Origin of the sequence: Rhodopseudomonas sp. P1 (assembly GCF_039642825.1) — a bacterium.
In the GTDB taxonomy this organism is placed as follows: Bacteria; Pseudomonadota; Alphaproteobacteria; order Rhizobiales; family Xanthobacteraceae; genus Rhodopseudomonas; species Rhodopseudomonas palustris_H.
The window spans coordinates 4,908,594-5,021,550 of record NZ_CP088006.1 but is presented as its reverse complement, the minus strand read 5'-3'; the positions used below and the strand labels follow the sequence as shown (position 1 = coordinate 5,021,550).

Annotated in this window: 102 protein-coding genes, 2 tRNA genes and 2 pseudogenes (3 of these 106 cut by a window edge); 66 read left to right on the top strand and 40 right to left on the bottom strand. The window is 65.5% G+C overall.

The features are described 5' to 3' along the window. Positions 1-817 carry the end of a GumC family protein gene (locus LRC39_RS23230; protein WP_346295788.1) on the top strand. The gene continues 1,322 nt to the left of window position 1, outside the view, so 817 of the gene's 2,139 nt are visible here — the last part of the coding sequence; its start codon lies beyond the left edge, outside the window; it ends in the stop codon at positions 815-817. A gap of 14 nt (positions 818-831) precedes the next feature. After that, positions 832-1,968: a glycoside hydrolase family 5 protein gene (locus LRC39_RS23225; RefSeq protein WP_346295787.1), complete on the top strand. Its 1,137-nt coding sequence runs from the start codon at positions 832-834 to the stop codon at positions 1,966-1,968. A 10-nt stretch (positions 1,969-1,978) separates the two neighbouring features. On the opposite strand, the gene LRC39_RS23220 is transcribed toward LRC39_RS23225, so the two are convergent. The 3 genes from LRC39_RS23220 to LRC39_RS23210 all read right to left on the bottom strand — a co-directional run bounded on the left by LRC39_RS23220 (position 1,979) and on the right by LRC39_RS23210 (position 5,397). Further along, the gene (locus tag LRC39_RS23220; RefSeq protein ID WP_346295786.1) at positions 1,979-2,896 is read right to left on the bottom strand and encodes a WecB/TagA/CpsF family glycosyltransferase; all 918 of its coding nucleotides are present in this window, start codon (positions 2,894-2,896) and stop codon (positions 1,979-1,981) included. Between the two features lie 227 nt (positions 2,897-3,123). Next, positions 3,124-4,107, bottom strand: coding sequence for a UDP-glucose 4-epimerase GalE (galE, locus tag LRC39_RS23215; RefSeq protein WP_346295785.1), 984 nt, complete (start codon positions 4,105-4,107; stop codon positions 3,124-3,126). Positions 4,108-4,137: 30 nt separating this feature from the next. Continuing rightward, a complete protein-coding gene (locus tag LRC39_RS23210) occupies positions 4,138-5,397 on the bottom strand; it encodes an O-antigen ligase family protein (protein WP_346295784.1) in 1,260 nt (419 codons plus the stop codon). A gap of 260 nt (positions 5,398-5,657) precedes the next feature. Between LRC39_RS23210 and LRC39_RS23205 the strand changes: the two genes are divergently transcribed. Both LRC39_RS23205 and LRC39_RS23200 read left to right on the top strand, forming a co-directional pair. Next, positions 5,658-6,650: a Bug family tripartite tricarboxylate transporter substrate binding protein gene (locus tag LRC39_RS23205; RefSeq protein WP_346297546.1), complete on the top strand. Its 993-nt coding sequence runs from the start codon at positions 5,658-5,660 to the stop codon at positions 6,648-6,650. Positions 6,651-6,769: 119 nt separating this feature from the next. Beyond that, on the top strand, positions 6,770-7,735 hold the full coding sequence (locus LRC39_RS23200) for a S1C family serine protease (RefSeq protein WP_346295783.1): 966 nt from the start codon (positions 6,770-6,772) through the stop codon (positions 7,733-7,735). 162 nt (positions 7,736-7,897) lie between these two features. Here the strand turns inward: LRC39_RS23200 and LRC39_RS23195 are convergent, their stop codons facing one another. The 4 genes and pseudogenes from LRC39_RS23195 to LRC39_RS23180 form a co-directional block, all read right to left on the bottom strand. Next, positions 7,898-8,995, bottom strand: coding sequence for a BMP family ABC transporter substrate-binding protein (locus tag LRC39_RS23195; RefSeq protein ID WP_346295782.1), 1,098 nt, complete (start codon positions 8,993-8,995; stop codon positions 7,898-7,900). Between the two features lie 78 nt (positions 8,996-9,073). After that, positions 9,074-9,991: an ABC transporter permease gene (locus LRC39_RS23190; protein WP_346295781.1), complete on the bottom strand. Its 918-nt coding sequence runs from the start codon at positions 9,989-9,991 to the stop codon at positions 9,074-9,076. Further along, positions 9,978-11,068, bottom strand: a pseudogene (locus LRC39_RS23185) (ABC transporter permease). Before LRC39_RS23185 ends, LRC39_RS23190 begins: the two are co-directional and overlap by 14 nt. Continuing rightward, the gene (locus LRC39_RS23180; protein ID WP_346295780.1) at positions 11,052-12,617 is read right to left on the bottom strand and encodes an ABC transporter ATP-binding protein; all 1,566 of its coding nucleotides are present in this window, start codon (positions 12,615-12,617) and stop codon (positions 11,052-11,054) included. The pseudogene LRC39_RS23185 and the gene LRC39_RS23180 overlap by 17 nt, the downstream one beginning before the upstream one ends. Positions 12,618-12,774: 157 nt before the next feature. Between LRC39_RS23180 and LRC39_RS23175 the strand changes: the two genes are divergently transcribed. The 5 genes from LRC39_RS23175 to LRC39_RS23155 all read left to right on the top strand — a co-directional run bounded on the left by LRC39_RS23175 (position 12,775) and on the right by LRC39_RS23155 (position 17,398). Next, complete coding sequence (locus tag LRC39_RS23175; protein ID WP_346295779.1) at positions 12,775-13,059, top strand: hypothetical protein; 285 nt, start codon at positions 12,775-12,777, stop codon at positions 13,057-13,059. Between the two features lie 107 nt (positions 13,060-13,166). Next, positions 13,167-13,655: a hypothetical protein gene (locus tag LRC39_RS23170; protein WP_263989826.1), complete on the top strand. Its 489-nt coding sequence runs from the start codon at positions 13,167-13,169 to the stop codon at positions 13,653-13,655. 260 nt (positions 13,656-13,915) lie between these two features. Continuing rightward, a complete protein-coding gene (locus tag LRC39_RS23165) occupies positions 13,916-15,478 on the top strand; it encodes a Do family serine endopeptidase (protein WP_346295778.1) in 1,563 nt (520 codons plus the stop codon). Positions 15,479-15,657: 179 nt separating this feature from the next. Then, entirely contained in the window at positions 15,658-16,713 is a 1,056-nt protein-coding gene (locus LRC39_RS23160; RefSeq protein WP_346295777.1) for an SDR family oxidoreductase, read from the top strand. A gap of 280 nt (positions 16,714-16,993) precedes the next feature. After that, entirely contained in the window at positions 16,994-17,398 is a 405-nt protein-coding gene (locus tag LRC39_RS23155) for a BA14K family protein (RefSeq protein WP_107357057.1), read from the top strand. An 81-nt stretch (positions 17,399-17,479) separates the two neighbouring features. Here LRC39_RS23155 and LRC39_RS23150 read toward each other — a convergent pair whose 3' ends face one another. Beyond that, a complete protein-coding gene (locus LRC39_RS23150; protein ID WP_346295776.1) occupies positions 17,480-18,862 on the bottom strand; it encodes a hypothetical protein in 1,383 nt (460 codons plus the stop codon). A 381-nt stretch (positions 18,863-19,243) separates the two neighbouring features. Here LRC39_RS23150 and LRC39_RS23145 point away from each other — a divergent pair, with 381 nt between their 5' ends. From LRC39_RS23145 to LRC39_RS23130, 4 genes are all read left to right on the top strand, one after another. Next, positions 19,244-20,113 (top strand): ADP-polyphosphate phosphotransferase, encoded by an 870-nt coding sequence (locus LRC39_RS23145; protein WP_346295775.1) that lies wholly within the window; start codon positions 19,244-19,246, stop codon positions 20,111-20,113. Positions 20,114-20,196: 83 nt separating this feature from the next. Further along, complete coding sequence (gene fabI, locus LRC39_RS23140) at positions 20,197-20,958, top strand: enoyl-ACP reductase FabI (RefSeq protein ID WP_107357054.1); 762 nt, start codon at positions 20,197-20,199, stop codon at positions 20,956-20,958. A gap of 23 nt (positions 20,959-20,981) precedes the next feature. Then, positions 20,982-22,397 carry a bifunctional enoyl-CoA hydratase/phosphate acetyltransferase gene (locus LRC39_RS23135; RefSeq protein WP_346295774.1) on the top strand — a complete coding sequence of 472 codons (1,416 nt, stop codon included), beginning with the start codon at positions 20,982-20,984 and terminating at the stop codon, positions 22,395-22,397. Continuing rightward, positions 22,394-23,590 carry an acetate/propionate family kinase gene (locus LRC39_RS23130; RefSeq protein ID WP_346295773.1) on the top strand — a complete coding sequence of 399 codons (1,197 nt, stop codon included), beginning with the start codon at positions 22,394-22,396 and terminating at the stop codon, positions 23,588-23,590. Before LRC39_RS23135 ends, LRC39_RS23130 begins: the two co-directional genes overlap by 4 nt. On the opposite strand, the gene LRC39_RS23125 is transcribed toward LRC39_RS23130, so the two are convergent. Further along, positions 23,591-24,793: a GGDEF domain-containing protein gene (locus LRC39_RS23125; protein ID WP_346295772.1), complete on the bottom strand. Its 1,203-nt coding sequence runs from the start codon at positions 24,791-24,793 to the stop codon at positions 23,591-23,593. Positions 24,794-24,973: 180 nt separating this feature from the next. Beyond that, complete coding sequence (locus LRC39_RS23120) at positions 24,974-25,888, bottom strand: PaaI family thioesterase (RefSeq protein WP_346295771.1); 915 nt, start codon at positions 25,886-25,888, stop codon at positions 24,974-24,976. A 127-nt stretch (positions 25,889-26,015) separates the two neighbouring features. Here LRC39_RS23120 and LRC39_RS23115 point away from each other — a divergent pair, with 127 nt between their 5' ends. Next, on the top strand, positions 26,016-26,765 hold the full coding sequence (locus LRC39_RS23115; RefSeq protein WP_346295770.1) for a thermonuclease family protein: 750 nt from the start codon (positions 26,016-26,018) through the stop codon (positions 26,763-26,765). Position 26,766: 1 nt separating this feature from the next. Here LRC39_RS23115 and LRC39_RS23110 read toward each other — a convergent pair whose 3' ends face one another. Beyond that, complete coding sequence (locus LRC39_RS23110) at positions 26,767-27,672, bottom strand: ketopantoate reductase family protein (protein WP_346295769.1); 906 nt, start codon at positions 27,670-27,672, stop codon at positions 26,767-26,769. Between the two features lie 87 nt (positions 27,673-27,759). On the opposite strand from LRC39_RS23110, the gene LRC39_RS23105 reads away from it, so the two are divergent. Continuing rightward, positions 27,760-28,803, top strand: a complete 1,044-nt coding sequence (locus tag LRC39_RS23105) for a GMP reductase (protein WP_346295768.1) — start codon at positions 27,760-27,762, stop codon at positions 28,801-28,803. Positions 28,804-28,947: 144 nt separating this feature from the next. Here LRC39_RS23105 and LRC39_RS23100 read toward each other — a convergent pair whose 3' ends face one another. Genes LRC39_RS23100 through LRC39_RS23085 form a run of 4 tightly spaced genes read right to left on the bottom strand, consistent with a single transcriptional unit; the run spans position 28,948 to position 32,260 of the window. Further along, complete coding sequence (locus LRC39_RS23100) at positions 28,948-29,679, bottom strand: IclR family transcriptional regulator (RefSeq protein WP_263989812.1); 732 nt, start codon at positions 29,677-29,679, stop codon at positions 28,948-28,950. 39 nt (positions 29,680-29,718) lie between these two features. Then, positions 29,719-30,567 (bottom strand): HpcH/HpaI aldolase/citrate lyase family protein, encoded by an 849-nt coding sequence (locus LRC39_RS23095; RefSeq protein WP_346295767.1) that lies wholly within the window; start codon positions 30,565-30,567, stop codon positions 29,719-29,721. Further along, positions 30,567-31,055, bottom strand: a complete 489-nt coding sequence (locus LRC39_RS23090) for a MaoC family dehydratase (protein ID WP_346297545.1) — start codon at positions 31,053-31,055, stop codon at positions 30,567-30,569. Before LRC39_RS23090 ends, LRC39_RS23095 begins: the two co-directional genes overlap by 1 nt. A gap of 8 nt (positions 31,056-31,063) precedes the next feature. After that, the gene (locus tag LRC39_RS23085) at positions 31,064-32,260 is read right to left on the bottom strand and encodes a CaiB/BaiF CoA transferase family protein (RefSeq protein ID WP_346295766.1); all 1,197 of its coding nucleotides are present in this window, start codon (positions 32,258-32,260) and stop codon (positions 31,064-31,066) included. 201 nt (positions 32,261-32,461) lie between these two features. On the opposite strand from LRC39_RS23085, the gene dctP reads away from it, so the two are divergent. The 5 genes from dctP to LRC39_RS23060 are packed head-to-tail and all read left to right on the top strand — an operon-like array spanning position 32,462 to position 37,866. Next, positions 32,462-33,487: a TRAP transporter substrate-binding protein DctP gene (gene dctP, locus LRC39_RS23080; RefSeq protein WP_346295765.1), complete on the top strand. Its 1,026-nt coding sequence runs from the start codon at positions 32,462-32,464 to the stop codon at positions 33,485-33,487. Positions 33,488-33,520: 33 nt separating this feature from the next. Further along, positions 33,521-34,072 (top strand): TRAP transporter small permease, encoded by a 552-nt coding sequence (locus tag LRC39_RS23075; RefSeq protein WP_346295764.1) that lies wholly within the window; start codon positions 33,521-33,523, stop codon positions 34,070-34,072. Between the two features lie 11 nt (positions 34,073-34,083). Continuing rightward, positions 34,084-35,373, top strand: a complete 1,290-nt coding sequence (locus LRC39_RS23070; protein ID WP_346295763.1) for a TRAP transporter large permease — start codon at positions 34,084-34,086, stop codon at positions 35,371-35,373. Between the two features lie 56 nt (positions 35,374-35,429). Beyond that, positions 35,430-36,596, top strand: a complete 1,167-nt coding sequence (locus LRC39_RS23065) for an acyl-CoA dehydrogenase family protein (protein WP_346295762.1) — start codon at positions 35,430-35,432, stop codon at positions 36,594-36,596. 25 nt (positions 36,597-36,621) lie between these two features. Then, positions 36,622-37,866, top strand: a complete 1,245-nt coding sequence (locus LRC39_RS23060) for an acetyl-CoA hydrolase/transferase family protein (protein ID WP_346295761.1) — start codon at positions 36,622-36,624, stop codon at positions 37,864-37,866. A 36-nt stretch (positions 37,867-37,902) separates the two neighbouring features. On the opposite strand, the gene LRC39_RS23055 is transcribed toward LRC39_RS23060, so the two are convergent. The 3 genes from LRC39_RS23055 to LRC39_RS23045 all read right to left on the bottom strand — a co-directional run bounded on the left by LRC39_RS23055 (position 37,903) and on the right by LRC39_RS23045 (position 40,599). Next, complete coding sequence (locus LRC39_RS23055) at positions 37,903-39,192, bottom strand: DUF2130 domain-containing protein (RefSeq protein ID WP_346295760.1); 1,290 nt, start codon at positions 39,190-39,192, stop codon at positions 37,903-37,905. A 126-nt stretch (positions 39,193-39,318) separates the two neighbouring features. Next, on the bottom strand, positions 39,319-39,708 hold the full coding sequence (locus LRC39_RS23050) for a hypothetical protein (protein WP_346295759.1): 390 nt from the start codon (positions 39,706-39,708) through the stop codon (positions 39,319-39,321). Between the two features lie 375 nt (positions 39,709-40,083). After that, the gene (locus LRC39_RS23045; protein WP_346295758.1) at positions 40,084-40,599 is read right to left on the bottom strand and encodes a recombinase family protein; all 516 of its coding nucleotides are present in this window, start codon (positions 40,597-40,599) and stop codon (positions 40,084-40,086) included. On the opposite strand from LRC39_RS23045, the pseudogene LRC39_RS23040 reads away from it, so the two are divergent. Both LRC39_RS23040 and LRC39_RS23035 read left to right on the top strand, forming a co-directional pair. Continuing rightward, positions 40,588-41,167: pseudogene (locus LRC39_RS23040) on the top strand (recombinase family protein); the annotation flags it as partial. The gene LRC39_RS23045 and the pseudogene LRC39_RS23040 sit on opposite strands and share 12 nt — an antisense overlap. A gap of 117 nt (positions 41,168-41,284) precedes the next feature. Then, positions 41,285-45,019, top strand: a complete 3,735-nt coding sequence (locus LRC39_RS23035) for a hypothetical protein (RefSeq protein WP_346295757.1) — start codon at positions 41,285-41,287, stop codon at positions 45,017-45,019. 210 nt (positions 45,020-45,229) lie between these two features. Here the strand turns inward: LRC39_RS23035 and LRC39_RS23030 are convergent. Then, a tRNA-Thr gene (locus LRC39_RS23030) sits at positions 45,230-45,304 on the bottom strand. A 184-nt stretch (positions 45,305-45,488) separates the two neighbouring features. After that, positions 45,489-45,935, bottom strand: coding sequence for a nuclear transport factor 2 family protein (locus tag LRC39_RS23025; RefSeq protein WP_346295756.1), 447 nt, complete (start codon positions 45,933-45,935; stop codon positions 45,489-45,491). A 74-nt stretch (positions 45,936-46,009) separates the two neighbouring features. On the opposite strand from LRC39_RS23025, the gene LRC39_RS23020 reads away from it, so the two are divergent. After that, entirely contained in the window at positions 46,010-46,219 is a 210-nt protein-coding gene (locus LRC39_RS23020) for a hypothetical protein (protein WP_107346092.1), read from the top strand. Between the two features lie 32 nt (positions 46,220-46,251). Continuing rightward, the gene (locus LRC39_RS23015) at positions 46,252-47,943 is read left to right on the top strand and encodes an FAD-dependent oxidoreductase (protein ID WP_346295755.1); all 1,692 of its coding nucleotides are present in this window, start codon (positions 46,252-46,254) and stop codon (positions 47,941-47,943) included. 66 nt (positions 47,944-48,009) lie between these two features. Here LRC39_RS23015 and LRC39_RS23010 read toward each other — a convergent pair whose 3' ends face one another. Continuing rightward, positions 48,010-48,297 (bottom strand): hypothetical protein, encoded by a 288-nt coding sequence (locus LRC39_RS23010; RefSeq protein WP_263989801.1) that lies wholly within the window; start codon positions 48,295-48,297, stop codon positions 48,010-48,012. Between the two features lie 238 nt (positions 48,298-48,535). Between LRC39_RS23010 and LRC39_RS23005 the strand changes: the two genes are divergently transcribed. From LRC39_RS23005 to LRC39_RS22960, 10 genes are all read left to right on the top strand, one after another. Then, positions 48,536-48,826, top strand: coding sequence for a DUF3551 domain-containing protein (locus LRC39_RS23005; protein ID WP_107346744.1), 291 nt, complete (start codon positions 48,536-48,538; stop codon positions 48,824-48,826). Between the two features lie 149 nt (positions 48,827-48,975). Continuing rightward, the gene (murA, locus tag LRC39_RS23000; protein WP_346295754.1) at positions 48,976-50,265 is read left to right on the top strand and encodes a UDP-N-acetylglucosamine 1-carboxyvinyltransferase; all 1,290 of its coding nucleotides are present in this window, start codon (positions 48,976-48,978) and stop codon (positions 50,263-50,265) included. Positions 50,266-50,284: 19 nt separating this feature from the next. Next, positions 50,285-50,740 (top strand): DUF2948 family protein, encoded by a 456-nt coding sequence (locus LRC39_RS22995; protein ID WP_107357032.1) that lies wholly within the window; start codon positions 50,285-50,287, stop codon positions 50,738-50,740. A gap of 125 nt (positions 50,741-50,865) precedes the next feature. Further along, complete coding sequence (gene hisD / locus LRC39_RS22990; protein WP_107357031.1) at positions 50,866-52,161, top strand: histidinol dehydrogenase; 1,296 nt, start codon at positions 50,866-50,868, stop codon at positions 52,159-52,161. Continuing rightward, entirely contained in the window at positions 52,158-52,649 is a 492-nt protein-coding gene (locus LRC39_RS22985; RefSeq protein WP_107357030.1) for a UPF0262 family protein, read from the top strand. Before hisD ends, LRC39_RS22985 begins: the two co-directional genes overlap by 4 nt. A 58-nt stretch (positions 52,650-52,707) precedes the next feature. Continuing rightward, a complete protein-coding gene (locus tag LRC39_RS22980; protein WP_107357630.1) occupies positions 52,708-53,175 on the top strand; it encodes a low molecular weight phosphatase family protein in 468 nt (155 codons plus the stop codon). Positions 53,176-53,758: 583 nt separating this feature from the next. After that, positions 53,759-54,916 carry an AAA family ATPase gene (locus LRC39_RS22975; protein ID WP_346295753.1) on the top strand — a complete coding sequence of 386 codons (1,158 nt, stop codon included), beginning with the start codon at positions 53,759-53,761 and terminating at the stop codon, positions 54,914-54,916. 96 nt (positions 54,917-55,012) lie between these two features. After that, complete coding sequence (locus LRC39_RS22970) at positions 55,013-55,636, top strand: Maf-like protein (protein WP_012497704.1); 624 nt, start codon at positions 55,013-55,015, stop codon at positions 55,634-55,636. After that, a complete protein-coding gene (gene yacG / locus LRC39_RS22965; RefSeq protein ID WP_142883586.1) occupies positions 55,626-55,808 on the top strand; it encodes a DNA gyrase inhibitor YacG in 183 nt (60 codons plus the stop codon). Before LRC39_RS22970 ends, yacG begins: the two co-directional genes overlap by 11 nt. Before the next feature lie 135 nt (positions 55,809-55,943). Beyond that, positions 55,944-56,019: transfer RNA gene (locus tag LRC39_RS22960), tRNA-Phe, on the top strand. 749 nt (positions 56,020-56,768) lie between these two features. Here the strand turns inward: LRC39_RS22960 and LRC39_RS22955 are convergent. Next, positions 56,769-57,539 (bottom strand): hypothetical protein, encoded by a 771-nt coding sequence (locus LRC39_RS22955; RefSeq protein WP_346295752.1) that lies wholly within the window; start codon positions 57,537-57,539, stop codon positions 56,769-56,771. Further along, positions 57,539-58,591: a ComEC/Rec2 family competence protein gene (locus tag LRC39_RS22950; RefSeq protein WP_346295751.1), complete on the bottom strand. Its 1,053-nt coding sequence runs from the start codon at positions 58,589-58,591 to the stop codon at positions 57,539-57,541. The genes LRC39_RS22955 and LRC39_RS22950 overlap by 1 nt, the downstream gene beginning before the upstream one ends. A 500-nt stretch (positions 58,592-59,091) precedes the next feature. Here LRC39_RS22950 and LRC39_RS22945 point away from each other — a divergent pair, with 500 nt between their 5' ends. Beyond that, complete coding sequence (locus LRC39_RS22945; protein ID WP_346295750.1) at positions 59,092-59,481, top strand: response regulator; 390 nt, start codon at positions 59,092-59,094, stop codon at positions 59,479-59,481. Positions 59,482-59,487: 6 nt separating this feature from the next. Here the strand turns inward: LRC39_RS22945 and LRC39_RS22940 are convergent, their stop codons facing one another. Beyond that, positions 59,488-59,640: a hypothetical protein gene (locus tag LRC39_RS22940; protein WP_263989789.1), complete on the bottom strand. Its 153-nt coding sequence runs from the start codon at positions 59,638-59,640 to the stop codon at positions 59,488-59,490. Between the two features lie 115 nt (positions 59,641-59,755). Here LRC39_RS22940 and LRC39_RS22935 point away from each other — a divergent pair, with 115 nt between their 5' ends. Further along, entirely contained in the window at positions 59,756-60,502 is a 747-nt protein-coding gene (locus LRC39_RS22935) for an HAD-IA family hydrolase (protein ID WP_346295749.1), read from the top strand. 15 nt (positions 60,503-60,517) lie between these two features. Here the strand turns inward: LRC39_RS22935 and LRC39_RS22930 are convergent, their stop codons facing one another. Beyond that, complete coding sequence (locus LRC39_RS22930; protein ID WP_104512854.1) at positions 60,518-60,943, bottom strand: PaaI family thioesterase; 426 nt, start codon at positions 60,941-60,943, stop codon at positions 60,518-60,520. A gap of 79 nt (positions 60,944-61,022) precedes the next feature. On the opposite strand from LRC39_RS22930, the gene LRC39_RS22925 reads away from it, so the two are divergent. Continuing rightward, positions 61,023-61,649 carry an NUDIX hydrolase gene (locus LRC39_RS22925; RefSeq protein WP_346295748.1) on the top strand — a complete coding sequence of 209 codons (627 nt, stop codon included), beginning with the start codon at positions 61,023-61,025 and terminating at the stop codon, positions 61,647-61,649. 131 nt (positions 61,650-61,780) lie between these two features. Continuing rightward, on the top strand, positions 61,781-62,992 hold the full coding sequence (locus tag LRC39_RS22920; protein ID WP_263989786.1) for a hypothetical protein: 1,212 nt from the start codon (positions 61,781-61,783) through the stop codon (positions 62,990-62,992). Between the two features lie 19 nt (positions 62,993-63,011). Here LRC39_RS22920 and LRC39_RS22915 read toward each other — a convergent pair whose 3' ends face one another. Next, positions 63,012-63,314: a hypothetical protein gene (locus tag LRC39_RS22915; RefSeq protein WP_346295747.1), complete on the bottom strand. Its 303-nt coding sequence runs from the start codon at positions 63,312-63,314 to the stop codon at positions 63,012-63,014. Positions 63,315-63,587: 273 nt separating this feature from the next. On the opposite strand from LRC39_RS22915, the gene LRC39_RS22910 reads away from it, so the two are divergent. After that, on the top strand, positions 63,588-64,046 hold the full coding sequence (locus LRC39_RS22910) for a hypothetical protein (RefSeq protein WP_346297544.1): 459 nt from the start codon (positions 63,588-63,590) through the stop codon (positions 64,044-64,046). A gap of 16 nt (positions 64,047-64,062) precedes the next feature. Here the strand turns inward: LRC39_RS22910 and LRC39_RS22905 are convergent, their stop codons facing one another. From LRC39_RS22905 to LRC39_RS22895, 3 genes are all read right to left on the bottom strand, one after another. After that, the gene (locus LRC39_RS22905; RefSeq protein ID WP_346295746.1) at positions 64,063-65,277 is read right to left on the bottom strand and encodes an EAL domain-containing response regulator; all 1,215 of its coding nucleotides are present in this window, start codon (positions 65,275-65,277) and stop codon (positions 64,063-64,065) included. A gap of 241 nt (positions 65,278-65,518) precedes the next feature. Next, on the bottom strand, positions 65,519-66,526 hold the full coding sequence (locus tag LRC39_RS22900) for a Bug family tripartite tricarboxylate transporter substrate binding protein (RefSeq protein ID WP_346295745.1): 1,008 nt from the start codon (positions 66,524-66,526) through the stop codon (positions 65,519-65,521). A gap of 135 nt (positions 66,527-66,661) precedes the next feature. After that, the gene (locus tag LRC39_RS22895) at positions 66,662-68,266 is read right to left on the bottom strand and encodes an alkaline phosphatase D family protein (protein WP_346295744.1); all 1,605 of its coding nucleotides are present in this window, start codon (positions 68,264-68,266) and stop codon (positions 66,662-66,664) included. A 179-nt stretch (positions 68,267-68,445) separates the two neighbouring features. Between LRC39_RS22895 and LRC39_RS22890 the strand changes: the two genes are divergently transcribed. Further along, positions 68,446-69,450: an HWE histidine kinase domain-containing protein gene (locus tag LRC39_RS22890; RefSeq protein WP_346295743.1), complete on the top strand. Its 1,005-nt coding sequence runs from the start codon at positions 68,446-68,448 to the stop codon at positions 69,448-69,450. Between the two features lie 9 nt (positions 69,451-69,459). Next, positions 69,460-69,816 carry a response regulator gene (locus LRC39_RS22885; RefSeq protein WP_346295742.1) on the top strand — a complete coding sequence of 119 codons (357 nt, stop codon included), beginning with the start codon at positions 69,460-69,462 and terminating at the stop codon, positions 69,814-69,816. A gap of 18 nt (positions 69,817-69,834) precedes the next feature. On the opposite strand, the gene LRC39_RS22880 is transcribed toward LRC39_RS22885, so the two are convergent. Further along, on the bottom strand, positions 69,835-71,100 hold the full coding sequence (locus LRC39_RS22880) for an MFS transporter (protein ID WP_264053505.1): 1,266 nt from the start codon (positions 71,098-71,100) through the stop codon (positions 69,835-69,837). 155 nt (positions 71,101-71,255) lie between these two features. Here LRC39_RS22880 and LRC39_RS22875 point away from each other — a divergent pair, with 155 nt between their 5' ends. The 10 genes from LRC39_RS22875 (at position 71,256) to LRC39_RS22830 (ending at position 82,463) form a co-directional block, all read left to right on the top strand. Beyond that, positions 71,256-72,203 carry a TAXI family TRAP transporter solute-binding subunit gene (locus tag LRC39_RS22875; RefSeq protein WP_346295741.1) on the top strand — a complete coding sequence of 316 codons (948 nt, stop codon included), beginning with the start codon at positions 71,256-71,258 and terminating at the stop codon, positions 72,201-72,203. Positions 72,204-72,349: 146 nt separating this feature from the next. Further along, positions 72,350-74,470 (top strand): TRAP transporter permease, encoded by a 2,121-nt coding sequence (locus LRC39_RS22870; RefSeq protein WP_346295740.1) that lies wholly within the window; start codon positions 72,350-72,352, stop codon positions 74,468-74,470. Beyond that, positions 74,431-74,841, top strand: a complete 411-nt coding sequence (locus tag LRC39_RS22865) for a DUF1850 domain-containing protein (protein ID WP_346295739.1) — start codon at positions 74,431-74,433, stop codon at positions 74,839-74,841. Before LRC39_RS22870 ends, LRC39_RS22865 begins: the two co-directional genes overlap by 40 nt. 148 nt (positions 74,842-74,989) lie before the next feature. After that, positions 74,990-76,765: a B12-binding domain-containing radical SAM protein gene (locus tag LRC39_RS22860; RefSeq protein WP_346295738.1), complete on the top strand. Its 1,776-nt coding sequence runs from the start codon at positions 74,990-74,992 to the stop codon at positions 76,763-76,765. 98 nt (positions 76,766-76,863) lie between these two features. Beyond that, the gene (locus tag LRC39_RS22855; RefSeq protein WP_107357010.1) at positions 76,864-77,667 is read left to right on the top strand and encodes an SDR family NAD(P)-dependent oxidoreductase; all 804 of its coding nucleotides are present in this window, start codon (positions 76,864-76,866) and stop codon (positions 77,665-77,667) included. 235 nt (positions 77,668-77,902) lie between these two features. Then, positions 77,903-78,661 carry a tetratricopeptide repeat protein gene (locus LRC39_RS22850; protein WP_346295737.1) on the top strand — a complete coding sequence of 253 codons (759 nt, stop codon included), beginning with the start codon at positions 77,903-77,905 and terminating at the stop codon, positions 78,659-78,661. A gap of 177 nt (positions 78,662-78,838) precedes the next feature. Further along, positions 78,839-80,749, top strand: a complete 1,911-nt coding sequence (locus tag LRC39_RS22845) for a propionyl-CoA synthetase (protein ID WP_346295736.1) — start codon at positions 78,839-78,841, stop codon at positions 80,747-80,749. Between the two features lie 178 nt (positions 80,750-80,927). Then, positions 80,928-81,188, top strand: a complete 261-nt coding sequence (locus LRC39_RS22840; RefSeq protein WP_346295735.1) for a hypothetical protein — start codon at positions 80,928-80,930, stop codon at positions 81,186-81,188. A 232-nt stretch (positions 81,189-81,420) separates the two neighbouring features. Continuing rightward, positions 81,421-82,110 (top strand): OmpW/AlkL family protein, encoded by a 690-nt coding sequence (locus LRC39_RS22835; RefSeq protein ID WP_346295734.1) that lies wholly within the window; start codon positions 81,421-81,423, stop codon positions 82,108-82,110. Between the two features lie 134 nt (positions 82,111-82,244). After that, the gene (locus tag LRC39_RS22830) at positions 82,245-82,463 is read left to right on the top strand and encodes an alkylphosphonate utilization protein (protein ID WP_011160033.1); all 219 of its coding nucleotides are present in this window, start codon (positions 82,245-82,247) and stop codon (positions 82,461-82,463) included. A gap of 36 nt (positions 82,464-82,499) precedes the next feature. Here LRC39_RS22830 and LRC39_RS22825 read toward each other — a convergent pair whose 3' ends face one another. After that, positions 82,500-82,676 (bottom strand): hypothetical protein, encoded by a 177-nt coding sequence (locus LRC39_RS22825; protein WP_346295733.1) that lies wholly within the window; start codon positions 82,674-82,676, stop codon positions 82,500-82,502. A 380-nt stretch (positions 82,677-83,056) separates the two neighbouring features. On the opposite strand from LRC39_RS22825, the gene LRC39_RS22820 reads away from it, so the two are divergent. The 4 genes from LRC39_RS22820 (at position 83,057) to LRC39_RS22805 (ending at position 87,222) form a co-directional block, all read left to right on the top strand. Beyond that, positions 83,057-83,482: a RusA family crossover junction endodeoxyribonuclease gene (locus LRC39_RS22820; RefSeq protein ID WP_346295732.1), complete on the top strand. Its 426-nt coding sequence runs from the start codon at positions 83,057-83,059 to the stop codon at positions 83,480-83,482. Beyond that, complete coding sequence (locus LRC39_RS22815; RefSeq protein WP_346295731.1) at positions 83,482-84,132, top strand: hypothetical protein; 651 nt, start codon at positions 83,482-83,484, stop codon at positions 84,130-84,132. The genes LRC39_RS22820 and LRC39_RS22815 overlap by 1 nt, the downstream gene beginning before the upstream one ends. Before the next feature lie 232 nt (positions 84,133-84,364). Then, positions 84,365-86,524, top strand: a complete 2,160-nt coding sequence (locus tag LRC39_RS22810) for an anthranilate synthase component I (protein ID WP_346295730.1) — start codon at positions 84,365-84,367, stop codon at positions 86,522-86,524. Positions 86,525-86,676: 152 nt separating this feature from the next. Further along, positions 86,677-87,222, top strand: coding sequence for an adenine phosphoribosyltransferase (locus LRC39_RS22805; protein ID WP_346295729.1), 546 nt, complete (start codon positions 86,677-86,679; stop codon positions 87,220-87,222). Positions 87,223-87,421: 199 nt separating this feature from the next. Here LRC39_RS22805 and LRC39_RS22800 read toward each other — a convergent pair whose 3' ends face one another. The 4 genes from LRC39_RS22800 to LRC39_RS22785 all read right to left on the bottom strand — a co-directional run bounded on the left by LRC39_RS22800 (position 87,422) and on the right by LRC39_RS22785 (position 91,006). Next, the gene (locus tag LRC39_RS22800) at positions 87,422-88,087 is read right to left on the bottom strand and encodes a hypothetical protein (RefSeq protein WP_107357004.1); all 666 of its coding nucleotides are present in this window, start codon (positions 88,085-88,087) and stop codon (positions 87,422-87,424) included. A 58-nt stretch (positions 88,088-88,145) separates the two neighbouring features. Further along, complete coding sequence (locus LRC39_RS22795; protein ID WP_011160028.1) at positions 88,146-88,919, bottom strand: hypothetical protein; 774 nt, start codon at positions 88,917-88,919, stop codon at positions 88,146-88,148. A gap of 178 nt (positions 88,920-89,097) precedes the next feature. Continuing rightward, on the bottom strand, positions 89,098-90,288 hold the full coding sequence (locus LRC39_RS22790; RefSeq protein ID WP_346295728.1) for a M48 family metallopeptidase: 1,191 nt from the start codon (positions 90,286-90,288) through the stop codon (positions 89,098-89,100). Positions 90,289-90,454: 166 nt separating this feature from the next. After that, complete coding sequence (locus LRC39_RS22785; RefSeq protein WP_107357626.1) at positions 90,455-91,006, bottom strand: LemA family protein; 552 nt, start codon at positions 91,004-91,006, stop codon at positions 90,455-90,457. Positions 91,007-91,304: 298 nt separating this feature from the next. On the opposite strand from LRC39_RS22785, the gene LRC39_RS22780 reads away from it, so the two are divergent. Beyond that, positions 91,305-94,532: an autotransporter domain-containing protein gene (locus LRC39_RS22780; protein WP_346295727.1), complete on the top strand. Its 3,228-nt coding sequence runs from the start codon at positions 91,305-91,307 to the stop codon at positions 94,530-94,532. Between the two features lie 15 nt (positions 94,533-94,547). Here LRC39_RS22780 and LRC39_RS22775 read toward each other — a convergent pair whose 3' ends face one another. The 4 genes from LRC39_RS22775 to LRC39_RS22760 form a co-directional block, all read right to left on the bottom strand. Further along, complete coding sequence (locus LRC39_RS22775) at positions 94,548-95,513, bottom strand: small ribosomal subunit Rsm22 family protein (RefSeq protein WP_346295726.1); 966 nt, start codon at positions 95,511-95,513, stop codon at positions 94,548-94,550. Between the two features lie 232 nt (positions 95,514-95,745). Continuing rightward, positions 95,746-99,210, bottom strand: coding sequence for a chromosome segregation protein SMC (smc, locus tag LRC39_RS22770; protein ID WP_346295725.1), 3,465 nt, complete (start codon positions 99,208-99,210; stop codon positions 95,746-95,748). Positions 99,211-99,824: 614 nt separating this feature from the next. Then, positions 99,825-100,499, bottom strand: a complete 675-nt coding sequence (locus LRC39_RS22765; RefSeq protein ID WP_346295724.1) for a DsbA family protein — start codon at positions 100,497-100,499, stop codon at positions 99,825-99,827. A 143-nt stretch (positions 100,500-100,642) separates the two neighbouring features. Then, positions 100,643-101,122 (bottom strand): DUF721 domain-containing protein, encoded by a 480-nt coding sequence (locus LRC39_RS22760; RefSeq protein WP_263989760.1) that lies wholly within the window; start codon positions 101,120-101,122, stop codon positions 100,643-100,645. 28 nt (positions 101,123-101,150) lie between these two features. On the opposite strand from LRC39_RS22760, the gene mutY reads away from it, so the two are divergent. The 10 genes from mutY to LRC39_RS22710 all read left to right on the top strand — a co-directional run. After that, entirely contained in the window at positions 101,151-102,278 is a 1,128-nt protein-coding gene (mutY, locus tag LRC39_RS22755; RefSeq protein WP_346295723.1) for an A/G-specific adenine glycosylase, read from the top strand. Positions 102,279-102,454: 176 nt separating this feature from the next. After that, positions 102,455-102,988, top strand: a complete 534-nt coding sequence (locus LRC39_RS22750; protein WP_346295722.1) for a PAS domain-containing protein — start codon at positions 102,455-102,457, stop codon at positions 102,986-102,988. A 10-nt stretch (positions 102,989-102,998) separates the two neighbouring features. Next, complete coding sequence (locus LRC39_RS22745; RefSeq protein WP_346295721.1) at positions 102,999-104,273, top strand: methyl-accepting chemotaxis protein; 1,275 nt, start codon at positions 102,999-103,001, stop codon at positions 104,271-104,273. Between the two features lie 167 nt (positions 104,274-104,440). Further along, positions 104,441-104,977 carry a PAS domain-containing protein gene (locus tag LRC39_RS22740; RefSeq protein WP_107346051.1) on the top strand — a complete coding sequence of 179 codons (537 nt, stop codon included), beginning with the start codon at positions 104,441-104,443 and terminating at the stop codon, positions 104,975-104,977. After that, positions 104,940-106,262 (top strand): methyl-accepting chemotaxis protein, encoded by a 1,323-nt coding sequence (locus LRC39_RS22735; protein ID WP_346295720.1) that lies wholly within the window; start codon positions 104,940-104,942, stop codon positions 106,260-106,262. Before LRC39_RS22740 ends, LRC39_RS22735 begins: the two co-directional genes overlap by 38 nt. 306 nt (positions 106,263-106,568) lie before the next feature. Then, on the top strand, positions 106,569-107,675 hold the full coding sequence (locus tag LRC39_RS22730) for an efflux RND transporter periplasmic adaptor subunit (RefSeq protein ID WP_107346049.1): 1,107 nt from the start codon (positions 106,569-106,571) through the stop codon (positions 107,673-107,675). Further along, positions 107,676-110,765 carry an efflux RND transporter permease subunit gene (locus LRC39_RS22725; protein WP_346295719.1) on the top strand — a complete coding sequence of 1,030 codons (3,090 nt, stop codon included), beginning with the start codon at positions 107,676-107,678 and terminating at the stop codon, positions 110,763-110,765. Next, on the top strand, positions 110,762-111,067 hold the full coding sequence (locus tag LRC39_RS22720) for a DUF3240 family protein (RefSeq protein WP_346295718.1): 306 nt from the start codon (positions 110,762-110,764) through the stop codon (positions 111,065-111,067). Before LRC39_RS22725 ends, LRC39_RS22720 begins: the two co-directional genes overlap by 4 nt. A 202-nt stretch (positions 111,068-111,269) precedes the next feature. Beyond that, the gene (locus LRC39_RS22715; protein WP_413776306.1) at positions 111,270-112,325 is read left to right on the top strand and encodes a YeeE/YedE family protein; all 1,056 of its coding nucleotides are present in this window, start codon (positions 111,270-111,272) and stop codon (positions 112,323-112,325) included. Positions 112,326-112,537: 212 nt separating this feature from the next. Further along, positions 112,538-112,957: the 5' portion of a hypothetical protein gene (locus tag LRC39_RS22710; RefSeq protein ID WP_346295717.1), read on the top strand. The gene runs 33 nt beyond the window's last position; only the first 420 of its 453 coding nucleotides appear in the window; the start codon lies at positions 112,538-112,540; its stop codon lies off the right edge, out of view. Then, positions 112,905-112,957: the 3' portion of a YeeE/YedE family protein gene (locus tag LRC39_RS22705; protein WP_346295716.1), read on the bottom strand. It continues 1,150 nt past the right edge of the window; only the last 53 of its 1,203 coding nucleotides appear in the window; its start codon lies off the right edge, out of view — the gene reads right to left on this strand; the stop codon is at positions 112,905-112,907. The genes LRC39_RS22710 and LRC39_RS22705 overlap by 86 nt on opposite strands.

Sequence of the window (112,957 nt, the reverse complement as noted above, 5' to 3'; positions counted from 1 at the left end):
GGTGGCGTCGATCCTGGTGTCGATTGCCATCACTGCAATTTGGGCGTCGATGTCGAACCAGCAGGAGCGGGCCGACAATTCTGGTCCACCGGAAGGCGCGACCGCGCCTGTGCCGGCCGAGGCCGCAGCGCCGCCGGTGGAAGACAAGAAGCCCGCTGCCGACTATGCCAGCCTGCCGATTGTTGCGCGGATTCCCGATCTATCGGGCGTGCGCACCCTCGGCGGCAAGCTCGCGATGCTGGGCGGCGAGCGGCGGCTCGATCCCTACGTCGCCGGGCTGCTCGATGCGATCGGTGTTAAGCCCTCGCAGCACGGCAAGGTGGTGCTGGTGACGTCGGTCGATCCCGGCGCCGGCAAGAGTTCGGTGGCGCGTGCGCTGAACGCGATCGCGGTGGATCGCGGGATGCTGAGTGTCGTCATCGAAGTCGCGGGGCAGTCGCGCGCCGCACCGTCGAACCGCGCGGAGCCGGATGGCGGCGCTCTCGTCCGCGTGCTGAAGACGACCATCCCGTCCGTCGTCCGTCTGATCGCCGCGGCACCCGACGTAACGGTGCAGAACGATGTTCGCAGCGAATTCGACCTGATTTTGATCGACGCCCCGGCGCTCGCCTCGCAGCCGGAGGTGGCCGAGATCGCTGCTCATACCGATCTCAATCTGCTCGTGATCGACAGCGCCGTGACCGAGGCTGGCGCCGCGCTGGAAGCGCAGGCGTTGCTGTCGCGGAGTGGTCACGCACCGGCCGGCGTGGTCGTCAACAAGGCCAGCGCGCAACCGGCTCCCGCCGCTGCGACCATCGCCGCGCGGCTGGCGAGCTGACCGGCGTACGGCGCATGCTCAGCCGAGGCGCGATCGCTTGCACCGCCGTCGCGCTCTTCGCACTGTGCTGGAGCGCGCAGGCCGATGCGCAGGGCCGCTGCACCGGCCCGACATCCGGCGTTCCGCCTCAGACCATCGCCGCGCTGGCTCGCGGCGTGAACGTCTCGAATTGGACAGAGAACGAGCGGCTCCAGGCTCCGAGCCTGGAGCTACTCCGCGCCGTGCGTAGCGCGGGCTTCACCCATGTAAGGCTTCCGGTCGCCGGCGATCTGGTGATGCGGGCCTTCAGTCCGCCGGCCACGATCGAACGACAGATCGCCGGCGTCGATACGGCGCTCACCGAACTGATCGGCCTGGGCTTTCATGTGTCGGTCGACCTGCATCCCGGGGATGGCTTCGGCCGCCTCCACCGCGATGATCCGAAGTCCTCGATGGCGGCGCTGACCGACGCGTGGAGCAGCCTTGCGAAGGTGATCCGCAAGCACCCGGTGGAACGGGTGTTCGCTGAACTGCTGAATGAACCGGATATCGCGCCCGATCGCTGGCAGAGTGAAGTCGAACAACTCGCTGTCTTTGTGCGGGGGCAGTTGCCGCAGACCACACTGATCGTTGGGCCGACCTATTGGCAACGTGCCGATTCGCTGCCGCAGTTCAGGCCGCTGGCCGACCGCAACGTCGTCTATGCGCTGCATTTCTACGATCCGATGGTGTTCACCCATCAGGGTCATTGGGATCCGAAGGATCCGTTGAGCCGGGTTCGTGACCTGCCGTTTCCGCTTGTCGCCGACGATCCGGGTGTGGCGCGACTGCGCAGCGAGCTGACCGCGCGCGGCGACATGGAAGCGTTGCAGGAGCTGGACAAGGCGATCGCTCGGGCTGGCTCGCCGAGTTATGTGGCCCGGCAGCTGATTCCGGCCGTCGCTTGGCAGGAGCGCTACGCGCGGCCGTTGATCATCAACGAGTTCGGCGTGTTCAAACCGGCGGCGCCGCGCGACAGCCGGTTGCGCTGGTTGGAGTCCGTGGTCGATTCGGCAGAAGCGAATTGCTGGGGCTGGACTTACTGGGAGCTGGATCAGGGATTTGGTCTGGCCGATCCGCGTACCGGCAGGTTGGACGCCGGTGTAATCGACGCGCTGATGCATCCGCGTTAAGCGGAGAAGGTCAGCGCGACCGCGTCAGCAGCAGATACATCGCGTAAGGATTGGTCTTCAGATAGCGCACCCCGAGGCGTCGCGGCTCCAGCGCCATGCGCCACAGCCATTCGAGGCCGATCTTCTGCATCCATTGCGGCGCGCGCGGCTTCGAGCCCGACAGGAAGTCGAACAGGCCGCCCGAGGTCTTGATCACGCCGATCGTAGTCAGGCGATGGCGATTGCGCACCACGAACGCCTGTTCGCGCGGCACGCCCATCGACACCCACAGGATGTCCGGCGCCAGCGCGCCGATCTCGCGGCACACTGCAATTTCCTCGGCCTCGTCGGCGAAATAGCCGTGGCGATGGCCGACGAGGCGCAGGCCGGGATAGCTGCGCTGCACGCGTTCGACCGCGCGGCGGTTGGAGTCTTCGTTGGCGCCGAGCATGTACATGGTCGCGCCGCGCTTGCTGGCTTCGCGCGCGACCTCGTGGAACAGATCGGTAGTCGCGACACGTTCAGGCAGCGATTGGCCGCAGCGGAATCGCGACACGAACACCAGCGGCATGCCGTCCGCATGAATGGCGTCGGCCTCCGTCACCAGCTTGCGCTCGGTTTCGTCGACCGCGCAGCGATACGTCACTTCGCCGTTCGCAGACGTCATGTAGGCCGGATAGCGCCACAGCCCGCGACGCTGCAGCGCTTCATCGACCATCGCGCGCGCAGTCTCAGTCTGGTCGCTGACGACGATCGGCAGTCCGCCGAGCACAACACGCGGCCACTGCCCGAACCGTTCGCGGCGGCGATCGCCGGAAACGCGGCGCTCGCCGTGCGGCAGATTCTGCTCGAATGGAATCCAAAACGCAGCTCTCCTGCGATCCGACTTGCGCCGTTCGGCGCCTGCCGTCGCATTCGGCTGTTCGCCGCTGTCTTGCGTGTTGGACATTCCACTTCCTCTCGACCGTCAAGGTCGATCGACTTTGCGGCGGAACAATCGATCATTCGACTAATGGAAGCAACCTTTTGCCAACCGCCTCCATCCAACAAGGTAAAGTGGTTAAGGCCGCATCGCCGCGATTGTAGAAAGGTGGCAGTAGCTGTCCTGCAAGCGTCTGGGGCTGTACCGATCTGGAGCGTCGTCCCGCGGTGAGACAGCGGGCTGGTCGTGCTGTCTCAGCCGAGACGGCGCTCCCAGGCGAGCGCATCGCGGACGATCTGCTCGAGATCGTCGTAGCGCGGCGTCCAGTTCAGCGCGGTCCGGGCGCGTTGATTGGCCGCGATCAGCGCGGCGGGATCGCCGGCGCGCCGCCCCTTGATCCGCACTTCAAAGTCGACGCCTGACACACGCTTCACCACATCGATCACATCGAGCACGGAGTAGCCGTTGGTATAGCCGATGTTGCAGGTGATGCTCGGCTTGCCGGCACGCAGATAATCCAGCGCATCGAGATGCGCCTGGGCCAGATCCGACACATGCACGTAGTCGCGGATGCACGAGCCGTCGGGGGTCGAATAGTCGGTGCCGTAAACGTCGAGGCCTGGACGCTTGCCGAGCGCGGCCTGCACCGCGATCTTGATCAGATGGGTCGCGTTCGGCGTGGATTGTCCGGCGCGGCCTTGGGGGTCGGCGCCGGCGACATTGAAATAGCGCAGCGCCGCGTAGCTGAACGGATAGGCCTGCGCGACGTCGGCCAGCATCCATTCGACCATCAGCTTGGAGCGGCCGTAAGGATTGATCGGACGGGTCGGGTCGTCTTCGTCGACCGGTGTGCGGTCCGGCTCGCCATAGACCGCAGCGGTCGACGAGAACACCACATGCGGCACGCCGCGCTTGACCGCACAGTCGAGCAGCGTGCGCGCGTTTGCCGTGTTGTTGCCGTAATAGGCGAGCGGCTTGGTGACCGATTCCGGCACCACTATGCTGGCGGCGAAATGAATGATCGCCTCGATCGGGTGTTCGTCCATGATCCGGCCGACGAAGTCGGCGTCGCCGACATTGCCCTCGAAGAACGGCACCTCGGGTGGCACGATCGCACGCGAGCCAGTGGAGAGGTTGTCGATCACCAGCGGCCGCTCGCCGGCGCCGAGCAGGGCCAGCGTCATGTGGCTGCCGATGTAGCCGGCGCCGCCGGTCACGAGGATGTGGCGTTTGGTCATGCGCTGCGTTCGATGCTCTGTGGCGGGCGGTCAGCCCGCGGAAACAGCCGGATTTGATTGGCCGCGTCGGAACCGAGTGCTGGCGATCGCCAGGCTCCAAGTCAAGCCCACCAGCATGAAATAGTGCCGCCAGTGGTCGGTATCGATGATGAAACTCTCGAGTAGCGTTACCACCATCGCGGTCACCACGACGATCGTGACCCGCTGCCACGGCGTACGTACAAACACGTTGCGCAGCCCATAGGCCGCCGTCACGAACACCAGAGCCGGATACAGCGTGCCACTGATCCAGCCGCCGGACATGAAGGCGTTGAGGAACGAATTGTGAGTGTCCTCGGGGAAGAACCGCCGGAATTGCAACGGACCGATGCCGGTCGGATAGTCGAGCGCCATCTTGGCCCCGAGCAGATGCCGGCCGAACCGGCCGAACCGGCCGCTGTCGTAAGGCTGCGACAGGCTGGCGCGCTCCTTGAACAGCGCGTCGATCTGGTCAAACGACAGCAGCACCGCAATCGTGGCGGCGAGCACGATCAGCGCCAGTGCGGCGAGGACGACGATCCGCAGCCGCCGCTGCTGGGTCGGCGCGGTGATGAACATCAGCGCCACGGTGAGCAGCGAAGCGCCGGCCAGCATGCCCCAGGCGGCGCGCGAGAAAGCCAGGAACACCGCTAGCGAGATGATGCCGAACGCGACGCCGTTGCGCACCATCGTCCAGAACGAACCTTCGATTGCCCGCTGCAGGCTGTAGATCGCCGGAAAGATCAAAAACGCGCCGAGCACGTTCGGATCTTTGAACGTGCCGCGCGCGCGCCCCACATAGGTCAAGAGATCCTGCCCGCCAGGCAGCAGATTGAAGTAACCGACGATGCCGGCCAGTGCCGCGATGAGGCCGCCGACCAGATAACCATGGGCGATCGCTTCGGCGCGTTCGCGGGTGTCCTGCAGGCACACCATCGCGAAGAACATCGCGGTCACCGCCATGTACCACGAGGTCAGGATCCAGTTCAGAATGATGGGGTCGTCCATCAAGCCGACAGCGCCGATGCTGTAGCCGAGTTCGATGCCGATCAGCAGTCCGATCGGAACGATCAGCGCCGGCGCAAGCCGGAGCCCGCCGGTGACGGCGAGGACTCCCAGCGCCAGCACGATGGCGATTTCGTAGGGGCTGGGCTCGATGAACACGATCGCGCCGCTGGCACCGACCAGCCACAACAGGCCGAGCTGCAGGGCTTTGAGACGGGGCGGGCTGGCTCGAACTGCGTCCGGCGGCGCGAGGGCAAAGTCGGTCATCGATTCAACCTTGCATCGCTCGGTCTGTAAGGTCTCGTTAACCTTGCCGCAGACGTGCCGTGACTCCGGCGCAGAACAGTTGGGCATATCGAGCCCGCCGGCGAGTATGAAGCGGCGGAATTAACGACAACTTATCGCTAATCCCGAAGATCACCGCCTCGCCGTTCATGCGCCTTTACCACGATCGCGGTCCGTGCATGCGCGAGGCGGTTCGTCTGCGCTATCGCAGTGTCCAGCAGGATTACATGGAGGGTGCGATGATGATCAGCAGGAGAGCATTGCTTGGGACGGCGGCAGGCGCGGCGATCTGTGCCGCTGGTGCGCGGCTGGTCTCGCCGGCGCTCGCGGACGCGGCGGCGTATCCGAATCGTCCAGTGAAGTGGATCGTGCCTTATGCGGCCGGCGGCGCCACCGACGTGCTGTCGCGCCTGGTGTGTCAGTATCTGTCCGAGAAGCTCGGTCAGAGCTTCGTCGTCGAGAACAAGCCAGGTGCCGGCAGCACGATCGGCACCCAGGCGGTAATCAATTCGCCGGCTGACGGCTACACGTTGCTGCTGACCAGCACCGCGAATGCGATCAACGCCTCGTTCGACCGCGCGTTGCCGTTCGACTTCGCCAAGAGCATTACGCCAGTCGCCGGCATCGCCCGCATTCCGCTGGTGCTGGTGATCAATAGTGACATTCCGGCAAATAACGTCGCGGAGTTCATCGCCTATGCCAAGGTGCATCCGGGCAAGATCAGCGTCGGCTCGTCGGGCATCGGGACCTCGCTGCATCTGTCGGGCGAGTTGTTCAAGTCGATGGCCGGCATCGAGATGGTGCACGTGCCGTATCGCGGCTCGGCGCCGGGCCTGACCGACCTGATGAGCGGGCAGATCCAGGCGATGTTCGATAATGTCACCTCGTCGTTCGCGCTGGCGCAGGCCGGCAAGATCCGCGCGCTCGGCGTCACCAGCCGCGAGCGCTCGGCGGTGCTGCCGGACGTGCCGCCGATCGGCGACACGTTGGCCGGTTACGACACCAGCTCGTTCTACGGCGTCGGAGCGCCGCACGGCACGCCGCAGCCGATCGTCGATCTGCTCAACCGCGAGATCAATGCGGCGCTGGACGAGCCGGCGATCAAGCAGCGTATTGCCGATCTCGGCGCCATTGCGTTGCATGGCGACGCCAAGCAGTTCGGCGCGATGCTGGCGGCGGAGACCGAAAGCTGGCGCAAGATCGTCGAGGGCTCGGGCGTCCATAAGGAGGGCTGAGCCTCCGTCCGCCGGCGCTCCTTGCTGCCTCCCGCGGCACGGTGACGCCGGCTTGCAAATCGCCCCCAAGGCCCCGATATTTCCGGTTGCACGCGGTGTTGCGCAACAGGAGACGCCGGATGCCTTCGCTCCCCGAATGGAATGTCCCGGCCGCGATCCGGCCTCGCTCGTCCGATTTCAGCTTCGATCTCGATCGCGCGCTGTCCGCGGTGGTCGGGCTGCACGCGATCATTCCGGCTGATGCCTATACAGCCGGGACGCTCGGCACCGAGCGGGCCGGCAACGGCGTGCTGATCGATGACGGTTTGGTGCTGACCATCGGCTATCTGATCACCGAAGCCGAAACGGTATGGCTGCATCTCGGCGATGGCCGCGTCGTCGAAGGCCATCCGCTTGGCTTCGATCAAGAAAGCGGCTTCGGCCTCGTCCAGGCGCTTGGCCCGATCGACCTGCCGCCGCTGCCGCTTGGCCGCTCTGCTTTCGCCAAGGCGGGCGAGCGCGTCATCATCGGCGGCGTCGGCGGCCGTACCCGTTCGGTCGCCGGGCGCATTGCCGCGCGCCAGGAATTCGCCGGCTATTGGGAGTATCTGATCGACGACGCGATTTTCACCGAGCCGTCGCACCCGAATTGGGGCGGCACCGCGCTGTTGTCGGCGACCGGCGAGCTGATCGGCGTCGGCTCGCTGCAGATCGAGCGCAGCGGCTCGAATGAGCACTACAATATGAGCGTGCCGATCGATCTGTTACCGCCGGTGCTGAGCGACCTGCGCAAGTTCGGCCGGCCGAACAAACCGGTGCGGCCGTGGCTCGGGCTGTATTCAACCGAGATCGAGGACAAGGTTGTGGTGGTCGGGATTGCGCCGAAGGGGCCGGCGGCGCGCGCCGAGCTGAAGACCGGCGACGTGATCCTCGCCGTTGCGGGCGACAAGGTGGCCAGCGAAGCGGAGTTCTATCGCAAGGTCTGGGCGCTCGGCACCGCGGGCGTCGAGGTGCCGCTGACGCTGTTCAGCGGTGGCGCCACCTTCGACGTGGTGCTGCATTCCTCGGACCGTGCCAAATTTCTCAAGGCGCCGCGGCTGCATTGAGGAAAGCGACCGACGCGACAGAGGTTCGCCTCGATCTTCCTGCGCCGTCATTGCCGGCTTGACCCGGCAATCCATCGTCCGATGGATACGCGGGTCAAGCCCGCGTATGACCTCGGCAATCGGGAGAGGTCCTGCTCTCCTCTCCCGCGGTGAGTATCTGACTCACTTCCCCGGAATCTTATCGTCGATGCCTTTGACGTAGAAGTTCATGCCGCGGATCTGGCCGTCGTCGAGCTGATCGCCGCCTTTGCATTCGACCTCTTTACCCTCCTGATCGAGGATCGGGCAGGCGAACGGCTTGATGGTGCCGGCGGCGATGCCGGCCTCGGTGTCGGCGGCGAGCTTCTTCACGTCGTCCGGCATGTTGGTGTAGGGCGCCATCTGGATCATCTTGTCCTTCAGGCCTTCCCAGACATCCTGCGATGCCCAATTGCCGTCCATCACCGCTTTGACGCGCGACACGTAGTACGGCGTCCAGTTGTTGATGATGGCGGTGAGCTGCGCCTTCGGTCCGAACTTGATCATGTCGGAGTCCTGGCCGAACGCGTGGATGCCGCGCTCGTTGGCGATCTGCACCGCCGCGGCACTGTCGGTGTGCTGCATGATCACGTCGGCGCCCTGATCGATCAGCGCCTTGGCGGCGTCGGCTTCCTTGCCGGGATTGAACCAGGAGTTCACCCAGACGATCTTGACCTTGATGTTCGGATTGATCTTCTGCGCCGCCAGCATGGTGGCGTTGATGCCGGAGATCACTTCGGGCACCGGGAACGAGCCGATATAGCCGAGCACGCCCTTCTTCGAGATCTTTGCCGCGATCGTGCCCTGGATGGTGCGGCCTTCGTAGAACCGGCCCGCATAGGTCGAGACGTTCGGCTCGCGCTTGTAGCCGGTGGCGTGCTCGAACTTCACATCCGGATACTTCTTGGCGACTTTGATCACCGAGTCCATGTAGCCGAACGAGGTGACGAAGATCAGCTTGTTGCCGGCGCGGGCGAGCTGTTCGATCGAGCGCTCGCCGTCAGGGCCTTCGCTGACCTTCTCCAGGTAGGTGGTTTCGACCTTGTCGCCGAATTCCTTGACGATCGCCTGGCGCGCCTGATCGTGTTGATACGACCAGCCGAAGTCGCCGACCGGGCCGACATAGACGAAGCCGACCTTCAGCTTGTCGGGTTTGCTCTCCGGCTTGTCCTGCGCGCTCGCCCCCGACAGCCCGGCGCAGCTCACCGTCAGCACCAGCGCCGCCATGATCGCCTTGTTCATCCGAATCTCCGCTTCATCGCTCGGGGATCGTCCTGTGCGAGTCCCGCGCCCCCGCCGCACGGCTCTCGGATCTCGTTTCTAGCGCTCCGGCACGAAGGCGGTTCCGAGCGCCGCCGGCGCCACAGACCCGCCGCGGCGGACGCGCGAGATCAGCACCAACACCAGCACCGTGGCAAGATAGGGCAGCGCAGACATAAGTTGAGATGGCACCCCGAGGCCGATCGCCTGGGCGTGCAGCTGCAGGATCGACACCGCGCCGAACAGGATGGCGCCGGCCGCCAGCCGGCCCGGTCGCCACGAGGCAAACACCACCAGTGCCAGCGCGATCCAGCCGCGCCCCGCCGTCATGCCGGGCGCATAGAACGGCGTATAGGCGAGTGTCAGATAGGCACCGGCGAGCCCCGCGCAGCCGCCACCGAACAGCACAGCCAGCGTCCGGATCGCCGCGACGTTGTAGCCCAGCGCATGCGCCGAGGCGGGATCGTCGCCGACCGCGCGCAGGATCAATCCTGTCCGCGTGCGGGCGAGCACGTAGGCGATCGCGGCGATCAGCCCGATCGACAGATAGACGAGCGCGTCCTGGCCGAACAGCAGCTTGCCGATCAGCGGGATGTCGGTGAGCCACGGCAGCCACAGATGCGGTGCGGCGGTGATGTTCTCGCCGACGAACGGCGCGCCGATCAGGCCGGCGAGACCGGTGCCGAGGATCGTCAGCGCCAGGCCGGCCGCGACTTGATTGATCGCAAGCCCGATCGCTGCCGCTGCGAACAGCGCCGAAAGCGCGACGCCGGCTGCGATCCCGCACAGCGCGCCGATCGCGGTCGAGCCGGTCGCCCAAGCACCGGCGAAACCGCACACCGCGCCGATCAGCATCATGCCTTCGACGCCGAGGTTGAGAACGCCGGCGCGCTCAGTGATCAGCTCGCCGCTCGCCGCCAGCAGCAGCGGCGTCGAGGCGGTGACGATCGACAGCAGGATGGCTTCAAAGAGGCCCATGCAACGCCTTTCGTTGCGGGCTGCGCCAGCGGATCCGGTACAGAATCAGCGAGTCGCAGGCGAGCACGTAGAACAGCAGGATGCCCTGGATCACGCCGGTCATGTCCTGCGGCAGTTTGAGCGCAATCTGGGCCTGCTCGCCGCCGATGAAGGTCAGCGCGAGGAACAGACCGCTGGCGAGAATGCCCAGCGGATTGAGGCGGCCGAGAAACGCCACGATGATCGCGGTGAAGCCGTAGCCCGGCGAGATATCCGGCTGCAAATGCCCGATCGGTCCGGCGACTTCGATGATGCCGGCGAGGCCTGCCAGGGCGCCGGAGATCGCAAACGTCGTCAGCACCAGACGATCGGCGTTGAAGCCCGCGAACCGCGCCGCGTGCGGGGCGGTGCCGACCACGCGGATTTCGAATCCCTTCAGCGTGCGGCCGAGCAGAACGGCGGCGGCCACGACCGCGATCAACGTCAGGATCAGGCCGGCATGAACGCGGCTGCCGGCAATCAGCAGCGGCAGCGTCGCCGCAGGGTCGAACTCGGGGTGGTGGGAAAATTGAAACCGGCCGGATCGCGCCACGGCCCGCGCACCAGATAGTCGAGCAGCAGGCCGGCGACATAAACCAGCATCAGGCTGATCAGGATTTCCGACGCGCCGAACTTCACTTTGCAGAGCGCAGGGATCAGCGCATAGGCGGCGCCGGCCAGCGCCCCGACCAGCAGCATCGCCGGCAGCAGCCACGGGCCGGGATTGGTCCCGTGCGTCATCACCGCCAAGCCGCTACCGGCGATGGCGCCGATCAGCAGTTGTCCTTCTGCGCCGATGTTCCAGGCGTTGGCGCGGTAGCACAGCGCCAGCCCGACCGCGATCATGATCAGCGGCGAGGCCTTCACAGCGATTTCCTGCAGCGAATAGCCGTCGGTCAGCGGCGTAATGAAGTACACCGCCAACGCCGCGGCCGGATTTTTGCCGAGCGCCACGAACACGATCGTCAGGGTCAGCAGCGTCAGGGCGATCGCGAGCAGCGGGGATAGAAGCGCAATCGCTACCGATCGTTCGCTGCGCCTCTCAAGCACCAGCGACATCGCGCACCTCCGTCGGCCAGCCGCTTCCGCCCATTAGAAGTCCCAATTGATCGCGGCCGATCTCGCTGACGGGACGCGGCGGCGACAGCCGGCCGTGAAACATCACCGCGATGCGATCGGCGATCTCGATCAGCTCGTCCAGATCCTGACTGATCACCAGAACGGCCGCGCCGCGCGCCGCGAGATCGAGCAGCGCCTGACGGATCGCACTGGCGGCGCCGGCATCCAATCCCCAGCTCGGCTGATCCACGACCAAGAGGCGCGGTTGCCGTAGGATCTCGCGGCCGACGATGAACTTCTGCAGATTGCCGCCGGAGAGCCGCGCTGCTTCCGGATCACGGCTGGCTTTGCGCACGTCGAAGGCCTCGCTGACCTGATCCACCAGCGCCAGCGCGGCGCCGCGGTCGACTAAGCCGAACCTCACCAGCCCGCCGGTCGCATGCCCGGTCAGCAGCGCGTTGTCGGACAGGCTCATCGTCGGCACCGTTGCGTGGCCGAGCCGCTGTTCCGGCACGAAAGCGGCGCCGAGCTGGCGCCGCTGGTTGATCGAGAGCCTTCCGGCGGCCTCGCCGGCAATCTTGATCGCGTCCGATTGTCCGATTCTCGTCTCGCCGGACAGCGCCGCGAACAGCTCATCCTGGCCGTTGCCGGCAACTCCGGCAATGCCGACGATCTCGCCGCTACAAATTTCGAGGGAGAGGTCGCGGAGCGTGACGCCATGCGGATCGTCGGGACGCAGCGTCAGGCCATTGACGCTCAGCAACGGGCCACCGATCGAATGGCTGGAATGCTTCGGCGCCGTCACGTCGCTGCCGACCATCATCCGAGCCATCGAAGCGGCGCTTTCCTGGCGCGGGTCGCAGCTGCCGACGACGCGGCCGGCGCGCAGGATGGTAGCGACGCCGGCAAGCCGCCTCACTTCGTCGAGCTTGTGCGAGATGTACAACAGCGCGCGGCCATCGGCCTTCAGCCGTTCCAGCACGTCGAACAGACGGTCAGCTTCGGCAGGTGTCAGCACCGCGGTGGGCTCGTCGAGGATCAGAAGCTGTGGGTCTTGCAGCAGCGCGCGGACGATCTCGATCCGCTGCCGCTCGCCGACCGACAGCCGCCATACTTCGCGTCTGGGATCGAGCGGCAGGCCGTAGCGCTGCGAGATCTGCTCCAGCTCCGGCGCCAGCTTGCCGACCGAGATGCGGCGATCGAGCCCGAGCGCGACATTCTCGACCACGGTGAGATTGTCGAACAGCGCGAAGTGCTGCGACACTGCGGCAATGCCGCAAGCCCGCGCTTCCGCCGGGCCTGCGAACGCGATCGGCGTCCCGCGCCAGATCATCCGGCCCTCGTCCGGCTGCAGCAGCCCGGTGATCATCTTCACCAAGGTCGACTTGCCGGCGCCGTTCTCGCCGAGCAGCGCGTGCACTTCGCCGCCGGCGATGTCGAGATCGATCGCCTGATTGGCGACAAAGCTGCCGAACCGCTTGGTCAGCCCGCGGCCCTGAAACAGCGGCGGCGACGGCTCGCGCGAATCGGAATCAGAAGGGAGAGCCATTCACCATCACATCGGCGGCAGGGTAATTCCGTAAGGTTCACGACCGGGCAGGGACGCCCGCGCACCGATAATGTAATGGAAATCCGCCGTGGCGGCGATCCGTCATCCGTTCGTCGACTCCACGGCGTAGGTCGTCCTCTGTACCCTGGAAACCGTCATGGCCGTCCGTTTGATCATTGGCTGGGTGCTGCTCGCCGCCGCCGTTGGGTGGGGAGCTTGGATCATGGCGCGCGCGTCGCGCCAGGCGCTGTGGCTGAGAGTCGCGATCGCGGCGATCATCCTCGCTGGTTGCGCGGCCTCGTTCTGGATGTACGGCGACCACCTCGACAAGACGCTCGGCGCGGTGGTCGGCTATTTTCTGTTGTGGGGCTCGGTCTTCGTCCTGTCTGGCGCCTGCGCCGGCGTGGTCGTCGGCACGCTGATCGCGCTGCTGCTCGGCTAGAGCTGTGGCCGCGGGCCGATGAAACCGAACGCCGGCAGGATCGTTGTGCAAGACCCGCGCGGCGGGGTTCTGCGTCGCTTGCTGTCGTTCGTCCTCCGGAGGCCCTCATGACCTTTCGTTTCGCCGCTCCCGTCCTCGCCGCCGGCTTTGCTGGTGCGCTGCTGCTCGCGCCCACTGCGGGTGTGGCTGCGGGGGCTTTCGACGGTTTGGCCGGATACTGGGCGGGCAATGGACGGGTGCAGATGTCGGACGGCTCGGCCGAGCGGATTCGCTGCCAGGCGTCTTACGCAGTCGGCGGCGACGGCCGTCTGATGCAGCAGAAGCTGACCTGCGCCAGCGACAGCTACAAGTTCGACATTTCGAGCAACGTCGAAGAGTCCGGCGGCCGCCTCTCCGGGACCTGGAGCGAGGCGACGCGCAACGTCACCGGCAATGTGTCGGGCACGGTGCGCGGCGGTAACATTTCGGCGCAGGTGGCGGGACCGGGCTTCAACGCCTCGTTGTCGGTCGCCTCCCGCGGCGCGTCGCAGTCGGTCACGATCGTGCCGCAAGGCAATGACGTGCGGCAGATCTCGGTCTCGATGAAGCGCCGCTAAGCGAGCCTGAGACGGCGTATGCCAGCGCAGACGCCGTCACTCTCGCGCGTAAGCCAATCTCGCATTTGATCCGCCTTACCTATTCGTAAGTAATCATCCCTCTTTCCACATCTGTCCGCGCGAGCTGTCCGATACGTGCTCGCGTGCGCGTGATAGCATCTTGCCGAAGATTAATATCCGGCACAGCTCGCCGTAAGGTCGCTCTCCTATATTCGGTCTCATCGTTTCACGCTCATGATCGACCAGATGGAGACCACGTCATGCAAGGCGACCAATTCGACCACGTATCAGCTCAAACCGAGGCTCATATCCGCAAAGTGTTGAGGCCGCGGCGTCTCTCGCTGCTGGCCTCCGCTGCCGGCTTGAGCATGGTGGTGGCGCTCGGCGGTGCCGGCTATCTCACCCGCGAGATGCCGTCGCTGACGTCTCCGGCCTATGCGGCCGAGAACGGCAAGCCGGCACCGGCCGGGTTCGGCGATCTGGTCGACAAGGTGAAGCCGGCGGTGATTTCGGTGCGGGTCAAGATCGATGATGATCGCCAGACCACGCCGCTGGTGCGCGACGATGGTGACGGCGACCAGATGCAGATGCCGCGCGGCCTCGCACCGTTCCAGCAATTCGAGCGTCAGTTCGGGTTCCGCGGCCCTGAAGGCATGCCGAAGCGGCACCAGATGATCACCGGGGAAGGCTCCGGCTTCTTCATCACCGCCGACGGCTACGCGGTCACCAACAATCACGTGGTCGATCACGCCAAGTCGGTGCAGGTGACCACCGATGACGGCACCATCTATACCGCCAAGGTCGTCGGCACCGACGACAAGACCGACCTGGCGCTGATCAAGGTCGACGGCAAGACCGACTTTCCGCACGTCAACTTCGCCGATGCGCCGGCGCGGGTCGGCGACTGGGTGATCGCGGTCGGTAATCCGTTTGGTCTCGGCGGCACGGTGACGGCCGGCATCGTTTCGGCGCGCGGCCGTGACATCGGCTCGGGCCCCTATGACGACTACGTGCAGATCGACGCGCCGATCAACAAGGGTAATTCCGGCGGCCCGGCGTTCGACACCAATGGCAATGTGATCGGCGTCAACACCGCGATCTATTCGCCGTCGGGCGGCTCGGTCGGCATCGGTTTCGATATTCCGGCCGCGACCGCGAAGCTGGTGGTGTCGCAGCTCAAGGACAAGGGCTACGTCACCCGCGGCTGGCTCGGCGTGCAGGTGCAGCCGGTGACGGCTGAGATCGCCGACAGCCTCGGCATGAAGCAGGCCCGCGGCGCGCTGGTCGACAGTCCGCAGGACGGCAGCCCGGCCGCGAAGGCTGGTATCAAGGCCGGCGACGTGATCACTGCGGTCGACGGCAAGGAGGTGAAGGACTCCCGCGCGCTCGCCCGCACCATCAGCACGCTGACGCCGGGCTCCTCGGTGAAGCTCGACGTGTTGCACAACGGCCAGTCCAAGACCATCGATCTGACGCTCGCCGAAATGCCCGGGGATCATCAGAAGGTCGCCGACAACAGCGGTGATCGCGACGGTACCCGCCCGTATCTCGGCCTGCGCGTAGCGCCGGCCAGCGACGTCGACGGTGCCGGCAAGAACGGCGTGGTCGTCACCGGCATCGATCCGGACGGACCTGCCGCCGACAAGGGCCTGCGTACCGGTGACGTCATTCTCGACGTCGGCGGCAAGGCGGTGACCAACACGGGAGACGTCCGCAACGCGCTGACCGAGGCCAGCAAGGACGGCAAGAAGACCGTGCTGATGCGGGTGAAGACGGCGGACTCGGCTGCCCGCTTCGTCGCGGTGCCGATCGCCAAGGGCTGAGCCGCACGGCATCCATCTCGTGAACGATGACAAGGGACGGCTCAGCGCCGTCTCTTGTTCGTTTGCGCCGTCGTTGTGCGCCGCCTGACCGAGATTTCACCTTCTGCAGAGCAACCTGGAACGCTGCCCCTGCGTTGTCGGGACAAATCGTCTTTGTCCGGATCGCAAAGGAAACACTGATGACCAGGCGCGACGTCATCGAAACGGTGGTGGTGACCGGCGCCAGTGCGGGCGTCGGCCGGGCGATCGCGGTGGCGTTCGGTGGTCGCGGCTGCAAAGTCGGCCTGATCGCGCGAGGGCGCGAAGGACTCGAAAGCACCCGGCGTGAGATCATTCGCCTCGGCGGCGAAGCACTGGTGATCGAGGCTGATGTCGCCGATGCCAAGGCGATGCTCGACGCTGCCGCGCGCGTCGAGGCCAAGCTCGGTCCGATCGACCTTTGGGTCAACAACGCGATGGTGACGGTGTACGGCGCGAGCGTTGACCTGACGCCCGACGAATTCCACCAAGTCACCAAGGTCAGCTATCTCGGCCAAGTGCATGGCACGCTGGCGGCGCTGCGTCACATGCGTCCGCGCAACCATGGTGCGATCATCTCGATCGGTTCGGCTCTGGCGTATCGCTCGATTCCTTTCCAGGCACCGTATTGCGCCGCCAAGGCCGCAACCCGTGGGTTCATCGACTCGCTGCGCAGTGAGCTGATGAACGAGAACAGCGCCATCACCCTCACCATGGTGCATCTGCCTGCGGTGAATACGCCGCAGTTCGATTGGGCCCGCAACAAGTTCGATCGCAAGGCGGCACCGGTGCCGCCGATCTACCAGCCTGAAGCGATCGCCGAGGCGGTGGTTCGCGCCGCCGAGCGGGCGCCGCGCGAATATTGGGTCGGAGCCTCCGCCGTCAAAGCGATCGTGGCGCAGATGCTGATGCCGTCGGTCGCCGATCGCATTTTGGCGCGTGCTGGTATCGACAACGAAACCAGCGCCGAGCCGGAGATGCCGAACCGGCCCGATAACCTATTTGGGGCGGGCCGCGGTGACCCCGGCGCGCATGGCAGGTTCGACCGGCAGGCGTCGCCGCGGGTGTTTCCATTCAATCCGGCCTGGCTCCGCGCCGGACTGGCCTTAGGTGCGCTGGCAGCCGGTGCGGCTCTGCTCACTGCCGCGGCCCGCGCCGAGCGGCGAGGCAGCGGTGGCGTCCCAGCTATTCCGCCGCCTGTGGCGGCGCGGCGCTGATCGATATCCCCGCATCGGCTGCGCGGATCGCGACCGGCTGCGCATCGACCACCTGCTGGCGGTTACGCTTCCTGACGTGTTTCGATTGCCGGGACGCAGCGTTGTGCCCGATGCAGGCGAGGGGAACTTGATTGTGTGCGGTGGCGGCCCGCGCACTCCGTCGCAGCCAAATATCGGAACGGTCGGTGGTACCAGCCGTTGTCGCAGCAGACCGTCTGCGCAGCCGACTCTCGGAGCGCCAGACGATGTCGAACGGATTTCAAGAAACAGGGAGAGTTCAATGATGATATCGCGCATGTTGCCCGCAGCCGCGCTAGTGCTGGGTTCGCTCGCCGTGGCGTCCGCGCCTGCCGCCGCCGCTCCGATGATGCCCGGTGCCGCGTCACAGCAGGCGCCGGCCGCCGTTCAGCAGGTGCAATGGCGCCATCATGGCTGGCACGGTGGCGGGTGGCACGGTCACCGCGGCTGGGGCCATGGTGGCTACTATCGTCACGGCGGCTATGGCTGGGGTCCGGCGATCGGCGGTCTCGCGGCCGGTGCGATCATCGGCGGCGCGATCGCCAACAGTCAGGCACAGGCCGGTGCGGCCGACGCCGACGCGTACTGCTCGCAGCGCTTCCGCTCGTACGACCCGGCCTCCGGCACCTATCTCGGCTATGACGGCCAGCGTCACCCCTGCCCGTAACGCCGGGGCCATCTGAAACGACAAAGCCGCGCGGACCTAGTCCGCGCGGCTTTTGTTTGTGGAGTTTGTCCAAAGCGACGATCAATCCGTGCCGTCGTCGGCGGTATCGTGGTCGTCGATGAAGTATTTGATCGCCGCGATCATCGCCGTGAAAGTGGCGATCCAGACAATCCGCGAACCATAGCGGTCATGCGGGCCGGAGATGATGCCGCAGATCAGCGCATTGCCGAGCAGCGCCAGCGTCACCGTGCCGGCCAGCAGCGTCACGTCGTCGAGCCGGTGCCGCCACAGCGCCGACCCGAGGATCACCAGCATCAGCACCATCGATCCCAGCGCCACCGGCACATGGACCAGGTTCACGGCGTCGAAGTTGATGTCCCAATGCTGCTGCTTGGCCGCCCGCATCGCCTTGCTCTGCTCGGGCAGGTAGCGCTCGATGATGCCGTAGGTGTGCGGCAGCCAGCCATTGGTGCCTTCACCGGTTGCCACATGCACCAGCTGATCCCAGGTCGCCTTGGCGGCGGCCTTGGCTTGCAGCCAAGGATAGGAGATCAACGCCTGCTTCGAGATGAACTCCATCTCGTCGCTCATGCCGTCGAAGCGGCCGAGCTTGTCGAACATGTTGTTGCCGCCCCATAGGAAGTCGTCGCCGGTCGGCGGCAGTTCGTCTTTATAAGGGCACAGCTTGAGCTGTTGCTTGGGGCAGTGGTCGTCAAGGTAGCGCTTGACGATGCCATCCTGCAGCATCCGGCCGAACGCAACGCCGGAGCCGCCCGGGGTCCAGGTGAATTTGCCCGACAGCGCGTAGTTGCAGCTGAGCACCAGCAGCGCGCCGACCACGAGGGCCGAGCTGGCCAGGGTCAGGCCCGACGCGGTGACCCGGCCGCGCAGCCAGGGCAGCAGCAGCCAGCTGGCAACGCACACGCCGGTGAGCACGATCATGGTGGCGCTGTGGGTCGAGGCGGCGAACGCCGTGAAGACGAACAGCAGAACCTTTTCGACCGCCGAGGTCTGGTCGCGATACGCGATCAGCAGGAACAGCGACAGCACCGACAGGCCGGCGAAGATATCGGTCAGCAGCATGCTGGTGATCCACGGCAGTGCCGTGGTGGCGATCAGGCCGACGCCGATCGCTGCAAGCCGGAACGGTTTGGTAATACCGAATGCCCGCAACGTCAGTTGGATCAGCCACAGCGAAACGATCGCCTGGAAGCCGAGGTTGAGCCAGAACTGGGTCTGCTCACCAAGATGCAGGTAGATGCCGTAGGAGGTCGCCCGGTTGATGACGAGGTAACCCTCGTACCAGCGGGCGAGGTAGCCGCCGGTGTCGTATTGGAGCAGCGGATAGCCGTTCCAGATCGCCGGGGCTAGCAGGAGCAGCGGCAGAACAAACAGCGCGATCCGCGCCGCGTTGCTCCGGCGCGCCTGCGCGGCGAGAACCTTACTAGGAATAGAAGTCTCCATCTCGACCGCTCTTATCAGCGCTGTGGACCGTCGGAAGCGACGGGTGCCGGCTCAGTTCGGCAACCGAGGCCGTCCGGGGCGGCCCGCACCATAGTGATTTCCGTTGACTACACAAGCGCTTCAGGCCGCCAGATAAGCCCTCAGGCCGGGCGCAGATGAAGTACAAATGAGGTCGCTTTATGTCGGGTGTGCACTGGTGGCGCCCATACCCGACCGGCTGCAACCATAGGGCGCCGATCATGAACGAAGCCTGACTAAGTTCAATGCCTTGGACGGGCCGGTGGCGGCCTCGCCGCGCAGATGGTTATAATTCCCCTGAACGGGAGACCGCCGGGGCGGCGGCCGGCCGGATCCCGGGTTCAGGACGTCGAGAGGACGGGAATGAAGATCAAGACCAAGCAATTCCGGGTCGAGGAGGGCGAGAAAGTCGACCTCGGCAAATGGCCCACCAAGGTCGATCCGTTCTACGAATCCAAGGAGCACTATCACGAATTGCTCCGCGCCCAGGTCGAACGGCTGAGCGACCTGCAGCAGCTGCTCTACGCCAGCAACCGCCACGCCGTGCTGCTGATCTTCCAGGCGATGGACGCCGCCGGCAAGGATGGGGTGATCCGGCACGTGATGTCCGGGGTCAATCCGCAGGGCTGCCAGGTGTTCAGCTTCAAGCACCCGAGCGCGACCGAGCTGCAGCACGATTTTCTGTGGAGGACCACCCGCGACCTGCCGGAGCGTGGCCGGATCGGCATCTTCAATCGGTCCTACTACGAGGAGGTGCTGATCGTCCGGGTTCACCCGGACATCCTGCAGAGCGAGCAGGTGCCGAATGGCGATAATTTCGGCAAATCATTCTGGCACAAACGCTACCGATCGATCCGCAATCTGGAGGAACATCTGCACGCCAACGGCACCAGGATCGTCAAATTCTTTCTGCATCTGTCGAAGGAGGAGCAATGCAAGCGTTTCCTGGCGCGAATTGACGAGCCGGAGAAGAACTGGAAGTTCAGCGCCGCCGACCTCGAAGAGCGCCAGTACTGGGACGACTATATGGACGCCTACGAGAAGTGCCTCAGCGAGACCTCCTGTGATGACTCGCCGTGGTACGCCGTTCCGGCCGACGACAAGGAGAATGCGCGACTGATCGTCTCGCAGGTGATCGTCGAGACCATGGAATCCCTCAAAATGAGCTATCCGGAGACCACGCCCGCCCGGCGCAAAGAGCTATTACGGATGCGCCAGCAATTGCTGAAGTGAGCGGTGACGTGCCAGCCGCGCTCGGCGGTTGGTCGCATGCACCTGTCATGGTGATGACACGGTGCTGAGGTTACGGAGAGCAAATGAACTTGCAAGGTAAGAAGGGTCTGGTCGTCGGCATCGCCAACGATCAGAGCATCGCATTCGGTTGCGCGCGCGCGTTTCGCGACGCCGGCGCCGAACTCGCCGTCACGTATCTCAACGACAAGGCCGCGCCTCACGTGGTCCCGCTCGCTGAACAGCTCGGCTGTCCGATCGTGGTGCCATGCGACGTGCGCGAGCCGGGTCAACTCGAGGCTGTGTTCGAACGGATCTCCCAGCAATGGGGCCGTCTGGACTTCCTGCTGCATTCGATCGCGTTCGCGCCGAAGGAAGACCTCCACGGCCGCGTGGTCGATTGCTCGCAGGCTGGCTTCGCGATGGCGATGGACGTGTCGTGTCATTCGTTCATCCGCATGGCCAAGCTCGCCGAGCCGCTGATGCCGGACGGCGGCTGCCTGCTCACGGTGTCGTTCTACGGCTCGGAGAAGGTGGTCGAAGACTACAACCTGATGGGTCCGGTGAAGGCGGCGCTGGAAAGCTCGGTGCGCTACATGGCGGCCGAACTGGCGCCGAAGAAAATCCGCGTTCATGCGCTGTCGCCGGGGCCCCTGATGACACGGGCCGCGTCGGGCATCGCGCGGTTCGACGAACTGCTGGAGCGCACCCGCGCCCGGCTGCCGGCGCATCAGCTCGTCAGCATCGAGGATGTCGGCGCGGTTGCCGCTTTTCTGGTCGGTGACAGCGCGCGGTCGCTCACCGGCAATATCGAATACATCGACGCCGGCTATCATGTGATCGGCTGATCGGAGCTGGCTGGAGAAACATGATGGAGCAGATCCAAAACCGTACCTTCGATGAGATCGAAGTCGGTGACACCGCCAGTCTGGTTCGGACGCTGACCTATCGCGACATCGAGGTGTTCGCGGTGATGTCCGGTGACGTCAATCCGATGCATGTCGACGCGGCTTTCGCCAAGAGCGACATGTTTCATCAGGTGGTGGCGCACGGCATGTGGGGCGGGGCGCTGATCTCGACCCTGCTCGGCACGCAGTTGCCCGGACCGGGCACGATCTATCTCGATCAATCGCTGCGGTTCGCAAGGCCCGTGCTGCTCGGCGACACGGTGACCGTCACGGTCACGGTTAAAGAGAAAAACGCGGCCAAGAAACGCCTGCTGCTGGATTGCCGCGCCACCAATCAGCGCGGCGAAGAGGTGATCACCGGCCTCGCCGAAGTGATCGCGCCGGTCGAGAAGATTTCGCGGCCGCGGGTGCTGTTGCCGGAAATCGATCTCAATCGCACCGCTCAGCGCTACGAGCGGCTGATCGAAATGACACGCGGGCTGCAGCCGATCCGAACCGCGGTGGTGCATCCGGTGGATTCCGCCTCGCTGCTCGGCGCTGTCGAGGCGGCGCGCGAGGGGCTGATCGTGCCGGTGCTGGTCGGACCGGAAGCCAAGATCCGCGCCGCCGCCGCCCAGGCCGCGGTGGATCTTGCCGGTTATGAGATCGTCGCGGTCGAGCACAGTGCGGCTGCTGCCGAAGCCGGGGTGGCGATGGCGCGGGCCGGCGAGGTCGAGGCGGTGATGAAGGGCGCGCTGCACACCGACGAGCTGATGCACGCGGTGGTCGATCGTGCCCGCGGTCTCCGCACCGCACGTCGCATCAGCCACGTCTATGCGATCGACGCGCCGGACTATCCCCGCGCGCTGCTGGTCACCGACGCCGCGATCAACATCTATCCGACGCTCGCCGACAAGCGCGACATCATCCAGAACGCGATCGATCTGGCGCATGCGCTGGGCATCGCCGAGCCGCGGGTGGCGATCCTGTCAGCGGTCGAAACCGTCACCGAGAGCATCCGTTCGACGCTCGATGCGGCCGCATTGTGCAAGATGGCCGAACGCGGCCAGATCAAAGGCGGTATCCTGGATGGGCCGCTGGCCTTCGACAATGCGGTGTCGGAAGAGGCTGCCAAGACCAAGGGCATCGTCTCGCCGGTGGCAGGGCGCGCCGACATCTTCGTGGTGCCGGACCTCGAGGCCGGCAATATGCTGGCCAAGCAGCTCGAGTATCTGGCCCACGCCCGCGTTGCCGGGATCGTGCTCGGTGCGCGGGTGCCGATCATCCTGACGAGCCGCGCCGACAAGACGCTGGCGCGGCTCGGCTCCTGTGCGATCGCGCTGCTGCTCGCCCGCCACACCACCGCCGCGCCGCTGCGCCTTTCCGGAGGTGCCGCATGAGCGATGTGCTGCTGGTCCTCAATGCGGGGTCTTCGAGTATCAAATTTGCGCTTTATGAAGCGCATACCGAACCGACCGCCGATCACCTGATCTGCGAAGGCGGCATCGGCAGCCTCGGTCACCGGCCGCATTTCAAGGTGGTGAACAGCGACGGCTCGACCCGCTACGACACCTATCTGCCCGAGGGCAGCAGCCACGACGACGCGATGGCGGTGCTGATCGGTTGGATCGAAACGACGTTTCCCGAGCATCGTCTGAGCGCGGTCGGTCACCGTGTGGTCCATGGCGGCGCGCTGTTCGACGGACCGGTGGATGTGACGCCAGAGGTGATTGCCCAGCTTCGCGCGTTCGACAGGCTGGCGCCGCTGCATCAGCCGCACAACGTCTCGGCGATCGAGGCCCTGGCCAAGCTGCATCCGTCGCTGACCCAGATCGCATGTTTCGACACCGCGTTTCATCATCGCTTGCCGGAGGTCGCCACGGCCTTCGCACTGCCCCGCGAGCTGACCGAACAGGGCGTCCGCCGCTACGGCTTTCACGGGCTGTCTTATGAGTATATCGCCGGCCGGCTGCCGGACGTCGCCGGACAGGCGGTCGCCGATGGCCGGGTTGTGGTGGCGCATCTCGGCGCCGGCGCCAGCATGTGCGCGATGCTGAGATGCCGCAGCATCGCCACCACGATGGGTTTCACCGCGCTTGACGGCCTGATGATGGGTAGCCGTTGCGGCGAGCTCGATCCGGGCGTGGTGCTGTATCTGCTCGAAGAGAAGAGCATGACGCCGCGCGAGATCGAGGATCTGCTGTATCGCGAGTCGGGATTGCTCGGCGTGTCGGGCATCAGCGACGATATGCGCACGCTGCTGGCGAGCGACGATCCGCGCGCCTGCGAGGCGATTGAATTGTTCGTCTATCGCATTTCCCGTGAGCTCGGCTCGCTCGCCGCCGCACTCGGCGGGCTCGACGCGCTGGTGTTCACCGGCGGCATCGGCGAACACGCCTCGGAGATCCGGCGCCGCGTCTGCGAGCAGGCGGCATGGCTCGGTGTGAGCCTCGATCCGGACCTGAATACGAACCTGTCGGGGGCGGGGCGGATCAGCGCGCCGGACAGCAAGGTGTCGGCCTGGGCGATCCCGACCGATGAAGATCTGATGATCGCCCGCCATGTCTGGCGGCTTGCCGATGGTGGGCGCTGATCAGCCGGCGTCGGCGTTGATCGGCCGCGTTGCAGAGGTGGTCTGGTCGTGCTCCGGTAGGATGCCGATCTCCGGCACCAGCGGTGCATGGTCGGTCCAGGAAGCGGCCTCGCGCACTCGGCCGGGCCGGTTGCGCTTCACCGCATACAGCGCCTCGTCGGCCTTGCGCAGCAATTCGTCCAGTGTGACGCCATCGGCCGGCGCCAGCGCGCAGCCGAAGCTGGCGCCGAGCATCACGGCTTCGCCGGCGATCGCATAGGGCTCCGATAGCGCCGCGACGATCCGCCGGCCGAGGTCATCGGCTGCTGCCGTATCCGAGACGTTGGCCTGCACCACGACAAATTCGTCGCCGCCGATCCGCGCCGCAAGGTCCTCGTCGTCCAAGAGTTCGGTCATCCGCCCGGCGACGGTGCGCAGAATCTCGTCGCCGGCCGCATGGCCAAAGCGGTCGTTGGCCTCTTTAAAGAAATCGAGATCGAGGCTGATCACCGCGAAGCCTTCGCCGTGGCGGGCCAGCCGCTTGGCGAGTTCGTTGAAGTGTTCGACCAGATGCCGACGGTTCGGCAGATTGGTCAGCGCGTCGGCTCGCGCCAGTCGCGTCGCTTCGGCGCGCAGCGTCAGTTGCTCGGCGGTGGTGGCGTGGATGTAGTCGATCAGTTCGAGGCCGCCCAACGCGAAGATCACGAACAGCAGCGCCTGAGCCACGTGCAGCAGGTCGAAATTCCACAGCGCTGCCGCGACTGCCGGTGTGACTGAGACCACCAGCGAGGCCTGCACGATCCACGGCCGGATCGAGAACCGCGTAGTGGTGCCGGCGCAATAGCCGAACACCAGACCGCCGGCGATCATGTGCGCGGCGAGATCTGGCAGCAGGAAGCAGCGCACCGCGAAGGCACCGACGCAGACGCCGGTGGAGATCACGCCGACCGCGAGCCGGCGCTCCCATTGTTTTGCGGTTTCGACATCGAGCGGACGCTTTGCGACCGCGTGGTCGAACGCGAAACACAACGCGAGTCGTCCCAGCGTCACCGCCATGCCGGTGAGCCCGATCACCGCCATCACCACATCGCGGGTCTGCCAGGCGACCGCGAGCCCGGTGGTCAGCATCGCCCAGCCCACCACCACGATCGGCCAGCGCGCGGTGTACAGCAACCGAACGAATTCGATGTAGACGGCGTTCGCGATCTTGCTGTTCGCGGTCATCAGAGGTGTCGATCTCGCAGCAGTGTGCCGCGTCAGGCGACCAGCGCCTGTTGCGACAGCGCGATACCTATTCCCACAATGCTGAATCCAGCGTGAAACCAGTTCCGCCGGCCAGAGTGTGGTGAATCGCCGCTTAATCGCCACAGGACAGCGGCGAATAAGGCCTGCGATGGCGGCGGTTTACTCCGACGCGCCGGAGCGCAACTTGAAGTGGCCGTAGCACGACGCGATCGGTTCGGCCGGATCGCGCTGATAGGCCTGCGCTTCGAACGCAACCACGCGGCGGCCCTGCTTGACGATCGAGACCTTGGCGAAGGTGTCGAGCGGCCGGCCCGAGCGCAGATAGTTCACCGTCAGCCCGATCGGCTTCGGCGCGGTGGCGAGGCCGACTTCACGGCGCACGCTGACGATCGCCGCGGTCTCCAGGAAGGCGCCGATCACGCCGCCATGCAGCGCCGGCAGGATCGGATTGCCGACCAGCTTCGGATCATACGGCATGATCGCCTGGGCATCGCCATCGACGCGGATGCCGAGGAAGCGCGGATACGGGCTGATCGCCAGCGGCCCGCCGTCCGGATCGTCGGGCGCCACCAGCGCGGGTGCGGAGTCGAGCGTCACCTTCGGCGTCTGCCGCAGCATATCGGTGCGATTGGCGCCGACCATGAACATCGCGGTTGCGGTGGCGATCGGAACGTCCTCGGCGTCCTGATAGGCGGTGGCGCGAACGAACGCGATCGAACGGGTGAGGTGATAGCAGTGCGCATGGGCCCGCATCACCTGTCCGGGCGTCGCCGGCCGCAAGTAATCGATCCGCAGGTCGAGCGTGGCGATCGCGGTGGTGCCGGGCAGCGCGAGCTGCACCGCCATGCCGCAGCTCTCGTCGAGCATCGCGGTGACGACGCCGCCATGGATCACGCCGGTCGAGATGTCGCCGACGAATACCGGGTGATAGGGCAGGCTGCTCCACGCCTCCGCGGGCGCGTAGCTGTCGAGCTGCAAGCCGATGATGGCGCCGTGGATCGAGCGGCGGTTCTGAATCATCCGCGCTTTGTCGTCGAACGACATTACCGGATCGGGGATCGATTGGTCGGACATGAATTGGTTCTAGCAAGCGCTTGCGAAGCCGCAAAGCCGTCCGGTGCTGCACGACTACCATTTCGGCGCACGGCTGGTATGACTGTGTCCGGCCGGAGCGGCCGGCAGACGGGACGAGGGTTCGGGAATGCGTCGACTGATCGTAATGGTGCTGGGACTCTTGCTGGCGGCGCCGGCCTTAGCGGCGGAAGCGGTGGTGAAGGACGGAGACACCTTGCAGCTCGGCGAGAAGGTCTTCCGGCTCGAAGGTGTCGATGCACCCGAGCTCGATCAGCGCTGCGTCAACCAGTTCGCCGATCCGTCGGCATGCGGCCTCGAAGCCCGCGATGCGCTGGTCAAGCTGATCGGCGGTCGCAGCGTCACCTGCCGCGATCTCGGGCCGGACCCGGTGTTCAAGGGCCGCCGGCTCGGCACCTGTGCGATCGCTGGTGAGAGCGACAGCCTTAGCCGCCGCCTGGTGCAGGATGGCTTCGCTCTCAACGCCGCTGCCGGCGGCAAGGACCGCTTTGCCGGCGACGAGACCAAGGCCAAGGACGAGCGCAAGGGGCTTTGGCAGGGCTGCTTCGTCGCGCCGAACGACTTTCGCCGCTGGGACAAGGACGCCCCGCTGCGCGGCGCCGCATGCCGCGAGGACAAACATACCGAGCTGATCGACGTGATGTTTCCCGATCAGCCGGCGATGCTGCCGGGCTGCACCATCAAGGGCAAGCTGGCGCGCCGCGCCCGCATCACCGGCAATGTCGGCGTGTATCAGATCCGGGGCTGCCCGAGCTACGCCAGTCTGACCAAGCCGAACCGCTGGTTCTGCTCGGAGGACGATGCCCGCGCCGCCGGCTTCCGCAAAGCCTACAATTGCCGGATCAAGCTGACGCCATAGCTCACGAGGCGCCGATGCCGCGGCGGCTCTCGATTAGCTTGACCATCACGGTGAGTGCGAGATTGGTCGGCGTCGGCACGCCGTGCGCGGCGCCGAGGCGAGCGACGGTGCCGTTGAGAAAGTCGATCTCGCTCGGCTTGCCGCGCGCCAGATCCTGCGCAGTGGATGATTTCTGGCTGGGCATCGCGCCGGGCAGCGTCAGCGTCTTGATGAGGACATCGTCGGGGACCCTGACGCCGCAGGCGCGGGCGACCGCGATGCATTCGTCGATCACGTTGCGGACCACCTGCTCGGTGCCGTCGATCGCCAGCAGCGCGCCGTAGGGAAGGTCGGCGACCGCCGACAGAGCGTTGTAGGCGCAGTTCAGGATCAGCTTCGACCACAGCGCCTGATCGATGTCGGGCGCCACGGTGGTCGGGATCTTCGCCGCCGTCAGCGCGGCCGCGATCGCATCGCTCTGCGCCGAGGCGCCGATCAGCAATTCGCCGCGGCCATGATGCTTGACGTGACCCGGGCCGGCCATTTCGGTGCCGACATACACCACCGAGGCGATCACCGGATGGCCGATCGCGGCTTGCAGTCTCGCTGCGTTGTCGACACCGTTCTGCAGGCTGAGGATGACGCTGTCCGGCTTCAGCCGCGGCTGCAGCGCGCGGCCTGCGGCTTCGGTATCGGCGGATTTGACGCAGAATAGCACCAGATCGGGCGGGGCGATCGCCGCCGGCTCGGTGGCGGCTTTCAGCGGAATCATCTGCGTGCCGGTCTTGGTCTCCAGCCGCAAACCGTTCGCTTCGACCGCGGCGACATGGTTCGGCCGCCCGATCAGCGTGACGTCATGGCCGTCCAGCGCCAGCAGCCCGCCGAAATAGCACCCGACCGCGCCGGCCCCCATCACCGCCACTTGCATTCCGTTCTCCCTTCCCGTGCGCCAACCAATGCGCAATGTTTCCTTCTTAAGGTCGGCGTTCGGCCGATGAAACCGGGAGTGGCGTGCGTGCACATCGATTTGAACCCGAAGCTCGACTTTCGCGACGTGCTGATCCGGCCCAAGCGTTCGGTGCTGTCGTCGCGGTTCGAGGCCAACATCAAGCGCGACTTCCGCTTCCGCCATTCCAGCCGGGCCTGGACAGGCTTTCCGCTGATCGCCTCCAACATGGACACCATCGGCACACTGGAGATGGCGAAGGCCTTGAGGCCGTTCGGCGCGCTGGTCGCCCTGCACAAGTTCCATCATCCGGATCGGCTGGCCGACTATCTCGCCGGCGACGAGGACGCCAACGTGTTCGTCACCGTCGGCACCGGCTCGGCCGATTGGGAGCGGCTCGGCGCGGTGAAGGCGAAGGTCAAGGTGCCGATGCTGAACATCGACGTCGCCAACGGCTACACCGAAGCCTTCGTGCGTGCGGTGGCCAAGCTGCGCGACGAGAACCCGGACGCGATCATCATGGCCGGCACGGTGGTGACCGCCGAGATGACCGAAGCGCTGGTGATCGCCGGCGCCGACATCGTCCGCGTCGGCATCGGCTCCGGCTCGGTGTGTACCACGCGCGATCTCACCGGCGTCGGCTATCCGCAGCTCTCGGCGGTGATCGAATGCGCCGATGCGGCGCACGGCCTGAAAGGCCACGTCTGCTCCGACGGCGGCTGCGTCGTCCCCGGCGATCTCGCCAAGGCCTATGGCGGCGGTGCGGACTTCGTCATGCTCGGCGGCATGTTGGCCGGCCATGACGAGTGCGGCGGTGAACTGAAATACGCCGAGCAGGACGGGCAGAAGACCCCGACCAGCATGGTGTTCTACGGCATGTCGTCGGAGACCGCGATGAACAAGTATCACGGCGGCGTCGCCGACTATCGGGCCGCCGAAGGCAAGACCGTCGAGGTGCCGTATCGCGGCGAGGTGCGCGCCACGGTCGAAAAGATCGCCGGCGGCCTGCGCTCGGCGATGACCTATATCGGCGCCGAGAATCTCAAGGAAATTCCGAAACGGACCACCTTCATCCTGGTCAACGCCCAGCGTAACACGGTGTTCGATCGCTGATCCGGTTGCCGACAGGTCCCACTGGTCTCTCCTCGTCATTGCGAGCGAAGCGAAGCAATCCAGAAGCCACGCGTGCTACCTCTGGATTGCTTCGTCGCTTCGCTCCTCGCAATGACGGGGCTGGTCGGCTGCGGCGCAGAATGACTACTGCGCGCGAAACCGCTCGACGAACTGCTGCAGTGTGACGGCAATCGCCGCGGTCTTGTCGCCGATGCGATATTCCGGACCGGCGACCACCACCGACAGTCGGCGCTCGCCGATCGGCAGCGGCACGGCGACCCCGGCGAGGTCGCGGCTGTAATCGGCAAAGCTCTGGCAATAGCCGCGCTCGATGGATATGCGCAGCTCGGCCTCGACCGCCTCGATGCTGATCGGGGTGGTGTGGTTGTATTGCTTGAATTCGATCTTGCGATACAGCGAGTCGCGCTCGTCCTTGGCGTATTGCAGCAGCAGCGCCCGGCCGCTCGACGTCGCATGGATCGGCACGCGGTGACCGACTTTGGCGAAGTAGCGGATTGCAGCGGCGGATTCGACGACGTCGATGAACACCGCCATCACTCCGGCCGGCGCCGCGATCGCGACCGTCTCCCCGGTCTCCGCCGACAGTGCCGCGATCAGCGCGTGAGTCCACCCCGGCAGCGGCTCGACCTCCGCGACTTCCCGGGCCATGACCAGCCAGCGCGGCGTCGGATAGTAGCCGGCGCGCGGCCGCGGTTCGTACAGATAGCCCTTCTCGGCCAGCGTGGTCAGTAGGTTGAAGGTCGACGAGCGCGGCCAGCCGAAGTGATCGGCGATTTCCGCCAGCGTCGCTGGCTTCTTCACGCGCGCGAAGTATTCCAGGATGTCCAGAACATTTGCGGCTTGGCGAACGATCATCAGGGTCCCTCGGGGCGGCCGGCTGGCCACCCGCGGTTGTCATAGTCCGAGAATTTTCTGCGCGGCGCGCAGATGCGGCTTGTCGAGCATCCTGCCGTCGAGCCGCAGCGTGCCGGCGTCGGGATTGTCGGCGAACGCCGCAATCACTTTTTCGGCCCAGCTCCGTTCGGCCTCGGTCGGGGCGAAGGCGGCGTTGACGATGTCGACATGCTTGGGGTGGATCAGCGCCTTGCAGGCAAAGCCGTCGCGCCGCGCGGCGCGGGTTTCGGCTTCCAGCCCGGCGAGATTGTCGATGTCGGTATAGACGGTGTCGATCGCGGTGACCTCGGCCGCCGCCGCGCCCATCAGGCACATGTCGCGCGCGAGGCGGTACGGACTGTGAAACACGCCGCCCGAGCCGTTTTCGGTGGCGCCGAGCGAGGCGGCGAGGTCTTCCGCGCCCCACATCAGCCCGGCAAGCCGCGGCGAGCAGTCCTTGTAGCTGCCAAGTCCGAAGATCGAGCCGGCGGTCTCGGTTGCGACCACGACGATCCGGGTCGCTCCAGGCTTGATACCCGCGGCGGCTTCGAACGCATCGAGCCACAGCGCAACGTCGCGCACGTCGTCACCGCCGCGCGATTTCGGCAACACGATGCCGTCGGGCCGCGCCGGCATCACAGCAGCGAGGTCACCAAGCGTGCGGCCGGTGTCGAGCGCGTTGACGCGAACATAGAGCTTCTGCCGGCCGCGCGGCGCCTGCAGCATGGTGCGGGTCAGGCCGCGGGCCTCGTCCTTCTTGTCGGCGACGACAGAATCTTCGAGGTCGATGATCAGCGCGTCGGCGGCGCCTTGTGACGCCTTCTCGAATTTGCGCGGGCTGTCGCCCGGCACGAACAGCATCGAACGCATCAGGCCGGCCTCTTGTGCATCAGCGCCGTGCGCAGGCACCTGCCGACGATCTCGTCGTTCTGGTTCAGCGCGTGGTGTTCGAACTCGACGATGCCGGCGTTCGGGCGCGACTTCGACTCGCGTTTCGACAGCACTTTGGTGGTGGCGCGCAGCGTATCACCGTGGAACACGGGCTTGGGGAAAGTCACGTCGGTCATGCCGAGATTAGCTACGGTCGTGCCCAGCGTCGTATCATAGACGGTCATGCCGATCATGATGCCGAGCGTGTACAGGCTGTTGAAAATACGCTGGCCGAATTCCGTCTTCTCCGCAAAATGCGCGTCGATGTGCAGCGGCTGCGGGTTCAGCGTCAGCAGGCTGAACATCGTGTTGTCCATCTCGGTCACCGTGCGCGTCAGCGCATGCCTGAATTCCTGGCCGACCTCGAACTCCTCGAAGTACATCCCCGCCATGATCGTCGTCTCCCTGTGATTGAATTGGGCCCGCAGGCCGGTTGTCAGTCGGGCAGATGCACCGCCTTGCTGTGGCCCAGGCGGTCGATCTCCGCCGCCGAGAACCCTGCTTCGATGAGGATGTCGCGGCCGTTGCCGCCCAGCGTCGGCGCCGGAGCGCCGGGCTCCGGCTGTGTCGCGCTCCAGGTCGACGGCACTTTCATCTGGCGTACGCGCCCTTCGACCGGGTGCTCGACGGTCTCGAAGAAGCCGACCGCGCGCAGATGCGGGTCGTCGAGGATCGACTCCATGCTGTGCATCGGCATCACCGGAATGTCGGCGCGCTCCAGAAGTTCGCGCCATTCCGCGGTGGTGCGGGTTTGGAAGATGGCGCCAATCTCCTCATAGATCTCGTCGATGTGCCGGGTGCGCGCCGCATGGTTGGCGAAGCGCGGCTGCGCCAGGAAATCGGTGCGGTCGATCGCCTCGAAGAAGCTGCGCCATTGCTTGTCGTTGTAGATCAGCACGCACAGATAGCCGTCGCTGGTGCGGTACGGCTTGCGGGAGCGCGACAGCAGGCGGGCGTAGCCGCCATGGTCGAGCGGCGGCTCATACGTCAGTCCGCCGAGATGATCGACCAGCACGAATGAGGCCATCGACTCGAACATCGGGACGTCGATGCGCTGGCCTTCGCCGGTGCGCTGCTGATGCAGCAGTGCGCCGAGCATGGCGTTGACGGCCATCAGCCCGACGATGCGATCGGCGATGGTGATCGGCACGTAGCGCGGGGTGCCGTCGCCGGCCGCCGCGAGCAGCGTCGGCACGCCGGCCGCGCCCTGGATCAGATCGTCATAGGCCGGCTTGGCGGCGTAGGGGCCGTCCTGGCCGTAGCCGAACGCGCCGAGATAGATGATGCCCGGATTGACCGCGGCGACCTGCTCGTAGCTCAGGCCGAGCCGCGCCATCGCCTGCGGACGCACGTTGTAGATCAGCGCGTTGGCCCGCGCGGCGAGCCGCAGCAGCGCCTGCCGGCCATCGTCCTGTTTGAGGTCGATAACGATGCTGCGTTTGCCGCGATTGGTGTTGAGAAACATCCCGCCCATGCCGGGCGTGCGGCCGGGACCGATATGGCGGACGATGTCGCCCTCCGGGCTCTCGACCTTGATGACGTCCGCGCCCATGTCGGCGAGCGTCTGAGTGGCATAGGGCCCCATCAGCACCGAGGTCAGGTCGAGTATCGTAATGCCAGTCAGAGGTCCCAACGCGCGATCCTTCAGTTCACAGCTGTGTAGCTAGAATTCAAAAAATGACCTGGTCAATCGATTTGGCTGTTCGCGCGGCGCATAGCTCCATGCATTGTCCATCATATTGACTGAAAAATTCACCTGTATGTACGATACCTCCATCAAAGCGGCACAAGCCGCCCCGCCCGCTGCTGCGGACGGATACAGGGAGGACTTCGGATGCGGACAAGCGTGGCTTGGGCGGTGGCGTTGTCGCTGCCGGTGACGATGGCGTTGGCGCCTGCTCAGGCGCTCGAACTCAAGGTCGCCGACTCGTTTCCCGCCGGGCACTATCTGGTCCGCCTGATGCTGAAGCCGTGGATGGACGACGTCACCAAGCGCACCAATGGCGCGGTGACCTTCAGCTATTATCCGAACCAGCAGATGGGCAAGGCGACGGACCTGCTGCGTCTGACTCAGTCGGGCGTCGTCGACATCGGCTACATCGCGCCGTCCTACGCCTCCGACAAGATGCCGCTGTCCGAAGTCGCGCAGCTGCCGGAGTCGTTCACGACGAGCTGTCAGGGCACAATGGCCTATTGGAAGAGCGCCCGTGACGGCGTGCTCGCCAAGCAGGAATACGCGCCCAACAAGATCAAGCTGCTGATGGCCGTGGTGCTGCCGCCGTATCAGGTGTTCACGGTCAAGCAGAAGGTCGACGCGATGGACACGATCCAGGGTCTCAAGCTGCGCTCGACCGGCGGCGCGCAGGACCTGACCCTGCGCGCGCTTGGTGCCGTGCCGGTGCGCATGGCGGCGCCGGACGCCTATGAGTCGTTGGCGCGCGGCACCATGGATGGCGTGCTGTTCCCGGCCGACAGCATCGCGTCCTACGGCCTCGACAAGCTGGTCAAGCACGCCACCGACGGTGTCAGCTTCGGCTCGTTCATCGTCGCTTATTCGATCAGCGAGCGGGCCTGGGCCAAGCTGCCCGACGACGTCAAGAAGGCGATGGAAGAAGCTTCCGAGGCGATCGAGCCGAAGGTCTGCGCCGACGTCGATAAGGAGCAGCAGCAGACCCGCAAGCAGCTCAACGACGCAGGCGTGACCTTCGATCCGATCCCTGACGCCACCAAGGCGCAGATGAAGGACAAGCTCAAGGGCGTCGCCAAGGAATGGGCCGCCGGCATCGACTCCCGCGGTAAGCCGGGCACGCAGGCGCTCGAAGAGTTTCAGAGCCTGCTCGCCGCTGGTGCCGGCAAGTAAGCGTCCCCTTAGACAACGCGTGGAGACCGCGTGATGCAGCGAGCCAGTGCCGCTCTCGCCGCGCTCGAACGAGCGCTGACGTTGGTCGCGGTCACCTTCATGTTCGCGATCATGGTGCTGGTGGTGGCGGACGTGTTCATGCGCTACGCGCTGAACCGTCCATTCTCCTTCACCTACGATCTGATCGGCCTCTATTTGATGGCCGGGGTGTTCTTCCTGACGCTGTCGGACGCGCTCCGCGAGCACGTTCATGTCGGCGTCGACATTCTGGTGCCGCGGTTCTCGCCCGCGGGGCGGCGCCTCGCCGAGATCATCACCGCACTGACTGGCCTGTTGGTGTTCGCGCTGCTGTGCAAGGTCGGCTTCGACCGCGCGCTCGACAACTTCCAGCAGAAAGATGTGCTCGCCGGCGCGATCCCGTGGCCGACCTGGATTTCGGCGGCGCTGGTGCCGCTGGGCTGCGGCGTGCTGGTGCTGCGGCTCGTGCTGATGCTCGCGGGCCATGTGGCGAGCCTCGTCACCGGCCGAGATCTCTATCCGTTGCCGCCTCTGGTCGGGGTCGGCGAAGCCAAGTCCTTCGAATAGCGGCGGCCGACATGACAACCTTGATCGTTCTCGGCCTGCTGTTCGTCCTGCTCGCGATCGGCACGCCGGTCGGCTTCGCGATGGCGTTCTCCGGCTCGGTCGGCCTGCTGATGGTCGGCGGCACCGGCACGCTGTTCGGCATCCTCGAGACCGCGCCGCTGTCGACGGTGTCGTCCTATGAGCTGATCACCATCCCGATGTTTCTGCTGACGGCCGAACTCGTGCTGTTGTCGGGCGTCGCCGATGCGTTGTTCAAGACCGCCTCGGCCTGGGTCGGCCGCATCCCTGGTGGCCTCGGCATGGCGACGGCGCTCGCCGGCGCCGGCTTCGGCGCGATCTGCGGCACCAGCACCGCGTCGGCGGCGACGCTGTCGTCGACCAGCCTGCCGGCGATGATCAAGCAGGGTTACGAGCCGAAGATGGCGGCCGGCGTAGTGGCGATCTCCGGCACGCTGGCGATGTTGATCCCGCCCAGCGTGGCGTTGGTGATCTTCGGCCTGCTCGCCGAGGTCAACATCGGCCAGCTCTTGATTGGCGGCATCATTCCCGCCGCGCTGGTCACCGCGACCATCATGGCGACGATCTACGTCCTGGTCTGGCTCGATCCGTCACGGGCGCCTCGGGTGGCGTCGGTACCGTGGCGCGAGCGCTTCGCGCTGCTGTGGCAGATCGGGCCGATGCTGGCGTTGTTCACGCTGGTCACCGGCACGATCTATCTCGGCGTCGCCACCCCGACCGAGGCCTCGGCGCTCGGTGCCGCCGGTGCGTTGGTGCTGGCGATCTCCAAGCGCAAGGTGACGCCGAAGACGCTGTACAAGGCGCTGCTCAGCGCCAGCTATGGCACCTGCATGATCGTGACGATCCTGGTCGGTGCCTCGATCTTCGGTTACTTCTTCACGCTCACCCATGTCACCCAGGATCTTGTCGCCTGGGTCGGATCGCTGGAGACCTCGCGCTGGGTGATCATCACGCTGATCCTGTGCGGCTACATCGTGCTCGGCTCGTTCATGGATCAGATCGCCATCCTGGTGCTGACGGTGCCGATCGTGATGCCGCTGATCAAGTCGCTCGGCTTCGATCCGATCTGGTTTGGGGTGATCAAGATCGTCACCGCGGAAGTGGGGATGATCACGCCGCCGGTCGGGCTGAACTGCTTCATCGTCGCGCGCTACGCCAAGCGGCCGGTCGCCGAAGTGTTCCACGGCACCTTCCCGCACTTCATCGCTCACCTGATCGCGATCGCCATAATGGTGGCGTTCCCGAGCATCATCCTGTGGCTGCCGTCGCAGATGGCGCCGTAGAACCTCATCCAACGCCCGCTCGTCCGTCCAAGTAACAACAACACAAAGAGCCAGTCATGGACTTCGCACTCACCGATCAGCAGGAAGCCATCCGCGATGCCATCGCCAAGATCTGCGAGGGCTTCGACGACGCCTATTGGCTGAAGAAGGATCGCGAGGGCGGCTTCCCGCACGACTTCCACAAGGCGCTGGCCGACGCCGGCTGGCTCGGCATCTGTGTGCCGGAGGCCTATGGCGGCTCCGGCCTCGGTATCACCGAGGCAGCGATCATGATGCGCGCGATCTCGGAATCCGGTGCCGGCATGTCGGGCGCCTCGGCGGTGCATATCAACGTGTTCGGCCTCAACCCCGTCGTGGTGTTCGGCACCGAGGAGCAGCGCCAGCGGATGCTGCCGCCGATGGTCGAGGGCCGCGACAAGGCGTGTTTCGCGGTGACCGAGCCGAACACCGGCCTCAACACCACCCAGCTCAAGACCCGCGCGGTGCGGATGGGCGACCGCTACGTCGTCAACGGCCAGAAGGTGTGGATCTCGACCGCGCAAGTCGCAAACAAGATCCTGCTGCTGGCGCGCACCACGCCGCTCGAAGAGGTGAAGTCACCGACCCACGGCCTCAGCCTGTTCTACGCCGACTTCGATCGCACCAAAATCAAGGTGCATGAGATCGAGAAGATGGGTCGCAAGATCGTCGACTCCAACGAATTGTTCTTCGAGGATTTCGAGATTCCGGTCGAGGACCAGATCGGCGAGGAGGGCAAGGGCTTCCAGTACATCCTCGAGGGCATGAACCCCGAGCGCGTGCTGATCGCCGCCGAGGCCGTCGGGCTCGGCAAGTGTGCGCTGTCGCGCGCCACCGAGTACGCCAAGAGCCGGATCGTGTTCAACCGCCCGATCGGCCAGAACCAGGGGATCCAGCATCCGCTGGCGAAGAACTGGGTCGAGCTCGAGGCCGCCTGGCTGATGGTGATGTCGGCGGCGTGGCAATACGACCAGGGCATGCCGTGCGGCGCTGCAGCCAATGCGGCGAAGTATCTGGCCGGCGAAGCGGGCTTTCAGGCCTGCGAGCAGGCGGTGATGACCCATGGCGGCTTCGGCTACGCCAAGGAGTATCACGTCGAACGTTATTTGCGCGAAGTGATGATCCCGCGGATCGCGCCGGTCAGCCCGCAGCTTGCGCTCAGCTTCATCGCCGAGAAGGTGCTCGGCCTGGCGAAATCGTACTGATCGCGGATCGGCGCGAGCACCGCCGATGCCAGCCCAGAGCGCGTCGATCGACTTCGCCGGCCTGATCCGCGCCGGCGATCTCGTGGTGTGCGGCCAGGCGACCGCCGAGCCGCTGACGCTGACCGAGGCGCTGATGGCGCAGGCGGCCGATCTGCCGCCGTTCCGGCTGATGGTCGGGCCGGTGTTCTCGGACACGTTCGCGGCCGCGCCGCCGAACGTCTCGTTCGTCAGCTACGGCGTGATCGGCAACGCTCGAAAGCTGGCGCGCGCCGGCCGGCTCGATGTCATTCCCAGCAACTACTCGGCGTTCTGTGCCGACTTCGCCACCGGCCGCCACCGCGCCGATGTCGTGTTGGTGCAGCTCGCGGAAGCGCCCGACGGCCGCCTCAGCGCCGGCCTGTCGTGCGACTACGTGATCGATGCCGCGTGCCGCGCCCGGGTGGTCATCGCCGAGATCAATCCGGATGCGCCGTTCACTTATGGTGCGGAGTGGCCGGGCGATGTGCCGATCCACATTCGCGTCGCCGCGCGGCGCCAGCCGCTGGAGTTGCCGTCCGGCACACTTGATGACGTGTCCCGCCAGATCGCCGCCAACGCCGCCGGGCTGATCGCCGATGGTGCCACGCTGCAATTCGGCGTCGGCAAGATTCCGGATGCGATCCTGTCGTCGCTGGCGCATGCCCGCGACGTCGGCATCCACTCCGGCCTGATCAACGACGCGGTGGTCGAGCTGATCGAGCGCGGCGTCGTCACCAATGCGCGCAAGGGCGTCGATCCTGGCGTGACCGTCACCAATCAGCTGATCGGCACGCAGCGGCTGTATCGGTTCGCGCATCAAAATAGGTCGGTGCGGCTGCAGCCGGCCGCCTACACCCACGATCACGGTGTGCTGGGGCGGATCAGCAGGCTGACTGCAATCAACTCGGCGCTGCAGGTTGGGCTCGACGGCAGCGTCAATGCCGAGACTCTGAACGGCGTTGCGATCGGCGCGATCGGTGGTCAGCTCGATTTCGTCCGCGGCGCCAATGCCTCGCCGGGCGGTCGGGCGCTGATCGCGCTGCCGGCGACGGCGCTGAACGGGGCGAGCCGGATCGTCATGCGGGTCGAGACGGTGACGACGCCGCGGGCCGATGTCGATGCGATCGTCACCGAATGGGGCGTCGCCGAACTGCGTGGCTGCAGCCTCGCGGAGCGCGCGCGGCGGATGATCGCCACCGCCGCGCCGGAGCACCGCGACCGGCTCGCCGAACAGGCCCGGACGATCGCGTGAGTCCACGCGCGTGTGCGCGGGCGGATAGAACCGGACTTACGCCGCTTCGCTGTCGCCGTCGTCGTCGCTGAAGTCTTCCAGCATCGGCAGCGCCATGCCGTCGATCTCGGCCAGCGCCTTGCCGGCGATGCCCTGCAGGTCGCCATACATCCCGGCGGTGGCTTCGAGCACGCCGCGGATCTGCGCCTCGCGCTTGGCCCACATCCGCATCATCGAGCGGCGTTCCTTGTCGAGATCGCTCTGCATCTCGGTGAACTTCTCGACGATCGCCTCGATCCGCTGCCGGAATGCCGGGCCGGTGAGGTACTGATAGGTCAGCTCCATCTTGGTCTGCTGGCCGACGCCGGCCTGCCGCGCGGCGGCGAGCTCGATCAGCGACTGCCGCAGCGCGATCGCCACCGGAATCGCGCAGCGCGCTTCGGTGACCCAGACGCCGTCGATATGGTCGAAGGTGTGCACGCCCTTCGGCAGCGCGTTGGAGACGATCAGCGCCAGCTCGGCCTTGGCCTTGCGCTGGTCGTCACGCAGCTTGGTCAGCCAGCCGTCCGACCAGTTCTTGGTGCGCTTGAATTCCCACAGGATGCTGCCGCACGGCTGCGCCGCGGCGCTCACCACCCGCTGCAGCACGTCGCCGCCGAACTCACCTTTCGGCACCGGCTCGATCTGGTCGTGCGGAAATTTGGCGCGCAGCGAGGCTTCGAGTTCGAGCTCCAGGACCTCGCCCTGCAATTGCTGCGAGCCCTGTTCGGCCTTGCGCTTCAGATCCTCGATCTGCCGCTGCATCGCGGCGATCTGCTCTTCCTTCTCGGTGACCTTGAGCCGCAGATTATCCTCGGCGGCCTGCTGGGCCTTCTGTCGCGCTTCTTCGAGGCCAGCCTGGACCTGCTTCTCGATCGTCAGATGAAGCTCGCGCTTCTCGTCCTCGAGCAGCCGCTGCTTCTTCACGAACTCCGCCTGCGCCTGTTGTGCTTCGGCCAGCTTGGCGTCGCGGCTCTTCAGCACGTCCTGCAGCTCGGCAAGCTGCCGCGCCTTGTCGGCGAGATCGTTTTCGGCGAGACGCTTCGCCTTGGCGGCTTCCTCCGCGGCGATCCGCGCCCGCGCCGCCGTCACCTGGTCGGCGACCTGCTGTGCCACCGCCGCCTTGGCCTTCTCGACCTCCGCCTGCTGCGCCCGCAGCGCCTGCTCGCGCCCGGCGATGTCCTGATCCTTCTGCTTGATCAGCCGCTCGTATTTGGCCTGCGTGTCCTTCAAAAGCGGCGCCGCCAGCGACTCGGTCAGCGGCACCGACGAGGCGCAGTTCGGGCAGGTGATGGTCAGATCGGTCATGGGATTTGCGAATCTCGTGGCTCGGGAGCGATGCGGCGGAGTCTAGCCGAGGTTCATGGAATGTTCACGGAGAAAGAGCGCGGAACTCACCGGTGAGCCGTCGGCTCGATCTGGCGACCTCTCGGGCTACTTCGCGCCGTCGGCGGCCGCGTGTTCGGGAAAACGCGTCGCCAGCACCGTCTTGAGGAATTGGTAGTGGCCCATGCTGGTCTCCAGTTCGCGCAGCCGACGTTCGCCATTGGCGATTTCGGTGCTGTACTGGTTCTGCAGTGCGGTGTCCTCGGGGGCGCGGTCGATATATTCGTCGGTCTCGGTGCCGACGGTGATCGCCGCCCGCGCCAGCACGTCGTGGAGCCGCTCGCTCAGTCCGGCATGTTCGGCCTGCGCCGCCAGCAGCGCCGTTTCGATCGCGGAAACGATCGAACCGACCCGCGCCGCATCGGTCTCCGCGTCCCGCGCCGCGTTGCGGGCCCGAAACTGGTTGGCGGTTTTGGCGCGTGAAAACAGCTGAAACATCTCGGCAATCCCCCAGCCGCAAAGCCTTATGAAATTCTACTCACGGGCGAATTTCAATCGGAATACGCATCGGCATGCTCTCCTCGCAGTGTCCTGCCATCGCGAACGCCGATGCAAGCCCGCGAAACCGAGCGCGCCAAGTGTTCAAGATGTTTGGGGAGGGACCGAGCCTGAGACGGCTGTCTACAAATCGCTGGTGCTGCCGGACAGGATTGAACTTTGGCAGGAAGCGCTTTTTTAACTGAAATCGTTGATGTTTTTCAGCTGGCCAGTGCGATGTGTGTATCAGTCTCGGGCGCAGTTGTCACACTCCCATATCGGGCAATCGCCGAGGCGGGCGGCTGCGATCGAAAAACACTGATCGGCCGATGAGCGTCAACCTGCCTCCAATGCCCGATAGACCGACGCCCGGCCGATGTTCAGCGCCCTCGCGATGGCTGACGGCCCCATGCCCTCGGCCTTCAGCGCCTTGATCTTCGCCGGATCGATGCCCGGCTTGCGGCCCTTGTAGACGCCTCGGGCCTTGGCATCGGCGATCCCCTCCAGTTGGCGTTCCTTCCGCAAGTTCGTCTCGAACTCGGCGAACACGCCCAGAATGTCGAAGAACGCCTTGCCCGCTGCGGTGCTGGTGTCGATCGGTTGCTCAGTGGCCTTGAGGCTCGCGCCCTTAGCCCTTACGGTGCGGGCGATGTCTTGCAGGTCGCCGATGCTGCGGGCCAAGCGCTCGATCCGCGTCACCATGAGCACATCGCCGTCGCGAAGAAAGTCCAACACGGTCTGTGGCTCAGCCCGGCCGGTGGTCGTGGTGCCGGACCTCTTCTCCGATCGGATCAGGTCGCACCCCGCAGCGCGAAGCGCCGCTTCCTGTAGTGCGAGGTTCTGGTCGACCACGTTGTTGCCGATCAGGGCGTCTCCGGCGTCAGCACAATGCTGAAGGACCGGCCTCAGGGGCACCGGCTATTCGACCTTCTTCGCCGTGGCGATATGTTGCTCGTCCGCTGGGTGGATCGTCTAGGCCGCAACTACGCGGACGTCTGCGACACCATTCGGGAATTTATGCGAACGGGCGTCATCGTACGTACGGTCATCAACAATCTGACCTTTGATGGCGCAACGAAGGACCCGATGGATCAAGCCGTTCGGGACGCATTGATTGCGTTCATGGCCGCCACTGCCCAGGCTCAGGCTGAAGCAACGAAAGAGGCTCAGCGCGCCGGTATCGATGCGGCAAAGGTGAAGGAGGGGCGCTACCGCGGGCGAAAACCAAGCTTCTCGCGGGAACAGCTTGCCACCGTGCTGGAAATGGTCGCGCAAGGGGGGGCCATCAGCGGTGTCACGAAGTACCGGCCTGAGCAGGCAGGCGATCTACAGGATAAAGCGAGAGCCGGCCGAGGCAGAAAGGATGCTCGCAAACTGGGGAGCGACAAACGATGGCGAGCGATCATCATTTTTGAGATAATTGTTCCGCTGCCGTGTTCGGATGATTCTCGTTTCTGGAGATGATCGATCAAGCAAAGAACTTCCATCAGAGTTGTCGCACCATTCAGCAAAAATTCTTTCGAAGGCGTGAGCATTGATGAAATGGATAACCGCCAGCCAGCTTGAGCAATGGGCAAGAACCCTTCTAGCTCGCACAGAGCTGCCGCAGATTGTCTCTGATCTTATTCGGGCGTCGGTCCCGGACATCGCTTCGATCCGGTTTCCGAGCGGAGACAAGGGACAAGTTCGCGGGTTCGATGGTCATCTCGTAAGTTCGGTAGACGCCCTGAACGTGCCCTTGGGGGAAACATTCTGGGAATTCGGTACGAATGTCGATTACCAAAGTAAAGCAATAGGTGATTTCGCCAAGCGCACCGCTGAAACTCCTGAGGACGTACAGAGAAACAGCACATACGTTTTTGTCTCCCCACGAACGTGGGATAGCTCGAACAAAGACAATAAAATTGAGGACTTTGTGAATGCCCGAAAGAAGGAGTCTCATTGGAAAGACGTCCGCTACATAGACGGCATGCAGCTCGAAACCTGGCTTCAAGCAAACCCTGCCGTCTCTGCTTGGCATGCGAGAAACACTATAAAGACGGTTCCGGTTAATGGGGTGCTCAGCACAGAAGAGTATTGGGTCGATTTTGCGGGAAGATTCAGTCCGCCGATTACAGAAGACGTTCTACTTTGCGAGCGCGAAAAAGAAGCCGGTCGCCTGATTGAGGAGCTTTCAAAGTCGGAAAACGCGGTAGTAGTTGCGGCCGACTCTCCCGATGAAGCTCTGGCGTTTGCCGTTGCGGCTATTAGAAAATCTGCTCTTGACCAGCGTTTGTTTTTGGAGGCGAGAACCGTAGTCGTAGACTCAAGCGCGGCCGGCCGTCAGCTGCCACGGAGGGGGCAATTGGTTCTCCTCTTGAGGCAAGATGCGGCAAAATCGCCGTCGCAATTCTCGGCGATGGGTACCACGCTCGTCCCACTTGGAAGGCATCAGCGAGCCGTCGGTGCTTTCAATCTAACGAGGCCAACTGCGCATGCCATGGGCATGGCGATGCGCTCGATGGGGCTAGATGACAACATTGCCCTCACCTATGCGAGATATAGTGGCCGCAGCTTGACGGCGCTCGCTCGTCTGATTCCAGGGGGGTCGTACGATCCTCCGGCTTGGACCCAAAAAGGAACCCAGCTGTTGCCCGCGATCCTCGCGGGTGCTTGGGATTCCAGCAACCCCCGGGACAGGGACTTCGTGACACGCCTGGCCGGAATTGATTGCTCCCAGCTTGAAGCGGAAGTCAGGACTTACTTAGCCGATGCGGACCCACCTTTCGATCTGGAAGGATCAGTGTGGAAAGTACGTGCTCCTATGGACGCGTTCATTCACGTGGGCCGGTTGCTCGGGGCGGAACAAGCCGAGCGACTGCGCGCTGTGATGGTGGAAGTCTTTTCCGAAGTGGAGCCTGAGCCCGATCCAAATGCATTGTTCTCGCTGTCCAGGAAGGATTCTTCCCTCTGCAGTGCATGGCTTAGAGAGGGGCTAGCCACCACCTTGTTGTTACTTGCAGCTTGGGGCGAGATTGCTCGGGTTAATCTTGGGACAGAGAACGGACAAGCGTTCGCAAATCGAACTTTACAAGAGCTGCGGGGGCTGAACTCGGACCCTCGGTTGCTCGCGGCGCTTCGAGATGAGTTGCCTCTTTTGGCAGAGGCTGCGCCATCCCCTTTGTTGTTGGCCCTCGAGCACATGCTCGGGGGTGATGGATCAGCCATCAAGCCGATCTTTATAGAGCGCCAAGGCTTTCTGTCTCCGACGTCAATGCATACAGGTGTGCTCTGGGCTTTGGAAACTATGGCTTGGGACCCTGAGTATTTTAGGCGGTCTGTCCTAATTCTTGCTCGCCTCGCCCGTCTTGATCCTGGAGGGTATATCTCAAATCGCCCGATGAACAGCTTGGTAGAGATTTTCATCCCGTGGGCTCCCAACACCAACGCCTCTGGAAGCCAGCGCATCGCTGTCATTGATGAAGTCGTTGCAACATATCCGGAGGTAGGTTGGGAGCTACTGCTGAAGCTCTTGCCGACAGAGCTTGGGGTGTCGAGTCCCACAGCGAAGCCAAGACTAAGAGAAGCTGGTGCTGCTGAAAGAAAGCCAATTACAAATCGAGACTATTGGTCGTTTCAAGCGTCCCTGTGCGAGCGAGCGGTTGAACTGGCTTCGAATGACCCATCGCGTTGGGAGCGACTAATTCGGGGCATGTCGTCGTTCCCGCCCGAGCCGCGTGGGAAGGCTCTAAAAGCTCTGGACGTCTTGTTCAGCAATTTAGCTGACGTGGAGCGGAAGGGGCTCTGGTCTCGAGTCCGAGATGAGGTGTTGCGACATGAGCGCTTCCGAGGTGCCGGGTGGGCTCTGCCAGAAAAGGAACTCGCCCCGTTTAAGGCCTTGGTTGAAAAATATGCTCCTTCCGATCAAGTCGTCACGCTCGCGCAGCTCTTTAGCGATACGGGGCTCATTGACGATGTAGATCAGAAAATCCAGAACGCTCAGCGAATAGAGGCTTTGCTCAATCTGATTTCAGCGGAGGGAGTGTCCGCAGTCCTGCGCTTAGCGAAGGAAGTGCGTCATACGTACGTAGTTTTGGAGACACTCAGCAGATGCAATTTGGGCGAGGAAAGGCTCGGTGAGCTACTGGCGCTTAGCTTTGCTGATGATCCCGTCGGTAGTCTCACGGTTGGCTTGTCGGGGCTTTACAGAGGAATCATAGGGCTCCAGCGAGCGTTGATCTGGCTGGAGTCGTTGCGTGACGAGAGCCAAGTGAGCCCGGAGACGATCGCCGCTCTGTTGGCAGCGTGGCCTGATGATCGTGAGACTTGGCGAGCGGGAGCTAGCCTTGGCCGCGACGTCGAAGCTGCATACTGGCGCCTCTTGCCTCCACGCTATTTGAAGGGGCTTCGGTCCGAGTTGCTGCGGTCAACGCTGATGCGCCTAAGGTATCGACGTCCGATAGAAGCACTCCAATCATGCCTTGACCGCCTGGCAGAGATACCAACTCGACTTCTGCTCCGGTTGCTGGACGACATTGTCCTCGAGTTGAAGTCGAGACCGGACCGCGCCGATACCATGACAACCTATTACGTAACCAAGGCGTTGGAGGCATTGGACCGACGCGAGGATGCTTCAGAGAGTGACGTCGCGACTAGAGAATACAAGCTTTTTCCCTTGCTTGAGTACGAGGACCGAAGACTTCGTCTTTACGATGCGATGGCCCGAGATCCGGCCGTGTTTCACCAGATTTTGCGCAACGTATTTCGAGCAGATGACGACCAAAGAGACGAAGCCTCCGACGTGGAAAAAGCGAACGCCCAAGTGAGCTACCGGTTGCTTTCCGGCTTCAAACGATTGCCCGGCCACGATGCCAAAGGAGTGAGCCGCGAGATTCTGACGAACTGGATCGACGAGTTTAGGCGGATCGGCACTGAAACAAAGCGGGCCGAGATAACCGACTCTTATGTCGGCAAGGTTCTTGCTCATGCGCCACCGGCTGACAGCGGGGTGTGGCCGCATGAGGCAGTTCGAGATCAGATAGAGAGGCTCTCATCACCCAAAATAGAACGCGCTCTGACAATCGAGCGATACAATATGAGAGGCGCTCACTTTCGTGGCGTCTACGATGGCGGTGAACAAGAGCGAGCGTTGGCAAAAGCGGCCTTTGACGCCGCCAAGGCGTGTGAGCCTTGGCCACGAACGGCAGACCTGCTGCGTTCGATTGGGCGAAACTGGGAGATTGAGGCGGAGGGTGCCGACCTTGAGGCTGCTCAGCGCAAGTTGAGGAGCTGATGCATTCTCACCGGGAGCAGAATAGATGCAACAGGTTGATCGTTCTGCTTCCGACAATCTTTAAGAAGCGCAGAACATATCTCGAACAGCTTGGGTCAGCGGCACGGATGGGCACGCAGTTTCAGGCTTTGTCCTGCCAATTTATGCGCAATCGAGATTCTTGCAAGCCAGTGCGACTGTCGGCAAGTTATTGATCTGATTGAGATTTAATGGTGCTGCCGGACAGGATTGAACTGTCGACCTCTCCCTTACCAAGGGAGTGCTCTACCACTGAGCTACGGCAGCATCGACCGGGCGGGGAATCAGCCAGTGGGCTCCCGCGCGGCGCGGCCGTTCCTTGCCACAGGGCATCCGCCGGCGCAAGCGGATCGCGCCGGATGCCGGGGAAAAACCGGCCATAAGGTTCGCGAATTGGTTTCATCACGTCGGCCGGGCGCCGGCAGGCGGATTCGGGTGGGGCCGACCAGGGTCAGCGGACCGGATCGCCACGCTTGAGCTGCATCAGCTGAGGCCCGATGCGGCGGCCGATTTCCTCGCCGAGGGCGGACAGCGCCCGCAACGGGCGGATCAGGACCTCGAATTCGGCGATTTCGCCGTCGTCGTTGAAGTGCATCAGGTCGATGCCCTTGAGATCCCAGCTGTCGATCGCGGCGCTGAATTCCAGCGCGACCTCCTGTGAACCGCCAACGTAGGTGCGATGGTAGCGAAATCCTTGAAAAATGCTGGAGACCGTGCACAAAACCAGCAGGCAGGCGGCGCGGCCAACGATCGGCGAGCGCACCACCGGGGAATGCAGCACGACCGTTTCGGCGAGCAGCGGCCGCATCCGATCGCAGTCCCGGCTGACGAACACGTCGTGCCAAACCGCCAGCGTCCGCTGCGCAGCCGGGGCGATCCCCGAAACCTCGATTGTCATCGTTGTCTCACTCGCGGCAACATGCCGAAGCCATTATGTCGAACAATGGAACCGAGGGTTCAGCAGTATTCACCATGGCCGATATGCAGAATTCGCCCCCGCGAGGCTCTGGTCGCGAGCAGCGGCTGGCCGAGGCGCTGCGCGCCAATCTGAAACGCCGCAAGGCGCAGGCCCGCGGCCGCGCCGAGCCGGAGCCCGCACGCCCTGTCGCGATCGTGCAAGACACGCCGGATACCGGCGGTCATGATACCGCCAGCCAGCGCGGTGATGCTGGCGGCGACTGACAACCGGCGCGACCAAGCGAAGAGGCACAGGCATGGCGGATTCGAGTTCTGGGAACGACCGGCCGGATGCCTCTCAAGTCAGGCCGGTCGATCGCCATGATCAGACCTTTCCGGAGCTGACGCCGGCCGAGATCGATCGCATCCGGCGGTTCGGTGAGGTGCGGCGCTATGCCGATGGCGCGCGGCTGTTCGAGACTGGCCAGCCCGGTCCGGGGATGTTCGTGGTGCTGTCCGGCCATGTCGCGGTCAGCCAGCGCGACGGCCTCGGCTACATCACCCCGGTGGCCGAGCAGGGGCCCGGGCAGTTCCTGGCCGAAATCGGCCAGTTGTCCGGCCGCGTCGCGCTGGTCGACGGCATCGCCGAGGGTGAGGTCGAATGCCTGCTGATCCCGCCGGACCGGCTGCGCGGTCTTCTCGTCGCCGAGGCCGATCTCGGCGAGCGGATCATGCGGGCGCTGATCCTGCGCCGGGTTAATCTGATCCAGGGCGGCGTCGGCGGCCCGGTGCTGATCGGCTCGGCCAATGCGTCGGACGCGGTGCGGCTGATGGGCTTCCTCACCCGCAATGGCTGGCCGCATCATCTGCTCGATCCTGCGACCGATCACGACGCCGCCGAACTGGTGGCGCGCTATTCGCCAGCGCCGCGCGATCTGCCGCTGGTGGTGACCCCGGACGGCACGGTGCTGCGCAACCCCAGCGAGTCCGAGCTGGCGCGGGCGATGGGAATGAACGGCCACATCGATCGCTCCAAGTTGTACGATGTCGCGATCGTCGGCTCCGGGCCGGCAGGGTTGTCGACCGCGGTGTACGCCGCCTCCGAAGGACTGACGGTCGCGGTGTGCGATCAGCGCGCGTTCGGCGGCCAGGCCGGCGCCAGCGCGCGGATCGAAAACTATCTTGGTTTCCCGACCGGCATTTCCGGCATGGCGCTCACCGCGCGCGCCTACAATCAGGCGCAGAAATTCGGCGCCGACATCATGATCCCGACTGAGGTGAAGTCGCTGGTGTGCGGCTGCAACGACGGCACCTTCAAGCTGGCGCTCGACGACGGCGGCGAGCTGCGCGCCCGCGCCATCGTGGTCGCCAGCGGTGCACGCTATCGCCGGCCGCAGATCGAGCGGCTGCCCGAGTTCGAAGGTCGCGGCGTGTACTACTGGGCTTCGCCGATCGAGGCGCGGCTGTGCAAGCAGCAGGACGTGATCCTGGTCGGCGGCGGCAATTCGGCCGGGCAGGCGGCGGTCTTTTTATCGGGCCACGCGGCGCGCGTGCACATGGTGGTTCGCGGCGGCGGGCTTGCCGCCAGCATGTCGCGCTATCTGATCGAGCGGATCGAATCGACGCCGAACATCGAGCTGGTGTTCAACACCGAGGTGGTGGCACTCGATGGTTCGCCCGAGACCGGCCTGAGGCAGGCGACACTGCGCAGCCGGCTCTCCGGCGAGGACCGCACCATGGCGGTCAGCAATCTGTTTCTGTTCGTCGGTGCCGATCCGGCGACCGGCTGGCTCGACGGCTGCGGCGTGACGCTGGATCGCGCCGGCTTCGTCGTCACCGGCGGGCCCTCGGCGGATGAAGGCCAGCGGCCGGCGCAGGCGCTGGAGACCTCGGTGCCCGGCGTGTTCGCAGTCGGAGACGTCCGGTCTGGCTCAGTCAAGCGGGTGGGCGGCGCGATCGGCGAGGGCGCCCAGGTGGTCGCCGCCCTGCACAGCTATCTGGCCGGTTGATCCCCACCAACGAAAAGAGCCCCGGCCGAAGCCAGGGCTCTGAAGTAATCCGATCCGCCTGAGCGGTTAGCGGCCGGCGTTGCCGCTGATCGTGCCGTTGTTGTTGCCGCGCGGGCCGGTGTCGCCCTGGGTCGAGGACGGGGTGGGATGATTGGCGCCGTTGATGCCCTTGCCGCCCATGCCGGTGGTGGTGCTGGGGGCCATGGTGCCGGTGTGCGGGGCGCCGTTGCCGACGTTCTGCGAGCCCATCGCGTTGCCGCGGGAATCGGTCTGGCTCTGCGCAGCCGCGGCCATCGTGGTCGCCAGCAGCGCGGCAGCGGCAACACCAGTCAATCGAGTCAGTCGGGATGTCATAGAACCTCCATCGGGTGAATGGTGCGATCGCACCGACTGGCTCACCAACCGCGGCTTGGCGCCGTCGTTCCGGCGTGCGCGACGGAATGCGGTCACATCGGCAAAACTCGTGGTATCAAAACGTGATGCGGGCGGCGGCCGAAGCTTGCGCTGCTATCACGGTGCTGCGAACCATTCGCTGGGCAGGAACGACCAAGCCGAAGCTCGGTTGGTGCGGCAGATCACGGAGGATCAAGGAATGCTATCGAAATTGAAGAGTGGCGCGACGCCGCGCACAGCCGCCCTCGCGTTTGCCGCCGTCCTGGCCGGTGCCGGTCTGTTCTCGGCAGCAACCCCGGCTGAAGCGCGCGACTATCCCTATTGCCTGACCTCGCCCGGCTACGGCTACCCGGGCGATTGCAATTACGCCTCCTATGGGCAGTGCCGGGCCGCTGCCTCGGGCCGGCTGGCCGATTGCATCGTCAACCCGCGGGCGGCGTTCCGCGAGCCGCGCCACCGCGACTACCGGACCTACGGCCAGCGCTGGTAAGGCGGATTTCGCCCGCTCTCGACAACGACGGCAGGCCAGCCTGGGCCTGCCGCGACCGCCCCCGCCCTTGAAATCGCCTCAAATTCCACGCTTTTGCCACGGGCGGCGCTCCTGCCGTATAATTCCACAGCAAATCAGCGGGAATCGGCATGGATCGGATCAAGATCATCGGCGGCAACGAGCTGCGGGGCACTATCCCGATTTCGGGGGCCAAGAACGCGGCGCTGCCCTTGATGATCGCGGCCCTGCTCACCGACGAGACGCTGATTCTCGACAATGTGCCGCGCCTCGCCGACGTCGCGCTGCTGCAGCGGATCCTCGGCAACCACGGCGTCGACATCATGTCCGCCGGCAAGCGGCCGGGTGACCATGAATATCAGGGGCAGACCCTGCACATCTCCGCCAAGACCATCGTCGACACCACCGCGCCCTATGAGCTGGTGTCGAAGATGCGCGCCAGCTTCTGGGTGATCGCGCCGCTGGTGGCGCGGATGCATGAAGCCAAAGTGTCGCTGCCGGGCGGCTGCGCCATCGGCACCCGGCCGGTCGACCTGTTGATCATGGCGCTGGAACAGCTCGGCGCCGAGATCACGATCGACGGCGGCTATGTCATCGCCAAGGCGCCGGGCGGCCTCAAAGGCGCGACCATCACGTTCCCCAAGGTCACGGTCAGCGGCACCCATGTGGCGGTGATGGCGGCGGCGCTCGCCAAGGGCACCACCATCATCGACAACGCTGCCTGCGAGCCGGAGATCGTCGACGTCGCCGACTGCCTCAACAAGATGGGCGCCAAGATCGCCGGTGCCGGCACGCCGCGCATCACCATCGAGGGCGTCGCCAAGCTGCACGGCGCCCGCCACACCGTGCTGCCGGACCGGATCGAGACCGGCACCTATGCGATGGCGGTGGCGATGGCCGGCGGCGAGGTCCAGCTTTCCGGTGCCCGCCCCGAGCTGCTGCAGGCGGCGCTCGACGTGCTGAGCCAGGCCGGCGCCACCATCACGGTCAACAACGACGGCATCAAGGTTTCGCGCAACGGCGCCGGCATCAGCCCGGTGACCGTCACCACCGCGCCGTTCCCGGGTTTCCCGACCGATCTGCAGGCCCAGCTGATGGCGCTGATGACCCGCGCCAAGGGCGCCTCGCACATCACCGAGACGATCTTCGAAAACCGCTTCATGCACGTCCAGGAGCTGGCGCGGTTCGGCGCCAAGATCTCGCTCGACGGCGAGACTGCGACCATCGACGGCGTCGAGCGGCTGCGCGGCGCGCCGGTGATGGCGACCGACCTGCGTGCCTCGGTGTCGCTGGTGATCGCGGCGCTCGCCGCCGAAGGCGAGACCATGGTCAACCGCATCTATCATCTCGACCGCGGTTTCGAACGGCTCGAAGAGAAGCTGTCGGCCTGTGGCGCCAACATCGAGCGCATCAGCGGCTGATGCCGCGAAGGGGCCGGCCGTGGGCGATCTCAAGCTGCTTGCCTTCGATCCTGACGATCTTGCGGTGATCTCCGCCCATGTGCAGGACGCCCGGGTCGAGATCGGCGACATCGTCTGGCGCCAGGCCGAAAAGCGCCTGGTGATCGGCCTGCACCGGCTCGACTGGGAGCAAACGCTGTCGGGCGAACCGGTCCCCGGCCGCCTGATCGCGGCGCTGCGGTTCGATCGGGTGCTGGCCTGCAAGTCGCGCGCGATCGACATCAACGCCAAGGACGAGGCGCTCGAATTGATCGGCCTCGAATTCTACGCCGCGCCGGAGCCGCCCGGCGGCAGCGTGGTGATGATGTTTTCCCGTGGCGGCATGCTGCGCCTCGACGTCGAATGCCTCGAATGCGCCCTGACCGATCTCGGTCCGGACGCGCTCGGCGTCGGCGATGGCGAGGCTCCGCCGGAAAACCTCGGTGGACTCGGCTGAGTGCGCTGCAGGGCGCGCTCTGCGGTGTCCGACAAACCCCGCAGGTTATGAGGGTTGACGGCGGTAAGGCGCCGCGCCATTGAGCAGAGGCCGCCCCGCCGCAGCCGCCTGCCGGATCAATCGACATGCCCCTTCGTCTCGATAACGCCAGTCCCGATTTCGCTTCCAAATTCAAAGCCTTCCTGGCGATGAAGCGGGAGGTCGCGGCGGATATCGAGGCCGCCACCCGCGCCATCGTCGACGACGTGGCGCATCGCGGCGACGCTGCCCTGCTCGAGGCGACCGAGAAGTTCGACCGGCTGACGCTGGATGCCGCCGGCATGCGGGTCAGCGAGGATGAAGTCGAAGCCGCCGTGAAGGCGTGCGATTCCGAGACGGTCGACGCGCTGAAGCTGGCGCGCGATCGCATCGAGTTCTTTCATCGCCGGCAGCTGCCGAAGGACGACCGCTTCACCGATCCGCTCGGCGTCGAGCTCGGCTGGCGCTGGAGCCCGATCGAGGCGGTCGGCCTGTACGTGCCCGGCGGCACCGCGGCGTATCCGTCGTCGGTGCTGATGAATGCGATTCCGGCCAAGGTCGCAGGCGTAGAGCGCGTGGTGATGGTGGTGCCGTCGCCCGGCGGCACGCTCAATCCGCTGGTGCTGGCTGCGGCCAAGCTCGGCGGTGCGACCGAGATTTACCGCATCGGCGGCGCCCAGGCGGTGGCTGCGCTGGCCTATGGCACCGCGACGATTCAGCCGGTCGCCAAGATCGTCGGCCCGGGCAATGCCTATGTCGCCGCCGCCAAGCGCCTGGTGTTCGGCCGCGTCGGGATCGACATGATCGCCGGCCCGTCGGAAGTCGTCGTGGTCGCCGACAAGACCGCCAACCCGGATTGGATCGCCGCCGATCTGCTGGCGCAGGCCGAACACGACGCTAATGCGCAATCGATTCTGATTACCGATAGCGCGGTGCTCGCCGCCGACGTCGAGCGCGCGGTCGCGGCGCAGCTCACTACGCTGTCGCGGGTCAAGATCGCGCGGGCCTCGTGGGACGAGTTCGGCGCCATCATCAAGGTCGCCAAGCTCGACGACGCCATCCCGCTCGCCAACGCGATCGCGGCCGAGCATCTCGAAATCATGACCGCCGATCCGGAAGCGTTCGCCGCCAAGGTCCGCAATGCCGGCGCGATCTTCCTCGGCGGCCATACGCCGGAAGCGATCGGCGATTATGTCGGCGGCTCCAACCACGTGCTGCCGACCGCGCGCTCGGCGCGGTTCTCGTCCGGCCTCGGCGTGCTCGACTTCATGAAGCGCACCTCGATCCTGAAGTGCGGCCCCGAACAGCTCGCCGCGCTCGGCCCGGCCGCGATGGCGCTCGGCAAGGCCGAAGGATTGGACGCGCATGCGCGATCGGTGGGACTGCGTCTGAATCAGCGATGAGCACTCCGGAACCAGACGATTCCAACAATCGCATCGTCGCGGTGACGCTCGACGAGGAATCGATCGGGCGCTCGGGACCGGACATCGAGCACGAGCGCGCCATCGCGATCTATGATCTGGTCGAAAAGAACCTGTTCGCGCCCGAGGGCGCGGGCGAGGGACCGTTCACGCTGCACATCGGCATTACCGGCAACCGGCTGATGTTCGACATCCGCCGCGAGGATGGCGCGCCGGTGATCACCCATCTGCTGTCGCTGACGCCGTTCCGCCGCATCGTGAAGGACTACTTCATGATCTGCGACAGCTACTATCAGGCGATCCGCACCGCCACGCCCGACAAGATCGAAGCCATCGACATGGGCCGCCGCGGCATCCACGACGAAGGCTCGCGCACGCTGCAGGAGCGGCTGGCCGGCAAGGTCCGTATCGATTTCGAGACCGCGCGGCGGCTGTTCACGCTGATTTCCGTGCTGCACTGGAAGGGCTGACGATGCGCGGCGCGCGCAGGGCAACCTGGCGTGGGCCGAGCGGCGGCGGACGATGGTGATGACACCGCCGTCGCGGACCGGCCTGCCGCACGCGGTGCTGTTCGCCTGCGGCATGAACAGCGTGCGCTCGCCGATGGCGGAGGCGATGCTGCGCGGCATCGCGCCGCGCACGATGTATGTGCGCTCCGCCGGCGTGAAGACTCACGAACTCGATCCGTTTGCCGTGGCGGTGATGGCCGAGCGCGGTCTCGACATCTCCAAGCACAAGCCGACCACGTTCGAAGAGCTCGACGATTACGAGGGGCTGAACTTCGACCTGATCGTCACGCTGTCGCCGGAAGCGCACCACAAGGCACTGGAGTTGACCCGCGCCCACGCGGTCGACGTCGAATACTGGCCGACCTACGATCCCACCGGCACCGAAGGCAACCGCGAACAAAAGCTCGCCGCCTACCGCGAAGTTGCCGACTCCCTGATGCAACGCATCTACAAACGCTTCGGCCGCCACAGCGGCGGGAACGAGTAGTTGGTCGCTGCGAGGCACAGCGCAACCTCTCCCCGCGCGCGGGGAGAGGTCGGATCGTCGCGCAGCGATGATCCGGGTGAGGGGGCGTTTCGGCGAGGCCGAGACTCAGTGCTTGCGTCTGCCCCTCACCCCAACCCTCTCCCCGCAACAGCGGGGCGAGGGAGCTCGCCGCCGATGGTGCGGGCTCAGTCATCCCGGTCATGTGCATCCATCGCATGCGATGATGCTTCGGTCGCCACGGCAGCGAGAACGAGTAGTTGAGAGCTGGTCATCCGTTTCGGCAAAACGTGACTTGCTTTGCACGCCTTTCGCACGACGCCCTGAGTACTGGCCTCCACATTCGTCATTCCGGGGCGCGCCGCCAGGCGCGAACCCGGAATCCCGAGCTTGTGGAGCACGGCCTCCTGCACATCGAGATTCCGGGTTTGCTCGCTGCGCGAGCGCCCCGGCGTGACGTTCCGCGGGGAAGGGGCGCAAGCATGCAAAGAGAAGCGCGCTCCCTTCGCAGACTGCGGCTCCATGCTTTGGCCGCTCGCCCGGTATCTGCTATCCATCAAGCGTTGGTACACGATCGGAAATCGCAATGATCACGCGTCTCGCTGTCTCGGGTTACCGATCGCTGCGCGATGTTCGGTTGTCGCTCGGGCCACTCAATGTCGTCACCGGGGCCAACGGCACCGGCAAGTCGAGCCTGTATCGCGCGTTGCGGCTGCTCGCCGAGATCGCGCAGGGGCGGGTGATTCAATCGCTGGCCGCCGAGGGCGGCTTGCCGTCGACGCTGTGGGCCGGGCCCGAGACGCTGTCGCGCACGATGAAACGCGGCGTTCATCCGGTGCAGGGCACGACGCGCAGCAACCGTATTGCGCTCAAGCTCGGGTTCGCCGGCCCGGATTACGGCTATGCGATTGATCTTGGCCTGCCGCTGCCGGATGCGACGTCGCATTTCACGCGTGATCCGGAGATCAAGGTCGAGAGCGTGTGGACCGGCGAACTGCTCGGCCGCGCCAACGCGTTTGCCGAACGGCGCGGTCCGTTCGTGCGGGTGCGTGACGATGGCGGCCAGTGGCGCGAGGTGTATCGGTCGCTGAGCCCCGCCGACAGCATGATGACTCACGGCGCCGATCCGCGCGAGGCGCTCGAACTGTTGCTGCTGCGCGATCGGATGCGGGACTGGCGGTTCTACGATCAGCTGCGTACCGATCGCGATGCGCCGGCGCGGCGGCCGCAGATCGGCACCCGCACGCCGGTGCTCGGCGGCGACGGGGCCGATCTGGCGGCCGCGATCCAAACCATCCTGGAGATCGGCGATCACGAGGCGCTCGCGGCCACCATCGACGATGCCTTTCCGCGTGCGCGGCTGGAGGTGTCCGAGGCCGACGGTTATTTCGAACTGGCGATGGCGCAGCACGGCCTGCTGCGTCCCTTGAAAGCCGCAGAATTGTCGGACGGCACGCTGCGCTATTTGCTGCTGGTCGCCGCGCTGCTGTCGCCGCGGCCGCCTGAGCTGATGATCCTCAACGAGCCGGAGGCGAGCCTGCACCCGGATCTGCTGGCGCCGCTCGCCCGGCTGATCGCCGCAGCCGCGACACGCTCGCAGATCGTTGTGGTGTCGCATGCCGACGGGCTGGTATCGGCACTGCGCCGCGAGGCAGACAGCCGCGAGATCGTGCTCGAGAAAGAGCTGAGCGAGACGCTGGTCCGCGATGGTGAGCGTCCATCCTGGAACTGGCCGGCGCGTTGACTGTCCTGCTCTGTGCCCGGCGCCTGTTGTCCCGGCACTCGCCTTCCGATAGGTTCCGCGCTCTCTCCCGCCACCCCGTCGAATCAAAAGTTCCGCATGCTCGGCCGCCCCAAACTCGTTCTCGCCTCCGGCTCGCCGCGACGGCTCGCGCTGCTCAACCAGGCCGGCATCGAGCCCGATGCGCTGCGGCCGGCGGACGTCGACGAAACGCCGATCCGCGGCGAGTTGCCGCGCGCCTGCGCCAACCGGCTGGCCCGCGCCAAGGCCGAAGCGGCGCTGCAGTCGATCCAGCTCGACGACGATCTGCGCGGCTCGTATCTGCTCGCCGCCGATACCGTGGTGGCGGTCGGCCGCCGCATCCTGCCGAAGGCCGAGCTGACCGACGAAGCTTCGCAGTGCCTGCGGCTGCTGTCGGGCCGCAATCACCGCGTCTATACCGCCGTCTGCCTGGTCACGCCCAAGGAGGCGTTCCGGCAGCGCCTGGTCGAGACCCGGGTGCGGTTCAAGCGGCTGTCCGAAGAGGACATCGCCGGCTACGTCGGCTCCGGCGAATGGCGCGGCAAGGCCGGCGGCTATGCGGTGCAGGGCATCGCCGGTTCGTTCGTGGTCAAGCTGGTCGGCTCCTACACCAACGTGGTCGGGCTGCCGCTGTACGAGACGATTTCGCTGCTCGGCGGCGAGGGCTTCCCGATCCGGCATGGCTGGCTCAATGCCGGCTGATCCGGCAAAGCCGCCCGCGCGCGGCGCCAAGCCCTGCCCGGTGTGCGGCAAGCCGGCGACCGCCGAATCGCGCCCGTTCTGCAGCGAGCGCTGCCGCGACGTCGACCTCAATCGCTGGCTGTCGGGCTCCTACGCCATTCCCGGCCGGCCCGCCGACGACGAAGAGGATTGAGCCGGAATTCCGGGCGGCGGCTGTGCGACGATCCGGTGAATTTTTCCCCGGCAAAACACCGTCACGACGGGTGGACAGCGCCGCCGTGTCTGACTATAACCCGGCGCTCCCCCGGTTTCGCACCGGGTGGAAGACGCCCAGGTAGCTCAGTTGGTAGAGCATGCGACTGAAAATCGCAGTGTCGGTGGTTCGATCCCGCCCCTGGGCACCATAGGTATTAAATTTCAAAGGCTTAGCTATCCCAGCGGGGATGAAAAGATATGCGCCTACAAAATTAGGAGCATCGCGACTCTGCAAAGGCGTTATTTTTTGCAAGCGGGCAAAACGCCCCGTTGGTCCTTTGATGACACGCAGTGTTTGACCGAATGCGGCACAATTATCCTCAACTGATTTCAAGCTGGAGATTACGATGGCTCGATCGTCAATAATGCTTAGTGCTCTGGGTGCCATCATCGGCGCTTTGACGGTAGTCGGAACAACGACGGATGCGCCTGCAATGGCTGAAGCGCCTGCCTTCGGCAGGGCCGCAGTGAGGGTCGCACCAAGGGTAATTCCGTTAGTTTCTGGAATGGCAGGCCGCAGGCTATCAAACGAGAGATATCGCACTCCTGCTTATCGTACTCGGACTTATGCCCCCTCCCGATCGCAGTTCTACGCTCCTCCCGCAAGGCATGTAGCACCGACCTACATCATCAGGGGGCGACGTTACTGAACGCCAATAAAGACTAAGAGTGTTTTCCCATGAGAATACGGAGGACGCTCTTAGAACGGGAATTGTGTCCCGCCTTTTTGAAGCAAAGAAGTATTAGTCGCTTGACCCTCACCCCGAGTTGGGATGGGAAAAGAGCGCCGTTATGCTGCTTACGACGCTCGTTCTCGTAAATCGCAAAAAGTAAAACTCGGCGGGACAGGCCGCCGGTCCATACGGGAAACATTGGGATGATACTGGAAGTTAGCCATTCACTTGGCTTTCGTCTTTCTGGGTTTCGATGGCTTGGCCGGTGCTGCTTGCGTTCCGATGAACGTCTCACATGACAAGATCAGCTGCCGCGCGTACTGCCGGGACGCCTCGATCACGCTCTGCTTGCTGACGCTGAATGCCATGAAAAGCGAGTGGACAACGGCGAGTGCGACGACGATCAGGAGCGCGATCGTAGTTTCGTCATCGGTATTGAGTTCGCCTTTTTTATAAAGGAAGTAACCGCACAGCGAAATCAGCGCGGCGTTCGTCAGGAGTGCCGGCCATTTCAGGCCGAGGAGGTTGCGCCGGTAGCCGTATGTGATGTTCTCCGCGAGCAGGACGCCGAACTTCTTCCCTCGTGTATTCTCGCGCAGCCATGCGCCGCCCCGCTCGTAGAAGGCATCGTCTGCCTTGACGTTAGCCTTCTCGGCTTCCTCCGCGGGAATGGGCTGATTGATTTTTGATGCGTAGAACGCGCGGTATCCCTCTTTCGAGGCCGCATCGAGCGTGCCGTCCGAGTAGCGCATCATCGTGACCGACGGCTTGCCGCCCGACTCTGCATAGATCTTCTCCTCGAGCCGTTTGCCGACCCGCCGCGCGATATCGGCCGCGGCGAACACGAGGACCGGGATCGCGAGCGACGCAATGCCGGTCGTGAGACTGAATTTCGCGCGCGAAATCACGATAGCGAGTGCGACGAGGGCCGGAATAGTCGCGAGCAGCGCGGGGTAGTAACGCGCCTTCAGCGCGTATGAATCGAGGCCTTTCATTAATCGTCCTCGACGTCGTAGGAGAAGGGTTCAGGCGTGAGTGCCGTGCCGCGTTTCTGCCAGCCCCAGTACATGCGCATCCAGCCGGTCCGCCCGACATAGACGGGATAGCCGCGGCGGATGAATGCGTTCTTCACCTTTTTGCGCGGATGATCGGGCTTATTCGCGCCGACCATTACATACGCGTGTCCGCGCTCCGGCGTGCCGCCGTTCGGCTCCCCAAGCCATGCATTAAGGACCGCGGGGGTCACGTTACGGCGGCTGCCTTGGTGTGGGATCTGCACGAGATCAGGGCGGACCAGCAGGCCGTGCTGTTGCGCATATCGCGCGGCTTCCGCGAGGGCGTCCGGTCCGGCGTCTGCCGTAAGCAGCGCCCGGTGATTTTCATAGACCGCGAGCTGCACCACGCTCGTTTCGTTCGATGCGGACGTTGCCGGTGGGTTCGGCTCCAGTGTCTCGATATGCAGCGTTTCCTTCACCCGCTCAAGAACGGCCTTCGCCGTCTCGAAGAGTGATTTCGGTGCGGCGTCGCTCCGGTACGGCGGCGGCGTCTTGTCGAGATCTGGGATCAGCTGGATGTAGCGTTCGCGCGAGGGTGCCAGCACGGTGCACGGTCCGATCTGCGCCCCCTGGAAGATCTCCTGCGGCTCCATGCCGCGTGCACGCGCCAGATTCTCTAGCTCGACGAGATATTCGTGCTTACTTCGGACATGCGCGATCCAACCGTCGACCGTCCAGTTCCCGTGAAATTCGTTTATGACCTCGTGTGCGTAGAGCCAGGGCCGGTTCATCCAGAGGGTACCGACTCGGAAATTTTTGAAGACTTCGATCAGCCCGGCGGCATGATCGTTATCGGCATGCGAAACGACCATGTGGTGGATCGTGATATCGCGACCGTAGTGCTCGTGGATGTGCTCGACTACCTTCTCCCCGATGCTGGCATAGCCGCCGTCGGTTAGGTTCAGGTACCAATTGTTTTCAGTGCCGTATTGAACGAGTATCGCGTCACCGTCGCTGTCGCCGACGGGCAGAAATTCAACTGCAAAAGGCATGACCCCCCGCGTCAGAAAGAGTTCCCTCGTTTTTTAACTGGGCGAGAGGGGGTTCATCCGCAACCTATAGTTTTATATTTTCCACAATCGCGTGGCAAACTCGCGGCTCAGCAATTGAAGCGCCGTGCACCTTTGCAGCCGCGTCCGTTGGGAAATAGGTCGGCTACCGCTGAGGCCGCCACTAAAAACGTTCGCCGACGGGGTTATCACCATCTGCTAGATTGCATAGGAACGGTCGGAATATACGGGAAGTTTTGCCACTGTCTGCGTATCATAACCAGTCGATCTTGAATGGTTCTGATCGCCCGTTCCCTGGGCACCATCCGCTTCGCTTCCGCACTCCCCTGATCCAACATCGCTGAACGGCGTGCATCTTTGCCCGCGCTCGTAGCGTTACCAGTTGCGTTCGTTTCGCAAACTGCAGCAATCTGACACCGTCATAGCCGGTCTTTGTTTTGCGTCGCGGCGCTCACGGTCCTTACGCCTGCCAAGAGGTGGTGATGGAGGTGCTGGTCGTCGACGACGAGCCGGCGGTGCGCACGGTGCTGACTCTGGTGCTGAGCAAAGCCGGCCATCAGGTCTCGGTGTGCGACAGCGGGGCTGCGGCGCTCGATTGGCTCAGCCGGAGCGATCCGGCGCTGGTGCTGATCGATCTCAGCCTGCCCAAGGTGCAGGACAAGAGCGTGCTGGCGGCGGTGCGCGCGGCGCGGCCGGCGCTGCCGATCATCGTGATCAGCGGGATGCTGCCGGAATTCGATGCGGCGATGCTAAAGCGGGAAGGGATGACGGTCGAGAACGGCGTCTATTGCCTGGCCAAGCCGTTCACCGCCAAACAATTGCAGACGCTGATGGAGGCCGCGCTGGCGCCGGGCGACCGGGCGCCTGGATAGGCTTGGCTATTCCTGCACGACGTCGTCGCAGGCGGCGCAACGAAACACGGTGCGCGGAGGATGTTGCAGGCGACGCGGCAACCGGCCGATCAGCTTCATTTCGCCGCCGCACTTCTCGCAGCGACGCGTGTCGGAATAGTCGTGGTCGATCTCGGACATCGGAGCGCTTGATGGTGATTGTAAAGTTTGCTTTACACCTTGCCCAAGTCATTGTCAGGTCCGATTTGTGTTCATTTTTTGGACGCTTCGCACCGTCCAAGAGTAAATTGGTTCCATGATACCTTCTGCGCTGATCTTCGACGTCGATGGGACCCTCGCGGAAACCGAAGAACTGCACCGTCAGGCCTTCAATGCCACCTTCGCGGCGGAGCAATTGCCGTGGCATTGGGATGCGACGCTGTATCGCAAGCTGCTCGACGTCACCGGCGGCAAGGAGCGGATCGCTCACTTCCTGAAGTCGGAGCCGGAGGGCGCTGAGCGGGCGGCTGATCGAATCCCCGAACTGCACCGCGCCAAGACCGACCGCTACACCGCGCTGGTCGCTGCCGGCACCGCGCTGCGCCCGGGCGTGGCGCGGCTGATCCGCGAGGCCAAGGCGGCCGGCGTGAAGCTCGGGATTGCCACCACCACCAGCCTGCCGAATGTCGAGGCGCTGCTTCAGTCCTCGCTCGGGCCGGACGCGATGGCGCTGTTCGACGCGGTCGGGGCCGGCGACGTGGTGCCGGCCAAGAAGCCGGCGCCGGACATCTACCTCCACGTGCTCGACGCGCTGCAGCTGCCGGCCGCCGCTTGCGTCGCGTTCGAGGATTCCACCAACGGGGTGCGCGCCGCGCGCGCTGCCGGGCTGCCGACCATCGTCACCCCGGGGCTCTACACCGAGGGCGACGACTTTCCCGGCGCGCTGGCGGTGCTGAGCGATCTCGGCGAGCCGGATGCGCCGTATCGGCATCTGGCCGGTGCGGGCGCTAGCGATACCTTGGTGACGCTGGACGCGCTGGCGCGGTGGTGCCGCACCGCCTGAGCCGCAGGGCGGCCGTCAGCGCGGCCGTACGATCTTGAACACGCCGTGCGCCAGGATGATGCAGCGGCGGTCGACGCTGACTTCGGTCGAGGTGAAGATCAGGCTGCGCGTGGTCCGCACCACCCGCGGCCGCGAGATCAGCAGGTCGCCGATCTCGGCGGCGTCGACGAAATGCGTGTCCATCTGCACCGTGGCCAGATGCGGCGCGCCGGACTGATCGCGCGCCGCGATGCCCGAGGTGCGGTCCGCCAGCGTCATCATCAGCCCGCCCTGCACCAGGCCGCGCTTGTTGCGATGCTTGGCCGCGGTCGCGATCGCGTATTCGTTGGTGCCGTCGACGCAGCGGTGCCACAGCGGCCCGACCAGATCGATGAAGCCGTCGTCGTGGATCACGCTCCAGCCGTCGGCCTTCATGCTGCGGGCAGTGGTGGTCTCGGTCATCGATCGCATCTCCGTCGCCGCATGGCGTTGCGCGGCGGCAACGGTTTCCTCGGTCAGGTGCGCAGTGTAGTCAAGACGAATGAGCCACGCGCACGATGATGCCACCCGAGCCCTGATCGCCGCGCGTTGCGCGGCTTTTCCGCGCCACGACGACGGCCTGTCGCCGGACGGACTGAAACGCGCCGCGGTGGCGATCGCGCTGGTGGCGATGGAGGACGGCAGCGCCGCGTTCCTGCTGACGCGGCGCTCGCCGCGGCTGCGCTCCCACGCCTATCAATGGGCGCTGCCCGGCGGCCGCTGCGATGCCGGCGAGACCGCGCCTGAAACCGCGCTGCGGGAATTGCACGAGGAGCTCGGCCTCGCGCTTCATGCCGGCGATGTGCTCGGCATCCTCGACGACTATCCGACTCGCTCCGGCTATCTGGTGACGCCGGTGGTGGCGTGGGCTGCGGCGGCGGGGCCGCTGGCGCCGAACCCCGACGAAGTCGCCTCGGTGCACCACGTCGGCCTCGGCGAGATCGCGCCGCCGGATGTGTTCGACTTCACCTCGATCCCGGAGAGCGACCGCCGCGTGGTCCGGTTCCGCTACGAGGACGACTTCATTCACGCCCCGACCGCGGCGCTGATCTATCAGTTTCGCGAAATGCTGGCCGGCCGCGTCACCCGCGTCGCCGATCTCGAACAGCCGGTGTTCGCCTGGAAGTAGCGAGCGCCGTGCGCTGTCGCACGAATGCGGAATGGTCTTCTCAAACAAACAATCGCCGGGTTCACAGCTTGTGATGCCCGGCGCAAGCTGTGGGGCAACGGTTCATTCACCCTATCGGGCGAGGATGCGGCATGGCTCATTCGATCATCCATCTCGCCCGGCTCGCGCCGGTCGCGCTGCTCGCTTTTGGATCCCACGCGCTCGCCCAGACCGCGGCGCCGCTGCCGTCGTCGGTGGCGAATGCGATGGCGCAAGCCGTCTCGCCGCAGGCGATCGCCGAATATCGCTACCGCCTGCAACAGTATCAGGCCGCGCGGGCCGAATTCGAACGCGACGCCGGCGCCTATTGGGACGCGATCGCCGAGCGGCGGCGCATCCGCAATGCCAAGCGCCGCACCGGCGAGCAGATCACGATGGACGACTACGTTCTGGTGCAGCCGCCGGTCTATACCGGGCCGAAGCGGCCGATTGATCCGGAGCCGTCGACCGAACCGCCGCGCGAACGCAAGTCGCTGCCGGTGGTCGCCGACTTCGTCCGCGCCGCCGCCGAATACTATCAGTTCACGCCGCAGCGTCCGTCGAGCGAAGTCGAGTTCAAGCGCGCCTATGCCCGCGCCGCGCGCGAAGCCGGCCTGACCCGCGATCAGGCGGTGCGGGTCTATGCGTTCGAGACCGGCGGCAACGGCGATCACGACATGCAGTCGGGGCTCAGCAAGACGCGGCCCGGCTCGCGGCCGATCTCGACCGCGATCGGCTACAATCAGCTGCTCACCACCAACACCTTGGTGCTGCTGGCCGAGCAGGGCAATCAGATCATCAAGTCGCTCAGCGAGAAGGCCGCGACGCTGTCGGGGCCGCGGCGGCAGGCGCTCGACCGCAAGATCGCGGTGGTGAAGCGGATGGTGGCGTTCGCGCGCTCGATCCCGGGCAATTGGAGCGAGCACGAGAAACTCGGCCGCACCCCGCAAGGCTGGGGCGTGCACGCGCTGGTGCTCGACATCGATGTCGGCCCGCTGCTGCAGACTCACAAGCTGCTGACCTCGGTGGTGTTCGCACAGCGCAAGGGTTATCCAGAGCGGCTCACCGCCGCCGAACTTGAGATGATGAATCTCACCGGCGACAGCACCGGCCTCGACATGGTGACGATGCCGCAGGAGATGCGCGAGGTGGTGCCGACCTCGAACTTCTTCCAGCGCTCCGGCTATGAGCGCAATCCGGTGGCGATCCGTCACAACACGGTCGCGAAGCTACTTGCCGTCACCGACGCGCGGATGGACGCCAACAGCAACAATCCGGGCGCACGCGAGCTGTTCGCCGCGTTCGAGACCAGCGCGCAGCGCTGAAGCGCGATCGCGTTCGGCGCTACTGATCGGCGCCGAACTTGAAGTTGCCGTCGCCTTCGAGGAACGGCCCGGAGCGCATATAGAGCTGGCCGTTGGCGCCGATAAAGAACAGCGTCTCGCGCGGCACCTTCCTGGCGCCCTTGAACAGCTCCTTGGCGTTGCTGGTGCCCATCTTGTAGGTCAGCGTCTTGCCGTCGCGGGTGTAGCCATAGCCCTTGTCCGGGGCCAGCACCCACGGCTCGCCGGCGTCGGCGTGAGCGACCGACGTCAGCGCCGCAAGGCTCGCGGCGGTGATCAGCAGGGTGGTGCGAAACGCGGTCATCGCTGAGGCTCCAAACAGAGCATGCCGGGTCGTGACCAACCGAGTCGGTCGATCCTCGTGCCGCGCGGCTGTCGCTGAACAAATCACGAACAATCAGTTGCGGTCAACAATGCCGCATGCTGATGTCGGTCGGATGTCAGCGCCGTTTGGTTCGACTTTGTGATTTTACCGATGTCGGCGCGCCGCTATGGTTCGGCCACCGAGTCGCCGTTCACGCGCGACGATCGCAGCGGGAGGACGACGATGCAGATGCAGGGCCTTTCGATCGGCGCGATGCTGATCGCCGGATTGGCTTCGTTGGTCGCAGCAGCGCCGGCCTCCGCCGACGAATACCGGCTCAGCAACAATCAACGCATCTCCTGCAGCCGCGGCCTGAGCCCGGGCAAGCTGGTCACCGCCACCTGTCGGTCCTACGCGTATCTGTTCAACACCAAGACCTCGGAATACTTCCGCTGCGCCGTCAGCCTGGCGATGACGCGCGACAACAAGGAAGTGATCAACGTCCAGACCGACGGCGGCTGCTTCCGCCGGCCGCGGATCTTCGACGTCGACGGCGACTATCAGTTCGACGGCGCCGAGACCGAGCCGGCCAACACCAACGCGTTCTTCGGCGCCGGCGGCTATGTGGTATGGGCCGCCGATACCAAGCAGCGCCGGGTGCGCGGCTGCGTCACCATCGCGTCGGGCCTCGGCGATGACGTCTCCAAGTGCCAGGAGATGACGTTCGACTGAGGCGCCGCGAGCGCGCTCAGTCCTGCATCGCCACCGGGCGCGCATGTGCGGCGCGGGCGAATTTTTTCAGGCCCATCGGCTTGCCGAACAGATAGCCCTGCATCTTGTCGAAGCCGAGCTCGTGCGCGGCCTGGAAGTCGGCGCGAGTCTCGATTCCGGTCGCGGTGCAGCGCGCGCCGTAGTCGCCGGCGAGTTCGACGATTCGCTTGCACACGGTGCGCTTCAGCCGGTCGTCGGCGCAGCCGGTGACGAACGAACGGTCGACCTTCAGTTCGACGAACGGGAAGGTGTCGAGGTGCATCAGCGCCGGCCAGTCGGCGCCGACCTTGTCGATCGCGATCGCGACGTTGCGCAGCCGCAGCCGCCGGCCGATCTCGGCCATTTCGTCGAGGTGGTCGACGATCTGGGCGGCGTCGATCTCGATGATCAATCCGCCGAACGCCGGATGCTGCGGCACCCAGGCTGACAGATCGTCGAGCGCGCGCTCATTGCCGAGGAAACTCACCGGCAGGTTGATCGACAGATCGATCGGGCCCTGATGGTCGAGCAGATAGTGCCAGTCGGCGATCGCGCGCTTCACCACGAACTCCGACAGCGCGCGGAAATGCGGATCGTTGCCGTCGGGCAGAAACGCCGACGGCGAGACCACGCCCCAGCTCGGATGCCGCATTCGCAGCAGCGCCTCGGCGCCCTGCGGCGTCAGCGAATGCGCATCGACACAGCGCTGATACCACAGCTCCAGCCAACCGGCCTTCAGCGCCTCGGCGACGTCGATCTCCGGCTCCGGCGCCGGCTCCTGCGGCAGCAGCGGCGCCAGGCTGAGGCTCAGCGTGTGGACGCTGAACGGCGTCGCCAGCGGTGGTAGCATCCGCAGACCACGCGCGGCGCCGTGCCGGCGGATCGCGTCCGACATGATGGTCTCGCGCGGCGCGATCGTCAGCACGCTGCCGGTAAAACAGGTCGCCGCGAGCGTATCGAGAATCGCTTCCGCTTCGACGCCGTCGACGCTCGAACCGATCACCAGCAGGTCGGGCTGATGTTCGGCGAGCCGTGCCGGCAGTTCCAGCGCGCTGGCGCATTCCCCCGTGACGAATCGGAACTCCTCCAGCGCGTCGGCCAGGAAAGCCCGCAGGTGCGGCTTGCGATCGACGACACAGGCGCGCGGCGCCACCTTGCGGCGGCCAAAACCGCCTGCAGGTACGCACACTTCCGCTTCCGTCGTTGCTCTCATTGGTCCACCCCCCGAAATAACGCGCCAAACTTTAGGGGTTGGAGAGAGTTCAAAATGTGGAATTAAACCGAAACCCACACTAAGTCCCGGGTAGGGTTAAATGGATGCCTATGATTCAAATGCGATCTTTTGAAACGCGCACGATGTAATGGGTTTAGGTGTCACGCGCCGGTCGCAATCACGACGCCTCGCTCTTTCGTCGGAGATCAAATTTGCACACGCTGCAATGAGTGCGACGTAGCTACAGCGGCACAATTCCGGCGGTCTTCGCCACTTTCTCCCAGCGTGCGATCTCGGCCTCGACGTGACGCCGCATATCCTCGGGCGATCCGCCGCCCGGCTCGGCGCCGATGTCGCGAAGTTTGGCCGTTCCGCTGTCGCTTGCGAGGAAGGCCGCAACCGTATCGTTGAGGCTGGTGACAATTTCCGCCGGGGTGCCGCGAGGCGCCCCGATGGTGAACCAGGAGGCGGTCTCGTAGCCCGGCACGCCGGCTTCCGCGATGGTCGGCAGATGCGACAGCGGCGGCCAGCGCTTGGCGGTGGTCACCGCGAGCGGACGAATCTCGCCGGCCTCGAGCAGCGGCTTGGAAGCCGGCAGATTGTCGATGGTGAGATGCACGCGGCCTTCGGCGAGGTCGCGCAGCATCGGCGCCGATCCCTTGTATGGCACCGCAGTGATCTCGACGCCCGTCATGGTCTTGAACAGTTCGGTCGACAGGTGTCCGGTCGAGCCGAGCGCCGAGACGCCGTAGAACAATTCGCGCGGACGCTGCCGTGCGTAGCTGATCAGTTCGGTAACGCTGGTCACCGGCAGCGACTTAGTCACCGACAACAGGTTCGGCACGCGGGCAATCAAGATCACCGGGGTGAAGTCGGTTGCCGGATCGTACCCCACCGTCCGATACACCAGGCGATTGGTGGCGTGGATGCCGGGCGTGCCGACGATGAAGGTGTAGCCGTCTGCTGGCACCTTGGCGACGTAGGCGGCGGCGATGTTGCCGCTCTCGCCGCCGCGATTGTCGATCACGAATGCCTGGCCGTAGTGCTCCGAGAGTCGGGTCGCGATCAACCGTGCCAGGATGTCGGTGGTGCCGCCGGCGGTGAACGGTACCACCAGCGTCACCTGCCGGGTCGGCCAATCTGCTGCGCGCGCCCGGCGTGGCAGCAGCGGCAGGGTGGCGATCGCGGCAGCTCCGCGCAGAATGCTGCGCCGGCTGATACGCGATCGCGGATGGAGGGGTTCGATCATCTATTCCCTTGGAGCATCGTCCCGCGCTGCGGGCAGCGCAGCCAGCTACGTTGAGCGGCCAGCATGATCCTATGCGCGCGATTCGGCGAGGACCAGCGCGGCCACACGCGGCGGCGCGGTCTCCTACGATCGTCGTTAGCGAGTGATGAGTCCGGGATGGCCGGCTTCGACGACGAGCGAACGGATCGTCTGCGCCGGGTGTCCCGGTACGGCGATGCTGTCGATCGCGCGGAAGTCCGCCAGCCATTGCTGCGGCGTCACGGTGTGCCGCGTGTAGCCGCGCTGGTCGCTGAAGAACTTCAGCTGCGGATTGTTGCGATGCATGGTGGCCATCGCCGCGTCGTCCGGCGGTGCGCCGCCGACCGATGAGATCGAGGTCGACAGAAATTCGACGCCGACACACGGTGAGTTGGGATTGCGTGCGTCGCGATGCAGGTCGAGCGCCAGCGCCCGGTGCAGGTCGCCGCTCAGCACCACCGCGTTGGGGACCTTTGCTTCATCGAGCATCGCCATCACCCGGTCGCGCGCCGCGGTGGCGCCGTTCCAGGTGTCGACATCAAACACCGGCTCGCCTTTATCCTCGATCTTGGCAAAGCCGCGCCAGTCGAACGGCGCAAACAGCACCTGCTGCGCCAGCACCCGCCAGGTCGCGTCGCCCTGTTTCAGCCGTGTCGCCAGCCATTGCTCCTGTGCGGCGCCGAGCATGGTGCGGTCCGGCGCGTTGGCCTCGGTGCAGCCCGCCAGGAAACCGTCGCCGCAGGGCTGGCGCGATCGATACTGCCGGGTGTCGAGCACCGCGACGTCGGCCAATCTGCCGAAGCGAAAGCCGCGATACGCCTGCACGTCCGGTCCGCGCGGCCGCTGCGCCCGGCGCACCGGCATGTGCTCGTACCAGGCCTGCAGCGCCATCGCCCGGCGAAACAGGAACGCCTCGGACGGCGTCTGCTTCGGATCGCTGTCGCTTGCCCAGTTGTTGGCGATCTCGTGGTCGTCGAAGCTGATCAGGAACGGGCAGGCGGCGTGAGCGGCCTTCAGATCGGGATCGGATTTATACAGCGCGTAGCGGCGGCGGTAGTCGGTCAGCGTGTAGCAGGTCGGAAAGTCTTTCGGCATCGTGCGCGGCCATGGCGCGTCGTTCTTGTCGGTGGCCGCAAAGCCGTATTCGTAGATGTAATCGCCGTAGTGGAATACGAAGTCGAGCTGATCCTCGGCGATCGCGCGCCACGCCGCATAGTAGCCGCCCTCCCAGCGCTGGCAGCCGGCAGAGGCAAAGCGGAGCTGCTGCAGCGTCGCATCCGGTGCCGGCAAGGTGCGGGCGCGGCCGATCGGGCTGTCGGCGCCGCCGGCGCGGAACCGATAGAAGTAGTCGCGTCCCGGCGCCAAGCCTTCGACCTCGACGTGCACCGAATGCGCCAGTTCGAGATAGGCGGTGGTGCGCTCGCTGCGCAGGATCCGGGTCATTGCTGGATCGTCGGCGATCTCCACCGTCACCTCGACCGGCTGGGCACTCATGCCGCCGCGGGCCTTCAGCGGTTCCGGCGCCAGCCGCGTCCACAATACGAAACCGTCCGGCGCCGGATCACCGGAGGCGATGCCGAGCGTGAACGGATCGGTGGAGAATGACACCGGCGCGGCTGCGCCGGCGCTTGCCGGCACGATGCCGGCCAGCCCGGCGCCGAGCGCACCGCGCAGCACGGTCCGGCGGTCGAATGCGAACGGGTCGAGAGAATCGGGCGGCATCGGTGGTACTCTTGCGCAGGGCGTCTTGCGGGCTGCGGTTCGACGCAGCCTAGCAGCGCCGGATGAAACTCTCTCGACACGAAATTGCCGTATCACGTTCAACATCATCCGGGTTCCCGGATTGTGACGGGACGGGTTTCTCTATAGCTTTTCGCATTCGTGTCTCAGGTTTGGTCAGCATGAATATGGAAGATCTTTATCGGCTGCTGCGCACCAGCCACGTTCAGGCGCAAGGCATCGTCGATACGGTCGCCGATCCGATGCTGGTCCTGGACGCCAGCCTGACCGTGCAGAATGCCAGCCGGTCGTTTTTCGAGACCTTCAAGGTCGACCGTTACGAGACGATCGGCCAGCCGCTGTTCGAACTCGGTAACGGCCAATGGGACATCCCCGAGCTGCGCCGGCTGCTGCTCGAAGTTATTCCCAAGGCGACGGCGGTGATCAACTACCAGGTCGATCACGTCTTCCCGGGCCTGGGGCCGCGGACGATGCTGCTGACCGCGCGCACGCTGGTACATCCCGACAACGCCAGTCATTCGATGCTGCTGTCGATCGTCGATGCCACCGAACGGTTCCAGCGCGACGCCTCCAAGGATTTGCTGCTCGGCGAGATGCGGCACCGGATGAAAAATCTGTTCAGCGTGGTGCAGTCGCTGGCGCGGCAGACCACGACGGACGGGCGGACGGCCAAGCAATACAGGGACGACTTCCTCGGCCGCTTCGGCGCCTTGATGGAGGCCGAAGACCTGGCGTTCGTCACCCAGGACGAGACCGCGCTGCTCAAGCTGCTGCAGCGGATCCTGGCGCCCTACAAAGGTGGCCCGGCTGCCATTGCGATCGAGTCGGGCCCCCCGCTGGTGCTCGCGCCGCGTTCGCTGGGGTCGCTCAGCCTGGTCTTGCACGAACTTGCGACCAACGCCGCCAAATACGGCGCCCTGTCGGCGCCGGGCGGCCAGGTGCGGGTGACCTGGGCGGTCGACGCCGACAAGCAGGAGCTGCGGCTGAGTTGGGTCGAGAGTGGCGGCCCGGCTGTCACGCCGCCGACCTCCACCGGTTACGGCACGGAGCTGATCCGCTCGGTGACGAGCTACAGTCTCGGCGGACGTTCGGAACTCGATTACGCCGTCGAGGGTTTACGGGCTGAGATCATCATCCCGCTGAGGAGTGAATCGCTCCAGAATTGAAAGTGCCCCGTGCAGAAGACGGTTCTGATCGTCGAAGACGAATTCTTGATCGCGATGGATCTGGTCCGGATGGTCGAAGGCGATGGCTGGAGGATCATTGGACCGGTCGCAACCGTGCAAGATGCGCTTCGGCTACTCGAAGCCGAATTGCCCTCGGTGGCGATGCTCGACGTCAATCTTGGCCACGAATTGGTAACACCGTTGGCCGAACGGTTGAAGGCGCAGAACGTCCCTTTCGCGGTGGCCAGCGCCTATGACAAGCCGGAAAGCCACGGCGGCGACGTGCTCGCTGGCGTTCCCAATGTCGGCAAGCCGGCTAACGAACGGCACGTGCTGACGACCTTGAAGCTGCTGACCGAGAGCTGACGTTTCCGCCGGATCGCCCTAGACGGTGGATGACACCGCGTCCGGCGCTGCGGAAGAAGGCGTTGCAGGTTGCTGTTGCCGGGTCTCCGGCATCAGCACCAGGAATAGCACCAGCGCCGCGGCGGCGATGCCGGCCAGCGCCAGGAAAGCGGCGCTGTAGCCGGCGCTGACCACGATCAGTCCGGCAAAGCCGGTCGACAGCGCAGCGCCGAGGCCGGCCGCCGTCGCGATCGCACCCTGGCTGATGTTGAAATGCCCGGTGCCGTGGGTGAGGTCCGCCACCACTAGCGGAAACAGCGCGCCGAAGATGCCGGCCCCGACGCCGTCGAGCAGCTGCACCCCGACCAGCCAATACGGATTATCGGACAAGGGATACAGCGCGCCGCGCAGCGCCAGCACGGCGAGCGCGACCGCGAAGATCGGCTTGCGGCCCCAGACGTCGGCCTTGTGGCCGACCAGCGCCGCCACCGGCACCATCACGAGCTGCGCCGCGACGATACACACCGACATCAGCGTGGTGCCGAGGTTCTTGTTCACCAGCGCCAGTTTCTGTCCGACCAGCGGCAGCATCGCCGCATTGGCGAAGTGAAACAGCACGGTGGCGCCGGCGAAGATCAACAGCGGCCGGCAGGTCAGCAGCACCTTGAAGCCGGAGGGCTGATCGTGATGCGCGCCCGGCTGATGATCGTCGCCCAAGCCTCGTGCGACGTGATCGTCGATCGCCGCGGCCGGGATCGACAGCGTCGCGGCGATGCTGGCGAGCGCCATTGCGGCCATCAGCCAGAACACCACACCGGGGCCGAACTCATAGGCGAACGCGCCGGCAAGCATCGCCGCCACCGCGTTGCCGGCGTGGTTGAAGGCTTCGTTGCGGCCGGTCCGGCGGGCGAAAGCGCGCGGCCCGACGATGCCGAGCGTCAGCGCCGCCACCGCGGGGGCGAAGATCGCGCCGGCGGCTGCCGCCAGCGCCTGGGTGGCTGCCACCAGGGCGAAACTATCCAGCCACGGCAGCACCACCGACGCCGCGGTCACGACCAGGGCTGCGGCGATGATCAGCGCGCGCTTGGCGGTGGAGCGGTCGATCAATGCGCCGGCCGGGGTCTGGGCCGCGATGCCGGCCGCCGCGGCGATCGACATCACCAGGCCGATCGACGCCTCGTTCCAGTTCTGCACCGCCAGCAGGTAGATCGCCAGATACGGGCCGAGGCCGTCGCGCACGTCCGCGAGGAAGAAGTTCAGCGCGTCGAGCGGCCGCGCCAGGGGCTGGGGAGAGCTGGGCGGCACGCGATCCTCGTCGGCTGTATTGCACGGGAACGTACAATTCCCGCTGCCGCCATCGGGTTCCGCACCCTTCGGCCGCGACCGCCGATTTGACGGGTTGACCGCGGCGGTTCGGCCGGTCAGTTTTCCAAGCAACAACTTAAGGGAGAAAACTGTTCATGAAGGCCAGATTGTTTGGTGTCGCCGCGGCTGCGGTCATTGTCCTGGCGGCGCCGCAAGCCCGCGCTCAGCAGTTCGTCAACGTGCTGACCGGCGGCACCTCCGGCGTCTACTATCCGCTCGGCGTCGCGATTGCCAAGATTTACGGCGAGAAGATCCCCAACGTCAAAGCTCAGGTGCAGGCCACCAAGGCATCGGTCGAGAACCTCAATCTGCTGCAGCAGGGGCGCGGCGAGATCGCGTTCTCGCTCGGCGACTCGCTGAAGGCCGCCTGGGACGGCGACGCCGAAGCCGGCTTCAAGGCCAAGCTCGACAAGCTGCGGGTGATCGGCGCGATCTATCCGAACTATATCCAGATCGTCGCCACCTCCGAAAGCGGGATCAAGACGCTGGCCGATCTGAAGGGCAAGAGCCTGTCGGTCGGCGCGCCGAAATCCGGCACCGAGCTGAATTCGCGCGCGATCCTGAAGGCCGCCGGCATGGACTACAAGGATCTCGGCAAGGTCGAGTATCTGCCGTTCGCCGAATCCGTCGATCTGATGAAGAACCGCCAGCTCGCCGCCACGCTGCAGTCGGCCGGCCTCGGCGTCGCTTCGCTGAAGGACCTGTCGAACTCCTCCGACATCAACGTCGTGGCGGTGCCGAAGGACGTCGTCGCGAAGATCGGCCCGCCGTTCGTCGCCGAGACGATCCCGGCCGGCACCTATAAGGGGCAGGACAAGGACGTGCCGACCGCCGCGGTGATCAACTATCTGGTGACCTCGAGCGCAGTGTCCGACGATCTCGCCTATCAGATGACCAAGCTGGTCTATGAATCGCTGCCCGAACTCGCCAGCGCCCACGCCGCCGGCAAGGGCATCAAGCTCGAAACCGCCGCCGCCGACAGCCCAGTCCCGCTGCACCCCGGCGCGATCAAGTATTTCAAGGAAAAGGGCGTGCTGAAGTAAGCGCGACCCGCAATTGAGGTGTCATGGCCGGGCTCGACCCGGCCATCCATCTTTTTCGGAAGAACGATGGATGCGCGGGTCAAGCTCGCGCATGACGTTGAGAATAACAAACCACACAACAAACCACGCGGCGGGAACGGTCATCGATGTTGAAGCCTGAGGTTGCGATCGAGCCGACACCAGCGCCGGTCCATGTCGAGTTCGACAATTTCGAGCACGGCTTTCCGGCCGGTTTCGGGCCGCGCGGCTGGCGCTATCTGGCCTATGCGGTGGCGATCGCCTTCGCCAGCTTCCAGCTCGTCATCGCTGCCTGGAACATCCTGCCGAGCCAGGTGGTGCGCGGCGTTCATGTCGGCTTCCTGCTGCTGCTGACCTTCGGGCTGATCGGCAATTTCACCGCGCGCACCGATTTCGGCCGTGCGGTGGCCTGGCTGATTGGTGCGGCCGGGTTCTTCTGCGGCCTGTATCAGTGGATCTTCTATGCCGACCTGATCCAGCGCGACGGTGATCCGACCCACCTCGATCTCGCAGTCGGCACGCTGCTGGCGGTGCTGATCTTCGAGGGCACCCGGCGGCTGATGGGGCCGGCGCTGCCGATCATGTGCGGGGTGTGCCTGCTGTACTGGTTCTTCGGCCAATACTTGCCGGCGCCGTTCAATCACCGCGGCTACGATTTCGACCAAGTCATCACCCATCTGTCGTTCGGCACCGAAGGCTTCTACGGCGTGCCGATCTACGTGTCGGCGACCTACATCTTCCTGTTCATCCTGTTCGGCTCGTTCCTCGAACGCGCCGGCATGATCCAACTGTTCACCGATGTGTCGCTCGGCCTGTTCGGCCGCAGCCGCGGCGGCCCGGCCAAGGTCGCGGTGTTCGCCTCGGGCATGATGGGGACGATCTCCGGCTCCGGCGTCGCCAACGTCGTCACCGTCGGCCAGTTCACCATTCCGCTGATGATCAAGTTCGGCTACCGCCGCGCCTTCGCAGCCGGCGTCGAAGCCACCGCCTCGATGGGCGGCCAGATCATGCCGCCGGTGATGGGCGCGGTCGCGTTCATCATGGCCGAGACGCTCGGCGTCGACTACGCGGTGATCGTCAAGGCCGCGGTGATCCCGGCGATGTTGTATTTCGCTAGCGCGTTCTGGATGGTGCATCTCGAAGCCGGCAAGCACGGCCTGGTCGGGATGAAGAAGTCCGAGATCCCGAGCGCATGGCGCGCGGCGGTCGATCGCTGGTACCTGATCCTGCCGCTGGCGGCGCTGGTGTTCATGCTGTTCGAGGGCTTCACCCCGCTGTACGCCGGGTCGATGGGGTTGGCACTGACGGTGGCGCTGATCCTCGGCGCTTCGATCGTGCACGGCTTTTCCAACACCGTGCTGCGCTACGTGTTCTGGATCGGGCTGGCCCTGGTGGTCGGCGCGGCCTCGCATAACGGCCTCGACATCATGCGGATCGTGATCATCGTCGCCGCGCTGGTGGCGATCGCCGCGATCACCCGCGGCGGCCGCGCCACGCTGCACGCTTGCCGGGACTCGCTCGCCGACAGCGCCAAGTCGGCGCTCACCGTCGGCATGGCCTGCGCGATCGTCGGCACCATCATCGGCATGATGACGCAGACCGGCGTCGGCACCGTATTCGGCACCTGGGTGATCGGGCTCGGCGAGCACAGCCTGTTCCTGGCGCTGGTGATGACGATGCTGCTGTCGATCCTGCTCGGCACCGGCATTCCGACGATCCCGACCTACATCATCACCGCGGCGCTGGCGGCGCCGGCGCTCGCCAAGCTCGGTGTGCCGCTGATCGTCAGCCACATGTTCGCGTTTTACTACGGCATCATGGCCGACCTGTCGCCGCCGGTGGCGCTGGCCGCGCTCGCAGCAGCCCCGATCGCCCGCGAGAACCCCGACAAGATCGGCTGGGAGGCAATGCGGATCGCGCTCGCCGGCTACGTCATCCCGTTCATCGCGGTGTACTCGCCGGCCCTGATGCTGCAGCCGGGCGATCCGATGGCGGCCCAGCTCGGCTTCTATGGCGCGGTCGCCTACGCCACCTTCAAGGCGCTGATCGCGATCGGCCTGTTCGGCATGGTGTCGATCGGCTTCCTCTATACGCGGATGACGGTGATCGAACGCATCGTCGCCTTCGCGGCCAGCATCTGCCTGCTCGGCGAATTTCCCTATAGCGACTATGTCGGCTTCTTGATCACCGCGGTGCTGGTGGTGTGGCAATGGCGGCAGCGGCCGCGCAATGCGGTGGCGGCCGCGTGAGCCTGTGCGTCACGTCCGCCGGCGTGATCAAGACGCTGGCGGTCGCCGCCTTCACGCTGGCCTGGACGCATTCGATCGAAAAGACCGAATGGCAGGAGGACTGGCGGGTCACGCCGCAGGGCCTCGAACTGATCGCCGCGCGCGTCAAAGGCAGCGGCGCCGGCATGGAGCCGGCCCCCGAGGCGCGGCTGGTCGATGGCTGGTTTCAATGGCCGGTGACACGCCCTGCGCAGCGTGAGGTGTTGCTCGGCAATTCGGGCCTCGCCGGCGAGTGGCGGCTGTGCAGCGAAGGGAACTGCCGCAGCCTGTCCGAGATCGTCGGGCACGCCATCGGCGCGCGGCCGACGACGCTCAGCAGCTGCCCGGACTAACCCTTCAGCGCATTGCTGCAGGTTGAATATCGCCCTCCTGATGCCGATTAATCGCTTGCGGCCACCGCCGAAGCACAGGCAGACTGCGCCGCAAAACAGATCGTCCGCTGCGGGGGCGTTCGGCCGGTTCCAGGGAAAGGTGTCACTGATGGCTCCGGTCGCGCACGCGAAGCGGAAGTTTATTTTGTTGCTCATCAAACCGTCACATTACGACGATGACGGTTATGTGCTGCGCTGGTGGCGCGGCATCATTCCCTCGAACTCACTCGCCACGCTCTACGGCATCGCCGCCGACGTCGCCGCGCGCCAGGTGCTCGGTGCCGACGTCGAGTTCGAGATCGAGGCGATGGACGAGTTCAACACCCGGATCGATATTCCGGCGCTGCTCGATCGCTTCGCCCGCAACGGCAATTTCGGCCTGGTGGGGCTGGTCGGGGTGCAGTCCAACCAATATCCGCGTGCGCTCGATATCGCCCGGCCGTTCCGGAAAAGCGGCGTGCCGGTGGTAATGGGCGGGTTTCACGTCTCCGGTTGCCTGGCGATGCTCGACGGCAAGGCGATCGGCCTCGACGACTGCCGCGACATGGGCGTGGCGATGTTCGCCGGCGAGGCCGAGGGCGGCCGGTTCGACGGCGTGCTGCAGGACGCAGCGGCCGGGCAATTGCAGCCGGTCTATAACTTCCTCAACGACCTGCCCGGGATCGAAGGCGTGCCGGCGCCGTATCTGCCGCTCGCCACCGTGAAGCGGACGCTCGGCCTGTCGACCAGCGTCGATGCCGGGCGCGGCTGTCCGTATCAGTGCTCGTTCTGCACCATCATCAACGTGCAGGGCCGCAAGTCGCGCTACCGCACGCCCGATGATATCGAGGCGATGGTACGCCGGAACTGGGCGCAGGGCATCAGCAAGTACTTCATCACCGACGACAACTTCGCCCGCAACAAAGACTGGGAAGCGATCCTCGATCGGCTAATCCAGATCCGCGAGACCGAAGACATTCCGCTCGGCTTCATGATCCAGGTTGACACGCTGTGTCACAAGATCCCGCGCTTCATCGAGAAGGCCAAGCGCGCCGGTGTGACGCGGGTGTTCATCGGGCTGGAGAACATCAATCCGGCCAATCTGCTCACCGCCAACAAGCGGCAGAACAAGATCACCGAATATCGCGCGATGCTGCTGGCCTGGAAGGATCACGGCATCATCACGCTGGCCGGCTACATCCTGGGCTTCCCGGCCGATACGCCGGAATCGATCCGCGCCGATATCGATATCATCAAGCGCGAACTGCCGATCGACGTCATGGAGTTCTTCTGCCTGACGCCGCTGCCGGGTTCGGAGGATCACCAGACGCTGTGGCGCGCCGGCGTCGCGATGGACCCGGATCTCAACAACTACGACGTCGAGCACGTCTGCACCGCGCACCCGTTGATGTCGCGGTCCGAATGGGAAGCGATCTACCGCGAGGCGTGGAGCCGCTACTACACGCCCGACCACATCGAGACGCTGTTGCGGCGTGCCGCAGCGACCGGGATCAAGATCAGCAGCCTGGTCAAGCTGCTGGCAATCTTCTCCACTGCGATCCGGGTCGAGAATGTGCATCCGCTGCAATGCGGCCTGTTCCGGCAGCGGCATCCGTCCGAGCGGCGGCCGGGTCTCGCGGCGCCGAGCACGCTGCTGTTCTGGCCGCGCTTTGCGCTCGACAGCGTACGCAAGACCGGCGCCATTCTGGCTGCGTTCGCCAAAGTCGCGGCGATCGGCATCCGCGTCGCGCGCGATCCGCAGCGGCTGGCCTACACCGATCAGGCGCTGACGCCGGTGTCGGACGACGATGCGGATTCGCTCGACCTCTTCACCCAGAGCGCGAGCGCCAAGCAGGCCGTCGCCCACCAGAAGAAGGTGTTTGATCTCACGCACGGGACGCCGTAATCAGCCCTCGTCGCGGGTGCCGAGTTGCCCGACGGCGAGGGCGGAGTAGGCCCGCGCCCGTGATGGCGCGGCCGTAGCGTGTAGTGGAACAACAGACTATGCCACGACTTGAAGGCAAAACCGCGCTGGTGGTCGGCGCCGGTTCGATCGGACCCGGCTGGGGCAACGGCAAGGCGACGGCGGTGACGTTCGCGCGCGAGGGCGCGCAGGTGTTCTGCGTCGATCGCAATCTCGCGGCAGCCGAGGAAACCGTCGACATCATCAAGGCCGAAGGCGGCCGCGGCATCGCGTTCGCCGCCGACGTCTCGCGCGCCGCCGACGTCGAGGCGATGGTGGCGGCCTGCGTCAAGGCGTGGGACGGCATCGACGTGCTCGACAACAATGTCGGCATCGCTGAGACCGGCGGCGTCGTCGACGTTGCCGAAGCCGATTGGGACCGCGTATTCGCGATCAACCTGAAGAGCGCCTATCTGGCGATGAAGTACGTCGTGCCGGTGATGCAGCGCCAGGGCGGCGGTTCGATCATCAACATCTCGTCGATCGCGTCGATCCGGTATCTCGGCATCTCCTATGTCAGCTACGCGGCCTCCAAGGCGGCGATGAACGCGCTGACCCGCAACACCGCGGTGGAATACGCCAAGGACCATGTCCGCGTGAACGCGATCCTGCCGGGGCTGATGAAGACCCCGATGGTGGCGCATTCCGCCGGCCTTGCCGCCAGCTATTCGGGCGGCGACGTCGACGCGATGTGGCGCGCTCGCGACGCCCAGGTGCCGATGGGCCACATGGGCGAAGCCTGGGACGTCGCCAACGCAGCGCTATTCCTCGCCAGCGACGAGTCGAAATACGTCACCGGCATCGAACTGGTGGTCGACGGCGGCCTGACGCTGAAGGTGAACTAAGCGCAAGCGATTGATTGCGCTGTGCGCTAGCATCAAGGTCGTCATTGCGAGGAGCACTCGGATCGGCGCTTCGCGCCGTCCGAGCACAGGCTCCGCGACGAAGCAATCCAGCGCTGCATGCGGGGCCTCTGGATTGCTTCGCTCCGCTCGCAATGACGCTGAAAGCGGCGAGAGCGCAGCTGCATTGGACCGGGGTCTGACGATACGCCGAGGCCGTTTGCTACGAGACATTTCGATGCGCGCTGTTTTCATTGCCGCAAGTTTCATGATCGCCGCGGCGCTCGCCGTCTCATCCGCTTTCGCAACCGGTGGCGAGCCGCCGGACGATCCGACCGCCGATCCGGGGGCGTGCCTTGCTGCAGCGAGCAAGCCCGACGATCGCTACACCATCGCGCAGTGCAGCAAGGTGATCGACAGCCGCGAGACCGACAAGGGCGAGCGCTGCAAGGCGCTGCTGGCGCGGGCCGCCGCTCATGCCCGGATCGGTCAGGTCGATCGGGCGATCGCCGATTACGACGACGCGCTGCGGGTCGATCCGAAGCAGCCCGATGCGCTCAATGCCCGCGGCGAGCTGTGGCGCGGCAAGGGCGACACCCGTAAGGCGCTGGCCGACTTCTCCGCTGCGCTGAAGCTGAAACCGGACCACGTCGCGGCGCGCGCCAACCACAAGGCGCTGGCGCTGGAGGTCGAGCGGGTCGGGGCCCAGCAGGCGGTCGCCGGCAAGCCGAGCTTCGACTGCCGCCGCGCCCGCAAGGCTGTGGACAAGGCGATCTGTGCCGATCCGGCGCTGGCCGATCTCGATCGCCGGATCGATGCGCTGTACCGCCGGGCGCTCCGCGACAGCGCCGGCCAGCCCGCGGCCCTGCGGGCGCTGAAACAGGCGCACGCTTCCTTCGTTGCCGCGCGCGAGGCCGGCTTCGGCCGCCCCGGCTACGATCTGCGTGCCGCGCTGGAAGCACGCCTGCGGCAATTGTCGGGTGCCGGCGGCAGCTAGACGCGCGGCGGCCCTCCGGCGGAGCTTGCAACCCGTTGGCAGCTCGCCACAATGCCGCCCGGGCCGGGACCGAACCAAAGGATGCGGCTTGATTAGGAACAAAGGCGGGGTTGCATGCCGCGCCTAAAAGCCGGACATGGCGGGCAAACCGCCTGAGATCCACGGGAGCGTGACGCCATGACTATCCATGACAAGAGCCGTTACCGCGAGGTTCATGCCCGCTCGCTGGCCGACCCGGAAGGGTTCTGGGGAGAGGTCGCGCAGAGCATCGACTGGATCGAGCCGCCGACCAAGGTGTTCGATCCCTCGCTCGGCCTGTATGGCCGCTGGTTTCCCGGCGCCAAGGTCAACACCTGCTACAACGCGCTCGACCGCCATGTCGCCGGCGGCCGCGCCGATCAGCTCGCGCTGATCCACGACTCGCCGCTGACCGGCACGGTGAGCAAGTACACCTACGCCGAGATGCTGCGTGAAGTGCAGACGCTCGCCGCGATCATGCAGGACTTCGGCGTTCAGAAGGGTGACCGCGTCATCCTGTATATGCCGATGGTCCCGGAATCGATGGTGGCGATGCTGGCCTGCGCCCGCATCGGCGCGGTGCATTCGGTGGTGTTCGGTGGCTTCGCCGCCAAGGAGCTCGCCACCCGCATCGAAGACGCCAAGCCGAAGCTGATCCTGTCGGCGAGCTGCGGCATCGAGCCGGGCCGCATCGTCAAGTACAAGCCGCTGCTCGATGAAGCGATCGAGCTTGCGTCGGTCAAGCCGGAGGCTTGTATCATCCTGAAGCGGCCGCAGCAGGATTGCGAGTTGAAGGCGGGCCGCGATCACGACTGGGCAACCTTGCGCGAGCAAGCGCTCGCCGCTGGTAAGAAGGCCGACTGCGTCGCGGTCGATGCCACCGATCCGCTCTACATTCTCTACACCTCCGGTACGACCGGTAAGCCGAAGGGCGTGGTCCGCGACAATGGCGGCCATCTCGTCGCGCTGAAATGGACGATGGAAAACCTCTACGGCATCAAGCCGGGCGAGGTGTGGTGGTGCGCCTCCGACATCGGCTGGGTGGTCGGCCACAGCTACATCATCTACGGCCCGCTGATCCACGGCGCGACCTCGATCATGTATGAAGGCAAGCCGGTCGGCACCCCGGATGCCGGCGCGTTCTGGCGGGTCGTTTCCGAGCACGGCGCGGTGGCGCTGTTCACGGCGCCGACTGCGTTCCGCGCCATCCGCAAGGAAGACCCGGATGGCAGCTTCATCCGCAAATACGACCTGTCGAAGTTGCGCACGCTGTTCCTGGCCGGCGAGCGCGCCGACCCGCCGACGGTGGAGTGGGCCGAGCAGCAGCTCAAGGTGCCGGTGATCGATCACTGGTGGCAGACCGAAACCGGCTGGTGCATCGCCGGCAATCCGGTCGGCCTCGGCCTGCTGCCGGTCAAGCACGGTTCGCCGACGGTGCCGATGCCGGGCTACAAGCTCGAAGTGGTGGACGAGGGCGCCAAGCCGGTGCCCGCCGGCTCCATGGGCTCGATCGTGATCAAGCTGCCGTTGCCGCCCGGCAACCTGCCGACGCTGTGGCAGCAGGACGAGCGTTGCCGCGAGAGTTACTTCGCCGACTATCCCGGCTACTACAAGACCTCCGACGCCGGCTATGTCGACGAGGACGGCTACGTCTTCGTGATGGGTCGCACCGACGACATCATCAACGTCGCCGGCCACCGGCTGTCGACCGGCGGCATGGAGGAGATCCTGGCCTCGCATCCGGACGTCGCCGAATGCGCCGTGCTCGGCATCAACGATCCGATCAAGGGCGAGGTGCCGTGCGGCCTGATCGTGCTGAAGACCGGCGTCGATCGCGATCCGGCCGAGATCGAGAAGGAGATCGTCAAGCTGGTGCGCGACAAGCTCGGCCCGGTGGCGGCGTTCAAGCTCGCGATCACCGTGCCGCGGCTGCCGAAGACCCGCTCGGGCAAGATCCTGCGCGGCACCATCAAGAAGATCGCCGACGGCGATGCCTGGACAATGCCGGCCACGATCGAAGACCCGACTGCGCTCGACGACATCTCCTCGGCGCTGAAGAGCCATAGCTGAGCCGGCTCGGGCTTGCGGACTTACAAAGTCCGCAATTCGGGTTAGACAAAGCCTCGCAACGTCATTCCGGGGCGCGCGTGTAACGCGCGAACTCGGAATCCCGATGTTGTTGCCACGAGATTCCGGGTTCGCTCGCTGCGCGAGCGCCCCGGAATGACCCGTGCTCTGGGGACCTTTGATGCCGTCAACCGCAAAACGCCTGCTCGCCCTGTCTGTCGTCGCCCTCGCGCTGACCGCTTGCGCAAGCCGCAACGATGCTCCGGCGGATATCGGCGACGACGATGCCTACTGCCGGCAGAACGGCGTGGTTGCAGGATCGTCCGAATACGTCGCGTGCCGGAAGGATCGCGACGTCCAACGCTCCAACGCCATCACCCGTGCGAATCGCGCCCAGCGCAATCTCGGCGAGTACATGATGCGCAATCCGGAGCGTCCATAAGCCTCTGCGCTACATGCGCTTTGTGCACGAAGCCGGGAATTTACCGCGCGAACTGATACCGCTTTGCCCGCGCCAGGACGTGAATCTGTGACCCGAAAGTCACGCGCGTCGCAATGACGCAGCGGTCGCATTCCGATTTGATCCAGATCAAATCTTATTAGCCCCCGGCGGCATCTGTGCACCTTGAGCGTGGGTTTCCCGCTCACGCGACCGAGCTTCAAAAGGGGCATCTATGACCAAGTTTCTGACCGCAGTGTCGGCGCTGGCTTTGGCGGCGGCATTAAACCTCGTGTCGGCCAATGCCGACGCCGCCGATCTCGCCACCCGCCCGATCTACAAGGCGCCGGTTGTGGCGGAATCCAGCCCGTGGATGATCCGCCTGCGCGCGCTGGGCGTGGTGCCCCGGGATTCGGGCTATGTCGATCAGATCGCCGGCTCGTCGCTCAAGACCTCCGACGCGATCGTCCCCGAGCTCGACATCACCTACTTCTTCACCAAGAATATCGCGGCCGAATTGATCCTCGGCGTCACCCGCCACAGCGTCTCGGGCGCCGGCAGCCTGACCGGGATTGACGTCGGCAAGGCCTGGCTGCTGCCGCCGACCCTGACCCTGCAGTATCACTTCACCGACTTCGGCGCGTTCAAGCCGTATGTCGGCGCCGGTGTGAACTACACCTTCTTCTTCAGCCAGAGCGCGGCTTGCTGCACCGTGATCGACAGCCACCTCAAGGACGCGTTCGCGCCGGCGGTGCAGATCGGTTTCGACTACATGATCGACCAGCACTGGGGCATCAACGTCGACGTCAAGAAGCTGTGGCTGCGCCCCGAGTGGAGCGGCACGCTGGCGAACGGCACGCCGATCACCGGCAAGGTCAACCTCGATCCGTGGCTGATCGGCACCGGCATCACCTACCGGTTCTGAGCTTTTCGGCTTCAACACACGGCGCGAGGCGGAGCGATCCGCCTCGCGCTTTTCATTTGGATGCACCCTGCCGCAGCATTGCGCGGACGCCGCATTCCTGCTTTGGCTTTGCGCCACCGAAACGAGGAACCGACATGAGCATTGAAGTCAGGGACTGTAACGGCGCGCTGCTCGCCGATGGCGACAACGTCTCCCTTATCAAGGACCTGAAGCTGAAGGGCTCGTCGACCGTGCTGAAGCGCGGCACGATGATCCGCGGCATCCGCCTCACCGACAGCGAAGACGAAATCGAAGGCCGCACTGACAAGATCAAGGGCCTGGTGCTGCGCACGGAATTTTTGAAGAAGGCGTAACCACTGCGCCCGGTGCAGGGCGCTTGCCACAATCGCTTAGTGCAGCGATTGACCGTCGTCACAGGCCTGGCTGTACACCATCACGGCGCGCAGCCTTTGCAATTCCGCCTCGAGATGTTCGTTGACCTGCATCAGTGCGCGGAGCGCGTCATGCAGGCTGCCGCCGTTTTCGGCGACGATCCGGTCGATCTGTTGATCCAGTCTGCTCGGCATCGGGTCACTCACTGATAGTCGACACGTCACGGAACCGAAATCCGATCTTCCGATTGGGGCGGAAGTTGCGTGCGAATACGGCGCGATTGCGATGGCGGGAAGTTGTCGCCGTTGTCCCCACGGCGACCCTAGGAAGTAACGACTTTAGAGGATGCATGCCGGGAACGGGTTAGGCGTCAGCGCGTACCGATGCGTTGGTGTCGTGGCCAGAAACCGGCAAAATGAGCCACGTCCGCCATCCCCGTTGCGGCCGGTTGTCACCCGGCATGCGCAAGGAGAACGCCGAACCGGCGGGGACGTTCCTGAGCTTTCAATCGGAAAGGTATCTTGCTCAGGATTGAACCCTACCGTGGTTGGGCTAGCTTTTTCGGAGCGAGGGAATGGTGGGCAGTCTTGGAAATACCCTTTCCGATCGAGTTTCTCGTTTCTGGTACCCCCGTTTCCTTGCAGGCGAAACGACGCCAGTCGCTGGATCAATGGAAGAGCTTGGTGATTGCTGCCAGCCGGGAAGTCCTTCCCGATGCTCACTTCGCAACCGACCGGCCGTTGTCTGTGACGGTGTTCTACTTCCCCCGGGTGAGATGGCGGGTGATGTCGACAACATCATCAAGCCCATCCTTGATGCCTTGGGACGCCACATCTATGTTGACGACCGGCAGATCCATCGCGTTGTGGCCCAGAAGTTTGAGCCTGACGACATCTTCCCCTTTCGCGCGCCTAGTCGTACCTTGGAGGCAGCGCTCCTGGCTCAGAAACCGATCCTTTATGTCAGGCTGTCAGACAACCCATTTGAGGATTTGAACTGATGACCGCGGATGTCGGCGAACGGGAAGTCATTGACCTCGTGCTGCCCCGGCTTCAGGCTGAGGGCTACGAGGTTTATATGCATCCGTCGCCTTCGGTGTTGCCCTCGTTCATGCGCTCCTATCGGCCCGATGCGATTGCACTGAAGAGTGGAAAGAAAGTCGCGGTTGAAGTCGCTCGTCCCTCCGATGAGGATCGTCGGCGGATTCAAGACCTGCGATCTCTGTTCGTTGGACAAAGCGATTGGGAGCTTATGGTCATCTACGCTTCTCCAAGTAATTCGACGGAACAATTGGATGTCGCGTCCCGCGAACAGATTGAAGCATCTATTCACGAAGTTGAAAGCTTGAGAGCGGCAGGCCAGCCACGGCCTGCCATCCTGCTGGCCTATGCCACCTTGGAGGCGATCGGCCGGGCTTTGCTTCCGGACGAGTTCCGCTATCCTCAAAGTTCTGTTCGGTTGATCGAGGTGCTCGCGTCTCAGGGACTGATTACTCCGCACGAAGCGAAAATTGTCAGAGAAGCCAGCAGGGTTCGAAACGCAGTCGCGCACGGCGAGTTCGGCCCGGTCGATGACAGCCTCGTCGACTCGTTCATTGAGGTCCTCTCGACTTTGGCTGAGATGGTCCCCGCGCCGAGTTTAAGCCCATAGTCTGATTTAAGCCCGTCCGCAGCCCCTTGACTCCGCCCGGCCGGGGTGGTCGTCTCCGGTCCATGTGCACGTTCCGCCCGACCCCGCTGCTCAGACGTCGTTGGTGGCGCACCTCCTGACCAGAGGTGGCCGTGCGATCCCGTTAATTTCCGATCGTCCTGAGGCCGCCACGCGAGGCGGCTTTCGTTTGTCCTGTGTGGCGTTCCTCCGGCAAGTTGCTTAAGAGGATGCCATGAACAGGACCGTTTTCTCGCTTCCCGCGACCAGCGACTACAAGACCGCCACGGGCCTCGCGGTGACGCGCAGCGCCCAGCCTTTCACCGGCGGCCAGGCGCTCGACGAGCTGATCGACCTGCTCGATCACCGCCGCGGCGTGATGCTGTCGTCCGGCACCACGGTGCCGGGCCGCTACGAGAGCTTCGACCTCGGCTTTGCCGATCCGCCGCTGGCGCTCACCACGCAGGCCGAGAAATTCACCATCGAGGCGCTCAATCCGCGCGGCCGGGTTCTGATCGCGTTCCTGTCCGACAAGCTCGAAGAGCCCTGCGTCGTCGTCGAGCAGGCGTGCGCCACCAAAATCAGGGGGCACATCGTCCGCGGCGAAGCGCCGGTCGATGAGGAGCAGCGCACCCGCCGCGCCAGCGCGATCTCGCTGGTGCGCGCCGTCGTCGCCGCCTTCGCCTCGCCGGCCGATCCGATGCTCGGCCTCTACGGCGCCTTCGCCTACGATCTGGTGTTCCAGTTCGAGGACCTGAAGCAGAAGCGGGCCCGTGAGGCCGACCAGCGCGACATCGTGCTGTACGTGCCGGACCGCCTGCTGGCCTACGACCGCGCCACCGGCCGCGGCGTCAGCATCTCGTATGAATTTGCCTGGAAGGGCCAGTCCACCGCCGGCCTCCCGAACGAAACCGCCGAGAGCATCTATACCCAGACCGGCCGGCAGGGCTTCGCTGATCATGCCCCGGGCGACTATCCCAAGGTGGTCGAGAAGGCCCGCGCGGCGTTCGCTCGCGGCGACCTGTTTGAGGCGGTGCCGGGCCAGCTATTCGGCGAGCCGTGCGAGCGGTCGCCGGCCGAAGTGTTCAAGCGGTTGTGCCGGATCAACCCGTCGCCCTATGGCGGCCTGCTCAATCTCGGCAACGGCGAATTCCTGGTGTCGGCCTCGCCGGAAATGTTCGTCCGCTCCGACGGCCGCCGGATCGAGACCTGCCCGATCTCCGGCACCATCGCCCGCGGCGTCGATGCCATCAGCGACGCCGAACAGATCCAGAAGCTCCTGAACTCCGAGAAGGACGAGTTCGAGCTCAACATGTGCACCGACGTCGACCGCAACGACAAGGCGCGGGTCTGCGTGCCGGGCACGATCAAAGTTTTGGCGCGCCGCCAGATCGAAACCTATTCGAAGCTGTTCCACACCGTCGATCATGTCGAGGGCATGCTGCGGCCGGGCTTCGACGCGCTCGACGCCTTCCTGACCCACGCCTGGGCCGTGACCGTCACCGGCGCGCCGAAACTGTGGGCGATGCAGTTCGTCGAGGACCACGAGCGCAGCCCGCGGCGCTGGTATGCCGGCGCGTTCGGCGTGGTCGGCTTCGACGGCTCGATCAACACCGGGCTGACCATCCGCACTATTCGGATGAAGGACGGCTTGGCCGAAGTTCGCGTCGGCGCCACCTGCCTGTTCGATTCCGATCCGGTGGCCGAAGACAAGGAATGCCAGGTCAAAGCCGCGGCGCTGTTCCAGGCGCTGCGCGGCGATCCGGCCAAGCCGCTGTCGGCGGTGGCGCCGGACGCCACCGGCTCGGGCAAGAAGGTGCTGCTGGTCGATCACGACGACAGCTTCGTGCACATGCTGGCGGACTATTTCCGTCAGGTCGGCGCCCAGGTCACGGTGGTGCGCTATGTCCACGGCCTGAAGATGCTGGCCGAAAACGCCTACGATCTGTTGGTGCTGTCGCCCGGCCCCGGCCGGCCGGAGGACTTCAAGATCAAGGACACGATCGACGCCGCGCTCGCCAGGAAGCTGCCGATCTTCGGCGTCTGCCTCGGCGTGCAGGCGATGGGCGAGTATTTTGGCGGCTCGCTCGGCCAGCTGGCGCAGCCGGCGCATGGCCGGCCGTCGCGGATCCAGGTGCACGGCGGCACGCTGATGCGCGGCCTGCCGGGCGAAGTCACGATCGGCCGCTACCATTCGCTGTATGTCGACATGCGCGACATGCCGAAGGAGCTGACCGTCACCGCCTCCACCGACGACGGCATCGCGATGGCGATCGAGCACAAGACCCTGCCGGTCGGCGGCGTGCAATTCCACCCCGAGTCGCTGATGTCGCTCGGCGGCGAGGTCGGGCTGCGGATCGTCGAAAACGCCTTCCGGCTCGGCCAGCCGGCCTAAGCCCAATGGCCTGCGGTGCCGATTGATCCAGATCGAAGGCCCGCCGGGGGAGCTCTGCTACCACCCCCGGCGGTAACTCACCGAATTGCCCGATTGCGCCTGCCGCCTTCCGATGACGAATTGCGCCCATCCGTAACGAAAGACCCGCGCCGATGACCCCCGAGTTTGCAAACGATTTGAAAGCCAGCGTCCGGGCGATTCCGGATTATCCCAAGCCTGGCATCATCTTCCGCGACATCACCACGCTGCTGGGCGAACCGCGGGCGTTCCGCCGGGCGATCGACGAGCTGGTGCAGCCGTGGGCGGGCTCGAAGATCGACAAGGTGGCGGGCATCGAGGCGCGCGGCTTCATCACCGGCGGCGCGATCGCCCATCAGGTCTCATCAGGCTTCGTGCCGATCCGCAAGAAGGGCAAGCTGCCGCATACTTGCGTGTCGATGGAATACGCGCTGGAATACGGCACCGATAAAATCGAGGTCCACGTCGATGCCATCACCCCCGGCGAGCGGGTGATCCTGGTCGACGACCTGATCGCGACCGGCGGCACCGCCGAGGGCGCCATCAAGCTGCTGCGCCAGATCGGCGCCGAAGTCGTCGCCGCCTGTTTCGTGATCGACCTGCCGGAGCTCGGCGGCGCCGCCAAGATCCGCGCCATGGGTGTCCCGGTCCGCACGCTGGTCGCGTTCGAAGGGCATTGACTTAACCTCTCCCCGCCATGCGGGGAGAGGTCGGATTGCGTAGCAATCCGGGTGAGGGGCCAGGCACTGCATATCAGCAAGCTGCGGTACGCGCGGGGAGTCCTCAGCCCCTCACCCCAGCCCTCTCCCCGCAAGAGCGGGGCGAGGGAGCAGGTCGTCTGCGGGATGAGGAGCAGGCTGTCTGTGGGCGACCGCAGCGCTACCGCCCCTGAGTCAGCTCCAATTCGAGCGCGCGGAAGGTTGTGTAGTTGGTGCGGATCCACTGGTTCAGTTCGGTGGAGGCGTCCGGCTCGGCGCGCAGGTAGCCGGTGAACGAGAAGTTCACGCGGTCGATATAGGTCTTCAGGAACGGCGGCAGCCCGCGGATACGCATCACCCGGCCGTGGCGGTACACCGCCGGCAGCTCGCCGAGCAGGATATGCTCGTTGTCGATGGTGATCAGCTGCCGCGGCGGCACGATATCCTGCAGGTGGTCATAGGCGCGCGCCGAATTGCGGTCGGTATCGGCGAGGAACAGCACCACCGGCGCCACGCGCCGGCGTACCGCTTCCTTGATGAAGCCGATCTCGGCGAAGGTGTCGAAGAACTCGTCGAAGGCGTGGAAGCCGAGGTCGATCACCTTGGCGAGGCCGTCGTTCAGGATCAGCCGATCCATCAGCGCCATCTTGCCGAAGGTATCGTCGACCTGCGCGGTCTCGGTGACGCGCGGCAGATAATCGAGCAGAGATGGCTCTTTGACGTTGATGTCGAACGCCAGCACCGAGCCGCGCTGCAGCAGCAGATATTCGGTGAGCACGCGGGCGATCAGGGTCTTGCCGACGAACGGGCGCGGCGAACAGACGATGTAAACCGGAGTGCGCGACATCAGGCTGTATCGGTCGGGGAAGGCCGTCCGATATAGCCGGATTCCTCAGCGATGCGAACTATTTCTCGCCCGGCTCGTCGGTCACCGGGGTGCCGCGGCCGTTCTTGTCCTTGCCGACGATGTCGGTCAGCTTGATGCGGTCGAACTCGCTCCAGACATTGGCGAGCCAGTGCCGGACATAGCCGCGCAGCACGAAGGAGTAGTTGGCCGGCTCGCCGCTGACGCCCTTGTTGGCGACGAACTTCAGGAACGGCACCGACGACACTTCGACCTGCTCGTACGCCATTTCGTTGAGCTTCGGAATCGTCAGCTCGGTGGCGTCCTTGATGCGGTGGAAGTACGAATTGTAGGTCGCCTGGTCCCACTCGAAGAAGCTGGTGTTGTTGATGAAGTTCTTCGTCAGGAAGTACTTCGCGCCGATCATGAAGTTGGCGGTCTCGGCGATTTCGTCCAGCGAGGCGATCGAGGGGCCGAGAATATGGAACACCGCGAAGGTGATCTGGCCGGAGCGCGCCGCGTCGAGGAAGCCGATGTCGCGCAACGAGGCCAGCGCCGGCGACAACAGGCCGGCGCGGACGTCGATCACGGTCACCGACGGCACCGCCGAGTTCAGCGTGTCGAAGATCTTCATCTGATCGGCCGTCGACGTCATGTCGACGATCTCGGTGATGTCGGGGTGAAAGCGCTTCAGCGTGCCGCGCGGCGACTCGGTGTCGAAGGCGCGGGTCGGGACGTTGTTGGCGCTGAAATAGTCGAGCAGGGTGCGCGACACCGTGGTTTTGCCCACGCCGCCCTTGTCTGCGCCGACGACGATCACTGCTGGCTTCGCCATGAGATTCCTTTACCGGCCGGTTCGATCCCCCACCGCGGCCGTGCCGGCCAAGGTGCAGACCTCTGCTTTGGGCGCGAACATGGCAGAAACAAGGGATAATTCAATCGGTCGGGCAATGACGCCTGCGGGTCCTCAACAAAATCGTTCAGATGCGAGGCGGTGCCGCTGATTTGGGCGGTCAGCCGCGCCGGCCCCAAGGCCCGCGCAGCGGCGATGGTTTCGGCGCCAGCGCGGGCGTGTCGCTCCAAGGTCCGTGCGGCTCGGCGGAAGCTGGCGCTTTACCATCGACCGTCGAACCCTCAGGCTCGGCGGCGGTGTCATCGTCATGCTCCGCCGTCGGCAGAGTGGGCAGCGGCGGCTGGTAGTGTCCGCCGGCAAACTTGACCAGCGCATCGACCCGCGCCTCGACCGAAGGGTGGGTGGCGAACAGATCGGAGAAGCCGGAGCGCGGATTGTCGACGCACATCTCCATCACGGCCGAGGTCGCGCCCGGCAGTTCGCCGCGATTCTCGATCTTGCGCAGCGCCGAGATCATCGCATCCGGGTTCTTGGTCAGTTCCACCGAGCCGGCGTCGGCGAGGAATTCGCGCGACCGCGACAGCGCCAGCTTCACCACTTGCGACAGCAGCCAGGCCAGCAGGATCAGCACGATCGCCAGGATCACCACGATGATCGCGCCGCCGCCGCTCTTGCGATCGCCTGACGACGAGGAGGAAGAGGACGATGACGAGCCGCCGCCCGACCAGCCGCCGCCGATCCGTACCCCGCCCTGGAAGAACAGCCGGAACATCAACTCGCCGAAGAACCCGACGACGCCGGCGATGATCACTGCGATCACCATCATCTGGACGTCGCCGTTCCTGATGTGGGTCAGCTCGTGCGCCAGCACCGCTTCGAGTTCGGCATCGTCGAGCCGCTCCACCAGCCCCGACGTCACCGTGACGGCGTATTGCTTGGGATTGAGGCCGCTGGCGAAGGCGTTCAGCGCATCGCTGTCCATGATCTTCAGCTTCGGCATCGGAATGCCGCGCGAGATGCACAGGTTCTCGAGCAGATTGTACAGCCGCGGCTGTTCGGCCCGTGTCGCCACATGGCCACCGGTCACGGCGTCGATCAGCTTCTGGTGGAAGAAATAGGCGATCACGATCCACAGCGCCGCGCCGATGGTGGCGAACGGCGCCGCCTTGATCAGGTCAGCCGTGGCGGCGCGCAGATAGTCCGGCACCGTGCGCTCGCCATCGATCACCACCTCGGCGATCAGCGCACCGGCATAGACCAGCACATACACCAGCACGAACAGCCCGATCAGCAGCACGACTGACCGGGTCTTGTTGGCGGCGATGTGGGTGTAGAGACCGTAGGCGGCCATGGTGGGTGTCCAATCCTCGCAGCGCCGGCCTGAACCTCCCTCCCCCTTGCGGGGAGGGTGGCCGGCCGTAAGGCCGGTCGGGTGGGGGTGGACGCGAGCACGGAGCTCGTGGTTCCCCACCCCCGACCCCTCCCCGCAAGGGGGAGGGGAGCGAGAGGCGTTCGAACTAGAACTTCACCTGCGGCACCTGCTCGACCTGGGTGCGCGTCTCGCCGAGGTCGAAGTAGTCCTTGTGGGTGAAGCCGAGGGGGGCGGCGAATAGCGCGGCGGGCATCTGCTGGATGCCGGTGTTGTACTCCTGCACGGCGTTGTTGAAGAACCGGCGGCTCGCCGCGATCTTGTTCTCGATATCGCTGAGTTCGCCCTGCAGCTGCTGGAAATTGGCGTTGGCCTTGAGGTCCGGATAGGCCTCGCCGAGCGCGATCAGCCGGCCGAGCGAGGCGGTCAGCGCGTTCTCGGCCGCGGCCATCTGGCCGGGGCCCTGCGCCGAGATCGCGGTGTTGCGTGCCTTGACGACGTCCTCGAGCGTCGTGCGCTCGTGCGCCGCATAGCCCTTCACGGTCTCGACCAGGTTCGGAATCAGATCGTGCCGCTGCTTGAGCTGCACGTCGATGTCGGCGAACGCCTGTCCGACGCGTTGCCGCAGCGCCACCAGGCGGTTGTAGGTCACGAGCGCATACAGCGCGACCGCGACGACGATGCCGAGAAAAATCCACATATTGGCGGCTCCCATCCAACCAAGACCCTGCGCCTCAGCGTCCGAACGGCACGCGCGCGGCAGGGACCGCGCCACCCGCACGGCATCTGTTGGTCGCTGGTGTCGGTGCGAATGTTCAATCCACTCGGCGTTGCGCGCGACGGCGTGTATCGACGTCAGCTACAACTCATGATCCATATTTTCGTTGCCGATGAGCATCAGTGCGATGCGCAGCATCCTGCCGGCCGGCGAGTCGTCCAAACGTCATCCCGCTGTCAATTGCCGAACCTAGGAGTGCCCCCAGTTTGGGGGTGGGTCGATGTTGAAGTGGCGTGCCGGCGCGAGCTGGATGGTCTTTGCGTGTCTGGGTGTAGTCTCTGTTTCGCTGCCGGCTGGCGCCGCTTCGTTCGACGTCTCTTCTGGAGCCACCGACACCACCGCCAAGACCGTCACCGGCACCGATACCGGCACCGTCGAGTCCGGCGGAACGCTGAACGTCAGCGGCACCGCCATCACCTTCACCGGTCCGGCGGCCGGCGTGGTCATCAACAACTCTGGCACGATCTCCTCTAGCAATCGCGGCATCGACACCTCGGGTGCCAATCCGCCGCGCAGCCTGACGCTGAACAATTTCGCCGGCGCGCTGATTTCGACGGTCGACGATGCCTTCCGGCTGAACACCTCGATCGGCAACGGCATGGTGGTGATCAACAACTCCGGCACCATCGTCTCCAACACCGGCCAGGTGTTCGACTTCGCCAGCAACAGCTCGGCGACCGGCACGGTGCAGATCAACAACAATGCCGGCGGCATCATCCGGGCGCTCGGTAACGACGCGATCCGGCCGGGCTCTGGCAGCACGACCATCACCAATGCGGGGCTGATCGATGCGACCACCACGGCCAATCGTGCAATCAATCTGAATATCAGCAACCTCGGCACCGTCACCGCATTCACGGTGATCAACACCTCGACCGGCACGATCCAGTCGCAGGATGACGCGATCCGCGTCACCGCGAGCACGCTGGCGACCACCGGCAGCTTCACCGTCGACAACGCCGGCACCATCACGTCGACCGGCACCGGCCAGGCGATCGATTTCAACGATCTCACCTCCGGCACCATCCAGATCATCAACCGCGCTACCGGCGTGATCCGCTCGACGTCGGCCGACGCGGTGCGGCCCGGCGAGGGCGCCACTGTCACCAATTACGGCCTGATCTATTCGGACGGTGCGGTCGGCAGCAGCAACGACGGCATCGACTTCCAGAGTCATTCGGGCACGGTGATCAACAAGTCCGGCGGCACCATCTCGGGCTTCCGCCACGGCATCACCACCGATGCCAATGTCACCGTCACCAACGAGGCCGGCGCCACCATCATCGGCCGCAACGGCTCCGGCGTCGGCTCCGACGGCACCGGCACGGTCGTCAACTACGGCCGCATTACCGGCGCCTATAACGGCAGCGGCACGGGCGACGGCGACGGCGTCGATGTCGATTTCGCCGCCACCGTCACCAATTACGGCATCATCGAAGGCACCGGTGCGGGCGGTTACGATTCCGGCGGCCGGCTCAACAACAGCGAAGGCCTGTCGATCGGCGGCGGCACCATCACCAATTTCGGCACCATCTCGGGCGCGTCCTACGGCATCGTCGTCAACAACGATTCCAACCCCGACGGCAGCCGCAGCGGCGTCGCGGCGACCACGATCACAAACAACGCCGGCGCCACCATCATCGGCCAGAACGGCTTCGCGATCCGGCTGGAGAACAAGACCGGCACCGCCGCCGACAACGACACCATCGTCAATGCCGGCACAATTATCGGCAACGGCGCGATCCCCGATCCGAACGCCGTGGTGCTGCTGCAGAACGGCACGCCCGACACCGGCTCGGTCGGCACCCTCGATGGCGTCACTTACACCGGCACCGGCTCGGCGCGCTTCATCCGCGGCGACGGCTCGGCGATCCAGATGGGCGAGGGCAACGACGTCCTCACCAACTCCGGCACCATCATCGGCAACAACGGTCGCGCCGTGAACATGGAAGGCGGCAACGACACCGTCAACATTCTGCCGGGCTCGCGGATCGTCGGTCTGGTCAATGGCGGCGCCGGCACCGATACGCTGAACTACTACAAGGTCGGCCTGTCCGACGCCAAGCGGGCGCAGCTCACGGCCGGCCAGACCGTGAATATCGGCGGCACGCTGTACACCTCGTTCGAGGTGGCGAACGCCTTCGCGCCGTCGTTCTCGGCCTTCGCCAGCCCGTCGAAGCCCGGCAGCGCCGGGCCGGCCTGGCTGTTCGACAACCTCTCCAACAGCGTCGCGGCGAGCGCCGATGCGCAGACCATGATCGACCGCGTGGCGAGCGCGGCCGATGTCGGCGCGGCGCTGTCGCAGCTTTCGCCGGCTTCGTATCAGGCGCTCGGCCGGATGACGCTGGCCTCGGTGTCGCAGACCGGCACGCTGATCGATCAGCGGATGATGCAGACCAGGTTCGGCGGCGGCAGCGATCTCGGCGGCGCCGGCGCGGCGCTGGCGATGGCCGATGCCGGCCTGTTCGGCACCTCCGGCTCGCCGATGGAGCGGACGCTGGCCTCGCTCGGCGCCTGGAACATGCGCGATGCGCTCACCGCTTCCGGCTGGGGCGCCAATGCGGATGCGCTGGCCTATGCGCCGATCACCAAGGCGCCGCCGCTGCGCGCGGAGGTCGATCCGGGTTTCGGCGTGTTCGTCGGCTCCAGCCTCAGCAGTTCGCGCGAAGGCGCGCGTCCCGACGTCAGCGCGACCCGCTCGACCACCGCCAGCGTCGTCGCCGGCGCCGACTGGCGCGTCTCCGACCGCTGGGTGGTCGGCGCGTTCGGCGGCTACGCACTGACCAGCGGCGATCTGGATTCGCTCGGCAGCACAACCAAGATCACCAGCCGCAGCATCGGCGGCTATGGCAGCTATCGGGCGCCGGCGTGGTACGCCAACCTCCTCGGTTTCTATGGCTGGGACGGCTACGACAACCGCCGCGTCGCGCTCGGCAGCGCCAACAGCTCACGGTTCGACGGCAATCATTATACGGTGCGCGGCGCGATCGGCACCGACCTGCGGTTGTTAGGCGGCTTCGTGGTCACGCCGGAACTGAGCCTGCAATACACCCGCGTCACCACCGATGCGTTCACCGAAACCGGCGGCATCAGCGCGCTGAGCGTTGCGGCCGACCGCACCGAGTCGCTGCGGTCCGGCACCAGCCTGCGGATCGCGCGCGATCTGCAAACGAGCAACGGCCTGCTGACGCCGGAACTGCGGCTGGCCTGGCTGCACGAATTCCGCGACGGCGTGCGCGGCATCGACGCCAACTTCGTCGAGCCGACGCTGCCGGGCGTGTTCACCACCTTCACCGGCCAGGGCATCCGCGACCGCGGCGTGTTCGGCACCGGCGTCACCGGTCGGCTCGGGCAGGCGACGTTGGTATCGATCGGTTACGATGCGATCGTCGGCAGCAGCGACTCCGTCACCCACCTCGTCACCGGCAAGGTCAAGGTCGCGTTCTGATCAATCGGCCTGGGCTTAGAGCGTGTCGCCCCAGTCGAGGCGCCGGAACCGCGCATAGGCCGGCTTGTCGCGGCGCGCGGCGACGGCGAGCTCGAGCGTGCCGGCCGGCGTGCAGAGTTTGGCGGTGATCGCCGCTTTGGTCTGCTCAGGCTGCGCCAGCACTCGTGCGGGCCGCTCCGGCAATGCGGCACGAGTCAGCGCCACGTAGCTGAACTTCTCGTCTTCGAACGGCACGTCGGCGGCCTTGAGCTGCAGATGCAGCTTCGAGCGCGGCAGCCGCTGCACGAAGTGGCACCAGTCCGGCGCGCTCACCGGACAGGCGGACTCATGCGGGCACGGCGCGATCACGCGCGCGCCCTGGGCGATCAGCCGGTCGCGCAGGTCGAGGATGCGCTGATACCCGGCGGGCGTGCCGGGCTCGACCACGAGCAGCGTATCGGTGGTCTTGCGCCACAGCGCGTCGGCGAAGGTTGCCCGGGCGGCGTCGGAGAGCTCGTTGATGACGTAGCTGGCGATCACCAGCGCAGCCTCCGGCGCGTCGGCCAGCGCCTTGCCGGCGTCACCGAGCCGGTAGTCGATCGCGGGCAGGCGAGTCGCTTCGGCGAGGTGTAGCGCCAGCTTGCGCAGCGCCGGATTGGCGTCGAGCAGGGTGAAGCGTTGCAGCGTCTCGAATGCTTGAGCCGCGGCCCAGCTCGCGGTGCCGGGGCCGGCACCGACGTCGAGCAGCGTCGCCGGCGCGAAGCCGGGGCGGATCGCAGACAGCGCGTTGAGACAGGCGATCACCGCCGCGTAGGTCGCCGGCATCCGCGCGCCCGCATAGGCCAGTGCGTCGGCTTCGCTGCTGATCGGCGCCGAGGTGCCGCCGCCGCGATAGGTCAGCGAAATCCGCTCCGCCCGCGCCGCCGCGTCGGCCCGCGCGAGGCCATGCAGCTTGTGCTCCAGCGCGGCTTTGAGGTCTGCGGGGAGGGATGGGGGGATCATGCCTGACATGCCTTACCCTCCCCTGGAGGGGGAGGGTCGCTCGCGCAGCGAGCGGGGTGGGGTGGCGAAGAGTTCATCCGCCATGCTTGCGGCTCACCCCACCCCGTCACACGTCCCGCTCCGCGGGCCGCGTGCCGACCCTCCCCCTCCAGGGGAGGGTGAAGCGAGAGCCGGAGTAATGGGCCCGAGGGCTTGCATCTGCGATTGCCCTCCCCAGCAGGGGCAGGGGAAATCACGCCACGTTCTGATCCAGAATGTCCACCGCGCCCTGGAGGTCGACGGAGACCAGCTGGGAGACGCCGCGTTCGGCCATGGTGACGCCGAACAGGCGGTTCATGCGGGCCATGGTGATCGGGTTGTGGGTGATGGTGATGAACCGGGTTTCCGTGGTCTTCGCCATGTCGGTGAGCAGGTCGCAGAACCGTTCGACGTTGTGGTCGTCGAGCGGCGCGTCGACTTCGTCCAGCACGCAGATCGGCGACGGGTTGGTCAAGAACACCGCGAAGATCAGCGCCATCGCGGTCAGCGCCTGCTCGCCGCCCGAGAGTAGCGACAGCGACTGCGGCTTCTTGCCCGGCGGCTTGGCGATGATGTCGAGACCGGCTTCGAGCGGATCGTCGCTTTCGATCAGCTTCAGCTCGGCTTCGCCGCCGCCGAACAGCGTGGTGAACAGCCGCTTGAAGTGACCGTTGACGACGTCGAACGAGGCGAGCAGCCGCTCGCGGGCTTCCTTGTTCAGGCTCTGGATGCCGGTGCGCAGCTTCTTGATCGCCTCGACCAGATCGTCACGCTCGGCCGCCAGCGTGCCGTGCTGGGTCTCGACCTCGTTAAGTTCTTCTTCGGCGCGCAGGTTGACGGCGCCGAGCCGCTCGCGGTCGCGGCGCAGCTTGTCCAAGCTCTCTTCGATCTCGGCGAGCGGGGGCAGCTCGGCGCCCTCGGTGATCTCGGCGAGCTGGGCGGCGGCCTGCGGCTCGACCTCGAGCATGTCGCGGATTTCGCGCTCGACGTCTTCGAGCCGGCGGCGGGCCGCTTCCATCCGCTCCTCGGCGCGGGCGCAGGCTTCGCGGGCGCTGGAGAGCTGTTCGAGCGAGGTTTTCGCCAGGCGGTCGGTTTCGCTCATCGCCTGTTCGGCGGCTGCCAGCGCGTCGGCGGCGGCGCGGCGATCGGCTTCGGCGAATTCGATCTCGGTGATCACCGCGCTGCGCTTCTCGGCGAATACTTCCGGTGCGTTGTCGAGTTCGGCGCGTTCGGCGGTGAGTTCGGCGACGCGCTCTTCGACGGTGGCGATCTGCGACGCCGCGCCGGCCTTGCGCTTCTGCCAGTCCATCCGCTCGGCGGCGATCGCCTGCAGCCGCTTGTCGGCGAGCTCGGCTTCGCGCGCCAGCGCCTGGGCTTCGGCGCGGATCTGCGCGGCGATGCGGCGGCGGCCGTCGATGTCGCCGCGCACCGCGGCGAGACGGGCTTCGGCCTCGGTGTTCGGCTCCAGCTCGGCGATCTGCGCCTCGGCATTCTCCAGCGCGGCTTCGGCTTCGGCGCGGTCGGTGGCGAGGCGCGACTGCGCTTCGGCCAGCGCCGACTTGCGCGCGGCGTGGCGGTTGACCTCGCGCTCGGCAGCGGAGAAGCGCTCGCGCGCGGCGTCGACTTCGCGGCGGGCGCCGCGCAGGCTCTCGCGCGAGGCGGTCTCGGCGGCGGCCGCCATCTTCAATTCGGCTTCGGCAGTCTCCAGCGCCTGGCGCTTGGCGGCGGCGTCGATCCGGGCCTGTTCGAGTTCGTTCTCGATGTCGGTCAGCCGGGCGCGTTCGGCGAGACGGCGGGCGGCGCCGGTAGGTGCATGGGCGGAGGCGACGAAGCCGTCCCAGCGCCAGACGTCGCCGTCGAGAGACACCAGCCGCTGGCCGGTCTTGAGCTGTTCGCACAGCTCATTGCCGCGCTCCTTGGTGACGACGCCGATCTGAGCGAGGCGGCGCGCCAGCTCCGGCGGCGCGGTGACGTGCTGCGCCAGCGCCTCGACGCCTTCCGGCAGCGCCGGATCTTCCGGCTGCACGCCGACATCGGTCCAGCGCATCGGCGCCGACGGATCGACCGGTGCGTCGAGATCGTCGCCGAGCACGGCGCCGATCGCCTTTTCATAGCCCTTGGCGACGGTGATGCCGTCGATGATCGGCGGCCACAGATTCTTGGTCTCGCCGTTGAGGATCTTGCTGATCGTCTTGGCTTCGGTCTCGAGCCGCTGCACCTTCTTATCAGCTTCGACCAGCGGCGCCCGCGAGCCGTCCAGCGTCTGCCGCGCGGCGATCTGTGCGGCTTCGGCGGCCTGCACCGCGGCTTCCTGCTCGGCCAGCAGCTCCTGGGCGATCTCGACCGCTTCGGCGAGTTCGGTGAGATCGCCGGCGCCGGAGGTCTCGGCGGACAGCCGGTCGATTTCGCTCTCGACGTTCTTGATCTCGGTATCGAGCCGCGCCAGCCGGTCGCGATGGGTGCGGACGCTCTGCTCGAACTGGTTGCGCCGCGCGGTGAGTTCGGCGAGCTGGGTGGTGAGTTCGGCGAACAGCTGCTCGGCTTCGCTCAGCGAGGCATCGGCTTCGGCGACGCGCTCGTCGACGCCGCTGCGCTTCTCGACCCGCTCCAGGATCTCCTCGCGCAGCTCGACGTCTTCGGTGTCGAGCCGTTCCAGCGCGGCGTCGGCATCGATCGCCAGCCGCTGCTCGCGTTCGACGTCGGAAGAAAATTGCGCCAGCCGCCGCTCCAGTTCAACCACGCGCTCCTTGGCGCGGACCTCTTCGCGGTCGAGCTGTTCGCGGGCGTTGATCAGCCGCTGCAGGCCTGCGGCGGCGCGGGCTTCGGCCTCGCGCAGGCTCGGCAAAATCGAGGCGCGGTCGGCCTGGATGCGCGAGGCTTCGGCCTGCACGCGGGTGCATTCGGCGAGCTGGCGCACGCCGAGATCATGCACCTCGGCGGCGGCGCCGACTTCGGCCTGCGCGTCGCGCCAGCGCATATGATACAGCATCGCCTCGGTCTTGCGGACCTTGGCTGCGACTTCGCGGAACCGGATCGCCTGGCGCGCCTGCTTCTTCAGGCCGTCGACCTGGGTCGACAGCTGGCCGATCACGTCCTCAACGCGGGTCAGGTTGGTTTCGGCCGCTTTCAGCCGCAGCTCGGCTTCGTGGCGGCGGGCGTGCAGGCCGGCAACGCCGGCGGCGTCTTCCAGCACGCGGCGGCGCTGTTCCGGTTTGGCCTGGATGATTTCACCGATCTTGCCCTGGTGGACCAGCGCCGGCGACCGGGCGCCGGTGGCGGCGTCGGCGAACAGCAATTGCACGTCGCGGGCGCGGACTTCGCGGCCGTTGATGCGATACACCGAGCCGGCCTCGCGCTCGATCCGGCGCGAGATGTCCAGGGTGTCGGAATCGTTCAGCGCGGCCGGCGCGGTGCGATCGGAATTGTCGATCGACATCACCACTTCGGCATGGTTGCGCGCCGGTCGGTTGCCGGAGCCGGCGAAGATCACCGCGTCCATGTCGGTCGCGCGCAGCGATTTGTGCGAGGTTTCGCCCATCGCCCAGCGCAGCGCTTCCACCAGATTGGACTTGCCGCAGCCGTTCGGCCCGACCACGCCGGTCAGACCCGGCTCGATCATGAAGTCAGTGGGCTCGACGAACGACTTGAAGCCGTGGAGGCGGAGACGCGTGAGTTTCATCTGGTCCGATGCTCTATGGGCCGCAGGTTCCCGCGGCTGTAGCGAATCTCTCAAGCCGGACGATACCATAGGTTGTCCCGCCCGGTCGCAACTCGCTCGCAGCCGGCAGCAGCGTTAGCCGGCGACAATGGCCGCCGATTAAGGCATGAGCAACCACGCCAGCGGGCTTTTCCACGGCGGGATTCGCCGAAAAAGCGCGATAAATCTGGGGATTTCGGAGTGGCGCCGACTGGGGCGGTCGCAACCAGGTATTGCCCATTCCCTGAAGGGCTTGCCGGTTCAACGTCCGTCATTCCGGATTGCGCGCCGTTGCGCGCAATCCGGAATCCATACGCTGTGCGCTCTCGGTTGCGATGATGCGCGGAACGGGGTTCTCGGTCCATCATGAACGCGGTGGTTATGGATTCCGGGCTCGCGCTGCGCGCGCCCCGGAATGACGAACGAGAGGGATTCACCCTCGTCATGCGCGGGCTTGACCCGCGCATCCATCGCGCGTCAGCGCGCTAACTGGAAGGCCGTCTTACGAAGGAGATCGATTGCCGGGTCAAGCCCGGCAATGACGGTAGTGAAGGGATCGCGCGCAGTGCCGGCACAAGGTAGAGAACGCCCGCGCCTCAGCTCTTTTTCGCCAGCAGGGCGTCGATGCGCTTGGCGAATTCGTCGAACGAGTTCTCGCCGCGCAGCATTTCGCCGTTGATGAAGAAGGTCGGAGTGGCGTTCACCTTCAGCACTTCGTTGGCGTACTTCTGGTCGGCGGCGATCTTGTCGAGCAGCTTCTGGTCCTTCAGGCAGGCTTCCACCTCTTCGCCCGACAGGCCGGCCTGCTTGCCGATGCGCTTGAGCTGTTCGGTAGTGTCTTTCAGCACCCACTCGGTCTGGCTCTTGAACAGCACGTCGGTGACCGCGAAGTACTTGGCGGAATCCTCCTTGGCGATGCAGCGCGACAGCATTGAGCCGGCGGCGGCCTTGATGTCGAGCGGGAACTCCCGGAACACGTAGCGGATCTTGCCGGTGTCGATGTAGGCCTTCTTGATCTGCGGATAGACCTGCTCGTTGAACGCGGCGCAGTGCGAGCAGGTCAGCGAGGCATATTCGGTCACGGTGACGGCGGCGTCCTTCGGGCCGAGCGCCATGTCGGGCAGCGACATCGGCTTGGCGACGTCGGCGGCCGCCGCGGCTTCCTTGCTCTGCGCGAAGGCCGAATCGATCAGCCGGAACGGCGAGACGCCGACGACGGCGAACACGCCGGTCAGCGACAAGGCGGCGGTAAAAGTGCGGCGCGTGATCATCGGCAAACAGCTCCAGTTCGGCGGGACACGCCGCGGACAACGACACGTCAGCGGCGCTTGGGCCGCACGACCTTGGGATTGTCGCTAGCTTGAAACAACAATTGTGGCAATGCCGGGCCTGAACACCGCCAAAACCGCCGGCGTCACTTCCGCTTGATCGTCGCGCCGAGCCGCGCCAGCGCGTCGCGTAGCTCCTGATCGGCGACCTGGTCGAGCGTCGCGGCGACGCGGGCGACCGCTGCCGGATCGGGACCGGGCGGCACGGTCTTGCGCGGCCGGCGCGACAGCGGCGCCTGGCGCAGCGCGATCCGCCCGACCGCATTCCAGCCGAGGAAGCGGTTGACCCGTTCCAGGATCAGGTCGGAAGAATGCTGGATCTCCAGCGCCATCGGGCCTTCGACCCGCAGCACCAGCGTCGCCGGTTCTACCGGCTGTCCGTCGACCGGGCGCGGCCACTGCATCTTCAGCGGTTCGGAATGCGCGGCGATCTGAGGCCCGGCGATCTCGGCCCAGCGCGTCACCAGCTCGCGCGCCGCAAAGCCCTGTTTGGCGAACGCTTCGGACAGCGTTGCGCCCAACAGGCCGGACAGTGGCTTGGCGGTGATCGGGCCGGGCTTGCTCATGCAGGGACGCTTTGCGACGATACCGCTCATGAGTCTAGCAGGCGCGGCGCCGCGGCGGAAACAATCCCCGGTCATCACAGCAGAGCACGACCCGGCCGACGCTTCGTTGCGTGCGCGGCCCGCCGCGCTGCTCGCCTGGTACGACCGGCATCGCCGCAGCCTGCCGTGGCGGGCGCTGCCCGGCGCGACTTCCGATCCTTACGCGGTGTGGCTGTCGGAGATCATGCTGCAGCAGACCACGGTGCGGGCGGTCGGGCCGTATTTCGACAAGTTCATGGCGCGGTGGCCGACGGTGACGGCGCTGGGCGAAGCCTCGCTCGACGACGTGCTGAAGATGTGGGCCGGGCTCGGCTACTACTCGCGCGCCCGCAATCTGCACGCCTGCGCAGTGGCGGTGACGCGCCAGCATGGCGGTCGCTTTCCGGATACGGAGGAGGGGCTGCGCGCGCTGCCCGGCGTCGGGCCCTACACTGCAGCCGCCATCGCCGCGATCGCGTTCAGCCGGCGGACGATGCCGGTCGACGGCAATATCGAGCGGGTGGTGTCGCGGCTCTACGCGGTCGAGGACGAACTGCCGAAGGCCAAGCCGCGCATCAAGGCGCTGGCCGAGACGCTGCTCGGCCCGTCGCGCGCCGGCGACAGCGCCCAGGCGCTGATGGATCTCGGCGCCACCATCTGCACGCCGAAGAAGCCGGCCTGCGCGCTGTGCCCGCTGATGGAAGGCTGTGCCGCAAGGCTGCGCGGCGACGCCGAGAGCTTCCCGCGCAAGGCGCCGAAGAAGACCGGGGTGCTGCGCCGCGGCGCCGCCTTCGTGGTGATCCGCGGCGACCAGGTGCTGGTCCGCAGCCGCCCCGCCAAGGGCCTGCTCGGCGGCATGACCGAGGTGCCGAATTCCGACTGGCTGCCCGATCAGGACGAAGCCGCCGCCAAGGCCCAGGCCCCCGCGCTGAAAGGCGTCACCCGCTGGCACCGCAAAGCCGGCGTCGTCAGCCATGTCTTCACGCACTTCCCGCTGGAGCTGACCGTGTATGTGGCGCATGCCTCGGCCGGCACCCGAGCCCCCGCCGGCATGCGCTGGATGCAGATCTCGACGCTGTCAGACGAAGCTTTGCCCAATCTGATGCGCAAGGTGATCGCCCATGGCCTCGGCGATTGAGGCAATTAAATACCTTTTTATGTGTTGTCGTCGCTCAAGGTTGCCCAGAAACGGTATTCGAATGGCGCTTTCGGCGATGGTTTGAACTTTAGTAGTTCACCTTTGGTGGAATAAACTCATTCGCAAGAGTTCTGCGAATAACGAGCAGGCGCAAATGAGTTCCATCGAGGTCATCTATGCGCCACGTCACGCCCAGCGGACGGGAGGCCTTCTTCCCAGCTTCTGAATTGATCGTCTCCAAGACCGACACCAAAGGGCGGCTGACCTATGCCAACCGCCTGTTCTGCGATGTCGCCGGCTACAGCGAGGCGGAGCTGATCGGCCAGCCGCACAACGTCATCCGCCATCCCGATATGCCGCGCGCGGTGTTCAAGCTGATGTGGGATGCCGTGCAGCAGGGCCGCGAAATCTTCGCCTATGTGAAGAACATGACGCGCAACGGCGACCACTATTGGGTGTTCGCGCACGTCACGCCCTCGTTCGACGGTGCGGGGCGGATCGTCGGCTATCACTCCAACCGGCGCGCGCCGGATCGCGGCGTGCTCGAAGGCGCGATCATCCCGCTCTACGCCGAAATCCTCCGCACCGAGCGCAGCCACCGCAACGCCAAAGACGCGTTGTCCGCAGGCTCGCGCGCGCTGTCCGATTTTGTCGCTTCCCAGAAGGCCTCCTATGACGAACTTATGTTCTCTCTCAAGAGCGCGGCTTAACGTCGCCGGATTGATCGTCGCCGCGGGCGCGGCGGTGGTGTGCGGCGTGTTCGAGTACTACGTCACCGCGATGGCGATCCAAGGCGTCGTGATGGTGTTCGCCGGGCTGGCGCTGTTCCGCATCAGCCAGACGCGGCGACTGCTCGGCGAGGCCAGCGACGTCTGCCGCCGCATTGCCGACGGCGATTTCGAAGCGCGAATCCTCGGCATTCCGGATGACGGCCGCACCGGCACGCTGCTGCGCGCCATCAACGACATGATCGACGATTGCGACGCCTTCGTTCGCGAGGCGACCGCGGCGATGACCGCGATGCATCACAACAAGTACTTCCGCCGTATCCTGCCGGGCGGGTTGCACGGTGCGCTGCTGCACGGCGCCGGCGCCATCAATACGGCCGCCGAAAACATCGAGCGGCGGATCAAGAGCTTCGAAGGCCGCACCGCGGAGCTGGAGGCGACCACGAGCGCGATCGTCACCGCGCTCGACCAAGGCTCGGCCGAGATGAAAGACACCGCCGGCACGCTGACGGTCGGCGCGTCCTCGGCACGCGAACAGCTGGCTTCGGTCGCGGCGGCGTCCGAACAGGCCGCGGCCAATATGCAGTCGGTCGCCTCGGCGACGTCGGAGCTGACGTCGAGCGCCAGCGGCGTACGTGCCGAAATCGATCGCTCCGCCGAGATCGTGGCGCGGGCGGTGAGTAGCGTCGGCGAAGCCACCGGCAATGTCGATGCGCTGAAACAGGTCGCCAACAACATCGGCGAGATGGTCAAGGCGATCGAAGCGATCGCCAGCCAGACTAACCTGCTGGCGCTCAACGCCACGATCGAAGCGGCGCGCGCCGGCGATGCCGGCCGCGGCTTCGCCGTGGTGGCACATGAAGTGAAGGCGTTGGCGTCGCAGACCGCGCAGTTCACCGGCGAGATCGAAGCGCAGGTCGGCCAGGTTCACGGCGCGGCCGGCGCGGTCAGCAGCTCGATCGGTGAGATCGGCACCGTCATCGCGGAGATCGACAGCATCACCCGTCAGGTGGCCGGTGCAGCAGGCGCGCAGTCGCAATCGACCGCCGAGATCGCACGCAATATCGATGAGGCGTTCGCGGTGGTGCGCGAGATCTCCGAAACGATCCACGTGCTCGCCGGCAATGCCGAAGACAACGAACGCGCGGCGGCGTCGACGATGACGACCTCGGCGCAGTTGTCTTCGCAATCGGAGCAGCTTGCTCAGCAGATCAACGGCTATCTCGGCCAGGTCCGCAAGGAACTGGTGGAACAACGAGCCGCATGACCTCAGCGAGGCCGGCGAACTGATCGTCGGCCTCGCCAGGTTCCATCAAAGAGCTTCGTACGAATACGTGTTTGGCCCATCGGCGTGACGTGAGGCGTAGGCTTTAAGACAAATTCAAACCCCTGAACTTACCTAAAACAGAGGCGTGCCCTCCGAGGAGAAAGGCGATGGCTGTCGAAATCCGCCCGACCGGCAAGGAAGTGTTCTTTCCGGCGGGTGAGCTGATCGTCTCCAAAACCGATCTGAAGGGCCGCATCACTTACGCCAACAGCACGTTCTGCCACATCGCCGGCTACAGCGAGGCGGAACTGCTTGGCCAGCCGCATAGCATCATCCGTCATCCCGACATGCCGCGCGCTGTGTTCCGTCTGGTGTGGGACACCATCGCGGCCGGCCGCGAGATCTTCGGCTACGTCAAGAACATGGCGCGCAGCGGTGACCATTATTGGGTGTTCGCGCATATCACCCCGTCGTTCGACCAGCACGGCAACATCGTCGCCTATCACTCCAATCGTCGCACGCCGGATCCGAGCGTGGTCGCCAACGCGATCGCGCCGCTCTACGCCGAGGTGCTGCGGGTCGAGCAGGGTCACGCCAACGGCAAGCAGGCGGTCGAGGCCGGCCTCAAGGCGCTGACCGATTTCGTCGCCTCCAAGAAAGTCAGCTATGACGAACTTATGTTCGCTCTCCAAAGCGCAGCTTAACCTCGCCGTCATCATCGTCGCATCGTTGATCGCGCTGGCGCTGGAGGCGCTGGACTATCGTGCGGCGGCGATGACGATCCAGGGCTTTGCGATTTTGGCGAGCTGTCTGGCGCTGTATCGCATGGTGCAGACCACGCGCCTGATCAGTCAGGCCCGCGAGGTCTGCCTGCGAATTGCCGCCGGCGACTTCGAAGCCCGCATCCTGCGGATTCCCGACAATGGCCGCACCGGCGATATGCTGCGCGCCGTCAACGACGTGATCGACGGCTGCGACGCCTTTGTGCGCGAGGCGACCGCGGCGATGGATGCGGTGCAGCACCGCCGTTACTTCCGCCGCATCCTGCCCGGCGGTTTGCACGGCGCGCTGCTGCGCGGCGCCAAGACCATCAACGCCGCCACCGACAGTATCGAGCAGCGGATCAACACGTTCGCCCAACAGGCGGAGCAGCTCGAAAACGCGGTCTCCGGCGTGGTGTCCTCGCTCGACGAAGATTCCCGCGGCATGCGTGACACCGCCGGCAGCCTGACCAGCGGCGCCTCGCTCACCCGCGAGCGCCTGACCACGGTCGCGGCGTCGGCCGAGCACGCCAGCAGCAACATGCGCAGCGTCGCCGCCGCCACTACCGAACTGTCGGCGAGCGCCCGCGAGGTCGGCGCCGAGATCGGCCGCTCCGCCGAAGTGGTCGGCCGCGCGGTGAGCCGGGTGTCGGAAGCGTCGGCCAACGTCGCCAGCCTGCGCAGCGTCGCCGAACGGATCTCCGAAGTGGTGAAGTCGATTGAAGTGATCGCCGGCCAGACCAACCTGCTGGCGCTGAATGCCACCATCGAAGCGGCGCGCGCCGGCGAGGCCGGTCGCGGCTTCGCGGTGGTGGCCGCCGAAGTGAAGGCGCTGGCTGAGCAGACCGCGAAGTTCACCGGCGAGATCGAGGCCCAGGTCGAGCACGTCCACAGCGCCGCCGACCTCGTCAGCCGCTCGATCGGCGAGATCGGCTCGGTGATGAGCGAAGTCGATGACATTACAGCCGCTGTCGCCGGCGCCGCCGAAGCGCAATCGGCCGCCACGGCCGATATCGCCAAGAACATCGAGCTGGCCTACGACGTGGTCAGCGAGATCACCGGCAGCATCCAGACCGTCACCGAGAGTGCCCGCGACACCGAGCAATACGCCGCCTCGACCATGACGGCCTCGACCGATTTGTCGTCGCAGTCGGAAATGCTGGCGCACCGGATCCGCGACTATCTCGCCCGGGTTCGAGCCGACATGCTGGCCCAGCGCGCGGCCTGAAGGTCCGGCGACCAGTCATTCGTCATTGCGAGGAGGCGAAGCCGACGAAGCAATCCAGGAACGCCGTGGGCTGCCTCCTGGATCGCTTCGCTGCGCTCGCGATGACGTCGTGGGGCAGTCTGGAGCTTGCTGAGAATCACTGGCAGTTAGCTTCTGCCGGCGCATACCGACCGTTGACGCTGGCGGCGGATGGGCCTGTCAGCAACCTGTCAGGCGCGGTAGCATAGGAAAGCAGCTTGTTGCGGCGGCTGCGGGGAGCCGGCGCGTCCGGCATCCCAGGCCGGCACAGGTGCCAGTGACAGACCCATGCTCCGCCTTTCGACGATTCCGACTTTGCTGATGGCCGCTGTGCTGGCTTGCGCGACTGCGCATGCCGGCGACGAGCTGTCGATTTCCAAGCAGCAGGCCGAGCGGGTCGGGATCGAGACCTCGCCGCTGGAGAAGCAGCCTGCCGCGGCCGGCCTCAGCTTCCCGGGCAAGATCGCGGTGCCGCCGGATCGCAGCCGGCTGATGAACGCGCCGCTCGGCGGCCGGATCGAGCGGCTGCTGGTGCGCACCGATTCAGTCGTGAAGGCCGGCGATCTGCTGGCCGAAATCCAGAGCCCGGCGCTCGCCAATGCCCAGGCCGAATATCTGGTCGCCTACAATAAAGAGCGGCTGCTCAAGACCAATCTAGACCGCGAGGAGCAGCTTGCACCTTATGGGGCCGTGACCAAGAAGCAGGTCATCGTCACCCAGAGCGAATACGAACAGGCCCGCGCGACCGCTGCCGAGCGCCGCCAGGCGCTGCTGCATTACGGCATGACCGAAGCGGCGGTCGACAAGCTGGCGGCGAGCCAGAAGCTCGACCCCAGGCTGACGCTGATCGCGCCGATCGATGGCGTGGTGCTGGAAAGCCCGACCACGCCCGGCCAAACCGTCGAGGCGCTGGCTTTGGTGTTCAAGCTGGTGCAGCTCGCGCCGCTGTGGGCCGAAATTCAGGTGCCGGCGTTGCGGGCGGAGGATTTCGCGGTTGGCGCCCGCGTCACGCTGCGCGGCCATGATTGCATCGGCAAGGTAGTGTCGATCGGCTCCAGCGTCGAGCCGACCTCGCAGACGGTGATCGTTCGCGCCCAGTTCGACGAGCCCGATACCGACCTGCGGCCCGGCCAGGTGGTCGAAGCGCAGATCGCCCCGATCACCAGCGGTTCGGCCGAATGGCGCGTGCACAGCGGCGCGATGGTGCGGCGGGGCAAGGACGCCTTCGTGTTCGTGCAAACTGACAGCGGCTTCGTCGCCACGCCGGTGAAAATCCGCGAGGAGCTGCCGCAGTTTGCGGTGGTCAGCGGCAGCTTCCGCGGCGACGAGCGGATCGCGGTGCGCGGCATCGCCGCGCTGAAGGGCGCCTGGCAGGGACTCGGCGGGGTCGAGTAAATGCTGACCCGTCTCGTCGAGTTCTCGCTGTCGCATCGCCTGCTGGTGGTGCTGGCTACGCTGCTGCTGATCGGTGCCGGCGTGCTGGCGTTCCGGCATCTGCCGATCGATGCTTTCCCGGACGTCTCGCCGGTCCAGGTCAAGATCATCATGAAGGCCCCGGGGATGACGCCCGAGGAAGTCGAGACCCGGGTGACGATGCCGCTCGAGCTCGAGATGCTCGGCATCCCCAACAAGACCATCCTGCGCTCGACCACCAAATACGGCCTCGCCGACGTCACCATCGATTTCGCCGACGGCGTCGACATCTATTGGGCGCGCAATCAGGTCGCCGAACGGCTCGCGTCCGCGATGAAGGACATGCCCGACGGCCTCACCGGCGGTCTGGCGCCGATCACCACGCCGCTCGGCGAGATGTTCATGTTCACCATCGAGGGCGGCGACCTGACGATGGCCGAGCGGCGGACGCTGCTCGACTGGACCATCCGTCCGGCGCTACGCACGCTGCCCGGCGTCGCCGACGTCAATTCGCTCGGCGGCTTCGTCCGCAGCTTCGAAATCGTGCCGGACAATCTGGCGATGGCCTCGCACGGCATCACCATCGATATGCTGGAGAAGGCGATCGAGAAGAATAACCGCAACGGCGGCGCGGGCCGGCTGTCGGCCGGCGAGGAGGTGCTGCTGGTCCGGGTCGACGGTCAGGTCCGCACGCTCGATGATTTGCGCGACATCGTGCTGGCGTCGCGTGACGGCGGCATGGTGCGGGTGCGCGACGTCGCCGAAGTGCGGATCGGCAGCATCACCCGCTACGGTGCGGTGACGCGCGACGGCCAGGGCGAAGCGGTGCAGGGCCTGGTGCTCGGCCTGCGCGGCGCCAATGCGCGCGACGTGGTCGAAGGCGTTCGCGCCAAGTTCAAGGAGCTGGAGCCGACGCTGCCGAAGGGCGTGACGCTGAACGTGTTCTACGATCGCGGCGATCTGGTCGGCCGGGCCGTCGGCACGGTGTCGAAGTCGCTGCTCGAAGCCGTGGTGCTGGTGATCGTGCTGCTCATCCTGTTCCTCGGCGACTGGCGCGCCGCGCTGGTGGTGGCGCTGACGCTGCCGCTGTCGGCACTCGCCACCTTCGTGCTGATGCGCTTCGCCGGAATGTCGGCGAACCTGATGAGCCTCGGCGGCCTCGCGGTTGCGATCGGCATGCTGATCGACGCCGCGGTGGTGGTGGTCGAGAACGTCGTGTCGCATCTGGCGCATGATCGGCACGCCGCGCAGGTGCCGCTGCTGCACCGGATCTATCAGGCGCTGCGCGAAGTCGTGGTGCCGGTCACCTCGGGCATCGGCATCATCGTCATCGTGTTCCTGCCGCTGCTGACGCTGCAGGGGCTGGAAGGCAAGCTGTTCATCCCGGTGGCGCTGGCGATCGTGTTCGCGCTCGGCTCGTCGCTGCTGCTGGCGCTGACCGTGATTCCGGTGCTGGCGTCGCTGCTACTGAAGACCGCTGGTCACGGCGACACCTGGCTGGTGCGCAAGATCAGCGCCGGCTACACGCCGGTGCTGCGGTTCGCGCTGAATCACGAGAAGGCGGTACTGGCCGTGTCGGCGCTGGCGCTGGTCGCCACCGTGTTCGCCTATGCGCAGCTCGGCAAGATCTTCATGCCGACGATGGAAGAAGGCACGCCGATCATCAGCGTCGAGAAGTTGCCGTCGATCGGGCTGGAGGAGAGCGTCAATCTCGATCTCAGGATCCAGCAGGCGGTGATGGGCGCGGTGCCGGAGGTCAGGAGCATCGTGGCTCGCGTCGGCTCCGACGAACTCGGCCTCGACCCGATGGGTCTCAACCAGACCGACACCTACATCATCCTCAAGCCCGAGGCGGAGTGGCGCCGGCCGCACGACAAGGACTGGCTGATGGGCGAGCTGCGCAAGGCGCTCGCCGGCTTCCCGGGGATCGGTTTCTCGTTCACCCAGCCGATCGAGATGCGGGTGCAGGAGATGATCATCGGCGCCCGCGGCGACGTGGTGGCGAAGATTTTCGGTACCGACATCCCGACGCTCAACAGGCTGGCCGAGCAGATCACCGCGACGCTGAAGACGCTGAAGGGCGCCGAAGACGTCCGCACTACGCTCAACGAAGGCTTCGAGTACTACAATGTCGGCATCGACCGGCTGCAGGCCGGCCGGCTCGGGCTCGACGTCGATGCGCTCACCGAGGCGCTGCGCACCCAGATCGAAGGCCGTCAGGCCGGCATCGTGGTCGAAGAAGGCCGCCGTACGCCGGTGCTGATCCGCGGCACCGAGTCGCTGCGCGAGTCGCCGGCGCGGCTCGCCGGCATCAATCTGGTGCTCGCTGACGGCAAGTCGGTGCCGCTCGCCAACGTGGCCAAGCTGGAGCGGATCGACGGGCCGGTGAAGATCGACCGCGAGAACGGCAAGCGGCTGGCGCTGGTGATGAGCAACGTCTCGGGCCGCGACCTGGTCGGCTTCGTCGACGAGGCCAAGGCGGCGGTCGCCGCCAAGGTCAAGCTGCCGGAAGGCTACAGCATCGTCTGGGGCGGCCAGTTCGAGAACCAGCAGCGCGCCGCCGCTCGGCTCGGCGTCGTGGTGCCGATTGCGTTGGCTCTGGTGTTCCTGTTGCTGTTCGTCACCTTCTCGTCGCTGCGGCAGTCGCTGCTGGTGTTCATCAATATCCCGTTCGCGCTGATCGGCGGCGTGTTCAGCCTGCTGATCACCGGCGAATATTTGTCGGTGCCGGCCTCGGTCGGTTTTATCGCGCTGCTCGGCATCGCGGTGCTGAACGGTCTGGTGCTGGTTTCGTATTTCAACATGCTGCGCAGCCAGGGTCTGCCGCCGGATCAGATCGTTGAGATCGGTGCGCAGCGGCGGCTGCGGCCGATCCTGCTCACCGCAAGTATCACCGCGTTCGGCCTGGTGCCGCTGCTCTACGCCACCGGCCCGGGCGCCGACGTGCAGCGGCCGCTGGCGGTGGTGGTGATCGGCGGCCTCGTCACCTCGACGCTGCTGACGCTGGTGATCCTGCCGGTGCTGTATCGCCGCTTCGGGATTCCGCCGAAACCGTCGGAGGCCCAGCCATGAGTGCGATGGTGCTGACCCTGCTGGTGCCGGTGGCGCTGAAGGAGGATGTGATCGCCGCGATGCTGTCACACGAGCCGACCGCGCGGGCAGGTTTCACGGCGCGGGAGGTCGAAGGTTATGGCCGCGATGTCGACTACGACAGCGTGGTCGAACAGGTCCGCGGTCACACGCTGTCGGTCGAGATCGTCGTCACCGCCGACGACGCTGACTTGCGCGGGCTACTCGACACGATCGGCGACGAATTTGGCGGTCGCGGTCTGCGCTGGCGGATCGTGCCGGCGCCTGCTGTCGGGACGCTGTAGGCGAGCAGGCCGCAGGTTCCGCATCTAAACCCGGAGAATAATTTCGCCTTTCGCGCCTTCCGGAGAGCATGTTTCTCTCCACCCCGAAAGGCCCCGGCAACTTCCTGCTTAATTTTCAGGCCGTATTTACCGGTATCCGGGGGATGCGTACATCCAGCCTCGAAAGGCGCGCCAATTGGTGCGCCGGCTGGAGGATCAGTCGATGCAGATGCCCGAATTGGTGATCGTGTTGGGTTTTGCGATCGGCGCCGCGTTTGGCGTCGCGGGGCTGCTGAGCGGCTTCTGCCTGATGAGCGGCCTGCGCGATTACTGGACCAAGGACGACGGCCGCAAGCTGCGCAGCTACGCGGTGGCGCTGGCGGTCGCGATCGTCGGCACGCAACTGATTTCCGGCCTCGGTTATGTCGACATCGGCAAGTCGCTGTATCTGCAGCCGTCGTTCTCCGCCCCGCTGATCTTCCTCGGCGGCCTGATGTTTGGCCTCGGCATGGTGCTGGCGAACGGCTGCGCGTCGCGCGCGCTGGTGCTGCTTGGCAAGGGCAATCTCCGCTCGCTGCTGGTGGTCGGGATCATCGCAGTCGCGGCACAGATGACCCTGAAGGGCCTGATCGCGCCGGCGCGGCTCGCTTTCCTGCAGTGGACTCAGGTATCGCCGCCGCACGTCTCGGTGCCGTCGCTGATCGGCGCGCTCGGCGTCGGTGAGGCCTTCGCCCAGATTGCCGCGGTGCTGATCGCCGCCGGTGCGCTGCTGGTGTTTGCATTCTCCGATCGCTCCTTCCGTCGCGCTACCGGCCAGATCACCGCGGGTGCAGTGATCGGTCTGCTGGTCGTCGCGGGCTGGCTCGCCACTGGTTACTTCGGTGCCGACGAGTTCAACCCGATCCCGGCGACCTCGCTGAGCTTCGTCGCGCCGCTCGCCGATACGCTGCAATACGCGATGTTCTCGACCGGCCTGACGCTGAGCTTCGGCGTTGCACTTGCGGTGGGCGTGTTCGCCGGCAGCGCCACGACTGCGCTGCTCACCGGCCGGTTCGCACTGGAGGGCTTCACCTCGGCGCCGCACATGCTGCGCTCGACGCTGGGGGCGGCGCTGATGGGCGCCGGCGGTGCGATGGCCTATGGCTGCTCGGTCGGGCAGGGGCTCACCGGCCTGTCGACGCTGGCGCTGCCGTCGTTCATCGCGGTCGCCGGCATCGTCGGCGGCGCCGCGCTCGGCATCCGCCGCTTCGCTCCGGTCGCGGCGCTGGCGACGCGGTGAGAGCTAAAGGCAGTCATTCCGGGGCGGGCGTAAAAGCGCGCGAACCCGGAATCCCGGGTTCGCCAGCTGCGCTCGCGCCCCGGAATGACCAACCCGAGTTCTCTCATCTGACCTGACGGCAACGTGATGCCCCGGCACCGCTCGCTCGCAGATGACTTCGGCGGCAGGTGCGGTTAGCGTGCGCGTCAAACAAACCTTCCGGGAGGAGTACGATGAAGTCGTTGTTCAAGGCTGCCGCTGCGGCGGCGCTGCTGATCGCCGCCGCGGCCCCTGGCTTTGCGGCCGATGCCAAGTTGCACCGGGTCGCGATCCAGGTCGATCAGAACGATCCCGCGGTGATGAACCTGGCGCTGAACAACGCCGCCAACATCATCGAGTACTACAAGGCAAAGAACGAGGACGTTCAGGTCGAAGTCGTCACCTTCGGGCCCGGCCTGCACATGCTGCGCGCCGATTCATCGCCGGTGAAGGACCGGATCAAGCAGATCGCCGACGGCGCGTTTCCCTCAGCCATCAAATTCGCGGCCTGCGAGAACACCAAGACCGGGATGGAGAAGCATGAGGGCCACGCCGTCAGCCTCATTCCGCAAGCGAGTGCGGTGCCGTCGGGTGCGGTGCGTCTGATGGAGCTG

Excerpts from the sequence above, each read along its gene's own strand:
- LRC39_RS23225 (WP_346295787.1), top strand. The coding sequence starts at position 832 with ATGCTCAGCCGAGGCGCGATCGCTTGCACCGCCGTCGCGCTCTTCGCA.
- LRC39_RS23220 (WP_346295786.1), bottom strand. The coding sequence starts at position 2,896 with ATGTCCAACACGCAAGACAGCGGCGAACAGCCGAATGCGACGGCAGGC.
- galE (WP_346295785.1), bottom strand. The coding sequence starts at position 4,107 with ATGACCAAACGCCACATCCTCGTGACCGGCGGCGCCGGCTACATCGGC.
- LRC39_RS23210 (WP_346295784.1), bottom strand. The coding sequence starts at position 5,397 with ATGACCGACTTTGCCCTCGCGCCGCCGGACGCAGTTCGAGCCAGCCCG.
- LRC39_RS23205 (WP_346297546.1), top strand. The coding sequence starts at position 5,658 with ATGATCAGCAGGAGAGCATTGCTTGGGACGGCGGCAGGCGCGGCGATC.
- LRC39_RS23200 (WP_346295783.1), top strand. The coding sequence starts at position 6,770 with ATGCCTTCGCTCCCCGAATGGAATGTCCCGGCCGCGATCCGGCCTCGC.
- LRC39_RS23195 (WP_346295782.1), bottom strand. The coding sequence starts at position 8,995 with ATGAACAAGGCGATCATGGCGGCGCTGGTGCTGACGGTGAGCTGCGCC.
- LRC39_RS23190 (WP_346295781.1), bottom strand. The coding sequence starts at position 9,991 with ATGGGCCTCTTTGAAGCCATCCTGCTGTCGATCGTCACCGCCTCGACG.
- LRC39_RS23180 (WP_346295780.1), bottom strand. The coding sequence starts at position 12,617 with ATGGCTCTCCCTTCTGATTCCGATTCGCGCGAGCCGTCGCCGCCGCTG.
- LRC39_RS23175 (WP_346295779.1), top strand. The coding sequence starts at position 12,775 with ATGGCCGTCCGTTTGATCATTGGCTGGGTGCTGCTCGCCGCCGCCGTT.
- LRC39_RS23170 (WP_263989826.1), top strand. The coding sequence starts at position 13,167 with ATGACCTTTCGTTTCGCCGCTCCCGTCCTCGCCGCCGGCTTTGCTGGT.
- LRC39_RS23165 (WP_346295778.1), top strand. The coding sequence starts at position 13,916 with ATGCAAGGCGACCAATTCGACCACGTATCAGCTCAAACCGAGGCTCAT.
- LRC39_RS23160 (WP_346295777.1), top strand. The coding sequence starts at position 15,658 with ATGACCAGGCGCGACGTCATCGAAACGGTGGTGGTGACCGGCGCCAGT.
- LRC39_RS23155 (WP_107357057.1), top strand. The coding sequence starts at position 16,994 with ATGATGATATCGCGCATGTTGCCCGCAGCCGCGCTAGTGCTGGGTTCG.
- LRC39_RS23150 (WP_346295776.1), bottom strand. The coding sequence starts at position 18,862 with ATGGAGACTTCTATTCCTAGTAAGGTTCTCGCCGCGCAGGCGCGCCGG.
- LRC39_RS23145 (WP_346295775.1), top strand. The coding sequence starts at position 19,244 with ATGAAGATCAAGACCAAGCAATTCCGGGTCGAGGAGGGCGAGAAAGTC.
- fabI (WP_107357054.1), top strand. The coding sequence starts at position 20,197 with ATGAACTTGCAAGGTAAGAAGGGTCTGGTCGTCGGCATCGCCAACGAT.
- LRC39_RS23135 (WP_346295774.1), top strand. The coding sequence starts at position 20,982 with ATGGAGCAGATCCAAAACCGTACCTTCGATGAGATCGAAGTCGGTGAC.
- LRC39_RS23130 (WP_346295773.1), top strand. The coding sequence starts at position 22,394 with ATGAGCGATGTGCTGCTGGTCCTCAATGCGGGGTCTTCGAGTATCAAA.
- LRC39_RS23125 (WP_346295772.1), bottom strand. The coding sequence starts at position 24,793 with ATGACCGCGAACAGCAAGATCGCGAACGCCGTCTACATCGAATTCGTT.
- LRC39_RS23120 (WP_346295771.1), bottom strand. The coding sequence starts at position 25,888 with ATGTCCGACCAATCGATCCCCGATCCGGTAATGTCGTTCGACGACAAA.
- LRC39_RS23115 (WP_346295770.1), top strand. The coding sequence starts at position 26,016 with ATGCGTCGACTGATCGTAATGGTGCTGGGACTCTTGCTGGCGGCGCCG.
- LRC39_RS23110 (WP_346295769.1), bottom strand. The coding sequence starts at position 27,672 with ATGCAAGTGGCGGTGATGGGGGCCGGCGCGGTCGGGTGCTATTTCGGC.
- LRC39_RS23100 (WP_263989812.1), bottom strand. The coding sequence starts at position 29,679 with ATGATCGTTCGCCAAGCCGCAAATGTTCTGGACATCCTGGAATACTTC.
- LRC39_RS23095 (WP_346295767.1), bottom strand. The coding sequence starts at position 30,567 with ATGCGTTCGATGCTGTTCGTGCCGGGCGACAGCCCGCGCAAATTCGAG.
- dctP (WP_346295765.1), top strand. The coding sequence starts at position 32,462 with ATGCGGACAAGCGTGGCTTGGGCGGTGGCGTTGTCGCTGCCGGTGACG.
- LRC39_RS23075 (WP_346295764.1), top strand. The coding sequence starts at position 33,521 with ATGCAGCGAGCCAGTGCCGCTCTCGCCGCGCTCGAACGAGCGCTGACG.
- LRC39_RS23070 (WP_346295763.1), top strand. The coding sequence starts at position 34,084 with ATGACAACCTTGATCGTTCTCGGCCTGCTGTTCGTCCTGCTCGCGATC.
- LRC39_RS23065 (WP_346295762.1), top strand. The coding sequence starts at position 35,430 with ATGGACTTCGCACTCACCGATCAGCAGGAAGCCATCCGCGATGCCATC.
- LRC39_RS23060 (WP_346295761.1), top strand. The coding sequence starts at position 36,622 with ATGCCAGCCCAGAGCGCGTCGATCGACTTCGCCGGCCTGATCCGCGCC.
- LRC39_RS23055 (WP_346295760.1), bottom strand. The coding sequence starts at position 39,192 with ATGACCGATCTGACCATCACCTGCCCGAACTGCGCCTCGTCGGTGCCG.
- LRC39_RS23050 (WP_346295759.1), bottom strand. The coding sequence starts at position 39,708 with ATGTTTCAGCTGTTTTCACGCGCCAAAACCGCCAACCAGTTTCGGGCC.
- LRC39_RS23035 (WP_346295757.1), top strand. The coding sequence starts at position 41,285 with ATGAAATGGATAACCGCCAGCCAGCTTGAGCAATGGGCAAGAACCCTT.
- LRC39_RS23025 (WP_346295756.1), bottom strand. The coding sequence starts at position 45,935 with ATGACAATCGAGGTTTCGGGGATCGCCCCGGCTGCGCAGCGGACGCTG.
- LRC39_RS23020 (WP_107346092.1), top strand. The coding sequence starts at position 46,010 with ATGGCCGATATGCAGAATTCGCCCCCGCGAGGCTCTGGTCGCGAGCAG.
- LRC39_RS23015 (WP_346295755.1), top strand. The coding sequence starts at position 46,252 with ATGGCGGATTCGAGTTCTGGGAACGACCGGCCGGATGCCTCTCAAGTC.
- LRC39_RS23010 (WP_263989801.1), bottom strand. The coding sequence starts at position 48,297 with ATGACATCCCGACTGACTCGATTGACTGGTGTTGCCGCTGCCGCGCTG.
- LRC39_RS23005 (WP_107346744.1), top strand. The coding sequence starts at position 48,536 with ATGCTATCGAAATTGAAGAGTGGCGCGACGCCGCGCACAGCCGCCCTC.
- murA (WP_346295754.1), top strand. The coding sequence starts at position 48,976 with ATGGATCGGATCAAGATCATCGGCGGCAACGAGCTGCGGGGCACTATC.
- hisD (WP_107357031.1), top strand. The coding sequence starts at position 50,866 with ATGCCCCTTCGTCTCGATAACGCCAGTCCCGATTTCGCTTCCAAATTC.
- LRC39_RS22985 (WP_107357030.1), top strand. The coding sequence starts at position 52,158 with ATGAGCACTCCGGAACCAGACGATTCCAACAATCGCATCGTCGCGGTG.
- LRC39_RS22980 (WP_107357630.1), top strand. The coding sequence starts at position 52,708 with ATGACACCGCCGTCGCGGACCGGCCTGCCGCACGCGGTGCTGTTCGCC.
- LRC39_RS22975 (WP_346295753.1), top strand. The coding sequence starts at position 53,759 with ATGATCACGCGTCTCGCTGTCTCGGGTTACCGATCGCTGCGCGATGTT.
- LRC39_RS22970 (WP_012497704.1), top strand. The coding sequence starts at position 55,013 with ATGCTCGGCCGCCCCAAACTCGTTCTCGCCTCCGGCTCGCCGCGACGG.
- yacG (WP_142883586.1), top strand. The coding sequence starts at position 55,626 with ATGCCGGCTGATCCGGCAAAGCCGCCCGCGCGCGGCGCCAAGCCCTGC.
- LRC39_RS22955 (WP_346295752.1), bottom strand. The coding sequence starts at position 57,539 with ATGAAAGGCCTCGATTCATACGCGCTGAAGGCGCGTTACTACCCCGCG.
- LRC39_RS22950 (WP_346295751.1), bottom strand. The coding sequence starts at position 58,591 with ATGCCTTTTGCAGTTGAATTTCTGCCCGTCGGCGACAGCGACGGTGAC.
- LRC39_RS22945 (WP_346295750.1), top strand. The coding sequence starts at position 59,092 with ATGGAGGTGCTGGTCGTCGACGACGAGCCGGCGGTGCGCACGGTGCTG.
- LRC39_RS22940 (WP_263989789.1), bottom strand. The coding sequence starts at position 59,640 with ATGTCCGAGATCGACCACGACTATTCCGACACGCGTCGCTGCGAGAAG.
- LRC39_RS22935 (WP_346295749.1), top strand. The coding sequence starts at position 59,756 with ATGATACCTTCTGCGCTGATCTTCGACGTCGATGGGACCCTCGCGGAA.
- LRC39_RS22930 (WP_104512854.1), bottom strand. The coding sequence starts at position 60,943 with ATGACCGAGACCACCACTGCCCGCAGCATGAAGGCCGACGGCTGGAGC.
- LRC39_RS22925 (WP_346295748.1), top strand. The coding sequence starts at position 61,023 with ATGAGCCACGCGCACGATGATGCCACCCGAGCCCTGATCGCCGCGCGT.
- LRC39_RS22920 (WP_263989786.1), top strand. The coding sequence starts at position 61,781 with ATGGCTCATTCGATCATCCATCTCGCCCGGCTCGCGCCGGTCGCGCTG.
- LRC39_RS22915 (WP_346295747.1), bottom strand. The coding sequence starts at position 63,314 with ATGACCGCGTTTCGCACCACCCTGCTGATCACCGCCGCGAGCCTTGCG.
- LRC39_RS22910 (WP_346297544.1), top strand. The coding sequence starts at position 63,588 with ATGCTGATCGCCGGATTGGCTTCGTTGGTCGCAGCAGCGCCGGCCTCC.
- LRC39_RS22905 (WP_346295746.1), bottom strand. The coding sequence starts at position 65,277 with ATGAGAGCAACGACGGAAGCGGAAGTGTGCGTACCTGCAGGCGGTTTT.
- LRC39_RS22900 (WP_346295745.1), bottom strand. The coding sequence starts at position 66,526 with ATGATCGAACCCCTCCATCCGCGATCGCGTATCAGCCGGCGCAGCATT.
- LRC39_RS22895 (WP_346295744.1), bottom strand. The coding sequence starts at position 68,266 with ATGCCGCCCGATTCTCTCGACCCGTTCGCATTCGACCGCCGGACCGTG.
- LRC39_RS22890 (WP_346295743.1), top strand. The coding sequence starts at position 68,446 with ATGAATATGGAAGATCTTTATCGGCTGCTGCGCACCAGCCACGTTCAG.
- LRC39_RS22875 (WP_346295741.1), top strand. The coding sequence starts at position 71,256 with ATGAAGGCCAGATTGTTTGGTGTCGCCGCGGCTGCGGTCATTGTCCTG.
- LRC39_RS22870 (WP_346295740.1), top strand. The coding sequence starts at position 72,350 with ATGTTGAAGCCTGAGGTTGCGATCGAGCCGACACCAGCGCCGGTCCAT.
- LRC39_RS22865 (WP_346295739.1), top strand. The coding sequence starts at position 74,431 with ATGGCGGCAGCGGCCGCGCAATGCGGTGGCGGCCGCGTGAGCCTGTGC.
- LRC39_RS22860 (WP_346295738.1), top strand. The coding sequence starts at position 74,990 with ATGGCTCCGGTCGCGCACGCGAAGCGGAAGTTTATTTTGTTGCTCATC.
- LRC39_RS22855 (WP_107357010.1), top strand. The coding sequence starts at position 76,864 with ATGCCACGACTTGAAGGCAAAACCGCGCTGGTGGTCGGCGCCGGTTCG.
- LRC39_RS22850 (WP_346295737.1), top strand. The coding sequence starts at position 77,903 with ATGCGCGCTGTTTTCATTGCCGCAAGTTTCATGATCGCCGCGGCGCTC.
- LRC39_RS22845 (WP_346295736.1), top strand. The coding sequence starts at position 78,839 with ATGACTATCCATGACAAGAGCCGTTACCGCGAGGTTCATGCCCGCTCG.
- LRC39_RS22840 (WP_346295735.1), top strand. The coding sequence starts at position 80,928 with ATGCCGTCAACCGCAAAACGCCTGCTCGCCCTGTCTGTCGTCGCCCTC.
- LRC39_RS22835 (WP_346295734.1), top strand. The coding sequence starts at position 81,421 with ATGACCAAGTTTCTGACCGCAGTGTCGGCGCTGGCTTTGGCGGCGGCA.
- LRC39_RS22830 (WP_011160033.1), top strand. The coding sequence starts at position 82,245 with ATGAGCATTGAAGTCAGGGACTGTAACGGCGCGCTGCTCGCCGATGGC.
- LRC39_RS22825 (WP_346295733.1), bottom strand. The coding sequence starts at position 82,676 with ATGCCGAGCAGACTGGATCAACAGATCGACCGGATCGTCGCCGAAAAC.
- LRC39_RS22820 (WP_346295732.1), top strand. The coding sequence starts at position 83,057 with ATGGTGGGCAGTCTTGGAAATACCCTTTCCGATCGAGTTTCTCGTTTC.
- LRC39_RS22815 (WP_346295731.1), top strand. The coding sequence starts at position 83,482 with ATGACCGCGGATGTCGGCGAACGGGAAGTCATTGACCTCGTGCTGCCC.
- LRC39_RS22810 (WP_346295730.1), top strand. The coding sequence starts at position 84,365 with ATGAACAGGACCGTTTTCTCGCTTCCCGCGACCAGCGACTACAAGACC.
- LRC39_RS22805 (WP_346295729.1), top strand. The coding sequence starts at position 86,677 with ATGACCCCCGAGTTTGCAAACGATTTGAAAGCCAGCGTCCGGGCGATT.
- LRC39_RS22800 (WP_107357004.1), bottom strand. The coding sequence starts at position 88,087 with ATGTCGCGCACTCCGGTTTACATCGTCTGTTCGCCGCGCCCGTTCGTC.
- LRC39_RS22795 (WP_011160028.1), bottom strand. The coding sequence starts at position 88,919 with ATGGCGAAGCCAGCAGTGATCGTCGTCGGCGCAGACAAGGGCGGCGTG.
- LRC39_RS22790 (WP_346295728.1), bottom strand. The coding sequence starts at position 90,288 with ATGGCCGCCTACGGTCTCTACACCCACATCGCCGCCAACAAGACCCGG.
- LRC39_RS22785 (WP_107357626.1), bottom strand. The coding sequence starts at position 91,006 with ATGTGGATTTTTCTCGGCATCGTCGTCGCGGTCGCGCTGTATGCGCTC.
- LRC39_RS22780 (WP_346295727.1), top strand. The coding sequence starts at position 91,305 with ATGTTGAAGTGGCGTGCCGGCGCGAGCTGGATGGTCTTTGCGTGTCTG.
- LRC39_RS22775 (WP_346295726.1), bottom strand. The coding sequence starts at position 95,513 with ATGATCCCCCCATCCCTCCCCGCAGACCTCAAAGCCGCGCTGGAGCAC.
- smc (WP_346295725.1), bottom strand. The coding sequence starts at position 99,210 with ATGAAACTCACGCGTCTCCGCCTCCACGGCTTCAAGTCGTTCGTCGAG.
- LRC39_RS22765 (WP_346295724.1), bottom strand. The coding sequence starts at position 100,499 with ATGATCACGCGCCGCACTTTTACCGCCGCCTTGTCGCTGACCGGCGTG.
- LRC39_RS22760 (WP_263989760.1), bottom strand. The coding sequence starts at position 101,122 with ATGAGCAAGCCCGGCCCGATCACCGCCAAGCCACTGTCCGGCCTGTTG.
- mutY (WP_346295723.1), top strand. The coding sequence starts at position 101,151 with ATGAGTCTAGCAGGCGCGGCGCCGCGGCGGAAACAATCCCCGGTCATC.
- LRC39_RS22750 (WP_346295722.1), top strand. The coding sequence starts at position 102,455 with ATGCGCCACGTCACGCCCAGCGGACGGGAGGCCTTCTTCCCAGCTTCT.
- LRC39_RS22740 (WP_107346051.1), top strand. The coding sequence starts at position 104,441 with ATGGCTGTCGAAATCCGCCCGACCGGCAAGGAAGTGTTCTTTCCGGCG.
- LRC39_RS22735 (WP_346295720.1), top strand. The coding sequence starts at position 104,940 with ATGACGAACTTATGTTCGCTCTCCAAAGCGCAGCTTAACCTCGCCGTC.
- LRC39_RS22730 (WP_107346049.1), top strand. The coding sequence starts at position 106,569 with ATGCTCCGCCTTTCGACGATTCCGACTTTGCTGATGGCCGCTGTGCTG.
- LRC39_RS22725 (WP_346295719.1), top strand. The coding sequence starts at position 107,676 with ATGCTGACCCGTCTCGTCGAGTTCTCGCTGTCGCATCGCCTGCTGGTG.
- LRC39_RS22720 (WP_346295718.1), top strand. The coding sequence starts at position 110,762 with ATGAGTGCGATGGTGCTGACCCTGCTGGTGCCGGTGGCGCTGAAGGAG.
- LRC39_RS22715 (WP_413776306.1), top strand. The coding sequence starts at position 111,270 with ATGCAGATGCCCGAATTGGTGATCGTGTTGGGTTTTGCGATCGGCGCC.